The organism is Sorangium sp. So ce590, assembly GCF_051521365.1.
In the GTDB taxonomy this organism is placed as follows: Bacteria; Myxococcota_A; Polyangia; order Polyangiales; family Polyangiaceae; genus Sorangium.
In genome coordinates, this window is the sequence record NZ_CP150346.1 from 5369436 (window position 1) to 5484778 (window position 115343).

A 115343-nucleotide genomic window follows, 5' to 3' on the forward strand; every position below is an offset into this window, starting at 1 on the left:
GCCGTGGCTCTCCCGCCGCGCGCTCGACCTGCGAAAAGGCGGCCTTGAACAGCGCATCATGCGTGTTGGTCTGCATCGGTCGATCGACACCAGGCCTCATGGGCACGCCGCCGACGCCCTCTTTGGTGATGCACTTTTGCGCATCAACTCAGGCGACTCCGATCACATTTTGTTGGCAAAATGTCACCGCCGGATCGGTGAGCTCGCGCGGCTCCTGCGCAGGCTGTCCGGCGCGTACGACCAGGAAACCCGCGCCGCCGGCTCGCTGGGAGCCCGGAGGCGCAGGCGCAGGCGCCCCCGGCGCGCGAGCGCAGCCCCTGAAGAGACGCTAGCAAGGAACGGAACCCATGACGTCGACCTCGAGCAAGTGGCAGTTCTGGATCGACCGCGGCGGGACGTTCACGGACGTCGTCGCCAGGCGGCCGGACGGCTCGCTCACGACCGCCAAGCTGCTGTCGGAGAACCCCGAGCAGTACGCCGACGCAGCGGTCGAGGGCATCCGCCGCCTGCTCGGCCTCCCGCCAGGTCAGGTCATCACCCCCGACCAGGTCGCGTGCGTGAAGATGGGCACCACGGTGGCCACCAACGCGCTGCTCGAGCGCAAGGGCGATCGCACCGTGCTGGTGACCACGCGCGGCTTCCGCGACGCGCTGCGCATCGGGTACCAGAACCGCCCTCGCCTGTTCGACCGCCGCATCGCGCTGCACGACCTCCTGTACGAGCGCGTGATCGAGGCGCGCGAGCGCATCGACGCGCGCGGCGAGTTGGTCGAGCCGCTCGACGTCGCGGCGCTGCGCCGCGACCTGGACGAGGCGTTCGAGGCCGGCATCCGCGCCTGCGCCGTCGTGTTCATGCACGGCTACCGCTTCACGGCGCACGAGCGGCGGGCGGCCGAGATGGCGCGCGAGGTCGGCTTCACCCAGGTCTCCGCCTCGCACGAGGTCAGCCCGCTCATGAAGCTCGTCTCGCGCGGCGACACCACCGTGGTCGACGCGTACCTCTCGCCCATCCTGCGCCGCTACGTCGAGCAGGTGGCCAGCCAGATGCCCGGCGTGCCGCTCTACTTCATGCAGTCGAGCGGCGGGCTGACGCTCGCCCACCGGTTCCAGGGCAAGGACGCGATCCTGAGCGGCCCGGCCGGCGGCATCGTCGGCATGGTGCGCACCGCGCTCTCGGGCGGGCACGAGAAGGTCATCGGCTTCGACATGGGCGGCACCTCGACCGACGTGTCGCACTACGCGGGCGAGCTCGAGCGCGCCTTCGAGACGCAGGTGGCCGGCGTGCGCATGCGCGCGCCGATGATGAGCATCCACACCGTGGCCGCCGGCGGCGGCTCCCTCCTCGGCTTCGACGGCGCGCGGCTGCGCGTGGGCCCGGCGTCGGCCGGCGCGAGCCCCGGCCCCGCGTGCTACCGCCGCGGCGGCCGGCTGGCCATCACCGACGCCAACGTGATGCTCGGCAAGATCCAGCCCGACTTCTTCCCGCGCGTGTTCGGGCCGGGCGCCGACGAGCCGCTCGACCGCGAGGTCGTCGAGCAGCGCTTCCGCGCCATGGCGGAGGACGTGCGCCGCGAGACGTCGCGCCCGATCACGCCCGAGCAGCTGGCCGAGGGCTTCCTGCAGATCGCCGTCGCGAACATGGCCAACGCGGTGAAGAAGATCTCTGTCGCGCGCGGCTACGACGTCACCCAGTACACCCTCCAGTGCTTCGGGGGCGCCGGCGGCCAGCACGCCTGCGCCGTGGCCGACGCCCTCGGCATGCGCCGCATCCTCGTGCACCCCCTCGCCGGCGTCCTGTCCGCCTACGGCATGGGTCTCTCCGACCAGAACGCGATGCGCGAGGCCGCGGTCGAGCGGCGCCTCGACGAGGCCGGCCTGGCCGCAGCGCACGAGGCGCTCGCGCGCATCGGCGGCGACGCGGAGGCCGAGCTCGTGGGGCAAGGGTTCTCGCCGGAGCGCGTGCGGCGGCGGAGGCGCGTGCACGTGCGCTACGACGGCACCGACACCGCCCTCGTCGTGCCGTACGGCAGCGCCGAGGCGATCCGCGCCGCCTTCGAGGCGGCCCACCGCGACCGGTTCGCCTTCCTGATGCCCGACAAGGCGCTGATCCTGGAGAGCGTCTCGGTGGAGGCGATCGGGCCGGGCGACGCCGCCGAGGAGCGGCCCGCCGAGGCGCGCCCGCACCGCCCCGAGGCCGATGCCCGCGTGCGCATTTACTCCGACGGCGCCTCCCGCGACGCGGCGCTGCACCGGCGCGAGCGGCTGGGGCGGGGCGCGGTGATCGACGGCCCCGCCATCGTCGCCGAGGCCAACGCCACGACCGTCATCGAGCCCGGCTGGCAGGCCGAGATCACCGCGCTCGGCCACATGGTGCTCACCCGGGCGTCGCCGCGGCCCGAGCGCCGCGCGGTGGGCACCGCGGTCGACCCGGTGATGCTGGAGGTGTTCAACAACCTGTTCATGAACATCGCCGAGCAGATGGGCCTGCGCCTGCAGAACACCGCGCACTCGGTCAACATCAAGGAGCGGCTCGACTTCTCCTGCGCGCTGTTCGACGCCGAGGGCAGCCTGATCGCGAACGCCCCGCACATGCCGGTGCACCTGGGCTCGATGAGCGAGTCGATCAGGACCGTGATCGCGCGCAATCCCGGGATGAAGCCGGGGGACGTTGTCGTGCTCAACGACCCCTACCACGGCGGCACGCACCTGCCCGACGTGACGGTGGTCACGCCGGTACGGGACGAGCAGGGCGCCCGCGTGCTGTTCTACGTGGCCTCGCGCGGCCACCACGCCGACATCGGCGGCGTCACCCCGGGCTCGATGCCGCCGTTCTCCAGGACGATCGAGGAGGAGGGCGTCCTGCTCGACAACCTGAAGCTGGTCGAGGCCGGGCGGCTCCTCGAGGCCGAGATCCTCGCGGCGCTGGGCAGCGGCCCGTACCCGGCGAGGAGCCCGCAGCAGAACCTGGCCGACCTGCGCGCGCAGATCGCGGCCAACGAGAAGGGCGCGCAGGAGCTCTGCGCGATGGTGGCCCAGTTCGGGCTCGACACCGTGCAGGCGTACATGAAGCACGTGCAGGACAACGCCGAGGAGAGCGTGCGCCTCGCGATCGCGCGGCTCGACCCGGCGCTCCTCCGCGACGGGCGCTTCACGCTGCCGCTCGACAACGGCGCGACGATCGCGGTCGCCGTCCGGATCGACCGCGCGCGCCGCTCGGCGGTGGTGGACTTCACCGGCACGTCGGCGCAGATGGACAACAACTTCAACGCGCCCCGCGCGGTGACCCTGGCCGCCGTGCTCTACGTCTTCCGCACGCTCGTGGACGACGACATCCCGCTCAACGCCGGTTGCCTGAAGCCCATCGAGGTCGTCGTCCCCGAGGGCTCGATGCTGAGCCCGCGCCCGCCGGCCGCGGTGGTGGCCGGCAACGTGGAGGTGTCGACCTGCGTGACCAACGCGCTGTACGGCGCCCTCGGCGTGCTGGCCAGCAGCCAGCCGACCATGAACAACTTCACGTTCGGCAACGACAGGGTCCAGTATTACGAGACGATCTCGGGCGGATCGGGCGCGGGCATCGAGCTCGGCGGGGCCGGCTCGGGCGGCGCGCGCGGCTTCCCGGGCACGAGCGTCGTGCAGACGCACATGACGAACTCACGCCTGACAGACCCGGAGGTGCTGGAGCATCGGTTCCCGGTGCGGATCGACCGCTACGAGATCCGCGAGGGCTCGGGGGGCGCCGGGCGCTTTCCGGGCGGGAACGGCGGCACGCGCGCCGTGCGCTTCCTCGAGCCGATGACGGCGTCGATCCTGTCCAACGGGCGCTCGACGGCGGCGTTCGGCCTGGCCGGCGGGGGCGCGGGCGAGCCCGGGCGCAACCTCGTGGCGCGCGCGGACGGCTCGATCGAGGTGCTGTCGCACATCGGGTCGGTCGAGATGGGGATCGGCGATGTGTTCGTGATCGAGACCCCGGGAGGCGGCGGGTATGGAGCGCCCGTGCCTGGATGAGGGGCGCGGAGGACGACGGAGCAGGAGGGAGAGCCGCTCCCTCCGGAGGCGCTCTCTAGAAGCTGCCCGCCACCTGGACCCCGAGGCCGGGGCCCTGCCGCGCGCTGCGGAGCGCGTCAGCCCTGCGCGCCGGCTCCCTCGAACCGCGCGCCGCTCGCGCCGTCCGGCGCGCCTTTCGCCGCCCTCGCGTCGGCCCTGGACGGCGGCTTCGCCTGGGCCGCGTGGACCGTCCGGTGAGGGAGCGGCATCTCGATGCCATGCGCGTCGAACGCCTTCTTGAGGCGCCTCCGGTACTCCCGGCCTACCTGCCACTGCTCGGCGGGCTGCGTCTTGATGCGCGCGCGGACGACCACCGCCTGCTCGTCGAACGACTCCACCCCGAAGAGCTCCAGCGGCTCGAGGATGCTCGCCTTGTAGCGCCTGTCCTCGTGGAGCTCGTGCGCGACCTCGCGCATCACCCGCATCACCCTGTCGACGTCCTCGCTGTAGGCGACACCCACGTTGAACATCACGGCAGACCAGTCCCTGGTCATGTTCGAGAGCGCGTGGATCTTCCCGTTCTGAAAGACGTGGACCACCCCGGACTCGTCGCGCAGCGTGACCGTCCGCAGGCCGACCTGCTCCACGAGACCGCCGGTGCCGTTGACGACCACAACGTCGCCGACCCGGAGGTGGTTCTCGAGGAGCAGAAAGAAGCCCGAGATGACGTCGCGCACGAGCTCCTGCGCCCCGAGGGCGATGGCCAGACCGGCGATGCCCGCGCCCGCGATGAGCGGCGCGACGTCGACCCCGAGCTGGACGAGGAGGAGCATCGCCACCACGACCCAGATGACGACCTTCCCGGTCGTCCGGAAGATGCCCAGCAACGTATCAGAGCGCTTCTCGATCTCGCGCACCGTCTTCACGTCGCCGCTGCGGCCGCGCCTCATCAACGACACTTCCACGCGCCTGCACAGGAAGTGGAGCACCTTGAGCAGCACGAGCGCGAGGACCAGGATCAGCAGCACGGCCGGCGAGGCATGGATGGCCCCCGCGACGGTGCGCCGGAGAACGTCCGGCCAGAACGTGATGTCGAGCCAGGAGTCGAGCTGCGGCATGGCGATGGCACCTCCGCCGCAGGACGTCCGCAACCCATATGCCAGCGAGCTCGGGGGCCGCGAGGCCCGGCAGCGGGCGCGCGCGGTGCTGCGGCGGGCGGACCGCTCGCGCGCCGGTGCGACACGATGTCGCACAGGAGCCGAATTGTCGCAGGGTCGTGCACCCCGGCGCCGCGAGCCGAGCGGTGCGCTGCGGAGGCCTGCGTCGCGAGCGGGCGCGGGCCTCCGGCGTGGCGGTGCGCGCCGCGATCGGAGCGGCGTCAGAGGTCGAAGCGACCGGCCGCTTCGGGCTGATAGACGACGCGCTCGATCCGGATGCGGCGCGTTCGGCTCGGCGTGGGCCACTCCACCTCTTCTGCTTCTCGACAGCCGAGCAGCGCGAGCCCCATCGGCGCGAGCACCGAGATTCGCCCGGTGTTCACGTCCGCGGACCCGGGAAACACCACGGTCACGCTGAGCGCCTCCTGCGTGTCGAGGTCGACGAGCTGGGCCCTGGAGTTCATGGTGATGACGTTCGGCGGGATCTCCTGCTGCTTCACGACGTCCGCGCGCTCGAGCTCGATCTCTAGCGCCTCCAGGGTCGGGGAATCGCCCCCCGGCCGCGCGCGGAGGGCCTCGAGCAACCGTGTGAGCCGCTCGCGGTCGAACTCGGTGATGACGATGGGGTTCGTATGAGGTGCCATGAACAGGGATCTCCTTGTGTCGTCGACTCGATCCAGGCCGTGGCCGAGGGCCCGCGTCGGGCGAGCAGACCGTCGAGCGCGCCCGGTCAGTCCGTCCGGACGCAGGCGCGCTCGATCAAAGCCGCGCTTCATCCCGGGAGCGGCCGGCGAACGGCGCCGGAAGACCGCTCCCTTACGAGCGTGCGGGCGACCTCGGACAGAGCAGCCGGGTCCGCGGGAAAACGAACGCGCCACGCGCGCCGCGGCGAGGCCACGGACACGATTCTAGGTGCAGACGGGCGTTCATTCCACGCGGACGGTAGCACGGCCGACCTCCGCGAGCCATCGAGCCGCGCTGCATGGCGCTCCGGGCGCTGCGCTTCGCCGTGCCACCGCCATGTCCCCGACGAGTCGAATCGGTCGCGCCGCCGGCGTCCCTGCCCGGGGCTCTGCGGCGACCGCTGACAGGGACAGGGGCTCCTCCGCCGATGGCGCGGCGCTTGCCCACAACCGCGCCGCCCCCCTCGGACGAGGCTGGACGGCACGAGCGCACGCCGGTGCGCATCACATCGGGCGGAGCGCGGTGACCGGGATCGAAAACTTGACAGCATCGATTCATCCCAGGACCGTCGCTGCCGAACGACCATCAACAGAGGAGGAAAAACTTGGACATCCGGCCGCTACTGCCAGTATTCATCTTCTTCGTCGTCGCGCTCCCGAGCGCAGTGCGGGCCGAGATGCTCAGCGTCAAGGTCCCGGTGGCGAACTTCCGCGCGGGCCCGTCCACGACTGAGCCCGTCGAGTTCACCGCGACCCGCTACTACCCCGTCAAGATCGTGGAGCGCGAGGACGGGTGGTGCAAGATCAAGGACTTCGAGGGCGACCTGGCGTGGGTGGCCGATCGCCTCCTGGCCAGGGTCAAGACCATCGTGATCAAGGCCGCACGGGGCAACATCCGCGAGGCGCCGACGACCTCCGCGGAGGTCGCGTTCCAGGCCGAGCGCGGCGAGGTGTTCAAGGTCCTCGATCGCAAGGGGCGGTGGCTCCAGGTCGTCGACGTCAAGGGCGGGAAGGGCTGGGTGCGTGAGGATCTGGCCTGGGGCATGAAGAAGCCCGATGACGCGGGCGGCTCGTCGTGATGTGTCGCCCGCCACGAGAACGCCGGTCGAACAGGCGACCTGCGCAGGACGCCCCTCGCACCGGGCGCCCGCGGGTCTCCCGCGCTCGCGGGTAGTGGCCGCCGGGTGGCTCGCCCGTCGGGGCGGCTTCCCCTCCTGCCGCCACGATGACCTGGACCGCTGCCACGCCCGCCCGGGCCCGGCCTCTGAACGAAGCGAAGAGCGCCGGGGATCGTCAAAAGTCCCGATAGTCGATCTTCATCTGATCGTAGGGCGCGATCATCGCCTCGATGACGTTGCCCCTCGGGTCGAAGATGCGCTCGTGGTACTCGGTCGGCTCCCAGATGAAGCTGCCGAGCCCGCGCTTGTCCGGGAGGTTGAACATCAGGTCGTTGGCAGCGCGCTTCTCCCACGAATACTCCGCCACAACGAACTTCAGATCGGGGTAGCGCGTCACGAGATCGTCGAAGTTCTCCTGCCACTCCGACGGCTGGCCCTGGTACTCGGTGTAACAGGACTGACCGAGCACATCGAACGAGACGCCCTGTCCGAGCACGCCGTCGACCCACCAGCGCGTGACCGCGTTGTCGTTGCAGCGGTCGAGGTGCAGCATGACCGCGATCGTGTCGTCGGCGTCCTTCACGCCCTGGATCCCGGCCTTCAGGAGCGCGCCGAGCCCCTGGAAGGCCTGCCCCGTGACGAACCCGTCGGGCCACAGCAACCCCTGCGGGGTCTCGTTGCCGATCTGGACCATGTCCGGGCGCGCGCCGGCGGCGCTCAGCTGCGCGATCGCGTCCCGCGTGAACTCGCGCATCGCGCTCGCCAGCGCAGCTCCCTCGAGCTCCGCCCAGGCGACGGGCTTGTGTTGATCGTCGGGATCGGCCCACACGTCGCTGTAGTGAAAGTCGAGGAGGAAGCCCATGTTCGCTCGCTTCACGCGCTGCGCCATCTCTATCGTGTGCGCGAGATCGCAGAACCCCGCGGGCGAGTACGGATCGTCGTCGACGACCGGATCGGCGTAGATCGCCGTGGGGTCGTTGAACAGGCGCAGGCGGATCCAGTTGAACCCGTGCGCCTTCAGGATCTCGAGGATGTCCTTCTCGACGAGCTCACCCGTCGCCGGGTCGACGTCCCGGAACACCTTGCCTTGGGCTTCGCGCTCCTGCACCCAGGAGATGTCCGCCCCGAGGATGAAGCCCGCGGGCGCGCCCGGCGTCCCGCCCCCCCCGGTCCCGCTCGTGGAAGCGCCGCCGCTGCCGCCGGCGCTCACCGGCGCTCCGCCCGCGCCCGCGTCGCCTCCGGTCGCAGCGCTGCTCGCGCCCCCGGATCCGGTTCCCGTGGAGGGGCCAGCGCCTGTCGTGGCAGCCTGACCGGCACCCCCCCCGCCGTCCGCCCCGACACCCGAGCTCTCACCGCACGCGACCAGCGCGGTAAGCAGCGTTGCCACACAGATCGCGTTCAGCTCCCGTCGCCGCATCGTTGACCCCCTCGAGGACATGACCCCACCGTTCGATCGAGCGCGGGGCCCGGCGCCGGGCGCGCCGCTCGTTCGCCTTCCGTCAGACACGTTGACTCCCCTCCCCGCTCATGCGGGGCCGCGCGCCTGGGTGCCAGGTCCGCGTGAGAGCTTGCACGTCGCCTCCCACAGGCCATTGAGGTAGACCAGGCCGAGCGCGCGGTCGTACAGACCATATCCCGGCTTGCCGGTCTCGCCCCAGATCATGCGTCCATGGTCCGGACGCACGTAACCGTCGAAGCCGACGTCGTGGTACGCCTTCACGATCTCGGCCATGTCGAGCGAGCCTTCACAGGACAGGTGGGCGGATTCGAAGAACGTGCCGTCCTCCTGGACCGCCACGTTGCGCAGGTGCCCGAAGGGAATGCGGCCCATGCCGCCGAACTCGTGCACCAGCGACACGATGCTGTTGCACAGGTCAGCGCCCAGCGAGCCGGAGCACAGCGTGATGCCGTTGGCCGGAGAGTCGACGATCTTCACCAGGCGCATCAGATCGTCGCGGTTCTTGACGATGCGCGGCAGACCGAAGATCGGTCGCGGCGGGTCGTCCGGATGCATGGCCATGCGGACGCCGACCTCCTCGGCGACCGGGATGATGCGACGGAGGAAGTGCTCGAGGTGCTCCCACAGCGCCTCTTCACCGATGCTCTTGTACTCGTCGAGGACGGCGCGGAGCTGCTCGGGCCTGTAGCTGCTGTCCCAGCCGGGCAGCGCGATGCCCTGTTCCGGGTCGATCTTCGCCGCGGCCCCGGCGTCGAATGCCAAGGTCAGCGAGCCGTCGGGCAGCTCCCGGGCCATCTCGGTGCGCGTCCAGTCGAAGACCGGCATGAAGTTGTAGCAGATCACCTTCACGCCGGCGGCCGCGCAATTGCGGATGTTCTGGCAGAAATTGTCGATCAGGCGCTCCCGGGTCGGCTTGCCGAGCTTGATGTCCTCGTGCACCGGCACGCTCTCCACCACATCGAACTTCAGCCCCACGCCCTCGATGCGCGCCCTGAGCGCCTGCAGCGCCTCGACCGGCCACACCTCGCCCACCGGCACGTCGTAGATCGCCGAGACGATGCCGTAGAGGCCCGGAATCTGGCGGATGTACTCCAGCTTGACGGGGTCGCTCTCTCCGTACCAGCGAAAGGTCATCTTCATCGTTGCGATCTCCTCGGGCGACGTGCTCGGCTCGCGAGCGCGCGTGGCCGGGTCGACCTCCGGGGCAGAGCGGCGCGGCCTCGGCGCTGCGGGCCCCGGCATCGTACAGCCAGCTGGGAGCAGCGCAAAGAGATCGCGGGCGCGAAGAGCAGGCGGACACAAACGGCGAGAGCCCGCCGCGCACCCCGTGCACGGCGGGCTCTCCGAGGCCGTTACAGCCGACCTGCTGCTATTCCGCTCCCTTGCCCATCCAGTAGCTCTCGGGCGGGCCCAGGTAGCTCTCCTTCACGCCACCCGCGTCCACCACGATCTTCTGGAGAATCACGCCCGGATGGACCATCCAGAACTTCAGCACGTGGTTCCCCGGCGCGTTGATCGTGTGCTTGGTGCGCATGATGTTGACGTTGTCCGAGGTGTGCCGCTCCCAGATCTTGTTGCCATTGCCGTTGAGGTCGATGGCATAGGTCATGTTGACCGGCTGGATCTCGCCATCGTCGATCGACACGGCGTACTGCATCCCCTCCTGCCAGTTCTGGAAGTTGTTCCTGGGCGAAACGTACACCCAGACCGTCACCTCGCCGCTGCTGGTGAGGTGCATGTCGTATTCCAGCCGGGGAGAGTCGTCGCCGGGCTCCTGGGCCTCCGCCGTCACAGGGAACGGCGTCATCCCCGCTCCGGTGCGACCGATGTCCGGAAGCCGCTTCCACCAGATCTCCTCCGTATCGACCGCGCGGCTGTAGCGATCCGCGAGCATCGACACATAGCCGTTGGCCTCGATGTAGCGGTTGGGCTTCCAGTCGATCTTCCTCGGGTCGTCGACGCGAGCCGTGACCACCACCGAGCTTCCATCCGACCCGGTGACCGTGATCGGGACCTCGAGCGGGAACTCCAGCGGCAGCTGCTGCGTCGGATCCGCGGGGTTGGGGTACGTCGTGGGAGCGAGGGTCCAGTCCACCCTCACCGTCGCGCGCACCTCCTTGTCGACGACGCCATGGTTCGGGTAGACGGTCAGCCACGGCGGGCACGGGGCGCCCCCGCCCCAGCCGGCCCAGCCCGCGGGGCACGCGACGGGGAGCTCGGCCTCGATCGTGTACTCGAGCGGCTCGCTGCCGCGGTTGAACACCTCGATGTACTGCTCCGGTTGCGTCTGGTACTGGCTGAACGTCGGCAGCACGGGCAGCTCTGCGCTCGCGTCGCCTGCCCCGCCCGCCGTCCAGTAGTTGCTCGAGCCATCGATCGCCACGCCGAGCTCCGCCGCCGCGGGGACCTCGATCGACACGAGCTCGGGCCAGATGAACTCCTGGATGTTGTTGTACTGGTACTCGGCCTGCTGCCAGGACGGGTTGCCCGGCGCGCCGTAGCTGATGTGAGGCTGCGTCTGGAAGCCCTCCCACTTGCCGTCGGCGAGGTCGTGATTGTAGTAGTACGAGAGCGCCAGGTCGTCCTGGAGCCGCGCCTCGGCGATGACCGCCATGTCGTTGGTCGCCGCCCGCCCCTGCGCCGCGTAGTGCCGGTTCTTGAACCCCGCCAGGCGCAGCGCGTACAGGTTGGCAGTCGCCTTCACCTGGTAGAGCACGAGCTGGAAGTAAGCGTCCTGCGCCTCGCCCGGCAGGAGCTGGGCCACGAACTCCGCCTGCGAGGCCAGCGACTCCCACTCGTCCGCGACCTGCTCGAGCTCCTGGTAGTTGGTGAGGCTGAACGGGCTGGCGCTGTCGTCGTACGTGACGGCGGCGGTGTCGGGGTCCGGGACCGCGGTCGTCGGCGCGCTGTACAGGACGTCGTAATCGACCGTGATCTTCCGGTTCGTCAGCTCCGGCTTGCGATCCGACTGCAGCTGCGCGTAGCTGTGCAGGATGTCGGCGATGATGTCCGAGTACTCCGGGCCGAACTGCTGCTCGCTCCACTGCCGCTTCCACTCGCCGATGCGCTCGACAGGCCAGCGATCCGGGTTCCAGGCGTAGTCCAGAAAGAACTGGAGCGGGAGCTCCTCGTTCTTGAAGTCTCCGACGTTGACCACCCAGAGCCGATCCACGCCGTAGTTGTAGGCGAGGTGGAGCTGCTCCCAGACGTTGGGCAGGAGCGTCGTGTCGACCCACTTGTAGTTGCGGCCGCCGCCGACGTAGTCGAAGTGGTAGTAGAGGCCGTAACCGCCGGCCCGCTGCTCGCCCGGCTTCGGCAGGCGCTTCATGTTGGCCCAGTTGTCGTCGGCCCAGACCACCGTGACGTCATCCGGCACGCGGATGCCCGCGTCCCAGTAGCCCTGGATCTCCTTGTAGAGCGTCCAGACCTGCGGGATGGTCGTCACGTCCTCGCCGGTCACGGTTTCAAGGATCTCCCGCTGGGCGGCGACGATCGACTCCATCAGCGGGATGCCGTCCTCCGGGGCCAGGCTGACGTCGCCCGGGCCGCGCATGCCGAGCGTGACGACGCCCTCGATCTTCTCGTCGACCATCCGCTGGATGCCCTTGGTCCAGTGCTTCTTCAGCGCCTCGGCGTTGACCGAGAAGCGCCAGTCGCCGGTGCCGCCGTAGGGGTCCGTCTTCGGCGTGACGACGTTGCCGCTCGCGTCCTTCACCTCCGGGACGACGTGGCGATTCCACTCCTCGATGCCCTGCATCATCGGGGCCTCGTGCGAGGTCCCCATCACGATGCCGTAGCGCGTGGCCGTCTTGTGGTTCTCGGGGTCGTCCTCGCCGAACGCCCGGCCCCACACGGCGGGCCAGATGTAGTTCGCCTTCATCCGGAGCGCGGCCTCGAAGACCTTCTCCCAGTAGAGATGGTTGAGCCCACCCGGCTGATTCGGCGCCTTGCCCGGGCCGAACATCTTGGCTGCCCAGTTGCCCGTCGCCGGGTTCTCGTCGTTGATGAAGAAGCCGCGGTACCTCACGGCGGGCTCACCCTGCGTGTGGAGCCCGGGCAGCACGTACAGCGCGTGCTTCCGCTGGGGCGGGACGTCGTCCCACCAGTACAGCGGCGACACGCCGATCTGCGCGGAGAGGTCGTACGCGCCGAAGATGGCGCCGCGCTGATCGCTGCCCGCGATCACGAGCGCCCGCTCCACGCCCTCCACCGGGTCCTCGACGATCTGCGTGACGAAGGTCTCCCACTTCCCGGTCACACCCGAGACGTCGAGCTTCCCCTCCTCCTCCAGCTGATCGATGAGCGGGCTCTTGCCCAGCGTGCCGATCAGGACCACCTCGGTCGCCGACTCCGGGATCTCATCCGGAACGACCGTCGCCGCGGCGCCGGTCACCCGCTGGATGTCCGCCGCCAGGTCGTTCACGACGCGGATCACACCGTCGTAATCGGTGGAGCTGACCACCAGCGGAGCCACCTTGCCGTTCACGGCCAGGGGAAAACGATCCGCTCCACCCTCGCTCGAGACGTACTTGCCCGGGCCGGCCGCACCTGCCGGCAGGTCGGGCCCTTCCGACCCGCCGTTCTCCCCCGGCGGCCCCTGCTCCCCCGGCGGCCCCTGCTCCCCCGGCGGCCCCTGCTCCCCCGGCCCGCCATTCGCGCCGTCCGACCCGCAGCCGGTCAGCGTGGCGAGCGACAGGGGAAGCAACAAGCAGAGTAGCGAGGGTCCGATTCGACCCTCTCTGATGCCAATGCGTGCATAGCTCATAACGGTGTTTTCCTCGTTGATGCGGCTGACCGGTGTTCGGCTCGCCCGCGTCCGGCGCCGGCCGTGTCATCCGGCGCCGAGGCAGGCTGCTCGTGTGCAAGGACCGATGTCCCTCGAAGGCGTGCGCCTGCAGTGGTCCGGTTCGTGTTGAAATCGACGGAGCCGCGGACCCGTCGACCACGGCTGGAAAATTCTCCCAACCATGTCAACCTTCGAGCCCGTAAGTAACCAAACAAATTGGATGAGATCTGGGCGTCGTACCTATTCCCACGACGGGCCGACCTGATCTCACAATCGATACCATCGGAGGAGGATGTAAGCAACGCAACCCTCATCGCGCTGGCGTCGCCGACGACGCGTGAACCCCTCCGCCGGGGCGGCAGCTCGCCGAGATCTACGCGGCTCGGCTCACGGCCGGCACTCGTTGCCTCCCCGGTCACTCACGTGCTCGCCACTCCAAAGCTCGTGATGCCGGCCACCGGAGGCGGCCCCCTCGAGACGTGGAGACCTATCGATGGCTCGTCGCTCTTCCGGGAGGGTGAGCGGCCCGCACAAGGGATCTCCGGTCGCCTGCGGCGGGCGTGGTGATTCGAGCTTGACATCGTCGAATCATTCTGTCGTCCCCTCCCCGCGGCCGGCTGCCCCCGTACGGGTGCCGCCACCGGCTGCGCCCGCGCCGCTCGGACCGGCGCCTCGGCCGGGATCGTCCATGAAGGCGCAGCGAGCGACGGCGAGCGGGCGCTGGGCAGGGACGAGGCAAGGCACACCCCGCTATTACACCCGCTGGCCGGTCACGGGAAGCCGCGCGTGACACGCCGCAGCCCGGCTGGCTCCGGGGACGGGCGGCGGCGCGCCACGAGGCCTCTCCGGCCAGGGACTGCCCCGTGGTACGGCTCGGCAGACCGCTGTCGGGCCCGAGGTTCCAGGGGCGACTCGATGACGAAGGGCCGCACGAAGCCGGCCAGAGCCCGCGCGCAGCGCGAGGGCGGGCGGCGCGCGGCCGACACGGCGAAGAGCCTCGCGCGGCTCTGGGGCTCTACACGCATGTTCCCGGCAAGGCCGAGCTGACCGATCTCATCGGTCGACACGGTCTTCGGCGACCGCTACGACGACGTGGACGCGCCCTCGCGGCAGCCGGGGGGTGGCGCGAGTCGCTCGGAACTATCGCAGCGCGCAAATGGGAGCTCTACCAGAATCGGTGGTCTGACGGCCAGCGCTGCCCCTCGAGATGGCGAGTCCCGGCAGCTCGATGGCCGGGCCCACCAGCCGAACAGAACCGCTCCTGAGGCACGGAACCTGCATCGATCCTCCGTCGGGCGACGTCCAGTGCGTCGCGCCCGGCCCCGTGGCATGACAGCCACCGTCGCCGCCGGGCGGCGAGCCGAGAAGCGCCCGCAGCACCGACCGCCAAGCGCGCCTCCAGAGGAGCATCATGCCTGATTCCTTGCCCGCGACCGACCGTGCCCACGACGTGCTTCGCCAGGAGTTTCAGAGCCTCGACCCGATCTTCAAGCCGCGGAACGTCGCCGTCATCGGCGCGACCGAGAACAGCGGCGCCGTCGGCCGCACGCTCCTCTGGAACCTGATCAGCAACCCGTTCGGCGGGACGGTCTTTCCCGTGAACCCCAAGCGGTCCAGCGTCCTCGGCATCAAAGCGTACCCGAACATCGCGTCCGTTCCGGCCAAGGTGGATCTGGCGGTCATCGTCACGCCCGCCGCGAGCGTGCCGGGCCTCCTCGGCGAGTGCGTGGACGCCGGCGTCCGCGGCGCCATCATCATCTCCGCCGGATTCAAGGAGATGGGCCCTCCGGGCGCCCGGCTCGAGCAGCAGATCATGGAGCGCGCCCGCGGGAAGATGCGCATCATCGGGCCCAACTGCCTCGGCGTCATGAATCCGATCGGCGGCCTCAATGCCACGTTCGCGAAGGGGCAGGCGCGGCCCGGCAAGGTGGCGTTCATCAGCCAGTCCGGCGCGCTCTGCACGGCGGTGCTCGACTGGAGCCTCCAGGAGCAGGTCGGCTTCAGCGCGTTCGTCAGCGTCGGCTCGATGCTCGATGTCGGCTGGGGCGATCTCATCGATTACCTCGGCGACGACCCCAAGACGAACAGCATCCTCATCTACATGGAGTCCATCGGCGACCCGGACGACGCGCGCTCGTTCCTGTCGGCCGCCCGCGAGGTGGCGCTGAACAAGCCGATCATCGTGATCAAGCCCGGCCGCAGCGAGGCGGCGGCGAAGGCGGCCGCGTCTCACACCGGCTCGCTCACCGGCTCGGACGAGGTGCTCGACGCGGCGTTCCGGCGCGTCGGCGTGCTGCGCGTGAACGACATCGCGGACCTGTTCTCGATGGCCGAGACGCTCGCCAAGCAGCCGCGGCCCCGCGGCAACCGCCTCTGCATCGTCACGAACGCCGGCGGCCCGGGCGTCCTGGCGACCGACGCGCTCGTCGCGCACGGCGGCGATCTGGCGCCGATCTCGCCGGAGATCCTGGGCGAGCTGAGCAGCTTCCTCCCCGCCGCCTGGAGCCGCAGCAACCCGGTCGACGTGCTCGGCGACGCCGGCGCCGACCGGTACGCCAAGGCCCTGGAGATCTGCGCCAGGGATCCGAACAACGACGGCGTGCTCGTCATCCTCACGCCGCAGGACATGACCGAATCGACCGAGACCGCCGAGGCCCTGCGCAAGCACGCGCACGTCGAGGGCAAGCCGGTCCTGGCCAGCTGGATGGGCGGCGTCGAGGTGGAGGCGGGTAAATCGATCCTGAACCGCGCCGGGGTCCCGACGTTCGAGTACCCCGACATCGCCGCGCGCGCGTTCTGTTCCATGGTCCGCTACGCGTACAACCTGCGCGCCCTGTACGAGACGCCGAGCATGGATGAGCGCGCGCTGAACGTCGATCGCGAGAAAGCCGGGGCGCTCATCGCCGGCGTCCGCGCGTCGGGCCGGACGCTGATGGATGAGTTCGAGTCGAAGCAGCTCATGGCGGCGTACGGCATCCCGACGGTGCCGACGGCCGTCGCCCGGAGCGTCGAGGAGGCCTTGGCCACCGCGAGGCAGATGGGGTATCCGGCCGTCCTCAAGCTGTACAGCACGACGATCACGCACAAGACCAACGTGGGCGGCGTGAAGCTCAACCTGCGCGACGACGACGCCGTCCGCCGGGCGTTCGCCGAGATCCACGTGAGCGTCGCGCAGAAGGCCGGCGCGCAGCACTTTCAGGGCGTGACCGTCCAGCCGATGATCGCCCTGAAGGACGCCTACGAGATCATCCTCGGCAGCGCGATCGATCCGCAGTTCGGCCCGGTCCTCCTGTTCGGGGCCGGCGGTCAGCTCGTCGAGGTCTTCAAGGACCGCGCGCTCGGCCTGCCGCCGCTCAACGCGACGCTGGCCCGGCGCATGATGGAGCGGACAAAGATCTACCGCGCCCTCCAGGGCGTGCGCGGCCGCGCGCCGGTGGACCTCGAGGCGCTGGAGCACCTGCTCGTGCGGTTCTCGCAGATGGTGATCGAGCAGCCATGGATCCGCGAGATCGACATCAACCCGCTGGCCGTGAGCGCCGAGCAGATGATCGCCCTCGACGCGCGCGTCGTCCTGCACCCGGCGGACACGCCCGAGTCGGCGCTCCCCAGGTCGGCGATCCGCGCGTATCCGACGCAGTACGTGACGGAGCTGAAGGGCAAGGACGGGCAGGCGTTCACGATCCGCCCGATCCGCCCCGAGGACGAGCCGCTGATGGTCAAGTTCCACCAGAAGCTCTCCGAGCACACCGTGCGGCTCCGGTATTTCTACCCCATGCAGCTCGACCTGCGCACCGCGCACGAGCGGCTGACGCGCGTCTGCTTCGCGGACTACGACCGTGAGATGGCGCTCGTCGTCGAGGAGCGGCCCGCGGGCGGCGCCGATCGCGAGATCATCGGCGTCGGCCGGCTGAGCAAGCTGCCGGGCACCAACGACTCGGAGTTCGCCCTGCTGATCAGCGACGAGCACCAGAGAAAGGGGCTCGGCTCGCGGCTCCTCGGCCTCCTCGTCCAGATCGCCCGCGACGAGGGGCTCTCCCGCATCAGCGCCGATATCCTGGCCGAGAACACGGAGATGCAGCGCGTGGCGCAGAAGCTCGGTTTCCGGATCACCCGGGATCTGGAGGACTCGACCTCGAGGGCGGAGCTCGTGCTGCAGGAGCGTTGAGACGATGCAGGGCCGGCGGGGAGGTGGGTTCGAAGCCCCCCCGGCCGGCGCGCGCTGACTCCCCCGTCAGTGCGAGCTTCGCTGGACGTCCACCGGAAGTCGCCTGGCGCTGATCATCCTCCACGGGTTGTGGAACTCGCACCGATCGTCGCGGGCCACCGCGATCGTCCGGTACCGATCGAGCAGGATCTCCAGCGCGATCTTGGCCTCGAGCCTGGCCAGCGGGGCGCCGAGGCAGAAGTGGATGCTGTGCCCGAAGCTCAGGTGCTGGTTGGGCTTGCGGTGGATATCGAACGCGTCGGGGTCCCGGAAATGGGCGCTGTCCCGGTTGGCCGAGGCGATCCACAGCATGAGCAGCTGCTCGGCGGGGATCCGCTGCCCGCCGAGCTCCACCTCTCTCGTTGTCCGCCGGGCGAGCCGCGGGAACGGCGCGCGGTAGCGGAGCACCTCCTCAATGGCCGCCGGGAGCCGCGCCGGGTCGGCCCGGAGCTCCGCCGCGGCGGCGGGGTGCTCGTCGAGGCAGAGGATCGCGTTCCCGAGCAGCGCGGTCGTGGTGATGTGCCCGGCGATGAGCAGCAGGCCGACGAAGCCGACGATCTCCTCGTCCTCCAGGCGGTGCCCCTCGACCTCGGCGCCCACCAGCTGGCCGATGAGGTCGTCCGTGGGGCGCTCGCGGCGCTGCTGGATGTGCGAAAGGAGGTAGCGGTTCATCTCACCGAGGACCGGTCCGAGGCGGTTCATGGTGGCCTGGTCCGGCAGGGTACCCGGGCCCTCGCTCTCCCTCGACAGCATCGTGTCCGCCCAGGTCCGGAAGGCATCCCGGTCCTCGGCCGGGATGCCGAGCAGCTCGGCGATGACGATCACCGGCAGCGGATGGGCCAGGCTCCCGACCAGATCGAAGCGCTCGGCGTCTCCCACACCGGCGAGCAGCTCATTCGTGACCGTCGCGATCCGCGGCGCGAGCCCGGACACAACGCGCGGCGTGAACGCCTGACTGACCAGATCACGGAGCTTCCGGTGCTTCGGCGGGTCCATCCGGGCGAAGTTGCCCCTGGAGAACAGCGCGAAGTCGGCCTGCGGCGGGATGAACCTGGACATGTCCGACGAGAACGTCGCCGGATCGGACAGCACGCGGAGGATCTCCGCGTGGCCGAAGAGCTGCCAGGTGCGCTGCTCCTCGTCGTGAAGAACCGGGCTCCCCTCCCGCGCATTGCGCAGCCACGTCAGAAAGGCGTCCAGGGTGGGCTGGCTCGGCTGGGGGGTCACGTCGGTCGTGCTCATGACGGATCACTCCTCGGGGCTCTCCCGCGTTGAGGTGGTATTGCCTTGCGCGAACTGCGCGTAGTGAGCGCGCAGCTGCTCGAACCTGTCGATGATCCCGGGCGCGAGCGAGCGCAGGGCGTCGAGGTCGGGGGGATCGGGGGGCTCGAAGGCCCTGCGCACCATCGTGGCGACCATCTCGGCCCTCTCCTCGATCGGCTGCCTCTCCTCGGCCGGCAGCAGCGGATCGAGCAGGTAGAAGCCGAGCACCGCCGCGTTGATCGCATAGAGCTGGGCGCCCGGATCCACGTCGGTGCGCAGCAGGCCATGCGACCGCAGGAGCCCGCAGTACTCGCGTAGATACGCGAACTTGTGGCCCTGGAGCGGCCGCGCCGTGCTCTCGCTGACGAGATTGCCGAGCACCTCGGTGTCGCGGGTGAACAGCGCTTGCAGCAGCGGAAACTCCTCCAGCAGGAGGAGCCTCCTTTGCATCACGCGGTGAAGCAGGATCTCCGCCGGATCCTCGCGCATGGCCTCGGCGAACCTGTCGAACATCCTCAGGGCGTCGCGCGCGAGCACCGCGAGGAAGAGCGCCTCGCGCGTCTTCCAGTGCAGGTAGACCGTCCCCTTGCCGATGTTCGCCCGCCTGGCGACCTCGTCGATGGTGACGCGCTTGTACCCCCAGCGGAGCACAAGCTCCGCCGCTGCATCCAGGATCCGCTCGGCCCGCTGCCGCTGCTTCGAGAAATCTCCGTCGGCCACCAGCGCCCTCCGCCCGTCGAATTATGACCAGTTTTCAAAATTGGTCAAACGTCATCGGGTCAGGAGCGACTGGCTGGCGCTCCAAAGGCTCTCGCGCATATATTCCTTGACAGGAATATATCTCATGGGGAATATTACCCATCGATGATCCAGACGTTCGCGGCGCTCGCCGATCCGACCCGCCTGCGCATCGTCGAGCTGCTGCGCGCCGGGCCGCGGCCGGTCGGCGAGATCTGCGACCGCCTGCCTCTCCCGCAGCCCCAGGTGTCGAAGCACCTGCGCGTCCTCCGGGACGCCGGGCTCGTCGACGTCCGGCCGCGCGCGCAACAGCGCATCTACGGGCTGCGCGCGGCGCCGCTGCGCGAGCTCAGCGAGTGGCTCGATCGCTTCCGGGACATCTGGGGCGAACGCTTCGACCAGCTCGACGACTTGCTGGCCGAGATCCAGCGCAACGAAGAGAAGAGGTGAAGATGGACACAACGAATCTGGAAGTCAGATCCGATCGCGAGATCGTCATCACACGCACGTTCGCTGCGCCGCGGCGCATCGTGTTCGACGCGATGACGACGCCGGAGCACGTGAAGCGCTGGTACGGCCTCAGGGTCCTCACGATGTCGGTCTGCGAGATCGACCTGCGCGTGGGCGGCCGATGGCGCTACGTCCTGCGCGCGCCCGACGGGAGCGAGCACGGGTTCACGGGCGTGTACCGCGAGATCGTGCGACCGGAGCGGGTCGTGTGCACCGAGAACTACGAGCCGCTGGGGCCGGGCCACGAGATGCTCGCGACGGCGACGTACGACGAGCACGACGGGAAGACGACGCTGACGAGCAGGATCGTCTACCAGTCCCAGGCCGATCGCGACGCGCACCTCCGGTCGGGCATGGAGGCCGGCATGCGCGAGACGTTCGAGCGCCTCGCCGAGATCCTCCCCGCGCTCTCTTCGAGTTGATGCGATACGGCGACCGCCTTTCCCCCGAGGCGTCCCCTCGTCCCCAGCCGGCCCATCTGCCTCGACGAAGGGCTCCCGACCGGCAGTGACACCGGCACCGCCTTCAACCACGACCCACCACGACGCTGCGCAACGGTGCGCTCGGGTGCGCCGACCGAGCGGCATCGTGCAGGGCGATCGGAGCCGCTGTGCGCAACGAGCCGACGGCCAAAGTTCACCCAGGACGGCCATCCTTTTGGTAGGCTGGCGGAGAACGGCGCCGCTGTCCGCCGGCGCTTCGAAGGGCCACGGGATCATGGACGATGGCGATGCGAGAACTGGCACGACAGCAGAGGCGGAGCTGGAGAAGCTCCGCCGGCGCAATGCCGAGCTCGAGCAGGAGCTCGCCGAGAAGCGGCGAGTGGAGGTCGCCCTGCGAGAGAGCGAGGCCCGTTACCGGGGCATCGTCGAGGACCAGACCGAGCTCATTTGCCGCTTCCGGATGGATGGCACGCTGACCTTCGTCAACGACGTGTACTGCCGGTACTTCGACAAGACGCGGGAGGAGCTGGTCGGCCATCACTTCACGCCGCTCGTCCCCGACGAGGACCAGCGCCTCCTCGATCAGCAGTTCGCGAAGCTCGGCCCCGAGAACCCGATCGTCCACACCGAGCACCGGGTCGTGCACCCCGACGGCTCGGTCCGCTGGATGCACTGGACCAACCGCGCCCCGCTCGGCGAGGGGGGTGCGCACGCCGAGTTCCAGGCGATCGGCGTCGACGTCACCGATCGCCGGGAGGCGGAGGACGAGGTGAAGCGCCTCAACGCCGAGCTCGAGCTGCGCGTGGCGGAGAAGACGCTGCGGCTCGAGCAGATGGTTCGCGAGCTGTCGGCCCCGCTCATGCCGGTGGCGGATCAGGTCATCGCGATGCCGCTGATCGGCTTCCTCGACAGCGCCCGCGCCACGGCGGCGCTCGAGACCCTCCTCCACGGGGTCGTCGCGCACAACGCCACGACGGTGGTCCTGGACATCACCGGCGTGGGGATCATCGACTCCCACGTAGCCGACGCGATGATCCGGTTGGCCCAGGCGGTGAGGCTCCTCGGCGCCCAGGTGGTGCTCACCGGCATCCAGCCGCGGATCGCGCAGACGCTGGTCGCGCAGGGCGTCGGTGTAGGCGACATCGTGACGCTTCGGACCCTGAAGGAGGGGATCGCGTTCGCCCTGCGGCGTGGCCTGGCCCACCCTCAACGGCCGTCCCGCTAGCGCCGCGGAGGGCGCCTCCAGGCGGCCCGGAGCCCAGGCGTCGGTGAGGCTCGCGCGGCGCCCAGCGCTGCACCTCTCCTCTATCCGGTCCCCCGTCCTGGGTGTACCTTCATCGGTTATGGCGCAAACGCACACGACCGCCGGACCCGACGTGCGCCCCGCTGCTCACGACGCAAGAGCCAGCGACGGCGTCCAGGGGACAGAAGGCGAGTTCGACCCCCGCTACATCAACGACGACATCGCGCCAGTGCGCCTGGATCAGCGCAAATGGGGGACAAAGGACATCGCCGCACTGTGGATCGCCATGTGCGCCTGCACCCCCACGTACATGCTCGCCTCGGGTCTGATCGCCGAGGGCATGAGCTGGGCGCAGGCCGAGCTCACGATACTCCTCGGCAACGTCATCGTGCTTCTGCCCATGATCCTCAACGCGCACGCGGGCACGAAGTACGGCATTCCATTTCCCGTCTACTGCCGGAGCGCCTTCGGCGTCCGAGGGGCCAACGTGCCGGCGGTGCTACGAGCCCTCGTGGCCTGCGGCTGGTTCGGGATCGGAACATGGCTCGGCGGGTGGGCCATCTACAAGATCGTCGCCGTCTTCGTCCCATCGATAGAGCAGATGCCGGCGACGCCGCTCGGCATCAACACCCCCCAGCTCGCCTGCTTCCTGCTGTTCTGGGGCATCAACGTCTGGATCATTCACCTGGGCATCGAGTCGATCCGGATCCTGCTCAACATCAAGGCGCCCCTGCTGGTCGGCCTCGGCCTCTTGCTGCTCCTCTGGGCCTACAACCGCGCCGGCGGGTTCGGCCCCATGCTCGAGAAGCCGTCGGCCTTCGCGGCGGGGCAACCCAGGGAGGGCCAGCTCTGGAGCTTCTTCCTCCCTGCGCTGACAGGGATGGTCGGCTTCTGGTCTACCCTGGCGCTCAACATTCCCGACTTCACGCGCTACGCGCGCTCCCAGCGCGCTCAGGCCCTCGGGCAGGCCATCGGCCTGCCGCCCACCATGGCGTTCTTCTCGTTCATCGGCGTCGCCGTCACCTCCGCCACGGTCGTCATCTACGGCGAGACTATCTGGGACCCGGTCGTCCTCCTCGCCCGCTTCGAGAGCCCCATCGTCTTGATCGTCTCGCTCGCGGCGCTCAGCATCGCCAACCTGGCGACCAACATCGCCGCGAACGTGGTGAGCCCGGCCAACGACTTCTCGAACCTCTGGCCGTCGCGGATCTCCTTCCGCACCGGCGGCCTCATCACCGGCGTCGTCGGGATCCTGATGCAGCCCTGGCGGCTCGTCAGCGATCCCACGGGGTACATCTTCACCTGGCTCGTCGGCTACTCGGCGCTGCTCGGCCCCGTCGGCGCGATCCTGATCGCAGAGTATTACGTGATCCGGAGGACCCAGCTCGATCTCGTCCAGCTCTACAGGCGGGAGGGGCCCTACTGGTACACGCACGGGTGGAACCCCATCGCGATCGTCGCCCTCGTCGCCGGGGTCCTGCCCAATTTGCCTGGCTTCCTCGGCACCATCCACGTCGTGACGGTCGCCGGCGCATGGATGGAGTTCTACCATTACGCGTGGTTCTCGGGCTTCGCGATCTCGTTCGTGGTCTACGTCGCCCTCACGCTGATGCGTCGCCCGGCCAGGCGCGCCGCGGCTTGATCCTCGCTGCTCGCCCCGGGGCGCGAGATCTCATCATCCATTGACACCGGCGGCGAAGGCCGCGTCCCCGGCGCGCGACGCGCACCGCCGAAGAAACGCGCGCTCCCTCACCACAGCGACAAGACGTCCTCGCGACTGCGTCGTGGCTGTGCGTCATGCCCCTACCATCGAAGACCTGTAGCGCCTCATGGAGCGCTCCTCCCACGAGGGGATCTCACACTAGAAAAGTGTCTTATCAAACAACCTCATCATAATTTTACACTTCACGCTTGATCGGCGGCTGCATCTTTATGTCATCATTGAATGTTCCTTCAGCCTCCGAGGTGCCCATGAAGAAGCTCGTTTTCCTGTCGCTCCCGGCGCTCGTCATCGCCGCCTGCGGCGACACCGGCACGATGGTCGACGAATCCCCGCTGGTCGACGAACCCCCGGCGACGGCGAGCGCCCCGAGCGCGCTCACCGCCCCACGGCCCTACACCCTCTTCGAGAGCGGCCAGGTCCGCCCTCTCGCCCTCTCGCCCGACGGATCGACGCTCTTCGCCGTCAACACGCCGGATAACCGGCTGGAGATCTTCAAGGTCAGGCGGGGCAGCCTCGTGCACCGCGGCTCGGTCGCCGTCGGCCTCGAGCCCGTCGCGGTCGCGGCCCGCAGCGACGACGAGGTCTGGGTCGTCAACCACCTCTCCGACAGCGTGAGCGTCGTCGACGTCTCGACGCCCAGGAAGGCCCGCGTGGTGCGCACCCTGCTCGTCGGCGACGAGCCTCGCGACATCGTCTTCGCCGGCGCCGGCAAGGGCCGCGCCTTCATCACCACCGCGCACCGCGGCCAGAACAGCCCTGTGGATCCGGCGCTCACCACGCCGGGCGTGGGCCGCGCCGACGTCTGGGTCTTCTCCGCGGCGAGCCCGAGCCCCGCGCCGCTGACCATCATCACCCTCTTCAGCGACACGCCGCGCGCGCTCGCCGCCACGCCCGACGGCGCGCGCGTCTATGCGGCGGCCTTCCACTCCGGCAACCGCACAACGGTGGTGGAGACCAACCTGGTGAACCTGGGCCACGGCCTGCCCCCGCCGACCACCAACGCCGCCAGCGCCGCGCAGCCGTCAGCGCCCCTCATCGTCAAATTCGACGGCCAGCACTGGGTAGACGAGCTGAATCGAACCTGGGACGACAAGGTGAACTTCGCGCTGCCCGACAAGGACGTCTTCGTCCTCGACGCCATGGCCGACCCGCCCGCGCAGGTCGCGGGCGCCGCGGGCGCCTTCCAGGGCGTCGGCACGGTCCTCTACAACATGGCCGTCAACCCGGTGAGCGGCCGCGTCTACGTGGCCAACACCGAGGCGTTCAACGAGCAGCGCTTCGAGGGCGCCGGCGTCTTCGCCGGCCACACCGTGCGCGGCCGCTTCAACCACAACCGCATCACGGTGCTCGATCCGGCGACGGGCGGCGTGGCCCCACGGCACCTGAACAAGCACATCGACTACAACACGTGCTGCGCCCCGATCCCGAGCGCCGAGAACGCGAAGAGCCTCGCGCTGCCCCAGGGCATGGCCGTCTCGGGAAACGGAAAGAAGCTCTACGTCGCCGCGCTCGGCTCGGACAAGATCGGTGTCTTCTCGACCGCGGCGCTCGAGGCCGACACCTTCGTGCCCAAGCTCTCCCACCAGATCCCGGTCTCCGGCGGCGGGCCGACCGGCGTGGTGCTGGACGAGGCGCGCAAGCAGCTCTACGTCCTCACGCGCTTCGACAACTCCATCTCGATCATCGACGTCAAGGACCGGGCCGAGGTCGCCCACGTGCCCATGTACAGCCCCGAGCCGGAGAGCGTGGTCAACGGCCGGCGCTTCCTCTACGACGCCTCGTTCTCGTCGAGCCACGGTGACTCGGCCTGCGCGAGCTGCCATGTCGACGGCGACGTCGACAGCCTGGCGTGGGACCTCGGCGACCCGGACGCGGTGACCACGCCGATGCCAGGGCCCTTCGTGCTCGATCCAGCGCTCTTCGGCCAGCCCGCCGAGTTCGCCGCCCTCAAGGGGCCGATGACGACGCAGAGCCTTCGCGGGATGGCCAACCACGGTCCGATGCACTGGCGCGGAGACCGCACCGGCGGGAACGACGCGCCGAGCGCGCAGCCGGACAGCGGCACCTTCGACGAGGACGCCGCGTTCAAGAAGTTCAATGTCGCCTTCGTCGGCCTGCTCGGGCGGAGCGCGCCCATCTCCGGGGCGGACATGCAGGCGTTCACCGACTTCATCCTCCAGGTGATGTATCCGCCCAACCCCATTCGGGGGCTGGACAACACGCTCACCCCCGACCAGGCGGCGGGCAAGGCCTTCTTCACCGAGCCGGGCGGCGCGTGCAGTACGTGCCATGTGCTCGATCCCGCGGGCAACGCCGAGCACGGAGTTCCATTTCCCGGCTTCTTCGGGACCGACGGGCGCTACACGTTCGACTTCATCTTCCAGAGCTTCAAGGTCGCCCAGCTGCGCAACGTCTACCAGAAGGTGGGCATGTTCGGCATGGTGCAGAACCCCCGCTTCAACAACCGAGACCACCAGTTCATGGGCGATCAGATCCGCGGGTTCGGCGTCGCCCACGACGGGACGGTGGATACGGTCTTCCGCTTCGACGATCAGGCCGGCTTCAACGAGGCCCCCGGGGTCGCCGGCTTCCCTCCGGGCGAGCCAGGCGACGTGCTGCGCCGGCAGGTGACTTCCTTCCTGCACGCCTTCGACACAAACCTGGCGCCCATTGTGGGCCAGCAGGCGACGCTCGCCGGCGCCGGCGACACGGCGGCCGGGCAGCGCGTGGATCTCCTGATCGCGCGCGCCGACGCGGGCGAGTGCGATCTCGTCGTGAAGCGCCGCGTGGGCAAGGAGGAGGTGGGCTTCCTCTACCAGGGCGACGGCACGTTCCGCCGGAACAGGGCGGGGCGCGCGGCGATCAGCGAGGCGGCGCTGCGCCAGCGCGCGACCGCGGGGAGCCCGCTGACCTACACCTGCGCGCCGCCCGGCTCGGGGGTGCGGATGGCGATCGACCGTGACGGCGATGGAGCACTCGACGGCGACGAGGTGGACGCGGAGACCGATCCGGCGGATCCGGCGAGCACGCCTGGCGGCTGAGCCCGGCCCCCCCCTGGCGCATCACTGCGCGAGGTACGCAGCCACGTCCGCCGGACGCTCCTTGGCGTGAGCGATCAGCGTGGCGAGGCCGTTGTCGAAGTCCTCGGGCGACGCGAGGTGCGTGTGCCCCTCGATCTCGCCATCCGGCCCGACGACGTACGGCGCGATCAGCTCGTGCGCCGCCCTGAACCACGCCTCGGTCTTGGCCGGCTCGTACTCCTTCTCCGCGGCCTGCTTCACGTAGCCGCGGTAGACCTCGAGATAGACCGGATCGTCGAGCAGGAAGCGGATGAGCGGCCAGTTCTCGTTCACCTCGTCCATCGAGAGGGGCAGCGCCTTCAGCCCGATGTTCGCGCCCGCTGAGTCGGGGTCCGTCCACGCGAAGGTGTGGTCCCACGGGATCCACGCGAATTGCCCGTTCTTGTTCGGGTCCGAATACATGTAGTAGTTGTGCGGCAGGCGGCCGTACACGTCCCAGTCCTCGATCACCGCGTTCAGCGCCATCCAGTGCAGGAAGCCGTCGACGTCGAGGCGCGCCTCGAGCCCCGCGCGCCAGGCGGCGGCGTCGGTCCTGTCGGCGTGCAGCGCGTCGAACAGCGCGCGCGCGTCCGAGAAATCGGCCTCGTCCTCGTTGTTCTCCTTGACGAGGGTGTCGGGATCCCACGTCGCCCACCGCGCGCCGGTGCCGTCAGGCTTGTAGAGGTTGCCCTTGTGGCCGCCGAAATGGGTGTCGAGGAACGACTCGTCCGACGGGAGCTCGATCCCGGTGTACAGCCCGAAATAGACAGGCCCGTCGCCGTGATCGATGAAGACCCGGTAGAACGCGGTCGCGGGCGCGGGGATCCCCGCCTTGGCGAAGATGTCGGTGCCGAGCTTCTCGCGCAGGAGCGACGGATCCAGGTAGCCGCTGGCGAACGACAGCGCGTCGAACCCGTAGAAGCGCTGATTCTTTGTCTCGGGGTAGGTGTCCTCGAACTTGTCGAAATTGAGGCGCAGCGGCAGCTTCCAGTTCCCCTGGTTCCAGGGCAGGAGCAGGCTCGAGTTGCCCTTGAAGCGGATGCCGACGTGCTGCCATTGCCGATCCTCGGTGGCGACGTCGCACTCGACGTAGGCCGGCGTGCGCGGGAGCAGCTCGACGCTGCTGATGAGCCCGGGATCGCCGCCCGGCCCGGCCGGCATGCAGGTCAGGCCGGCGTCGTGCTCCGTGCACGTCCCCAAGGTGTCGGTCCCGAAGAGCGAGATCGTGCAGATGGCGTCCGCTGCGAGCCCGTCGCAGGCCGCGATCCAGTCCGGCGGCGGGGTGAATTCCCCGGGGTCTTGCGGCTTCGGCTGGCAGGTCAGGCCGCCGGGGAGCTCGGTGCACGACCCCTCGGCCTCGGTCCCGAAGAGCGCGATCATGCAGTCATCGCCGGCCACGAGCCCGTTGCAGGCGTCGATCCACTCCTGCGGCGGCTCGAATCCGCCTGGCCCGCCTTGCGCGCCGAACTCGCCGACCATGTCCGTCATGTCGGCGACCATCTCCTGCCACTTCTCGGGCGCGATGGTGATGTCGAGGCGGGGCACCCGGTCCTGCGGGAACGCGGCAGCGTAATCGGGCGCCTCGTTGGTGCTGCCGCCCGCCTCGCCGCCTTGCCCTGTACCGCCCGCGCCGGTGCCGTTCCCGCCCGCGCCGCCCCCGCCCCCGCCCGCGCCGCCCCCGCCGCTGCTCGTGCCGGCGCCCGTCCCGGTCGCAGCGGGATCGTCGGATCCGCCGCAGCCCACCAGGGGCGCGGCAGCCAACGCGGCGAAAGGCAATAGATAATGCAGACTTCGTAAGTTCATCGATCGCTCCTCAGCTCGGCGGTCCGTGGCGATCTTATGTCAGCAGCGCATCGATCTCGTGACGAAATCCGCGCCGAGGCCAGATGTGCAGCGGTTCAGACGCAGGCAGAGCGGATAATTCCACATGAGATGTAGAGCGGATAATTCTATATGAGATGAAGACGGGTAATGTGATGTGCCTCCAATATGGAGCCAGGCGGCCGCGCCCGTCGGGCGCGGCGCGCCGCGCGTCACGGTCGCTCCGCCGCGGGCGCGAGCGTTCGATGGACCGCGTCGATCGCGAACGTGAGATAGGCCCGGTTCTCGGCCCGGTCGAACCCCTGGTTCGAGAGGTGCTGGTGGAACGGCCGGAAGTGCAGCGCGCCGAGGAAGAGGTCGGCCGCGTGCTCCGGGGGGGCGGGACGCAGGAGGCCGCAGGCGATCGCGCGCGAGAACCACGCGACCACCTCGCGCCGCGCGCGGACCGGCGGCAGGTCCTCGCGCCGGTCGGCCATGGACTCGACGTGCATGCCGGCCGAGCGGAGCACCGCGAGGCACGGCACGATGCGCTCGAGGTAGGCGGAGATCTCCTCGCCGAGCTCGAGGAGCTGGATCCGCGCGTCACGGTCGTCCGGGCCCGCCCGCGCGCGCGCCATCCACGGCGGATCGAACGGCGGCAGCAGCGCGGCGCGCAGGAGCTGCTCCTTGGTGCCGAAGCGCTGGAACAGCACCCCGTGCGAGATACCGAGCCGCTCGGCGATGAGCATCGTCGAGACGCCCGCGCCGTGCTCCAGAAAGCACGCGCGCGCCTCCTCGAGGATCTGCGCGTCGGTGATGTTGCGCGGCCTTGCCATTCATAAGTATCATGATACTTACTGCGTGACGTCACAATGTATTTCAGGTGACAATCGACGCTGGCGGCTCGAGCGAGGCGCTGCCCGGCGGGCGGGCGAACGCCGGGGAGCTCGGGACGCGGGCGAAGCGACCTTTCTTGGCCGAAGGAGATGCCTGATGCTTGTTCATCGCTTGAGCCAGCTATCCCGAGTCGACCTCGCCACGGCGGGCGGCAAGGGTGCCAACCTCGGTGAGCTGCTCCAGCTCGGGCTGGCCGTGCCGCCGGGGTTCGTCGTGAGCGCTGGCGCGTATGCGGAGCAGGCGCGCGCATGGGGGCTCGCCGACCGCCTCTCGGCGCACCTCGCCGCGAGCGGCTGGGACGCGGCCGCCTCGGAGGCCGCGGCGCTCTTCGAGCGGGGCGCGATGTTGCCCGGGATGGAGAGCGCGGTCCGAGACGCGTACCGCGAGCTCGGCGCGCCGCCGGTCGCCGTTCGCTCCTCGGCGACGGCGGAGGACCTCGCCGACGCGTCGTTCGCGGGCCAGCACGAGACGTACCTCGACGTGGCGGGAGAGGACGAGCTGCTCCTCGCGCTGCGGCGGTGCTGGGCGTCCCTCTGGAGCCCGCGGGCCCTCGGTTACCGAGCGGCGCGCGGCATCGATCACCTGGGGGTCCACATCGCCGTGGTGGTGCAGCGCATGGTGCCGGCCGAGTTCGCCGGCGTCCTGTTCACCGTCGACCCGGTGGCCCAGCGCGCCGACCGCATGCTCCTGGAGGTCGCCCCGGGCCTCGGCGAGGCCGTTGTGTCAGGGCACACGACCGGCGATGTGTACCGCCTGCGGCGCGCGCCGTTCGCCGGAGCCGCGGCGCCCGGCTCGGACAGGCCGAACGGGGCCGCGAGCCCCGGCACGGACGACCTCGCGATCGACGACCGCGACCGCCGGGAGGCCGGCCGCCCCGCGCCGAGCGACGCCCTGGTGCTCGAGCTGGGCCGCATCGGGCTCCGCCTCGAGGCCCACTTCGGCTGCCCGCAGGACGTGGAGTTCGCCTTCGTCGGGGGCTCCATCCACCTCCTCCAGTCGCGCCCGATCACCACGCTCGGCACGGCCGAGCTCGAGCCCCTCCCCCCGCCCCCGCAGCTCAACCGCCTGCAGCGGAGGATGCTCGAGGCCAACGACAACGACCGGTTCCCCATCGCCCCCAGGCCGCTCGATCAATGGGGCTTCCGGGTGACGCTCCCCGCGCTCGTGCGCATGGTGCGCTTCCTGGGGGTCGACGTGGACGAGGCCGAGGAGCGCGCGTGGGTCGACCAGCTGTGGCGCCCGGTCTTCGTCCCTCCGCGGATGCGACCCACCCTCCGCTTGCTCCGGCTGCCGCAGAAGGTCGCGGCCAGCCTGCGCTACGACGCGATGGCGTGGTGGGAGAGCGACGGGTTCAAGCGGCTCCAGGAGGCCTGCGCGCCGGTCGATCTCCGCGCGCTGGACGACGCCGCGCTCCTCCGCCGCGCCGACCGGATCGGGGAGACAACGACCGCCGTCCTGGGCGAGCGGTTCGAGCGGAACGCCAGCCAGCTGGCCGCGATCGCCCTCCGCGTTCCGGTCATCGTCGCCGTGGGACCGAGGCGGGCAGCGGCCGCCATGAGCGACCTCGTCGCGGGCCTGCACACCCGGACGTCCGACGTCAACCTGGCGCTCTTCCACCTCGCGCGCCGGGCGGCGAGCGCCGGGCCGGAGCTCGCCGGCGCGATCCGGGAAGGACGCCCCGAGGCCCTCCGCGAATCGGAGGCCGGCCGGGCTTACCTGGCCGAGGTCGAGGCGTTCCTTGACGAGCACGGGCACCGGGAGACCACGGGGCTCTACCTCTCGGCGCCGACGTGGCGCCAGGATCCCGCGCCCGTGTGGGGGCTGCTGCGCGGCCTGCTCGACGCCACGAGGCCGCCGTCCGAGGAGGCCGGGCTCGCGCGCTACCGGGCGACGCTCGAGGAGGTCACCCGCGGGATCCGCTTCGTACCGGGTCTGCCCGACGCGTTCCGCCGCACCCTCGAGCGGCTGCGGAGCGCGATCGTCTTCCGGGAGCGCACGCACTTCGATGTTGTGCGCTCGTACTCGGCGCTCCAGGCGATCGTGGCCGAGATCGCGCGTCGCCTCGGCGAGCGCGGGCGCCTGCCGAGCCCTGACGACGTCTTCTACCTGACGGAAGCCGAGGTCCGGGGGTGGCTCCAGGGGGAGGCGCCGCCGCTCGACGAGGTGAGGCGGCTCGTTCGACGGCGGCGCGCGACGTACGGGGTGGTCAACGCGAGGTGGCAGAAGAGCGCGCTCGGGGCGGGCGCGGGGCGCGCCTCGGGCGACGAGCTCCGCGGCATCGGGGCGTCGTCCGGGGTGGTCCGCGGCAAGGCGCGCCTCGTGCGGGACGAGCGGGAGTTCGAGCGGCTGAAGGCGGGGGAGATCCTTGTCTGCCGCTACACGAACCCCGCGTGGACGCCGCTCTTCACGCTGGCCGCGGGCGTCGTGACGGACGCCGGCGGCGCCGTCTCCCACGCGGCCATCGTCGCGCGCGAGTACGGGATCCCGGCGGTGCTGGGGGCCGCCGGGGCGACCGAGCGCATCACGGACGGCCAGGAGATCCTCGTGGACGGGACGGAGGGCCGGGTGACGCTCCTGCGCCAGGGCGACCGTCAGGGCGGCGCGAGCGAGCTCGCCCGTGGCTGAGCCTCTGGCCGAGCCTCCGTCGCGCCCGCCGGCGTCCGTGCCTGAGCCTCCGTCGCGCCTGCCGGTGCGGCTCCTCGCCGCCATCGCCCTCTCGACGGCGCTCGCGCCGCTCAACTCCACGATGATCGCCGTGGCGCTGCCGGAGATGTCGCGCACGCTTCGCGTCGACTCCGGCGCGCTCCGGCAGGCGCTCGTGACGAGCTACCTGCTCACGAACATCGTCCTGCAGAGCCCCGGCGGGAAGCTCGGCGATCGCCTCGGCCACCGGCGCGCGCTCGGGCTGGGCCAGCTCCTCCTGGCGGCCGGGGCCGCGCTCGCCTACTTCTGGCCGGTCCTCCCGGTGCTCGCCGTGTCGCGCGTCGTGATGGCCGCGGGCGGCGCGATCGTGGTCCCGAGCGCGACGGCCATGCTCCGCACGGAGCTGCCGCCCGAGGTGCGCGGGCGCGCCTTCGGCGCCTTCGGGGCGGTGATGGGGCTGTCGGCGGGCACCGGACCGGCGATCGGGGCGCTGCTCGTGGGGACCTTCGGGTGGACCTCGATCTTCCTCGCGAACGTCCCGGTGCTGCTCCTCTCCGCCGCGCTCGCGCACGTCGGCGCGCCGCCGCGTCCCGCGGCCATGAAGCCCGCCGCGCCGCGCTCGCCGTTCGACGTCGTGGGCTCGGTGCTGCTGGGCGCGTCGCTCATCGGGCTCGCCCTCGGCCTCGAGGCCGCCCACCTCCGCTGGGCCGCGGTGCTCGGCGCGCTGGGCTTCGTGCCCTTCGTGCTCTGGGAGCGGCGCGCCGCGGACCCCATCATCGACTTCTCGCTGTTCAGGCGGCGCGCGTTCGTCGGCGGCAGCCTGCTCATCGCGCTCCAGAACTTCGCCATGTACGCGACGATCTTCGAGCTGCCGCAGGTGGCGGGGCGGCTGTTCCACGTCGGGCCGCGCGACGTCGGCACGACGCTGCTGGCCATGATGGGGACGATGGTGGTCGTCTCGCCCTTCGCGGGGCGCGGCTCCGATCGCTTCGGGGCGCGGGCGGTGGCGCTCGCCGGCTGCTCGCTCGCCGTGGCCGGCATGGTCCTGCTCGCGGTGCGGCCGCTGGACGCGCTCACGGACGCGGTCCCCGCGCTCGTGATGCTCGGCGCCGGCCTCGGCCTGACGTCCGCGCCGTCGCAGGCCGCGGCGATGAGCGACGTCCCGCGGGAGAAGAGCGGAATGGCCGCAGGCCTGACCTCGACGATGCGCTACATGGGGGGCATCGCCGGCCTCACCGTGCTCGGCCTCGTCCTCACCGACCACCCGGCGGGCGACGTGGTGATGCGCGAGCACACGATGGCCACGTCCATCTTCGGCGCGGCGCTGCTCCTGACGATCGGCTGCGCCTTCCTCCTTCCCGGCCGGGCCGCGGCGCCGGCGGCGGCGGCGGGATCACGATAGAGCGGTCTCACGAGGAGAGGCGGCGAGCCGCAGGCGGCGGGCCCCTGGGACCGGCGCGCCAGGTTCGTGGTAGGGAGCGCGGATGAGCCGCCGCCCTCGCCTCGCCGCCTCCTGCGCCGTCCTCACCGCCCTCCTCAGCAGCTGCAGCGCCACGCCTGACGCTGCCGCGCCGGGCAGCGGGGGGCGGCGCGAGGCCGCGAGCGGCGCGCAGGCCGCCCACGCGGGCCATGCCCCGTCGCCCGGTCAGCAAGGCGCCGGTCACGCCGGCCACGGCGCCGGGCACGGCCACCACGCAGCGCAGGGCCACCACGCAGCCGGGCACGGCCACCACGCAGCGCAGGGCCACCACGCAGGGCGCGCGCACGGCGCCGGGCCGCTCGTCCACCGCTTCGAGCGGGCCGACGACTGGGTGGCGGCCTTCGAAGGCCCCGAGCGCGACGCCTGGCAGAAGCCGGCGGAGGTCATCGCCGCCATGCAGATCGCCCCGGGCATGCGGGTCGCGGATCTGGGGGCCGGCACGGGCTACTTCCTGCCGCACCTCGCCCGCGCGGTCGGGCCGACCGGCGCGGTCATCGGCCTCGACATCGAGCGGGACATGGTCCGCTACATGGCGGAGCGCGCGGCCCGCGAGCGCCTCGCCAACGTCACCGCGCGCGAGGTCCGCCCCGACGATCCCGGGCTCGAGCCCGGCTCGGTCGACCGCATCCTCGTGGTGAACACCTGGCATCACATCCCCGATCGCCCCGCCTACACGGCGAAGCTGAAGGCCGCGCTCCGCCCGGACGGCGCGGTGGTCGTCGTCGACTTCACCGAGGCCGCGCGCCGCGGCCCCCCGAAGGATCACCGCATCACCGCCGAGGCGGTCGCCGCCGAGCTCCGCGCCGGGGGCCTCTCGCCCCAGATCGTCGCGGAGGAGCTGCCCGAGCAGTACATCGTCGTGGGCCGGCGCGCCGGCGCGGGCGAGGCGCGCTGACGCGGGCGGAGCGGCCGGGTGCGACCCGCTCGGGACAGGGCTCGCCGAGGCGCCGGCTATCGATAGCCGGTGACGTCGGCGGGCTTGCCGGCGTCCTGGACCTCGACGAGGTACCGCCACGCGTCGGGCTGGCTGCCGTCCACGTCGGTGAAGCCATAGACCCGCGCGAGTTGGCCGCTCGACAGCGACTGCCCGGACCACCGGGCCACCTCCGGGTCGGCCGCGAGCGCCGCCACCGCCCGGCCGACGTAAGCGGGGGTCTCCGAGATCGCGAAGTGGGGCTGCTTCGCGAGCGCGTCGCGCCAGCGCTCCTCGGTGACCCCGTAATGACCCATCATGATCTCCGAGCGCAGCCAGCCGGGCGTCAGCGCGACGGCCGTGCCGCCGTGGGCCCGCAGCTCCTCGGCCTGGGCGAACGCCATGCGGAGGACCGCGGTCTTGGCGAGGTCGTAGAAGAACGAGACGCGGTAGTGCCCTGCATTGTAGTCGGCCGTGCCGTCCGTGATCTCGACGACCAGGCCGCCCGGCCTCTTGATGAGCAGCGGAAGGGCATGGTGGCTCGTGAGGATGTGGGTATCGATGGCCAGCCGCAGCAGCCGCATCCCGCTGTCCAGCGAGTGCTCCCATAGCGGCTTGTTCCACTCGAACAGGTGCTCGCCGCCCCACACGTCGTTGACCAGCACGTCGAGCCGGCCCTGCTCCCGCTCGATGCGCGCCACGAGCTCCCGGACCTGCTCGCGCTCCAGGTGATCCACCTGCACCGCGATCCCCTTGCCCCCCGCCCGGGTGACCCGCTCGGCGGTCTCCTCGATCGTCTCGGGTCGATCCATCTCCGAGCGCTGCGCGCGCGTGGTGCGGCCCGTGGCGTACACCGTCGCGCCCGCCGCCCCCAGCTCGACCGCGATCCCCCTGCCCGCGCCGCGCGTCGCGCCCGCGACGAGCGCCACCTTGCCATGAAGTGCTCCGCTCATGCTCCATCGTCTCCTTTCCTTGCCAGGACGCGTGTGAGGGTCGCACGGAAATCCTGACACCTCCTGTCAGGTATTCCGGGACCGCCGCGATGCTCGGCGAGGGGGGCGGAGGTCGTGCTGGAGCGTCGCACTCGACAGCAGATGGCACGCGCGTCCAGTCGCCACCACGACACCTGCCCATCGATGCGACGTTTATCCACCACGTGGTACCTCGAGCGATCACGCGGTGCCGCTTGATGCAGCGCGGAGAAGCGCTCTACAAGTAAATTATGATCAGTATCCCCGGGTACACTCTCACCGGTCTCATCCACGAATCTGCCGCGTCGACCGTGTACCGAGGAGTTCGAAACGACGACCACGCCCCCGTCGCGGTCAAGCGCCTCAGGAACGAGCGCCCGGCGCCGGCCGAGCTCGCGAGGCTTCGCTACGAGTACGCCATCGCCAAGGAGCTCGCGCTGCCCGGCGTCGTGAAGGTCCTGGGCGTCGTGAAGACGGGGGCGAGCCTTTCGCTCATCATGGAAGATGCCGGAGCCTGCGCGCTCCATGAGCTCATCGGCGCGCGCTCCCTGACCCTCCAGGACACGCTCCGGATCGCGATCTCCGTCGCGAGCACGCTGGAATCCATCCATCGCGGCGGTGTCATTCACATGGACATCAAACCGCAGAATATCATGGTCGAGCCGTCCACGGGGAACGCCAAGATCATGGACTTCGGCAGCGCCACCCGCCTCTCGCAGGAGGCGCAGCGGTCGAAGAGCCCAGCCGCCTTCGAGGGCACCCTGGCGTACATGTCCCCGGAGCAGACCGGACGGATGAACCGCGTGATCGACCTGCGCACGGATCTCTATTCCCTGGGGGTCACCCTGTACGAGATGGTGACAGGCAGGCTCCCCTTCCCGACGAAGGATCTCCTGGAGCTCGTGCACTGCCACATCGCCAGGCTCCCGCCGCCGCCGGCGCAGGTCTCGCCCGACGTACCGCGCCCCGTCTCCGACATCATCATGAAGCTCCTCGCGAAGAGCCCCGATGATCGGTTCCAGGGCGCCTACGGGCTCAGGATGGATCTCGTCGAGTGCCTCACGCAGCTCGACGCGACGTCGAGGATCGAGCCGTTCGAGCTCGGGCGCCACGATTACGTGGACGCGCTCCGGATCCCGCAGAGGGTCTACGGCCGCGAGGCGGAGCTCGCCGTCCTCGAAGGCACGTGGCGGCGCATCAGCCAGGGCGCGAGCGAGCTGCTCCTCGTGTCCGGCCACGCCGGGATCGGCAAGTCGCTCCTCGTCGGCGAGATCCAGAAATCCGTCGCGCAGGGCAACGGAACCATCGTCGCCGGCAAGTTCGACCAGATCAACCGGACCGTCCCCTACGCGACCGTGGCGCACGTCTTCCGGGAGCTCGTCCGCGCCCTCTTGACCGAGCCCGCGGAGGCGCTCGCGCGCTGGGCCGAGAAGATCGCGACCGCCGTCGGGCAGAATGGCCAGCTCCTCATCGATCTCATCCCCGAGCTCGAGCTCATCCTCGGCCCCCAGCCCGCTGTCACGCCGCTCGGCCCGACCGAGGCCCAGGCTCGCTTCCACCTCGCGTTCCAGAGATTCTGCGGCGCCATCCCCGCCCAGGAGCACCCCCTCGTCATCTTCCTCGATGACCTGCAATGGGCAGATCCGGCCTCGCTCAAGCTCCTCGAGCAGCTCCTGACCGCAGCGGAGATCAAGCACCTGCTCGTGATCGGCGCGTACCGGCAGAACGAGGTCGACGAGAGCCACCTGTTCTCGATCACCCTGGCGGAGCTGCGCAAGGCCGGGGTGACCGTCGGGGAGATCGACCTCAAGCCGCTCGATCTCCCCGTCGTGACGCGCCTCCTCGCCGACGCCCTCTCCTGCGATCCCGCGCGGGCCGAGCCGCTCGCGCGTCATGTCATGACCAAGACCCACGGCAACCCGTTCTTCATGAACCAGTTCATGAAGGCGCTGCACGCCGAGAAGCTCGTCGCCTTCGACCCGGCCCTGCACGAGTGGACGTGGGATCTGCCGCGCATCCAGCAGATGAAGGTCACGGAGAACGTCGTCGACTTCATGACGGGCAGGCTCCGGGAGCTCGACGAGCGCGCGCATCGCATCCTCACGCTCGCCGCGTGCATCGGGTATCGCTTCGACCTGAAGACGCTCGCGATCGTGGACGGCAAGCCGCGCCGGGAGGTGGCAGGCGAGCTCTCGGCGGCGCTCCGCGAGGGTCTGGTCCTCGCCGTCGGCGCCGACTCCAGGTTCTTCGACGCGGCCCTCCACGGCGCGATGATCGGCGAGGCCGACGAGCCGGAGCTCTCGGTCGACGCCTCCTACCGGTTCTTGCACGACCGCGTGCAGCAAGCGGCCTACCGGCTCCTCGACGACCCCCGCAAGCAGGAGATCCACCTCCAGATCGGGCGGCTCATGCTCGCGGAGAGCGACCCCGGCGACGCGGAGGGCAACGTCTTCGAGATCGCGACCCACATGAACCTCGGGTCGCCGCGGATCGACGATCCGGGAGAGCGCGTCACGCTGGCGCGGCTGAACCTCGAGGCGGGCAGGAGGGCGAAGGCCGGCGCGGCGTACGAGGCGGCCGCGAGCTACTTCGAGGCCGGCACGGCGACGCTCGGTCCGAGGCGCTGGGACGAGCAGCACGACCTCACCTTCGCGCTGACCACCGGGCTCGCGGAGTGCCTGTGCCTGACAGGCCAGTTCGACGCCGGAGAGCGGCTGTTCGACGCCCTCCTCGAGCACGCGAGATCCCGGCTGGACAGCGCGCAGATCCGCAACCTGCGCATGTCGTTCCACCTGATGCGCGGCAATCTCTCCGACGTCGTGCGGTGCGGCCTCGAGGCGCTCGCGCTGCTCGGGGTCGACATCCCCACGGCGGCCGAGGAGCAACGCGCGCGGCTCGGCAGGGAGCTCGATGCGATGCAGGCCCACCTCGCAGGCCGCCAGATCACCGATCTGCTGGGGCTGCCCACCGCCGCCGATCCGGAGAAGCAGACCCTCCTCCGCCTGCTCGCCGACATGACGCAGCCCGCCTCCGCGCTCGGGCTGCCGGTCCTCGGTCCGCTCACGCTCATCATGCAGATCAACCTCGCGATCGAGCACGGGAACTCGAGCACGTCCGCGTACGCGTACGTGCTCTATGCGGTGCTCCTGATCGACGGCGTCTTCGAGCCGAGGACCGCGGAGGACCGGTACAAGGAAGCCTACCAGTTCGCCAAGGTCGGTATCGAGCTGAACGAGCGCATCCCCAACCCGCGCATCGCGTGCATGCTCCTCACGACCTTCGCGTCCATCCTCCATTTCTTCGAGCCGCTCCGGGACACGATCAAGCTCCTGACCCGCTCCCGGCAGGCCGGCCTGGAGTCCGGAGATCTGGCCTACGCGTCGTATTGCTGCATTCACATGATCTCGGCGAGCCTGGGCCTCGGCGACGATCTCGGCGCGGTCGCCGAGGAGATCGAGCAGGATCTCGCGCTCATGCGGAGGACGAACGACAAGCTCACGACGCTCATCCTCACGTGCGCAAGGCAGGTCGTCGCGAACCTCACGGGGGGCACCGCCGGGGCGCACACCCTGAGCGACGGCGCCTTCGACGAGGCCGCCTTCGCCGGCGCCGTCTCGGCCCCGGAGCTCACCTACGTGGCCGCCTGGTACCACACGCAGAAGATCCAGCTGGCCTATCTGTACGGCGACCAGGGCGCCGTGCGCTCGCTGATGGCCACCGTGGAGAAGATGACCGCCGGCTGCGTGAACAACTTCTGGGCGACCGAGCTCGTCTTCTATTCGTGCCTGAGCCTCGCCGCCTCGTGCGACGGAGCGCCGGCCCCAGAGAAGGAGCGGCTCGTGGCGACGATCTCGACGGAGCGGGAGAAGCTCGCCCGTTGGGCCGAGCTCTGCCCCCGGAACTACGCGCACAAGCACCTCCTCGTCGCGGCGGAGATCGCGCGCGTCTCGGGCGACGACAGGCACGCCGCGGCGCTGCTCTACGACAGGGCGATCGAGGCCGCCGAGGAGGCCGGGTTCACGCGCGACCAGGCGATAGCGAGCGAGCTCGCCGCGAAGTTCTACCGCGGAAGCGGCTTCACCCGGTGCGCTCGGGCCTACATGACCGACGCCCACCACGGCTACATGCAGTGGGGAGCGACCGCCAAGGCGGACCGCCTGGCGGCCGAGGCGCCGCACCTCGTGCAGCGGATCGACCTCGCGTCGGCGCCGCCCGGCGTGCTCGAGCTCGCCCGGACCACGATCCAGACCACCTCGACGACGAGGCTCAGCACCGGCGTGCTCGACGTCGAGGCGGTCATCCGGGCCGCTCAGGCCATCGCCGGCGAGGTCGTCCTCGACAGCGTGGTCCACCGGCTGCTCGACATCGCGATCCAGAACGCGGGCGCGAAGAAGGGGGTCCTCGTCCTGGAGCGCGATCAACAGCTGATGATCGAGGCGTCCATCACGGTGGATCCCAGCACGGTGAAGGTGGGTCAGCTCGTCCCCGTCGAGGGCAGCGCCGAGGTCCCGTCCTCGGTCGTGCAGTACGTCGCGAGGACGAGGCTGCCGGTGGTCCTCGCGGACGCGAGCCAGGAGCCTCGCTTCGCCGCGGACGCCTATGTCGCCGCGCACAACCCGAGATCGATCCTCTGCCTGGCGATGGTGCACCAGGGTCGCACGACCGGCGTTCTCTACCTGGAGAACAGCACGGCGACAAACGTGTTCACGCCGGCCCGGCTGGAGCTGTCGAAGCTGCTCCTGGCGCAGGCGGCGACCGCGGTGGAGAACGCCGTGCTCTACGCGCACCTGCACAGGCGCACGGAGGCGCTGCACCGCGCCGAGGAGCAGCTCCGGGTCGAGTTCTCGGAGCGGGAGCGGAGCGAGCTGGCCCGCGTGGAGCTCCAGGAGGAGATCATCCGCGTGCAGAACGCCCGCCTCGCGGAGCTCTCCACGCCCATCATCCCGCTCTCCGACCGGATCATGGTGATGCCGCTCATCGGGATGATGGACAGCCAGCGGGCGCAGCAGGTCCTGAGCACGGCGCTCAAGGGGGTCGAATCGACCGGCGCCGAGGTCGTGATCATCGATATCACCGGCGTGAGGACGGTCGACACCGACGTCGCGGGCACGCTGATCAACACCGCCGTCGCCCTCCGGCTGCTCGGGGCGCAGGCGGTGATCACAGGCATCCGCCCCGACGTCGCCCAGACGCTCACCTGCTTGCAGATCGATTTCGGCGCGGTGGTCACGCAGGGGACGCTCCAGAGCGGCATCGCCTACGCCCTGCAGCGGGTGGGGCGCCCCGGCGCGCTCCTCGGCGCGCGCGCGCGAACATCACGCTGAAGTGCTGCGCCGACGCGCAGCCCACGTCGATCGCGATGGCCGTCAGGCTGTCGTCGCCCGGAAGAAGCCAGGCGACACGATCGCTTTGTTGGCCCCTACGACGAGTGGCCCAACCCATAGCTGCCCCGGCTTGTGACGCTCGTGTCCAGCCGGTATCTTCCCGGCTGGACACCTCTCTTCAGAAGCGATCAGAGCCCAAAAGACACGCCATCAAGCGACAGGAACATCGAGGCGACGCTCAGACCGGGGGAGTCGACGGTCACGACGCCGCTCGTGCTGACGACGATCCTCGCGGGCACCGGGCCGTATGCAGCCGCCACCAAGTAGACGGTCGTCGGCGGCCACATGCCCGAGGGGAGCGTGGCCACCGTGGCGCTCGTTCCACCGGAAATGGCGCCCTGGAAACGAACGACCCCCCCGTACGTGCCCACCTTGACAGATCGCGCTGAGTAGGGGCCCCAGTCGTTGTCCAGATCCAGCGGGACGCTGCCGTCGAGCGTGTTGGAGAAAGACACGCCTTCGAGCGACGTGCCGCTGTTCGCGGCCACGGAGCTCCCGTTGACGTAGACGTCGCCATTCGAATAGATGGTGAGTTGTCCCCAGGTCTGACCGCCGAGGGTCGTGGGCACATAGACGTTGTTGCCGGGACGAAACTCGGCGTCAAGGTTGAATAGAAATCCGTCGTAACTGGTCGGATAGCTGTTTGTCAGCAGACCCTGGAAACGAACGAAGCCGTCCACCTCCTTTACATAGGCTCCCCATAGGTTTGTCCCACCGACCCGAAACCCGTACAATGGTCCCCAATCACCTTCCGGTTCGAGCGGCGTCTCCGTTCCGGCGCTCTGGTCAAAGGAGACACCGTCCAGCGAGGTGAGGGTTTTCGCCGCTGGCCCCGGCCCGAGCGGAGACTCGCCGTCCTGAAGGATATGCGCCGCGCCGTTGAGATCGAAGTGAATCGTCCCGCCCACGCCGCCGGACAGGACAACCCTCAGATCGAGGTTGGAGGCAGGAGAAGGCAGGAAACTGGTCGGCCCGGTCGGCAAGGTGAAGGGGGAGTCGCTCGTCGGGTTGGTTGCTTTCAGAGCCCCCCGGAACGTCACGACTCCGTTGACCCTTCCGATGGCGGGAGGGTAGGTGCTGCCCCAATAGTTTTGCCAACCGTTGCCGAGCGCCAAGGTCGTCCAACCGTCAGTGATGGCTTCAGCGGTCTCTTCGACCTGCTCGCCCTGTTCCAGAGCTTCGAGCTGTTCGGGGCCTTCAGTCGCCACGCATCCTGCGGCTGCGAGCAACATGAAGCCGACCAGGAGGGTCGACCGCGTTCCTGACGACGTTTGAACGTTCGATGTTTGCTTCACTCTCGTCTCCCTGTCTTGATTGATGATTGATGATGGAAACCATCAGCAATCGCGCTGAATTGCTCCGATGAGCTGGACAGTTGTTTGGATAGTCAAGCGGCGGCTTCCGTCGGGAAGCCCCAGCAATGCCTCGGGGCGCGCATGCTATACACGAGCTCGGTGGCTGCGCAATGGAGTATGGCCGTCGCCGATAACGGCGGACTGGCTACCACGAGCAGTTTGACGAATAAATTCTGGTCGTGGAGCACGGCGCGTCACCGCCTGCCTGGGGGCTGCGCGGCGCTCGATCTAGGGAGCCTCGCCGGGCCCAACCCACCCGCTTCGCCGTTGACTCGGTCGGCGGCGGTCTCCCCATGACGCCGCGCGTAGACAGGGCGCATCGGGATCGTGGCCCTGTCGCACGCATCCAACCGCCGGGAGGGGCCCTGATCTCGGGAGCGACGCCTGCGCGCTGGAATCGCGCGATCGGGCGCTTCGGACGCGCGCTCCCTGCGTCGCTCTATTGCGATCGTCCTGGAGCGCCGGACAAAACCGGACCGAGCCAAGCACCCGAGCGCGGGTACACCGCCAGGCGCGGTGAGGAGCCCCACTGAGACGCTGCGACGAGGCGCAACGACGCGATGCGCCCGACCTCGGCTGCCTGGTGACGGGAGGTCTTGAGAGGCGCTCTTGGGCACGTGAGACCGGCTTGAGCGCACAGGGTACGAGTGTCAATCGACGTGTACAGCATGGCTGTACGCACGGATGACCGCCACGAACTGCTTGATTTTTCGACCGCGTTTGCTCATCCTACCCGCCCAAGAGGACGTTCCTCGCCTCGCGCAGCTCTTGCCTACATCCAACGGGAACGAGAGCTAAACCTTCTCTCTCACCATCTTCGTCGTGAACCATGAAACCTCGACTCTCAAGCTTCATCGCGGCAGCAATCATCGCCATCCTGTCACCGCTTCCAGGCTGCGCCGAAACCCCTGACGATACCGGCGGTGGAGGCACCGGCGGCTCGGATCCCGGAAGCACGAGCGCTAGTGGGTCTACCTCGAGTGGGGTCGGGGCCGGCGGTTCGGGCGGGGCTGGCTCGACCAGCGCGAGCACCGGTGGCGGCGGCTCGACCGGCAGTGGCAGCGAAATCGAGCCAACGTTCGAGACCGTGAAGTTCGTTATCGAAAACGTCACTTGTTTCGGGGCGGGTTGCCATAACGACGACATGAACCCCCTGGACTTGATGATAAACGAAGAGCTGCACACGACGATAACCTCGCACATGTCCAAGAATTGCGGCCCACTCGTCAATCTCGGCAACCCGCAAGAGAGCGCTCTCGTCAAGGTCCTAAAGGGACCGTGCGGCTCAACTCCGCGGATGCCCCTTGAGTGCGTCAACGATGAGGATCAAGCGTGCGTACCCCCCGACTACATCGAAGCGATCACGCAGTGGATCGCCGACGGCGCCCTGGAGTAGCAGGGCTCGGCGAGTAGCCGCCGACGGGTTGCGGCGCCCCACAGGCGCAGGTTGAGCGCCCGCTGCTTCAGCAAATTCCCCGTATCTATAGTCAAGGCGCATGCCGGTACTGGACCGGGCCTCACTGCCCTCCCGTGCCGTTCTGCAGCGCCCCGTCCGGCTTTGTTCAACCCGACGTTTGCGCGCGCGTGACGCGGCTCCGCACACGTGCGCCCTCGGTTGCGCGCGCGCAAACGCCTACAGGTTTGCCGACACGCCCCAGTGTCGGGGGATAGCCGCGCGACTTATGGGATGGTCTACCGCGTTGCAAGCGCGGCGGCCGGGTATGCGGCTTGATCAGGTCCGGGCGTGTCCACGGTGTTCGTCTCGAAGGCCCAGCTGCCACCCGGCGGAATGTGGACTGTGCCGCTGCCGATCGCTACGCCGAGCGGACGCCCGACGCGATTGACTGAGAAGACCGTGACGGAGGGATCGCTCACCGCTACGTCGAGTCCGTTGAGGAGCGTGCCGGTGTACGCCGTGGCGGCGCCACGAGTTACGGCCTTCACTTGGCTGATGGTGAGGCCATCGATGGGAACAACGTCGAGGGCAAAGTAAGGGCACCGGTAGACGACGTATCCTACGTCCTCGATCACGATGTCTGAGGGCAAGTCCGTCACCGCGCCCATGGTCACGTCACCTGGACCCACGCACGCAGCGATGGCGCCCGAGCCATCCGTGAGTCGATAGAAATGCTGAGTAAGCAATCCGTTGATCCCAGCTGCCAGGGACCGCTCGGTCTTGTCGTAGAGCTCAACTGAAACGGCAGCGCTGCAGGCCGGGATATCCCCGTCGTTCCTCAAGGCGGCGTAGAGTTCGGTGTTCGTTGGTCCTTTGCGAAGAGTTAGCGCGATCACGTTAAGCACGCCGTTTCCGCCAGGGAGCGCCATGACGGTGAGGTCTTCCGGAACGATGAGCGCGTCGTCACCAATGTCCCCGCCCACCCCGGCACCGCCGCTCGTTTCGCCGCCGCTGGTCTGAGTCGGCGCACCCCCGCTGCTGGAGTTCGCTTCGCTCGAACAGGCCAGCGGGAGGAGCACAGCAGCAGGGATGAGGAATCGCTTCGCCAACATGAACATGAGAAGAGATGCCCAGCCTATCGCTGTCCGCCATCGTCGGGCAGCATGGAGTCGCGAAGTGAGGCACATGATGAAGATCGGCAATATCGCGACGACGAGCAGACGGCTAAGGGCGCCGGCGCGCGGTCACCGACAACGCACAAACCCAAAGACCCCTCCGGCAAGGAGAGGTCTTTGGACCCGAGCTCGTCCGAGTGTTCAGGACGTCGCCCCGAGAGTGCTCAGGCTTTGAGCTCTGTGAACCCGCCCGGATTGTGGATCGTGGCGCCGGCGACCTTGCCCTTGCCACCGATGAAATCTTCCGTCTTGTCGGAATAGCCGAAATGGGTCACTTCCGCGGAGCCACCCTTCGCAGGGAAGCCATCCGCACCCGCCTTCACGCCCATGGCGTTCATGATGTTGCAGAAGTACTTGTTGACCGGCGCGTTGGCAATCTTCGGATCGGTTCCGGTGCCTTGATTGACACCGTTGGACTGGCCGGTACCATTGGCGCACTGCGACATACTGTTGCCGCCCGTCGGGGTCGACCCGGGGTCGACGTTGATGATCTGACCGGTCTTGAAGTAACCGCCGGCGCTACCGGCTTGGATGATCGGAGCGTTGTTGAGGTTGTGTGCGTTGCCGTCCGACATTTCGTTGAACCAGATAGCGGCGCTGCTGTCGAGGACCGTCGACCCATTCCCCTGGGGGATGCTGTCGAGCATTCTGACGAGGTTCGCGAACTTCTGCGCGTAATAGGCGTCAACCTTCAGGAGCCACTCGATCGCGTTGGGCAGGCAGCTGCCTGACATACCTGCATTGTCGAGGCGGTGCGAGAGGGAATGCGACTCCATCGTGATGTCGAGCCCCTTGAAAAGGTAATTTCCCGGGTACTTCAGGAAAATCACGGGGTTGGCGTTGCAGGCGGCCGCGAGCGCTGCGATGGCCGAATAGATATCCGCTCCATCCAGATCGCCGGAGACCTTGGTCGTGAGGGCGTCGCTGCCCAGGCTACCCGACCCCGCTTTGGAGGCGTTCGCTGCCGTCGCACCGAGCATCACGCCGAGCGCCTCGTTGCACTGCGCGGAAGCCACCACGGTTCCTGTGGAGTCGAGGAGCTCCTTCCAAGCTTCGAGCTTCTGCTTGTCGGCCCTGCTCATGTCGAACCGTTCGAGCGTCTCCAGATCATCCTTTACGAGGTCGAGAATGCTCTTGCCGCGAATCGAAGCGTAGGTGTCCGGGTTCATCGGCATCCCCGTCTGGAAGAGGCCCGTGAGGCTGCTGAAGGCCTGCGACGCGTTGAGGCCGCTGTAGGCGCGCTCGGCGGCAACGTAGGAGATCCCCGACTGAGCGGAGTCCCTCTGACCAGCCGTGTTCAAGAGCAGCGGAGTGCCTTCCGGGCTGAGCTGCTGGGCAATGACGTGATCCAGCGAAGGACCGACAGGCATTGCATTGAACTTCGTCGCGGTGTTGAAGCTGAACGGGTCGTTGCTGTTCGGAGTGACCGGCTGGCAGGTGAAGAGCGACCCCACGATCTGCGTGTGGGAGTCGTTCCCCTGTCCACGCGTCATGTTGGCGGTCCACTCGTTCATCGTGCGGATGCCGCGCGGCATGAGGAGCTTCTTCGCATAGGGAGCGAGGGGCGCGAGGCTCGTCGGCGTGAGGTCAGCAGCCGTGAGCTCACCCTGGGTCTTCGCGGGAAACCAGTTGTTCGTGACGCACCCATAGTGGGTGAACATCACGATCAGCGTTTTTCCAGCTGCAGAGGTGTCGGCCTTTGCGGTGCGTTCCCACACGGAGCTGAGGAACGGCGCAGCCAAGGCGGCTCCGCCCAGGCCACGGAGGAAGATTCTTCGGTTCAATTGCTTGCTCATGTTCGACATTCCTCAGCTTTCAGGGCGTTTCACGGACTCGCACGCGGAAGGAGTCCGCTTGAGTGAGATCGGCCAGCAGATTGAGAATGCTGTAGCCGCTCTGAGACAGCTTGGTGTCGAGCATATCGACGACGCATTTGTCTTTCCCGTTCGGATCCCGCCCGAAGGCATAGGAGATCCACGCCTGAGCGTAAAGCTGCTTGGCTTTCTGAACCTGAACGATTTCCTCCATGAGCTGCAACGGAGAGGAGATCTCCTGCACGTTACCGTCGCCGAAGTTGACGATGTTTGTGGTGACGCTTGCGTCGATCGCACCACCACGAGGATCAGTCGTTTGCAGCTTTCCGATGCCGTCGAAGCCCTCCATCACGAATCCCGGCGGATTGATGATCCCGTGGCAGCCTTTGCAGGAATTGGGCTTCGTCAGCTCTTCGACGTACGCGCGTTGCGTTGGGAAGTCGCCATCAACGGTCGCCATGGTGGCGGCGGGATCGGGCGCACCCGGATTGACACCGAGCATGTACGTCGCGATGAACGCGCCTCGCAGGATCGGGCTCGTGGCGTTGAAGCCCGCGTAGGAGCTCAAGAACCCGACGCGAGTCAGGAAGCCCGGCCGCTCGTTGGCGTCCAGCTCCACCTTGGTCAGGTCGGTACCGTACATCGAAGGGTCGAGCCCATAGATCGCCGCGTTGTCCTTGTTGACGAAGGCGACATTGCTGAGGAGGAGGTCCTTGAACGAACCGCCCCCGAACGCCACCTCTTCGAAGAAGGCGTCGAGCTCAGCCTGCCAGCTGGGCTTGGCGGCCGCGGAGTACAACGGATACGTCTCGGTGTCGTGATCCATCTTCCACCAGTGGGCGTTTCCGTTCTCCATCTGCGCCCAGTTGCGGTGGAACGCGGTCACGAGCGGCCCGGTCTTTTCGCGCACAGCAATCATTCGCTGCGCCTGGGCCAGAACCTGCTCTTTGGTCTGGAGCTCGTTATTGTCGGCCGCCGCGCTCAGCGTGTCATCCGGAACGGAGCCCCAGAGCAAGTACGAAAGCCTCGTCGCCACTTCGTAGCCGGAGAGCTGTATGCCCTCACCCGACGGAGCCTGGGTGGTCGTCAGCTCGGGGAGCATGAGGAACGAGGGCGACACGAGGAAGCCCATCAACGTTGCCTCGGCGACCTCGTCGGGCGTTCCTGCCGGCGTCGTCTGGCCCAGCTTTTCGAATCGCGTCACCTCCGCAGCGGTCAGCGGGCGACGGAACGCCTTGCGGCCGAAGGTTTGGATGGTCTGCGTCAAGCAGCCGCTTGCCGAAGGGTCGCAGTTGATGAACTTGGACTTGTTCGGCCCAGCCATCACTGCTTTGGCGATCTGCGCGGCAGCATCTTGATAGAAGCGCCACGCGTCAGGGGTCATCGGGCCGTCGAAGTCGGTGACGAGCAGCGCAGACGGCGGCTTGCTGTCGGTACCCACGCTGGTGACGCCGAGGAGGTCCCGCACCGTGTTGTCGTACTGCCGGTTCAGGATGCGGGGGATCTGGGTCGTCGTCGGGAGGCCGGGGATGCATCTATCCGGGGGCCCATTGTCCGGCCCGCCCCCCGTGCCGCTGCTGGTACCGCCGGAGGGGTCGTCGTCATCCTCGACACCGTCCGCGATGCTGCCGGTGCAGCCAGCGAAGAAAGGTGTTGCGGCGAGAAAAATTGTCGTACCGATGTACGAGAGGTGTTTTAACATTCGCATGCGCATACACCTCTTATTCCCGGTCGATGTCGAGATGATCACGGGAGCGAATCAAAAGCTGTGACGAGCCCGAGGCGGGGCCATCGGCGTGGGCACGGGCGCCTCGCGGACGGTTTCCTTTGGAGACGTGATAATGAAACGCTGGCGTACGAGCGGCGCGCTGCTGCCCACTTCGATCCCGAGGGCCGTGCCTCCGCCGAGCGAGGCGGCGGCGCGCACGAGGCCCCGGCGCTCCGCCACGCAGCGCACGGTAGACTCCGGGTTCGTGATGCCTCGCCCATGGATCACGCGCAGCTCGCCGTGGACCTTCGGCCCGTCACGCCAGCCGCACGCCGACGAGCCACTCTTGCTTTAGAGCGTCATCCACGAGGTACATCAACCAGAAAGTTCGCTCGCGCGACCCAGCCACGCCGGCTAGCGCCACGACGAGCGAAGCGTGGGTGTCGAGCGGCCCCTTTCCCGCCTCAGAGAGCACCCGGCGGGAGCTCGTTCGGCCACGGAAGTCCGGAATTTCCAGCGCGAACGCGCCTTCCTCACGAGTCCAGTACGTCCGAAAAGATACAGTTGGGTCATTCTGACGTTTGGATCGTTCGTGGACGACGCGCTGCGCGACCGTGAGCAACGCGCTGCGCGACCGTGAGCAACGCGCTGCGCGACCGTGAGCAACGCGCTGCGCGACCCGAGGTTGGGCTCGGAGAGGTGCTGGGATCCCCAGAGCGAGTGATGACAAGGCGAAAGGGTACCTGCACCCGGACGAGGACCCTCGTCGAATGCGTAGTCAGGCCATCCCGCTGTGCTTCCGGGTCTACTACGGCTCTCTCACTCGCGAGGGAATGCGAGCCGACGCGTCGCGCGGCTCAGGGGACGAGATACAAGCTCAGCGCGACGGCGGGCCGCTCTCGGGCCCGCTCTCCACGCCGAGGGGCCTCGCCCTCGGCCTCCGGAGCGGCCGCCCCTCCAGGGCGTCGACGAGCGCAGGCCTCAGCGCGCCCTCGATGTGCTGCTGGATCGCGCGGGCGACGTGCGCGACGTGGGGCGGCTCCATCATCGTGAAGTGGTTGCCGGGCACCACCTGCAGGGCGAAGGCCGCTCGCGCCAGATCCATCCAGGCGTTGACGGCGGCCGCGTCCTCCGGGCTGACCTGCTCCCGCGCGCGCAGGAACAGGACGCTGGCGTCCGTCGGCTTCGGCGCGTAGCCCGCGAGGGCCTGCCACGTGCTCGTGACCTCGGCGCGGAGCCGCGCGTCGTCCGCCATGGCCGCGACGAAGCTGCGGTATCGCTGCGACGCGACGGCTTCGAGCTTCGCCATCTCGTGGGCGAGGCCGCTCGCCGGAGAGCGATCGCTCGCGCGCGGGACGGAGCCGGTGTCCAGCAGCAGCAGCAAAGGCACCTTGCGCCCTCGCGCGAGCAGCTGCTGCGCCATCTCGTACGCGACGACGCCGCCGGCCGAATGCCCCCCGACGAGGTAGGGCCCCTCGGGTCGGACGCTCAGGATCTCGTCCACGTACCGCGCCGCGATCGCGGGAATGGACGTGAAGCCCGGCTCGCCCGGCTCCGCGCCGGTGGGCTGGATCCCGTAGACGGGCAGCTCGCCGCTCAACCGCTGCACCAGGGGGCGATAGGCGTGGACCGTGCCGCCGAGCGGCGGGATCAGGAACAGCGGCGCGGTGTCCGGCGCCCCCGCCTGCAGCGTGACGAGGAGCTGGCCAGCCGCGCGCCAGCGGGGGAGGACCGCGGCGCTCCCGCTCCGCTGCGTCAGCGCGGCGCTCAGGGGCGCAGGCGAGTCCGGCGGCGGCGCGTCCCGCTGCCGCACGCTCGCCGGCGAGCCCGTCGGAGGGCCGGACGACGCCGGCGGACTGCAGATCTTCGGCGACAGGGACCGCTCCGTGGGTGGGCCCACGGTGCACGTGGTGTCGAGCATGTGAGGGACGCGCTCGAACGGGTACGTGGGCAACGGCACGCGCCGCCGGCGCTCGTCCCGGAAGAACGCGGCCCAGTCGACGTCGACGCCGGCACACCAGAGGCGGCCCACCGCGGCGAGCAACGCCTCGAGGTCGCCGGAGCCCTCGCCCGGGCCTGCCAGGCTGGTCGCAATCGGTCGCTCCGCCCCCGCGTCCGGGTGCCGCGACGCCAGGGTGGCCAGGGAGGAGCCGGGCCCGATTTCGAGGAGGGCACGATCGGCCGAGGCGAGCAGCGCGGCGATGCGGTCGTCGGGGCGAGCCGATCCCGCGAGGACCCGGGCCCAGAACGATGGATCGTGGACGTCAGTCTCCGTCGCCCAGTCGCCCGCGTGGTCTCCGACGAGGGGGATGCTCGGCGCCCTCCTCACCATCGACGCGGCCAGCTGGGCCATGCGCGCGAGGAGCGGCTCGGCGGCCTCGTCTTCCGCGTCCGCTTCCGCGCGCCCGAGCAGCGCGACCGCGTCGTCGAGCGAGAGCACACCGGCGACGCACGCGGCGACAACCCCGCCCAGCCCATGGCCGAACAGCGCGGCGGGGCGGATCCCCCACGACATCAGCAGCTGCGCCAAGGCGTACTCGGTCGAGAAGAGGGCGGCCGCGCGGAGGCGCGGAGAGCCGATGTCTTCTTCACCGCGGGCGCGCCCCTGCTCCTCGGGGAAGAGCCGGTCGCGGAGGTCGGCCGACAGCTCGCGACGGAAGAGATCGGCGCACCGGTCCATGCTCTCGCGGTAGACGCGCTCGTGCAGGTAGAGCTCACGCCCCATGCCGACACGCTCCGCGCCCGCGCCGGGGAACATGAAGACGACCTCCGGCGGCCGCCCGCCGGCAACCTGCGTGAAGACGCGGGCCGGGTCGCGCCGATCGAGGCAGGCCGCTCCCGAGGCCGGATCCGCGCACACCACCGCGCGGCGGTGCGTGAAAGGCACCCTGCCCCGCTGCAGGGTGAACGCGACGTCGGGGAGCGAGCCGTCCGGCGCGCGCCGCAGGTGCTCGGCCAGACGATCGGTGCTCTTCTCGAGCGCGGCGCGCGTCCTCGCCGAGACGACGAGCAGCTGGCAGCGCCGCGACGGGCCAGACGGCGCCGGCTCCGGCGCCTCCTCCAGCACGGCGTGCGCGTTCGTGCCGCCGATGCCGAAGGCGCTCACCGCCGCGCGGCGCGGGGCCCCGCCGCGCTTCCACGCGCGCGGCCCGGCGTTGACGAAGAAGGGGCTGCTCGCGAGGTCGATCTCGGGGCCGGGGCGACGGAAATGGAGCGTCGCGGGGATGAGCTCGTGCTCCAGCGACAGCGCGGCCTTGATGAGGCCGGTCACCCCGGCGGCCGCGCGGAGGTGGCCGAGGTTGCTCTTCACCGAGCCGAGCGCGCAGAAGCCGACCTTGTCGGTGGCCCTCCGGAACGCCCGCGACAGCGCGGCCACCTCGATCGAGTCGCCGAGCCGCGTGCCCGCGCCGTGCGCCTCCACGTACGTGATGCTCTCCGGGCTGACGCCCGAAGCGGCGTGGGCCCGGGCGATGGTCTCGAGCTGCCCTTCCAGGCTCGGCGCCATGTAACCCACCTTGAGTGCACCGTCGTTTGTGACGGCGGATCCGCGGATCACCGCGTGAATCGTGTCGCCGTCGTCCAGGGCGTCCTTCAACCGCTTGAGGACGACGAGCCCCACACCGTTGCTGGCCACGATGCCGCTCGCCTCGGCGTCGAAAGGACGGCAATGGCCGTCGGGCGAGGTGACCGAGCCTTCCTCGTGGAGGTAGCCGATCCTCCGCGGCGAGAGGACGCCGACCCCTCCGGCGAGGACCATGTCGCTCTCCCTTGTGGCGAGGCTCTGGCAGCCGAGGTGCACCGCGACGAGCGACGTCGAGCATGCGGTCATGACGCTCACCGCCGGCCCCCGGAGCCCCAGCTTGTAGGCCACCCGCGTGGTCAGGGAGTCGGTCACGTTCCCGGTATAGATCCGCTGGTGCTCCGAGTTCGGCGCGGCCGGAGGCGGCCCGACGCGCTCGATCCAGTAGCTCGGGGCGTCGCTCCCGGCGAACACGCCGATCGGCTTCGGGTAGGCGAGCGGGTTGTACCCGGCGCGCTCCATGGCCTCCCAGGCGCACTCGAGGAAGACCCGCTGCTGCGGGTCCATGAGCACGGCGTCCTGCGGGCTGTAGCCGAAGAACGCCGCGTCGAAGCACATGACGTCGTCGAGCACGCCGGCCGCCGGGATGAACCTGGGCGAGCGGGTGAGCTCCGGGTCCACGCCGAGCGCCTTCAGCTCCTCGGGCGAATAAAAGCCGATCCCCTCCCCCCCGTCCTCGAGCATCGACCACAGCGCGTCGACGCTGCGCGCCTTCGGGAATCGACCCGCCATTCCGATGATGGCAATCGCGTTCTCGGGGAGCGCCTCCCGCGCCGGCGCCTCGACCGCGGGGGCCACGGCGCCGGGGCCACGCCTGGAGACCGTGCTCTCGCCCGAGGCGGCCGCCAGAGGGCCCCTCTTCAGGTGGGCAGAGAGGCTGCGGATCGTCGGGTACTGGAACAGGTCCATGATGGGGACGTCCTCGCCGAGCCGCGCCCGGATGCCCGCGCGGACCCGTGCGAGGAGCAGCGAGTGACCGCCGAGCTCGAAGAAAGGATCGTCGAGCCCGACCTCGTCGAGGCCGAGCACCTGGCGCCAGATCTCGCTGAGGATCACCTCGATGTTCGAGGCGGGCACCGGCGTCGCCGCCCTCGGCTCGGGCTTTGCGCGGTCGTCGGCCGGGAGGGCCGCCATGTCGACTTTCCCGTTCGTGGTGAGGGGCAGCGCGTCGAGCCTCACGAGGGCGGCCGGAACCATGTAGTCGGGGAGCTTCGCCGCGGCGAACTCGCGCAGGCCTGCGGGCATCGCGCGCGTCTTCTGCCGCCGGAGAGGGCTGTTCGCGAGCGACCGCTCGGGCAAGGTCTCCCGGGGCCGCGCCTGGATCCAGGCGCGCGGTCGCGGCGCGCCCTCGGCGCGCTCGAAGAGCACGTCCATGCAGCCCGGACCCGAGGTCCTCGATCCGGTGATCCGGACCGAGCAGCCGAGGCGCGCGCCGAGCGCCCACAGCGCCTCCGGCTCGATCGCGGCCATCGAGCCCACGGCGACCGTCGTGGCGGCGCGGGCCAGCCCGACGCCGTCCCCTTCCCGCAGCCGGCGCGCAGCGATCACGTCGGCGTGCACGCGCGCGCTCGGGATCCCCAGGACCTCCAGCCCGAGGGATCCCTCCTCACGCAGCGCTCGCTCCACGCCGGCGAGGCCCTCCGAGGCAGCCCAGTCCAGCGATCGGCCGACGACGACGGGCTCGGGCGCCGCGCCGACGTGCAGGACCACGTCATAACGGAAGCGCGTCATCTCGTCGGAGCCCGAACCCCGCTTGAGCCAGACCTCCACGTGCTCCACGCCCGGGATCTGGCCGCGCAGCGCGTGAAAGAGCTCGGGCGCGAGGACGAGCTCCTCCTCGGCCGAGGCCGCCCGCTGCACCCGGGCCCGCAGCTCGGCCGCGGTGGCGCCCGCGGGCGCGCGGTGGCGCTGCACCGACGTGTGGAACGCCTCGAGCAGCGGAAGGCTCCTGATGTCGCCCAGGAACACGACGCCGCCGGGCGCCACCGCGCGCACGGCGCCCTCGATCACCGAGCGCAGGTAATCGGCGCCGGGGAAGTACTGGATGATCGAGTTCAGGAGGATCACATCGAAGCTGCCCGGCTCGACACCGCTGAAGTCGTTCGCCTCCCGGCGCTGCAGCGACACGTGCGAGAGCGTGCCGCGCGCGACCTCGGGGCGGAGGAGCGAGATCGCCTGCTCCGAGAAATCCGTGCCGAGGTAGGCGGCGCACTGCGGGGCCAGCTGCAGGAGCAGGAGCCCGGTCCCACAGCCGATCTCCCAGACCCGGCGCGGCTGGAACGAGAGGATCCGCTCGACGGTGTGGTCCCGCCAAGCGCGCATCGCTCCGGCGTCGATGGGCTCGCCGGTGTAGCTGCTGTTCCATCCGGTGATGTTGAAGCCCGGATCCACGCCGGCGTCGCCTCCCCCGTAGGTGCCGTCGTACAGGGCCTGCCACGCCGAGACGTGCTCCGCTTGCAGGGCCGGGGCCTGGTCCGTGGCGCCGCCGCCCTCGAGGCGGGGGATGACGTAGGCGACAAGCCGCCTGTTGCCCGGCGGCTCTTCCCGCGCCACCACGACGGCCTCTTCCACGTCGGGGTGCTCTCGCAGCACGGCCTCGATCTCGCCGAGCTCGATACGATAGCCACGGATCTTCACCTGGTTGTCGACCCGTCCCAGGAACTCGATGGTCCCGTCCGGGAGCCACCGGGCGCGATCGCCGGTGCGGTACATGCGTGCGCCCGGCTCGTCCGTGAACCGATCGGGGAGAAACCGCGCTGCGTCGAGCTCGGGCCGGTTCAAGTACCCGCGGGCGATGCCGGCGCCTCCGAGGTAGAGCTCGCCGGGGACGCCCACCGGGACGAGCTCCCCGCGCGGATCGAGCAGGTAGACCCGCAGGTTGTCGATGGGGCGGCCGATCGAGGGATCGACCGTCGCCGTCCCGCCGTTCGGCCGCGCCCGCGGCACGAGGCACGAGGTCGCCACGACGGTCGCCTCGGTCGGACCATAGTTGTTCACGACGTCGAAGGGGAGCGCCGCGCCAGGCCAGACGCGGAGCTTGTCTCCTCCCGTGAGCAGGTACCGGAGCGCGGTGGAAGCAGGCCAGTCGAGGCGCAGGAGCTCCTCCGCCATGGGCGTCGGCAAGAAAGAGACGGTGATCTTTCGCGCGACGAGCCACGCTTGAAGCTCGTCCGGGGAACGGCGGAGCGGCTCCCCGGGGATGAACAGGCACGCTCCCATGCACAGATACGGCCAGAGCTCCCATACCGACGCGTCGAAGCCGGGGCTCGCGACCAGGGTCGCGCGATCCCCGCAGGAGACGGCGAAGCGCCGCACGTGCCACTCCACCAGGTTCATGAGGCTCCGGTGCTCCACGAGCACGCCCTTCGGGCGGCCGGTCGAGCCCGAGGTGTAGATGGCATAGGCCAGGTCCCGGGGGCCTGCGCACGCCGGAGGGGGCGACCCATCCAGCGCCGCCATCTCCGGCCAGTCGGCGTCGAGGCGGATCACCGCGCCCGCGAACGGCGGGAGGCGATCGGAGAGGTGCGCCTGCGTGAGGAGCACCGGCGCCCCGGAGTCCGCGAGGATGAACGCCAGCCGCTCTCTCGCGATCTCGGCGTCCACGGGGAGATACGCCGCGCCCGCCTTGAGGGTCCCGAGGATCCCGACCACCATCTCCAGCGAGCGCTCCGCGCAGATCGCGACCAGGGTATCGGGCCCGGCGCCCAGCTCGCGCAGGCGGCGCGCGAGCTGGTTCGCCCGGCGATCGAGCTCTCCGTACGCGAGCGATCCGCGATCGGACACGACCGCGGCGGCGTGCGGCGCGCGCGCCGCCTGCTCCTCGAACCGATCCAGGACGCGCCGGTCGCGAGGAAAATCGACGCCTGGTTCGTTCCATTCGACGAGCAGCTGGCGCTGCTCGCGCTCCGGGAGCAGCGGCATCGACGAGACGGAGCGCGCAGGGTCCGATGTCGCCGCGGCGAGGAGCGTGAAGAGGTGATCCATCATCCGCCCCATCGTCGCCCGCTCGAAGAGGTCGGTGCTGTACTCCAGCATCCCGGCGACGCCGTCGGCGCTCTCCCAGGCATAGAGCGATACGTCGAAGATCGTCTTCTTCGTATCCGTGTCGATGGCGCGCGCCTCGACCCCGGCGAGGTGGAGCTCGCGCTCCGCGGGCGGCTGCGGCGCGAACACGATCTGCACGAGCGGGCTGTAGCTGGGGTCGCGCTCGGGCTGGAGCTCCTGGACGAGCCGCTCGAACGGGAGCCTGTCGTGCGCGTAGGCGTCCAGGCACACATCCCTCACGCGGCGGAGCAGCTCCTCGAACGACGGCTCGCCGGAGACGTCGATCCGGATGGGGATCACGTTGACGAAGAAGCCGATCGCCGCCTCGAGGTCGGCGTGATCGCGGCCCGCGCTCGGCAGGCCGATCAGGAGGTCGTCGCGTTGCGTGACGCGGTGGAGCAGCGCGGCGAACGCGGCCAGGAGGACCATGTTCACGGTCACGCCTTCTCGCGCGCCGAGGTCCCGGATGGCCCTTCCGACCGCCGGGTCGAGCTGGAACGGGATCGTCGCGCCGCGGAAGGTCTGGACCGGCGGCCGGACGCGATCGCTCGGGAGCTGGAGCAACGGCGGCACGTCGAGGAGCCTCTGTCTCCAGCCGGCGAGCAGCCCCGACAGGGTCTCCTCCGTCAGCTGCTCGCGCTGCCACGAGGCGAAATCGGCGTACTGGAGCGGCGTGTCCAGCAGCGGAGGGGGAGCCTCCCGACAGAAGGCGTCGTAGAGCGCCGCGATCTCGCGGTAGGCCACCTCGAGCGACCAGCCGTCGACGGCGATGTGGTGGATGTGCAGCCAGAGGACGTGATCCCGCGGCCCGAGCCGGAGCAGCCCTGCACGGAAGACGGGGCCGCGCTTCAGATCGAAGATCCTCTGGGCCTCCGCTTCGATGAGCTGCTGCGCCCGGGCCTCGCGCTCGCCCTCCGAGAGGTGCTGGAGGTCCGCGACGTCGAGCCGGAAGGAGGCGTCCTCGGCGACGATCTGGACGGGCTGGCCGTCGATCTCGGTGTAGACGGTGCGCAGGATCTCGTGGCGGCGGACGAGCTCGCGGAGGCTCCTGTCGAGCGCCGGAACGTGGATGTCCCCGGTGAGGCGGAAGGGACAGAGGCAGTTGTAGGCCCGGCTCTCCGGCGCGAGCCGGTGGAGGAACCACATGCGCTCCTGCGCGAACGACAGGGGGACTGGCCCCGTCCGGGTGCCTCTCGGAATGGCATGCTCCTCTCGGGGGGCCGCGCGGCCGCCGCCCTGGCTCAGCGCGGCGAGCCCGGCGACGGTCGGATGATCGAAGAGCTCCTGGAATCCGACGTCGATCCCGAAGGCGCCGCGGAGGCGGGAGAACAGCTGGACGGCGTGCAGCGAGCTGCCGCCCAGCTCGAAGAAGCTGTCGTGCGCGCCGACGCGCTCCACGCGGAGGAGCTCCTTCCAGAGGCCTGCGAGCGCCTCCTCCAGCTCGGAGCGCGGCGCCACGAAGGCGCGTCCGAGCTCCTGGCGGTCGCCGCCGGGCGCAGGGAGCGCCCTGCGGTCGACCTTGCCGTTCGGCGAGGTGGGGAGCGCGTCGAGCGGCACGAAGGCGGTCGGGACCATGTAGCCCGGCAGATGGCGCTGCGCGAGGGCGCGCAGCGCGGGAAGGAGCGCCCGCTCGTCCCTGGCGGAGCCCCCCTCGACCGCGCGGGGGACGATATACGCCACGAGCCGCCTGTCGCCCGGCGCGTCCTCGCGCGCGACGACCGCGACCTCGCGCACGGAAGGGTGCTGGCCCAGCACCGCCGCGATCTCGCCGAGCTCGATGCGGTGGCCGTGGATCTTCACCTGATCGTCGATCCGGCCGAGAAACTCGATCTCGCCCGAGGGGAGATAACGCGCGAGATCGCCTGTCCTGTACAGACGGGAGCCCGGCCCGGCGCCGAACGGGCTCTGGACGAACCGCTCCTGCGTGAGCTCGGGCCGGTTCAGGTAGCCACGCGACACGCCGCCGCCGCCGATGTAGAGCTCGCCGGCGACGCCGACGGGGACGAGCGCGCGGTTGCGATCGAGGAGCAGCACCTGGACGTCGCGGCACGCGGAGCCGATCGAGCTCGACCACGGTCGCTCGAGATCCGGCATACCCATCGTGCGGCGGGTGGCGAACACCGTCGTCTCGGTGGGACCATAGATGTTGACGATGGTGGGGTGCCTGTCCCCGTGGCGGTCCCACCACGGCTTGAGCATGGCCACATCGAGCGCCTCGCCCCCGCAGATCACGAGACGCAGCTGCGGGCGGCCGCCGAGCGACGGCTCGGCCGCCGCATCGGCGTGGATGAGCTGGCGGAGCGCCGAGGGCGTCTGGCAGACGACGGTCACCCCTTCATCGCCGAGGAGCCTGTAGAACGCGTCCGGCGTGCGGCTCGTGAGGAACGGCACCACGACCAGCCGTCCGCCGTGGCAGAGCGCGCCCCAGATCTCCAGGACGGAGAAATCGAAGGCATAGGAGTGGAACAGCGTCCAGACGTCGCGGTCGCTGTAGCGAACATCGCTTTCGGTGTGGTCGAAGAGACGAGCCACGTTGGCGTGGGTGACCATCACCCCCTTGGGCTTCCCTGTCGATCCCGAGGTGTAGATGATGTACGCGAGGTTCTCCGGGCCCTCGTTCGGCGCGGGCTCTACCCTGTCCTCGGGCTGCCGCTCGATCATGGCCCGCTCCGCGTCGAGGTACACCCCCCTGGCGCTCCCGCTCCGGAGCCGGGAGGCGAAGCGCTCCTCGGTGAGGATCACGCGGACGCTGGCATCCTCCAGCAAGAAGGCGAGTCGCTCCGCGGGGTAGGAGGGGTCGAGCGGGACGTAGGCGCCGCCGGACTTGAGGACGCCGAGCAACGCGACGATCATCTCGAGCGATCGCTCCAGGCAGACGCCGATCCGGACATCGGGCCCCGCGCCGCTCTCCCGGAGGAGGTGGGCGATCTGGTTGCTCCGTCGATCCAGCTCGGCATACGTGAGGCGCTGCCCCTCGAAGGCCACCGCCACCGCGGACGGGGTGCGCCGGGCGTGCGCCTCGACCCGCTCGTGCACCCGATCGCGCGGCGGCTCGAACACCCCGCCGCTGTTCCACGCGAACAGCAGCGTGCGGCGCTCCTCCTCGGTCAGGAGCGGCAGCTCCGAGACGCGCCGCGCCGGATCGCTCACGGCACCGCGGAGCAGCACCGCCCAGTGCCCGAGCAGCCGCTCGAGCGTCGCGTGGTCGAAGAGGTCGCGATTGAACTCGACGCGCGCGATCACGCTCGCCTCGGACTCCTCGACGCGGACGGCGAGCTCGAACGCCACCTCGGTCGCCTCGAGCGCCGCCGGCGTCAGCGTGAGCAGGGCGCCTCGCCTCGGCTCCAGCGTGCCCGGCTTGCTGGCGAAGGTGGCCTGGACGAGCGGCGCGCGGCTCGGATCGCGCGGCAGCGAGAGCTGCTCGGCCAGGGAGGAGAAGGAGATGTCTCCGTTCTCTTTCCCCTCCTGCATGGAGTGGCGCACTTGACGCAACAGCGAGCGAAAGCTCGGATCCGCGCCCAGCCTGCCCCGCACGACCACGAGGTCCCCGAATGCCCCGATGAGGCCCTGCGTCTCCTCGTCGTCTCGCCCGGACAGCGCGACGCCGATGAGGACGTCGTCCTGGCCGGTAGCGCGGTGGAGCACGGCGTGCATTCCCGCGAGCAAGACCGCGGACAGCGCCACGTCCTCCTCGCGCGCCAGCGCGCGGAGCTCTCGCACGAGCTCCCGATCGAGCGCGCGCTCCGCCGAGCCTGCGGCGAAGGTCCGCGCCGCGGGCCGCGGCCGATCCGTCCGGAGCTCCAGCGCCTCCGGCGCCCCCGAGAGCTCGCGACGCCAGTGCGCGAGCTGCCTGTCGAGGAGCTCCGGAGTCCTGTGCTCCCGCTGCCGACGCGCGTAGTCCTGATAGCGCATCGTCGGCGCCTGCCGCTCGACGCCGTGATAGCCGTCGAACAGCTCCGAAAAGAACAGCGCCACGCTCGACTCGCCGTCGGAGACCATGGGATGCATGGAGAGCGCGACGAGGTGCCGGCTCGGGTGCACGCGGATGAGGCTCACGCGCCAGAGCGGGCCGCCCTCCGGGTCGAGGGGCAGAGAGGCCTCCCGGCGAGCCATCTCGAGCGCGGATTCATCCGAGGCGGACCGCCCGTCGGCGGCGAGATCCACCTCGCGGAAGGCGACCTCGGCCTGCGGCGAGACGACCTGCACCGGCTGCCCATCGCGCTCTGCGAACGACGTCCTCAGGATCGCCTGGCGCGCCGCGAGCCTCTCGATAGCGTGGACCCATCTGGGCACGTCCAGCTCGCCATCCAGCCACGCCGCGCCCCGCTCATGCAAGCCGGGCGCGGCGCCTCGGCTCCGGTGGAGCCTCCAGGCGCGTTCTTGCTCCAGAGAGAGCGGCGAATAAACCATTTCGTTCATCGCAGATGACCTCCTTGTGGTGGGTAGGGGTCGGTTGCATCGATGCGCGAGAATCCGCCGTACGCCGCGTCGAGACGCTCGACACGCGCACACCTGCACGCACACCTCGCTTGCTGTTCTGTCGTACGCTCATCAGGCATCACGGCCGCCTGGTCATCCGGGCAGAAAGAGCCGGCGCCAGGCTGAACCCAGGCTCACACAACGCAGTGTCGGCCGCATTGCAATGGATCCCGATGAGCCCGCTACGCAGTATGAAGTATGGACACCGCAACGCCAGCGTGTATTTGAAAGAAGGCGGGTGCCGGCGATTGACAACTCTCATTGGATCTCGGGAACACAGCCCGGACTCCTGCTCTTGTGTGCGGATACACCAAACCAGCTGTCGCCTCGCCCTGCATCGGTCCCCTTCCCTATCTTCCGGGCCGATTCCAGCACGTCACGTCCGAAACCTGCTCGCGCAGCGGCTTCAGGTCGCATTCGGGACAGAGAGCGCTCAGAATGAAGCCGGGGTGCGTCCGCCGCTGTCTCGATCCGGAGAGCGGCGGGCGACCGCCCTGTTACTGTCGCCTCGACGACAACCGGCGCAGCCGGAAGGGGATCCGGTGACACCGGGGCCTCGGCAACCAGGCGCAGCACCGACCTGAGTACCCCCTCCTTCGTCAAAGCCCGGGGCAACGCGCACCCCCCAGCCCCGCCCCACGGCGACCTCGACCGGCCTGCTGCCGGTCACCGGCCTGCTGCCGGTCGCTGCCCCCGCCGGCAAGGCGAGCGCTGTGCGCTGCACACGCGCCGGGCGGACCGCCTGCCCTGGCCCCGGGCACGTAATCGTCCTGGTGTGCAGGTCAATCTCGAAGTCGCGCTTGCTGAACAAGTCGGGGCTGCGAGCCCGTTGGCCTCAAGGCTTCGAGAACACCTCGCCCTTCGCGCGGATCACGTCGTCAACGACGGGACTGTTCACGCAGGCGCGATCAATGTGGAGTTCGGCGATGCGTGCCGCTGACGCTCGGCGAGAACGCGGGGGTTACCGCACCCGAGGCCGCCGGGCGCCTTTGCCACCTCCGCGTGGCGCTGCGTGGCCTTCGCTGTCGACCTCGAGCCGGGAGGCGTGGCGCGCAAGATGTATGATGAGGTGGCTGTCGTCGGTGGACATCGACCGGGCCTCGGCGGACATCGGCGAAGGGCTTGCTGGCCGTCTGACCGAGCAGAGCGTCCTTGCCGCCGGTCAACCCAGGAGCCCCCGCTCGGCCAGCCACAGCGTCGCGCCGGCGCGGCTGTAGACGCCGAGCTTGTCGTAGGCGTGGGCGACGTGATGCTGCACGGTCTTCGCCGAGATGCGAAGGACGGTGGCGATCTCGCGGTTGGTCTTGCCGGTCCCGACGAGCCGCAGCACCTCCAGCTCGCGCGCCGTGAGCGCCTTTCGCGGCCGAAGAAGCCGATCGTGCCGGGCACCGGAGCGATCGCTGCTCGGCGGGGCGCGTGGGACAGGATCGGTGGTGAGCAGATAGCCGTACGTCGTCCCACGTGCCCCCGTAAGCCGATGCGCCCAGACCGGGTTGGCGCAATAGATCTCCAGCATCTCCTTTGTGTACCCGACCACAAAATGCTCGAAATACGGGTGCCAGACGGGGAGGTCACGCACTCGAAATTCGATGCCGGAATCCTTCAGGGTCGCCTCGGAGCGGCTGTCCGTCTCGGCGAAGTACCGGTGCCAGATGTTCTGAGTGGTCGCGACCAGCGAGGAGATCTCGGGATCCTGGACGAAGCGCTGCAGCGGACCGTCGACGAGCGCCCAGCGGGCCGATTCGGCCCCGAGCTCGAAGAGCGCGTCCGTGCCATCGGAATAAAACCGCCGAACGAGCTCGTCGTGGAACGCGAGGAACTCGGGCAGCGGAACCAGGCTGCTGGCGGTGATCGGCTGCCTGAACCATGGGTTGGCCAGCGCCACGTCACGAAAGAAGCCGCGCCACGCATCCGAGCCGAATCTCCGGCTCACCAACGTCTTCCGCGTCAAGATTGTGGTTCCGCTGACCTTCATGGACCAGCCAATCGGCTCCTGCCACCGAACGACGAGGTCGCGCAGGCAGCAGCAAGGCAAAGGAGCACTTGCCAGTATGGCCGATCGGGGTGTCAGCGGTCAACGCGCGAGCTCGCTCATCATGTGGCGGCGCGCTCAAGATGCGACCTTGTATCAGGAGTAGATTATTTCAACAGCGCTAAAATCAGACGCTTCGCGCGTCGGGCGACGCGCCGTCATGCGAGTCGAAGCTCTTCTGCTGGATGTCCCAGCCGGTGCCGCAGAGGGGCACAGAGATGAGTGAAGCTCGTGGGCGCCCTTCCCGGAGAACGACAGACGTGAGCTATGGCATTGTGTATCGTTTCAGCACGGGCCAGCCGACCGCGGCGTTACCGGGGTCGTGGCCACCTCCCTGCTTCGTGCAGAGGGCCACTTCGACGCCGTCCCGGCAATTCGAATAAGTGGAGCAGCCCTGGCCATCTTCGGCCGAGGGCGAGCCGGTGCAGCCATTGATGTCGGCCCATTTCTGGAGGGTCGACTTCGCGCCGAGGAACGTGATGGGCATACCCCGCACCACCGCGGAGTGTCCACCGGCGTAGGGCACGACGGGATCCGACGTGCCTCGGAACGAGATCACGCTGATGGGACGCGCTGGCTCGCAACCGCCGATGTTCTCCTCCAGGAGATCGAAGGCGGCGGGCGCGACGGCCGCGAACACATCGGCCGCGTGGCAAGCGAGGTAGTGGGACATCCCGCCCCCCATGGAGAAGCCAACGGCGTAGATGCGCTTGGGGTCGATGCAGGCGGTCTCCTGGATCTGCGCCACCAGCGCCTTGGCGAACGCCACGTCGTCGGTGTTGGCCACGCAGCAGGGCCCCACGTTCCAGGCGCCGCCCGAGGGTCCGGACATCCCGCTCGGGAAGGCCATGATCACGCCTTCCGGGTCGGTCTGCGCCGGATAGGGCGAGCCCGATCGCTCCGACGGGCCAGAGCCGCCCAGTGGGTGGAAGTCCACCACGAGAGGCACCGGCTTGCTGCCGTCGTACGTGGCCGGCACGTGCAAGACGTAGCTCCGATTCTGGGAACCTACCGTCACCGTCTGGTTCGTGTCGCCAGCCCTCAACGCGGAGGACGGGCAGGTGATGCTCCCGGCTTCGCCGCCCGCGCCGCTGCCCCCCGTGCCAGCGCCACCGGTGCCAGCGCCACCGGTGCCAGCGCCGCCGGTGCCGCTCCCACCGGTGCCGTTGCCGCCGGTCGAGCTCGTCGTGCCACCGGCCCCGGTCGTCGTATCCGCAGACGCGGTGCTGCCACCGCTGCCCGAGGGACCCGCGCTTGTATTGCCGCTGGAGCCACCGCCGTCACCGCCGGCGGTGGTGCTCCCCTCGCCGTCGCTGCCGCAGCCCAAGAGGGCGATGCCTAGCGCGCCTGACAGCAGGATCTGCTTTGGCAAATTCGTTCGTCGGTTCATCATGAGTCAGCACCTTTGTTTGCCGGAGGCCGCGGACGCGATGACCTCTGGAGGGGTCGTGTCGAGGTTGCGAAACGTTGCCACGCGGCCGCGCCTCCCTGCTCCCAGATCGCCATCTGTCCTCGCGTCACCCGATGCAGGTGACAGCAACGAGCTCATAGCCGAGACCGCTGGAGCGAGGCATAGGCTTACTGGCCTATACCTCGTGGTGCAGGCCCTGCTGCGCCCGCTCGAAGAAGCCGGGGGTCGCGCACCCTTGACGCCCTCGATCACTCTAGCATGCCCGGCGGCCGAGGCGTCGAGCGTCACTCGCCTCCGCGTCGTCTTGGCTGGCTCAGCGGACGCGGCGCCCGCTGCAGGATCTTGCGACAGATCTCCTCGGTTGTACGGGGAAACACGGCCAGCGCGGCGCAGGGCGGGGCAACGCCTGCCGGCGCTCGGCGGTCCCGGAGGTTGAAAGGACCCCTCGCTTGCACTACGCCAAGGCGAAACCACGGGGCGGTCTCCTCCGTGGACCTCCCTCGAGCCCGGCAGAATGGACGCATGATCGACGTACGCAAGCTCGGCGGGATCCTCCCAGCCGCCCTCCTCGTCGGCGCGTGCCGCGCCGCGCCCGACGCGCCGCCGCCGCCCCCGCCCGAGGTCAGCGTCATCGAGGTGAAGATGGAGCCCGTCACCCTCCGCGACGAGCTCCCCGGCCGCGTCGCTCCCCTCCGCCTGGCGCAGGTCCGCGCGCGCGTCGCGGGCATCGTCCTGAAGCGCAGCTTCACCGAAGGGAGCGAGGTCAAGGAGGGACAGACCCTCTTCGTGATCGACCCAGCGCCCTTCAAGGCCGCCGTCGACAGCGCCCTCGCCGCCCTCGTCAAAGGGCAGGCCAACCTCGGCCAGGCCGAGGCGCGAGCGAAGCGCTCGAGCGCGCTCGTGCGAGAGGGGCTGGTCAGCGGCGAGGCGCATGACGACGCGATGGCGGCGCAGGCCGTGGCCCACGCCGAGATCGCCCAGGCGCGCTCGGCGCTCGCGCTGGCCCGCCTGAACCTCGGTTACGCGACCGTAACCGCCCCGATCAGCGGCAGGATCGGCGGGGCGCTCGTCACCGAAGGCGCGCTCGTCGGCCAGGCCGAGGCGACGCCGCTCGCCGTCATCCAGCAGATCGACGCGGTGCATGTCGACATCAAGCAGCCCGCCGCGCAGCTCACGCGCCTGCGCCGCGCCGCGCTGGACGGCGCGCCCCAGGGCGAGGCGGGCAAGCATGCCGCGATCCTCGTGCTCGATGACGGGGGCGAGTACCCCGAGGAGGGCGAGCTGCTCTTCTCTGACATCAGCGTCGATCCCGGCACCGGCGAGGTGACGCTGCGCGCGCGCTTCCCGAACCCGAGCCGCCTGCTCTTGCCCGGCATGTTCGTGCGCGTGAAGCTCGCCAAGCACGTCGATCAGGCGGCCCTCGCGGTGCCGCAGCAAGCGGTCGGGCGCGACGGCGGTGGCAACGCGACGGTCCTCGTCGTCCAGCCCGACGGCAAGACGTCCGTGCGCCACATCCAGACGGGCGGCGTCGATCGCGATCGCTACATCGTCACCTCCGGCCTCGACGCCGGCGACAAGGTCGTGGTCGAAGGCCACCAGAAGGTCGCCCCGGGCGCCGCGGTCCGCGCCGTCCCCTTCACGCCCGCGCCCGCGGCCTCGGCGAACGCGCCCCCGCCCGCGGCCTCGGCGGCGCGCTGACGCCGACGGAGCAGATCGAGGCCAGCATGTCGCGCTTCTTCATCGACAGGCCCATCTTCGCGGTGGTCATCGCGATGTTCATCGCGCTCCTCGGGGCGATCGCGCTGCCGCGGCTCCCCGTGACGCAGTATCCATCGGTCGCGCCGCCGACCGTCTCCATCTATGCGAGCTACCCTGGCGCGACGCCGCAGACGCTCGACCAGAGCGTCGTCAGCCTGATCGAGCGCGAGCTGAGCAGCGCCAAGCGCCTGCTCTACTTCCAGTCGTCGAGCGACACCTCCGGGACGGCCCAGATCACCGCGACCTTCCTGCCCGGCACCGACCCCGATCTCGCGCAGATCGACGTCCAGAACCGGCTCAAGGCGGTCGAGCCCCGCCTGCCGGCAGCCGTGAGGCAATACGGCCTCTTCGTCGAGGCCTCGACGTCGAGCTTCCTGATGATCGTCAGCCTGTCGTCGCGCGACGGCAGCCTGAGCCCCACCGCGCTCGGCGACCTCCTCGCCCGCTCCATCATCGACGAGATCAAGCGGGTCCCGGGCGTCGGGCGCGTGCAGCTCTGGACCAGCGAGCGCGCGATGCGGATCTGGATCGATCCGACCAAGCTCGCGGCGCTCGCGCTCTCGCCCGCCGACGTGTCGGCCGCCATCGCCGCGCAGAACGTCCAGTTCGCGTCGGGCCGCATCGGCGACCTGCCGAGCCCGCCGGCGCAGCAGATCAGCGCCACGCTGATCGCCGAGGGGCAGCTCTCGACGCCCGAGGATTTCGGGGCGATCGTCCTCCGCGCGAAGCCCGACGGGTCGCGCGTGCTCCTCCGCGACGTCGCGACGATCGAGATCGGCGCGCAGAACATGGCGTCGTCGTCGCGGAGCAACGGCAAGCCCGACGCCGCGATCGGCATCCAGCTCGCGAACGGCGCGAACGCGATGAAGACCTCCGACCTCGTGCGCGCCCGCATGGCGGAGCTCGCACGGGGCCTGCCGCCCAACGTGACCTACAGCGTGCCGTACGACACGGCGCCCTTCGTCAGGATCTCGGTCCACAAGGTGATCGAGACCCTGGTCGAGGCCATGGTGCTCGTGTTCGTGGTGATGTTCCTGTTCCTGCAGAACATCCGCTACACGCTCATCCCGGCGATCGTGGTGCCGCTCGCGCTGCTCGGCACGTGCGCGGTGATGCTCCTCGCCGGCGCGTCGATCAACATGCTGAGCCTGTTCGGGATGGTGCTCGCGATCGGCATCATCGTCGACGACGCGATCGTCGTGGTCGAGAACGTCGAGCGGCTGATGACCGAGGAGGGGCTGTCCCCGCGCGAGGCGACGCGGAAGGCGATGGCGGAGATCTCGGGCGCCGTCGTCGGCATCACGCTCGTGCTCTCGGCGGTGTTCGTGCCGATGGCGTTCGCGTCGGGCTCGGTGGGCGCGATCTACCGGCAGTTCTCGATGTCGATGGCGGTCTCGATCCTGTTCTCGGCGTTCCTGGCGCTGACGCTGACGCCGGCGCTCTGCGTGGTCCTGCTCAAGCCCGTCCCCGCCGGCCACGCGAGGCGCCGCGGCGCGCTCGGCTGGTTCAACGCCGGCTTCGAGCGGCTCACCTCCGGATACCGGCGGTGGGTCGCGGGCGCGCTCGACAGGCGCGCTCGGATGCTCCTCGGGTTCGCGATCCTCGTCGCGACGCTCGGCCTGCTCTACGCCCGGCTGCCGACCGCCTTCTTGCCGGAGGAGGATCAGGGGCTCGTGATCGTCGACGTGCAGCTCCCGCCCGAGGCCACGCAGCACCGCACGCTGAAGGCGGTCGAGCAGGTGGAGGCGCACTACCTCGGCCGCCCCGCGATCGGCGGCGTGGCGTCCTTCCCGGGTTTCGGCTTCTCGGGGTCGGGACAGAACGTGGCGATGATCTTCCTGACGATGAAGGACTGGGGCGAGCGCCCGGACGGCGCGACGGCCCAGTCGGAGGTCGCGCTGGCGAACGAGAAGCTCAGCCAGATCCGCGACGGCATGGTGTTCAGCCTGGTGCCGCCGCCGATCATGGAGCTCAGCAGCACCTCGGGCTTCAGCCTGAAGCTGCAGGACCGGGGCGGGCGCGGGAACGCGGCGCTCGTGGCGGCGCAGCAGCGGCTCATCGAGCTCGCCGCGGGGAGCCCGGTCGTCGCGCAGGTGCGCGCCGAGGCGCAGGCCGACGCCGCGCAGATCCGGCTGCGGATCGACCGCCAGAAGGCGAGCGCGCTCGGCGTGAGCTTCGAGCGCGCGGCCGCGACGCTGTCGACGGCGCTGAGCCCGACGTACGTGAACGATTTCCCCAACCAGGGGCGGCTCCAGCAGGTGATCGTGCAGGCCCACGCGCCGAGCCGGATGCAGATCGAGGACGTGCTGCGGCTGTCCGTGCCCAACGACGCCGGTCAGATGGTGCCGCTCTCGGCGTTCACGACGGCGGCGTGGGAGCGCGGCCCGCTCCAGCTCGCGCGCTTCAACGGGTTTCCGGCCACCGGGATCAGCGGCGCGCCGGCGCCCGGCCGGAGCAGCGGCGAGGCGATGGCCGAGATCGAGCGCCTGGCCGCGCAGCTGCCGCCCGGGTTCGGGGTGGAGTGGACAGGGCAGTCGTACCAGGAGCGGCTGTCGGGGGCCGAGGCGCCGGCGCTGCTCGCGCTGTCGCTTGTCGTGGTGTTCCTGGTGCTGGCGGCGCTCTACGAGAGCTTTGCGATCCCGCTCTCGGTGATGCTCGTGGTGCCGCTCGGGGTGGTAGGCGCGGTGCTCGCCATGACGGTGCGCGGGCTGCCGAACGACGTGTTCTTCAAGGTCGGGCTGATCACCATCCTGGGGCTGTCGGCGAAGAACGCGATCCTGATCATCGAGTTCGCGAAGAGCCTGCGCGAGCAGGGCAAGAGCGTGCGGGAGGCGGCGATCGAGGCGGCGCGGCTGCGCTTCCGGCCGATCCTGATGACCTCGCTGGCGTTCATCCTGGGCGTGATGCCCCTTGTGTTCGCGAGGAACGCGGGCTCGGCCACGCAGCACGCCATCGGGACGGGGGTGTTCGGCGGCATGCTCACCGCGACGATCTTCAGCGTCTTCTTCGCGCCGCTGTTCTTCGCGCTGGTCAGCCGCCCGCGGCGCGGGAGGGCAGCGCTCAGCGGCTCCGCAACGCCTCCTTCAGGTGGTCCGCCATCGTGAGCACGAACGATCGCCGTGGCAGGCTGGCGTGGTGAGGAGCGGCGAATCCTCGTCGAGGAGCTGCCCCAGCACGGAGTTCCGCTTGGCGAAGGCCAGCATGCGCCGCTCCATCCAGCCGGCGATCCCCGAGATCTCCTGGCCCAGCCTCGCCCGCTCCGCACGCTGGGAGGCCAGACGCACGAACATCTCGTCCATCGCGTGGGGGGCGAAGCCACCCCAGATCTCGATGAAGCTCCGCACCTTCCGGTACAACAGGCGGAGAGCGCCGTGGCCATAGGCCACGCCGCCGGCGCCGTGCACGCAGAAGAACGGCGGGTCGCTGCCCGCCTTGCCCGCCTTCTGCACCGGCACGAGCGCCGCGCTCGCCTCCCCCGAGGGCACAAGCGGAGCCTTCTCTCGCACGAACCGGGCGAGCGCGGCCACCGTCGGCGTCGTGAAGAAGACGATCAGCGGGAAGGAGCGGCCGAACGCGTCCTGGACCTCACGGGTCAGGGTAAGGGCAGAGAGGGAGTTGCCGCCCAGATCGAAGCAATTGTCCTCCGTGCCGACCGGGCGGACGCTGAGCTGGGCCTCCATCATCTGGCAGATCTTCCGCTCCATCTCGTCGCGCGGGGCCTTGTACGGCACCGAGAGCTCTGGCCGCTCCGCCTCGGGCGGGGGCAGCGATGACAAGCCGGATACCGGCATCTTTCTGGATATACCGCAGGTGCTCCACCGGGTAGTCCGGATCCATCGGCACGTAGGAGCCACCCGAGAGCATGACGCCGAGCGTGGCCGCGACCATCTCGTTGGAGCGGCTGAGCAGGATGCCCACGGGCATCTCCCGGGTGACGCCGCGCGCCCGGAAACTGCACCCGTCTCCAGAATACCACACCTGGCTGTCGTATCACGCCAAAGACTCGTCAGGTCGGGATCAGCGCGCGCGTCAGCTGCTCGGTGACTTCGTCCAGCAGCTCGGTGCGCGCGCCGTGGAGGAAGAAATGGTCGCCCGGGAACATCCGGAGCGAGAAGTCGCCGCGGGTCTGCCGGCACCATGCGGCGATCTCGGCTTCGGTCGCCGTCTCGTCGTCTCGCCCGCCGAAGGCGGAAACTCGGCAATCGAGCGGCTCCTCCGGCTCGTAGGTCGCTGTCTCCAGCACCGAAAAATCGGCCCGCAAGGTGGGCAGATAGAGCTTCAGCAGCTCAGGCTCCCGGCGAATGGTCTCCGGGACGCCCTGGTAGCGGCGCGCGAGAAGATCCAGGAATTCGTCGTCGGACAATGCGTGAAGAGGCTCATGGCGAGGCGGCAGCTGGGGCGCCGGGCGCGCCGAGACGAACAGATGCGCCGGCCCCGCCCGGCGCTCCCTGCGCAGCTGGCGCGCCAGCTCAAAGGCGATGAGCGCGCCCATGCTGTGCCCGAAGAACGCGAACGGCTCCGTCAAGCGCGGCGACAGCGCGGGCGAGAGCGCTCGCACCAGCGAGCGCAGCGTCGTGAGCGGAGGCTCCCGCAGGCGCGTCTCCCTGCCCGGCAGGCGAACGATGCTGCCCTCCACCCAGGGCGGCAGCGCCTCCGCCCAACCGTGATAGACCGAAGCACCAGCCCCGGCATAGGGGAAAAACAGGAGCTGTACCAGCGCCTCGGGCGCCGGCCTCGGCGAGACGAGCCACCGGTCCGCGGATTCGAGGGGCCTCACCGGTCAAGCCCGCGCCGAGGCCCTGCCCAAGGAGCGGCACCCCTCCGGGCCTGGTACGAAGAGAGCCACAGGAAGGCGAGAAGAGAGGAAGAGCAGACGAATGAACATCTGAAATTTTCCACCTTCCTGTTCAACCTCTCGCGTCAAATGAGGATGAGCCCCGCGTCAGCTAGGGCGCAGGGTCGCCCTTGCACTCCAGCTCGCTGCTGAGGATCCTTATCGGATTGCACTGGCTCGTGGCCATATCACAGACGAACGACTGGCACTCGATATGGCTCCCGCAGGCTTCTCCGCCCGCCTTCGGGGCCGTGCAGAGCCCGGCCGTCGGATCGCAATAGCTATCGAGCCCGCACACGAGGGGGTTGCTGCTGCAATCTTCCCCCACGGCCGCCGCCTTCTCGCAGGTGCCCTCCGTCGTCTCCGCGTCGGCGTCGCAGTAGAGGCCGCCGGTGCAGTAGCTGTCCAGCGAGGTGGTCGAGCACGCCGCGCCTTCCGCCAGGAAGCGCACGACGGAACATATGCCCTCATTGCAGCCGATCGCCTCGTCCTCCACCGCCGAAGTGGCGCACTGCGATCGCCTCTCGCAGGTCTCCCCCAGCGCGCGCTGGTCGGTGAAGATGCGGCAGATCTTGAACTCCTCCAGGAACGTGTACAGGTCGCTCAGCGTGAGGAAGCACTGCTCGCCGTACGGCTTGAGCATGGCGAAGCACGGGGCGATGTTCTCCGGGTGGAACGTCATCGTACCCGCCTTGACCTCGGCCACGTTCGCCTCGCACTCCGTCCGCTCGCGCGCCTCGCAGCCTGCCTGATCGAAGCCGCTCCCCTTCTCGCAGCACTCCTTCCTCTCTTCGCACGTCGCGACAGGCAGCTTGGCACATACGTTATCGAGCGTATAGCCGTCCTCGCCCACCGTGGAGCCGCCGCTGCCGCCGCTGCCACCGCCATCATCATCTCCACAGCCAACTCCGAAGACAGAGGCCGCCGAGACGGCCAGGATCGAGACCAACCAGAAGGAGCGTGCACGATTGAGCATGAATTCACCTTGCGTAAACATGATTGAAATACAGCGATATCCTTGCGGTCGCCGGCCTCCGAGGGGCGGCGCCTTCCCGGCGCGCCCCCTCCTCAGTCAGCGAGCATAGTACCAGCTCATGGGGCCAGCCGTGGACGGCGCGGGCTCCGCGGAGAACGCCGCGCGCAGCGCGTCGAGCCTCGGCAGGGCGCCGAGCACGACGTCGAAGCTCAGGCCGAAATCGACGAGGCATGCAACCTCGTCGACGCCGATCCCCTTCAGGCTGCGTACGACCTCGATGCATTTGGGGAGCGTCCCCAGCAGCGACCGGCGCTCGTACATATCCTCGAACGCGAGCCGCGACAAGAGCTCTCTCTCCGATTCGCTGACTTCCTTGGAGGCACCTTGGAGGTTCGCATCCGTCTTCCTCTGTGTCAAGAACGTGCTCAAGTATTGCTTGACCGGCTCGGCGACGAGGCGGCGCACCTGCACGTCGTCGTCACCGACATAGGTATGCATCGCGACGGTGACAGTCCCCGAGGCGGGATCGAACCCGTGGGCCGCGAGCGATTCGCGATAGCTGGCGATGTTCGCCTTGAGCCGGTCGAAATTGTCGAGGAGCGAGAGGACGTTGGCGCCGAGCTCCCCCGCCTTGATCCAGATCTCCGGGTTGGTGCTGTGCACCAGCCAGATGGGCAGCTCGGGCTGGCAGGGCCTCGGATAGGTCTTGATCTTCAGCGGCTGGCCGTCGACGCCCGGGAGCTCGACCGCCTCCCCGCGCCACAGGGCGCGGATCGTCTCGACGCTCGCGAACGTGAGCTCCCTGCGGTTGCCGTAGTTCCCGGGGTAGAAGACGAAATCGCCGCGGTGCCACCCGGTCGCGACGCACAGCCCGACCCGGCCCTGCGAGAGCTGATCGACGAGCGCCCACTCCTCCACGATCCGCACCGGATGATGGTGCGGCACCACGACGCTGCCCGCGCGCAGCTCGAGGTTCGAGGTGACCGCGGCGAGCGCGGCGCTCAGGACCGAGGGGTTCGGGAAGCTGCCGCCGAACTCCTGGAAGTGCCGCTCCGGCGTCCAGATGGCGCGAAAGCCGTGCTCATCGATGTACCTGGCCACCTCGAGGATGAAGCGATACCGCTCCCCGAAGCTGGCGTTGTCGTTCGCGGCGAAGAAATAGACGCTGAAATCCATGTTGATCCACCTCAGCCGTGAGCGGGTCTCGGCAGGATCCGCGGGACGGCGGAGCCGAACCGCGTCCGCCCGGGCCGCGCCGGGCCGCCGCGCCTGCCTTCGCTCACGAGCACCTTCGCCCGCTGCGCCACCCCCAGGATGAACTCCTCGCGGCAGATGGTGTAATGGTCTGCCGGCACATCAATGCTCTGCAGCCCGTCGGGGATGAACTGATCGAAGCCGTTGCTGCGGTCGTGGATCAAGATCTTGACCTCCGGCAGATTGTTCGGGTTGTTGGGCCCGATGAACCCCAGCGTGGCGTGGAAGAGCAGCGTGGTCACGGGCCCAGGGAGGCGAGACGGCACATAGCTGTTCAACGCCTTGTTGTTCGCGGTGATGGTCTCGTGGTTCCGACGCACGAGGAGCTCGATCTCGTCGAGCGGCCTCCCGGCCCTGGCGTGCGTGTGGAGGTGCCGGGCGACGTGGTCGATCTGCCAGTCCCGGCTCCTGCCGGAGATGTCCTCGATCTGGACGTACCGCTCGGCATGCCACCGGGTGCAGAACGTATTGCCGATGAGGAGCAGCGCCATGATCTCGAAGTCGTCCGTCACGATGGCCGACGTGTCGATGGCGTTGAACACCTTCGTCCCCGGCATGAGCGAGTCGATCAGGACGAGGCTCGAGACCTGCTCGCCGGCCTCCATGAGCTGCCGAGCCATTTCGAAGGCGACCACCCCGCCGAACGAGTATCCTCCGAGGTGGTAGGGCCCCTTCGGCTGCGCCTCGTGCATCGCGTCGATATAGAGCGCGGCCATCTTCTCGATGGTGGGGAGCAGCCGGATATCGCCGTTCACATCGAACTGCTCGAGCCCGTAGACAGGGCAGCTCACGCCGAGGTGGTGCGACAGGCTCAACCCATAGCTCACGTCGCCGAGCAGGGTATGGACCCAGAACGACGGCGACATGGATCCGTTCTTGTTGATGGGCACGAGGAACGGGCTACCTCCATGCGACCCGAGCGGCGCGCCGGCCGTCTCGCCGGTCACCCCGGGCGTCTGCGCGGCCGAGCCCGGCCGCGAGGATCCGCGCTCGCCGCGCCACGGATCCAGGATCCTGCCGGAGGCGTCCTCCGGGCGGCGGGCGAGCCGCTCCGCCAGGCGCACCATCGACCCGGCCGACGTGATCGACAAGCCATCTCCCTCGAGCTCGATCACCTCCGGAGGCGGCGCGAGCATCGAGCGCCAGCCGGCCGCGCGCTCCGCGCTCCGCGGCGCGAGCTCCGGTAGACCATAGGCGTTGCCCGGCGCGAGCGGGTCGGTGGACGGCTGCACCAGGAGGGCGGGGACCTCGCCGGGGATCGGGCTGGGGCGGTAACGGACCAGCGCTCGCGCGTGCGCCCCGAGGTGCAGCGCGGACCGGTCGAGCCAGCGCACCAGCCTGTCGTGGGCCATGGGGGCGGCGGCGCAGCCCGAGAGCCAGCGCGCGGCGAGCGCGAGGCAAGCCTCACGGTCCTTCGGCAGGGTGTCATGGCGGAGCAGGCCCTCCGCGCCCCAGACGCGGCCAAGCAGGTTGCTGATGAGGCTCAGCGCGAACACCGGCTCTTCCGCGCGCGCTGCCGCGCGCTCCGCCCAGGCGTCGCCGTGCTCGGGGGGGTCGACGAGGACGAGCTGCTCGACCCGCTGTCCGAGGCCGACGAGCTCGCGCGCCACCTCGAACGCGATGGCGGCGCCGATCCCGCAGCCGGCCAGCCGGTAGGGCCCTGCAGCGGAGGCGCGGACCAAGGCCCGCGTGCAGGCGGCGGCCATCTCCTCGACCGTGGTTGCGGCAGGAGAGCCGCTCTCGAACCTGGGGGCCTCCAGGCCGAATACGGGGTTTTCGTGGCCGAGATGCTCGGCCAGGTGGATAGCCCAGCTCAGATCGCCCGTATCGCCGTGGATACAGAACATCGGCGCGAGCTTCCCCTCGGCGCGGAAGGGGATGATCCGCGCCTCGACGGGGGCTGCGGGTGCGGGCGCGGCTGCGGGCGTGACCGCGGCTGCGGGCGTGACCGCGGCTGCGGGCGTGACCGCGGCTGCGGGCGCGACCTCGATCGGCGGGGGGGACGGATCGCCCCGACCGTTCTGCGCCGGCTCCAGGAGCTGGCCTTCACGGACGTGGTTCTCAACGAGATACCCGACCAGCTGACGGAGCGACGGATGCTCGATGATCGCCAGCATCGGCACGTCGTCGCCCAGGAGCTGCTGGACCCGCTGCATGATGCGCAGCCCTGCGATCGAGTCGACTCCATAGGTCGTGAAGGCGCGATCTTCATCCATGGAATCTGCATCGAGCTCGAGGAAGTCCGCGAAGATGCGCCGGAGGCTCGCGGTCACCGCCTGCGCGTCGGGGGCGGGTCGACGCGCCAGCTCGTGCTCCGCGTGGGGCGAGGCCCCGTTGGCCCCTCGGGCGGCCACGTCGTTCCCCTGGAGCGGGGCGGCCGGCGCCGCCCCCTGGAGCTGGGCGGCCGACGCCGCCGGCGACAACGGAGGCCGGGGCGCCGGCACGGCCGTGGAGGCGCTCGGAGCGGGTGCCGGGTGGCTGACCGCGCGCGGCGGCGTGACGGGCGCCGGGGCCCTGACGTCCGCGGGCGCTCGATCCGCCGGCTCCGCTTCGCCCCGTCGCACCGGCAACCAGCAGCGCTCCCTGGCAAAGGGATAGGAGGGCGCGCTCGTCCGCCTCCTCCCCGTGTGCTCCAGGACGGCGTCCCAGTCGATGTCGAACCCCTTCGCCCACAGCGCCGCCAGCTTGCGCAGGTTGCCTTTGCGCGCGATCTCGCGGAGGGTTGTTTGAACGTCCGCCTCCTCGCGAAGGAGCCCGACGAGCTCACGGTGCGGCTCGGCGCTCCCCTGGAAGACCTCCGCCGAGCCGGGCTGGCCCGCCGCGAACCCGCGAAGCTTCTGCAGCAGGTCGTGCAGGCCGCTCGCGACCACCGAAAGGCGGGTATCCATCGGCTCCCGGCCGACCTGCAGGGTATATGCGATGTCCGCGAGGCGGGCGGTCCTCCGCCGGGCTGCCCGTTCCCCGGCCTGGTCAAGGCGCTCGAGGAACGCGACGAACGCCTGCACATAAGCGTTCAGCCGCTCCGCATTCCTGGCGCTGAAGACGAAGATCTCCGGGTGCTCGTCCGACCCCGCCGACGTCGATGATGGGTCTTCCGGGAGCTCCTCCAGCACGACGTGGACATTGACGCCTCCGAAGCCGAACGAGCTGACGCCGGCTCGCCTCGGAAGCTCGCGCCCTTCCCTGTCTCGCGGCGCCTGCCATGCCGTCGCCTTGTCCACGATGTAGAACGGCGTTTCGTCGAGATCGATATAGCCGTTGAGCTTCTCGAAATGGACGAGCGGCGGCAGCGTCCTGTGCTGCATCGCCAGCACGATCTTGACGAGCCCGGCGACCCCGGCGGCCGTCTCGAGGTGGCCGATGTTCGCCTTGACGCTGCCCAGACCGCACGTGGGCGCTCGGGGGGTCGTGGTCGCCTCCGGGCTACCGAGCACCTGGAACGCCTTCTTCAGGCCGTTCACCTCGATCGGGTCCCCGAGCGAGGTGCCCGTCCCGTGCGCCTCGATGTACCCGACCGTCGCCGGATCGACCCCCGCTCTGCGGTAGGCGCGGACCAAGAGATCCGCATGGGCGTTGGGGTTCGGCGCGGTGAGAGAGGTCGCGCGCCCTCCGTGGTTGATCGCCGTGCCACGGATCACGGCGACCACGCGATCCCCATCGGCCAGCGCCCTGCTGAGCGGCTTCAGGAAGACGGCTCCGGCGCCCTCGCCGCGCACGTAGCCGTCCGCGCGCTCATCGAACACCTTGCACTTGCCGTCGCTCGCCAGCATCCCCGACCTGCCGAATGCGAGGAACCCGGCAGGCGTCAGCAGGACGTTCACGCCGCCGACGATGGCCATATCGCAGTCGCCGTCGCGGATCGACTGGATGGCGCGGTGCACGGCGACCAGCGAGCTCGAGCACGCGGTGTCGACCGGCTCGCTGGGGCCGTGGAGGTCGAGCAGGAACGAGATGCGGTTCACGAGGATGCTGTGCGCGGTGCCCGTCGCGGCCTGGCCGTCGATCTCCAGACCGCTCTGCGCGAGCAGCTGCGCATACTCGGTCCCCGCGACCCCCACGAACAGCCCGGTGCGGGTGCCCGCCAGCTGGGAGGGCCTGTAGCCGGCGTCCTCGATGGTCTTCCAGGCGATCTCCAGGAAGAGCCGCTGCTGGGGATCCATCAGGCGGGCCTCCCTCGGCGAGATGTTGAAGAAGGCCGGGTCGAACTTGTCGATATCGTCGATGATGCCCGCCCATCGGGAGCTTATCCTGCTCGGATCGACGCGCGGGTCCCCGTAGAACGCTGTCCAGTCGAAGCGGTCCTTCGGGATCTCGGAGACGAGATCCCTGCCCTGGATGAGGTTGTCCCAGAACGCGTCCGCGTCGGGGGAGCCGGGGAGCCTGACGCTCATGCCGATGATCGCGATCGGCTCGTCCACGGCGCGCTCGGTCGACGTCACGACCGCGGGTCGGCTCTGCTCCCTCGGGGCCGGCGGCGGGCTCGCAGCGGGAACACCGCCGCTCCCCCTGGCGTCCTTCACCTCGATCGGCCGAAGGACCCGGGCGAACGCGTCGCGGTGCTCGGCGGCGAGGGACGCGGCGAAGGCGCCGATGCTCGGGTGCCCATACAGCGCTGCCGGGCTCTGCGCGATGCCGTACTCCCGGTTGAGCCGCGTCGTGAACTCGATGAGCGACAGGGAATCGAACCCGAAGTCGCTCATGGGATCGCTCGGCCCGATCTCGGCCGGGTCGACCTTCAGGATCTCTGCCGCGATCGCGATGACGGCGGCCTCCACGGCATCGTTGAGAGCCCCGCGGGACACCTCACCCGAGGCGCGCGCGGCCTCCGGCGCGCTCGCTTTCCCATCCATCATGTGCATCGCTCGACCTTCCGGGGCAGCGCCCCCTCCATTCACGCTCGCCGGAGCCCGGAGCGGTTCGCCTGGCGGCACCGTCGTCACGTCCACGCCGCTCGGCGAGGGCGACGGAGGCTGCGCCGTCTCCCTCGGAAGCAGATCGAACCAGCATTTCTCCCGCGCGAACGGGTACGTCGGCAGGGGGACGCGCCGCCTCGCGCGGCCGGCATGCAGGAGCTCCCAGTCGATCTCGGCGCCGTCGACCCAGGCCGCCGCTGCGCGGCGGAGCCCACCTTCGTCGAGCGCGACCGCGATGGACGCCCTCGCAGGGCCGCCCTCCTCGCCTCTCGGAGCCTTGCCGGTGTACACGTCGGGGCGCGCCCTCCGCTCGAGAAAGTCGCCCAGCGCCTCGACGACCGCGCCAACGTCAGACGCCACCACGGCGAGACGCAAGGCCAAGGGCCGCCGCCCCACCTGGAGCGTATAGGCCATGTCCGAGAGCGCCCCGCCACGGAGCGGGCCCCCGGCGCGCGACCTCACAAGGAAATCCCGGAGCCGCCGGGCGTACGTTTCAAGCTGTGCCGCCTTCCTCGCGGAGAGGACCACGATCTGGGGAGCGCCGTCTCCGGCCGCGCGAGCGCCCTCGGCCGCGCCCTCGACGTGCTCGCCGACGACGAGGTGCGCGTTCGCCCCTCCGGCCCCGAACGAGCTGATCGCCGCCCGCCGAAGCGCCTCGGGCCCCGCGGCCTGCCACGCGCCGAGGCGCCGCTGAACGTAGAACGGCGAGGCGCCGAAATCGATCTTCGGGCTCACCGCCTCGCAGTCGAGCGACGGGGCGAGCTGTCGATGCTTGAGCTGCAGCAGCACCTTCGTGAGCTGCGCCATCCCGGAGGCCGACTCGAGATGGCCGATGTTCGGCTTGAGCGAGCCTATCGCGCAGAACCCGAGATCGGTCGTGAACCGCGCGAACGCCGTCGTGAGCCCCTCGACCTCGATCGAGTCGGCCAGCTCCGAGCCGACCGCCTGCGCCTCCAGGTAGGTGATCGACCGCGGATCGATCTGCGCGGAGCGCAGCGCGGCCTCGATGACGTCCGCCTGGGCAGCGGCGCTCGGGACCATGTACCCGGAGGTCTTCCCGCTCGCGTTCACCGAGGAACCGAGGATCACGGCGTAGACGTGATCGCCGTCCTGGACCGCGTCCGCGAGCGGCTTGAGCACCACCGCGCCGACCCCCTCGCCGGGGACGAACCCGTCGGCTCCTTGCCCGAACGCACGGCAGCGGCCCTCTCTCGAGAGCATCTGAGCCCGGCTGAGCCCGACGTGGTGGCCGGGGTGAAGGATGAGGTTGACGCCGCCCGCGACGGCCGCGCGGCATGCGCCGCTCCGGATGCTCTCGCACGCCAGGTGGACGGCGGTCAGCGCAGAAGAGCACGCGGTGTCCACAGCCATGCTCGGGCCGTGGAAATCGAAGACGTACGAGGCCCGGTTCGCGATCGACCAGTAGGCCGAGTGGGCCTCGACCCGGTTGCCCCTCGCCCAGGCGTCCGCCGCCAGCAGCTGATACGGACCGTACATGACGCCCACGAACACGCCGACGCCGGAGCCGCCGCCCCGGCGCGCAGCGGCGTTCAGCGTCGAGCCCGTGTGGCCGGCGTCCTCCAGGGCGGTCCATACAGCCTCGAGGAATAGCCTCTCTTGAGGGTCCATCCGCTCCGCTTCTCGCGGAGAAATCCCGAAGAGGAGCGGATCGAACCTGTCGACATCGTCGAGGAACGCGCCCCATCGATGGTAGTACGTCCCGGGGCGGGCGCCGCTCGGATCGTAGTAGTCGCGGTCGTCCCAGCGCTCCGGCGGGATCTCGGAGAACGCCCGCGCGCCGGCCTTGAGGTTCTCCCAGAAGGCGTCGGGATCCGGGGCCCCTGGATACCGGCCGCTGAGGCCGACGATCGCGATGGGCCCATGGCCCGGGGCAGGCGCGCCTCCTCGCGGGCGACGCTCTTCGAGCCGCTCCGGGCCCGGCGGCGGGCTGGGCAGCTCGCGGGCGCCCGCGCTCGCCGCCAGGCCCTCCGCGGACACCGCGTGGACGGCGACGCCCAGCCTGGCCGCCAGCGGCTCTCCGTAGCTGTCCAGCAGGTGCTCGGCGAGCCGCTCGACCGTCGGTTGCTCGAAGAGCAGCGTCCTCGGCAAGGCGCCGAGGTCCCCCTCGAGCTTGGCAATGACATCCATCGCCACGAGGGAATCCACGCCGTACTTGTCGAGCGCCGCCCTCGGCTCCAGATCCGCGGGATCCATCTTCAAGATCCCCGCGATGACGCCGCGGAGATAGTCCACCGCGCGTCCGCGCGCGCCGCCGTCGATGGGAGGCGCCGGCTGCCGGGGGAGCGATCCGGCGGCGTGGGCGCCTGCCGCCTCCTCGGGCCGGGTCGCGTGGGCGACGGGGATGACGCGGGGGACAGCCGGCGCAAAGCGCGCCGGGCCCCGCGCCAGCTCGGCCGCGTCGAGCCAGCCGTCGCTCTCGGAGATCATCACGTGTTGCCCTCCCCCTGCCTCGTCCGCGCCGTGGAGACCAAAGCTCCGCATCTCGCGGAGGCCGACGTCCTCCATCGCGGCACGCCATTGCGCCACGCTCAGCAACGGCGCGTGCGGGAGCCGGTGCGCGCCGTCGTCGAAGAGCCACCAGCCGCTCGTCAGGCCGAAGGTGAGCGTCACGAAGTCCCTGACCTCGGTGACCTCGTTGACGACGAGGAGCCCGTTCGCCTTGAGCAGCCTCTTCGCGCGACGCAACGTGGCGCGGATATCCTTCGTCGCGTGGAGCACGTTCGTCGCCAGGACCAGGTCGTGAGCTCCCACCGCGAACCCCTGTGGCTCGATGTCCAACCCGATATCGAGCGTCTTGAACGACGCGAACGGATACCGGGCGCCGTAGACCCGCTCCCCGTGTCGAATGAACCCGACCGAGATATCGGTGTAGTCATACGTCACGCGGCCTGATCCCCGCTGGAGCGCCTCGAGGACGGAGGCGCTCGTCCCGCCGGTCCCGGCGCCGATCTCCAGGATGGCGATCGTCCCGTCGTCGCCCGCGTCGCGCCTCGCGGAGGCCATGGCGCTCACGGCCGCGGCGACGAGCGCGTTGAAGTGATCCGAGCGCCGGTTTCCCTTGTAGATGCGCTCGACTTGCGCCATCGAGCCGCCGGGGAACAGGACGTCGACCCCGGACCTCTTCCCCGTGAGGACGGCCGGAAGCGCGGCGGTGCACGCCTCGAGGAGCGCGACGTAGGCCTCGCTGTCCGGGTAGCGCGCGATCACGTCCTGCCGATGCGCCTCGAGCGCCGCCGGGGCCGCCTGCGCCCCCGCGACCCGGATGGCGTCGGTCACGAGGAACGCGTCCCCCTCGAGGCGAATGAGCCCGCTCTTCCTGTGGATGTCCAGCAGCGCGTCGTAGAGCCGCGCCTGCTCCGGAACGACGCCGAGTCGGTCTCTCGATCCGGCCAGCGTCTCGCGCTCTCCGGGGCGACTCAGCGCGCCCATGCGCTGGAAAGCGTCGAGGAGCGCGAGGCGCCCGAACCGCTCCATCGCGTCCAGCGCGTCGACGCCTGGCCCAGAGGAGGAGGCGTCGGGCTGCGCGCCGCGCACCCGGGCGCTCACCGGCTCGATGAGCGAGGGAGACAGCGCCCGCTGGCATGCGTACGTGGCCGTCATGTCGATGCCGAGCGCCGCGGCCGCATCGGGCCTCATCTTCATGGGCATGATCTGGGTGGCGCGCGCGCCCATGACCTGCCGGAACGCCTCGATCCCCTCGCCCTCCCGGAGCTCCGCGACACCCTGCCTGGCGAGCCGCTTCCTGTATTCCTCCGTGGCGACCACGCCCGTGTCGCCCCAGAAACCCCAGTTGAACAGCTTCACGGGCCGCTTCATCCGATGGGCCAGGAAGAGCGCGAAGCAGTCCTCGAAGGTGGACGCCGCGGCATAGTTGCCCTGCCCGGGAGCGCCGGTGACGGAGATGGCGGACGAGAAGAACGCCATGAAGTCGAGCGGCTCGGGCTCGAGCGCGCTGTGCAGCACCACCGCGCCCTTGACCTTGGGGGCCAGGACGGCGCGGAACGTCTCTTCATCCATGCGGCTGACGGTGCCGTCCCGGAGGACGATCGCCGAGTGGATGACGCCGTCGATCGCGCCGAACGTCTGCCGGGCCAGGGCGACGACCCCGCGCATGTCGGCGAGGTCGCTGATGTCCCCTTGAAGGTACAGCGCCTGTCCGCCGAGCGCCTCGATCTCCTCCTGAGCACGGGCCATGGCGTCGGTGCGCCGGCGCCGGCCCACGAGGACGAGACGTGCCTCGTGCTCGCGGGCGAGATAGCGGCTGACGGCCATCCCGATCCCGCCGGCTCCCCCCACGATCAGGTACACCCCTCCGCGCTTGAAGGGGAGCGCATCCCGCTCCGCTTCAGGCAGCACGGCAGGCTCGACGACCCGAACGAAGCGGCGCCCGCCTCGCAGCGCGACCTCGGCTTCGGGCGCGCTCGCGTGCTCCGCGTCGAGGGCCTGCAGCAATCGCCGCCACGCGGCGTCGTCCTGCGGCGAAGCGACGTCCGCCCCCGCGATGTCCACGTAGCTGACGCCCCCGAGCGGGAGCTCCCGCGCGAGCACCTTGGTCAGCCCGACGAGCGACCCGGCGAACGGATGATGCGCCCGGTCGCCATCGCCTACGCGGTACACGTCGTTGGTGACGACCTTGAGCCGGGCGCGCCGCGCCGGTGCGGCGGCCATCGCCTTGGCCAGGCGGAACAGGGAAAGGACCCCGAGCTCCTGGGAGCGCTCGAGGAAATCGAGGTCGTTCGCGCTGTAATAGCGATCCTCGAGGCCTCCGAGGAAAAACACCCTGGAGAGCGCAGGAGCCTGCTGGAGCGCGTGCTCGAAGTCCTCCGCGCGCCTGAGGTCGATGCAGATACGGCCAGGCCCCCGGGTCGCGCGGGCCTCGCCGAGCTCCACCAGGATCGTCCGGCGCTCTCCGTAGAAATCGACCAGCCGCTGGCCGAGCCCGAAGTCGGCCTGATGGGTGAAGATCACCACCGTGCCCTCTCGGTCGGATGCCTCATCGGCGCGCGCGGGGAGCGGCTGCGGCGTCCAGCGCAGCCGGTAGAACAGGCCCGCATCCTCGATCGCTGGAGGGACCGCTGGAGGGGCGTCGCGCTCGACCGGGCGCAGGCGGCGCGCGCAGAGCTCGCTCAAGCGGAGCACGCTCCGCCCCGCGTCGTCGAGGACCGTCACGTCGAACAGCGCCATCCCCTGCTCGGGCAGGCGGCGAAGCAGCCTGGCGTACACGGTGCAGCGCGCCGTGAGGGGCGCCAGGATCTCGACCTCTCCCACCGAGAACGGCACCAGGGTCATGTTCTCCGAGGGGAGCGAGGTCTCCAGGGCGAGCCCACGGAGCACGTGGAGGGCGCTGTCCGTGAGCGCGGGATGCAGGGCAAAGGCGTCGAGCTCCCCGGCGATCTCCGGGCTCGCCAGCAGCTCGCCCAGCGCCTCGCCGTCGCCGTACCAGAGCTCTTCGAGGCACTGAAACGAAGGCCCGTAGTCGAGCCCGACAGCCCGGGCCTCGGCGTAGAGGCTCTCCTTGTCCAGGCGCTGCCGGCACCGCGCCCGCACCGCACCGAGATCGATGGCCGGCGGCGCGTCCCGCCGCGCGTCCGGGGCTTCGAGGACGACCTGACCCCTCGAGTGCACCTCGGCGCCGGCGGCGCCCTCGCTCTTCACGTCGAAATGGAGACCGCTCTCGCGCTCCTCGAGCGTGACCTGGACGACCCGCGTCTCCCCGGCGACGACGATGGGCGCGAGCCACGCGACGTTCCGCAGCCGGCGCGCCGTGCCCCGGCCGAGCATGTCCGCCGCAGCACGGACCATTTCGAGGTGGGCGACGCCCGGACAGACAAGGTTGCCCCTGACCCGATGATCCCGGAGCAGGCGATCCTGCCTGTTCAGCACCTTCTCGAACGTCGCCGCATGGAGGCTCGGTATCACGCGATCGACGAGCGGGTGCGGCGCCCTGGGCGTGACCTCGGCGGCCGGCTGGCCGGTCGTGTGCACCCAGAACCGCTTCTGCTCGAAGGGGTACGTCGGCAGCGCGACCCGCCGCCATCGATGCCCGCGGCGCGCGGCCTCCCAGGGGATGGCACGCCCGATGACCCAGAGGGCGGCGACCTCCGCCCATCGACCGTCACGGAGGAGCGCCGCGACGTCGCGCTCTCCGTGCCCGTCCCCGCCCGCATCCGCGGCCACGGTCTCGTCCGCGACCCTCGCCGCCCAGATCGCCGGGTGCGCGCGGCCTGCGAGGTAGTCGCTCAGCCTGCCGAGCAGATCCTCCAGCGACCCTGCGACGACGGCGAGCCTCGACTCGAGCCCCTCTCTGCCCGCCTGCAACGTGAAGGCGACGTCCAGCAGAGCCGGCGCCGGAGAGCCGCTGGCCAGGGCCGAAGACAGCGCCCCTTGGAGCTTCGCGGCATAGGCGCGGAGCCGCTCCTCGGTCTTCGCCGACAGGACGACGAGCTGCGCGCCGGCGGTGACGACCTCGGCGAGCGGCTCGTGCGGCGGCAGGTACTCTTCGACGATCGCGTGGGCGTTCGATCCCCCCGCGCCGAAGGAGCTGATCGCGGCGCGCCTCGGGGTCGGCCTCCGCTCGCCGCCCTCCTGCGCCACTGGCTCGGGCCAGGGCGCCGCCTGCCGCTGGACATGAAACGCCGTCGCCGGAAAGTCGATGTTCTCGTTCAACACCTCCGCGTGGAGCGAGGGCGCGAGCTGCCGGTGCTTGAGCTGCAGGATCACCTTGGTCAGCGAGGCGATCCCAGCGGCGGACTCCAGGTGACCGAGGTTGGACTTGATGGAGCCTATCGCGCAGAACTGGCGCTCGGAGGTGTAGGCCTCGAACGCCCTCTGAAGCCCGGTGATCTCGACAGGATCTCCCAGCGCGGTGCCGGTGCCGTGGGCCTCGACGTAACCGATGGTCCGTGGATCGATCTTCGCGCGGCGGAGGGCGCGGTGGATGAGGCGGGCGTGCGCGGTCGGGTTCGGGACCGTGTAGCCGTTCGTCTTTCCCCCGTGGTTGATCGTGGTCGCCTTGATGACGGCATGGATGGAATCCCCGTCGTCGACGGCCCGCCGGAGCGGCTTGAGGACGACCGCGCCGACCCCCTCCCCTGGCACATATCCGTCGCCGCCCTCGCCGAAGCTGCGGCACCGGCCGTCGGACGACAGGAACTTGAGCTGGCTCAGCGCTACGTACTTCGACGGGTGGATGTTCAGGTTCACCCCGCCCACGATGGCGGCCTGGCACTCTCCGCGCCTCAGGCTCTCGCAGGCGAGGTGCAGCGCCGTCAGGGAGGCCGAGCAGGCCGTATCGACCGGCATGCTGGGGCCGTGGAGGTTCAGCGTGTAGGAGACGCGGTTCGCGACGCTCCAGAACGAAGAGCTCGGCGTGATGCGGTTTCCCTTGCCCCACTCCTCCGCGCCGATGAGCTGATACTGTCCCGACGTCACGCCGACGAACACGCCGACGGCGCCCTGCTCGCCGTCGACGCTCATGGCGGCCAGCTCGCGGCGTGAGTACCCGGCGTCCTCCACCGCCGACCAGGCGACCTGCAGGAACAGCCGCTCCTGCGGATCCATGGTCTCCGCCTCGCGCGGCGCGATGTTGAAGAACAGCGGATCGAACGCGTCGACGTCCGCCAGAAAGCCTCCCCACCTTCCGTAGGACGTGCCCTGGCTGCGCTTGTCAGGGTGATAGTACAGCGCATGATCCCAGCGGTCCTCTGGAACCGTGGTCACGCAGTCCCGCCCGGCTCTCAGGTTGTCCCAGAGCTCGTCGAGATCTGCCGCCCCGGGGTATCGGCCGCTCACGCCGATGATCGCGATGTCGTCCTCGTCGCCCGAGGTCGGCGCCGCTCGCCCCGGCAGCGGCCGCCCTTCCCGCGCAGCGCCTTGCTCCGGCGCCCGGGGATCGGCCGCGGGCGCGCGCTCGCCCGGATCCTGGGCGGCATCGGCCTGCGTCGCCGCCTCTCTGGCCGTGCCGCGCATGTCGCCCGCGTCACGCGTGACGGAGGCGAGGCGCTCCGGGTGGTGTTCCGCGAAATAGCGCCCGAGCTCGCGGACGGTCTGGTGCTCGAAGAAGAGCGTCTTGGAGAGCGGGCCGAAATGGTCTTCGAGCACCAGGTTCAGTCTCTTGATGAGCATCGAATCGATCCCGAGCGCATCGAGGCCCTGCTGGGGGTGGATTCTGCTCCTGGCGACCTTTGTCTCATGGGAGATGACGTCGAGAAGGAGCCCCTCGGCCCGATCCTCCAGCGACGCCCTGTCGCTCGGGGGGTTCTCGCCGTCGTCGCTCCGACGCGCCGTGCGCTCCGCGATGCGCGCCTCGATCGCCGCCGCGATCCTGGCGGGCTCCCCGTGCACGACGAACAGGAGCGATCGCCTCGAGTGCAGCGCCGTCTCCAGGGCGGCGAGCCCCTCTCGCGGCCCGAGCGGGGACATGCCGGCGCGCTTCCAGAGCTCCGCCTTGTCGACCTCGGAGATATCCATGCCTCCACCCGCCCAGAGCGGCCAGCTGATCGCCTGGGTGAGCCCCGCACGCCGGCCCGCGGCGCCCCAGCCGCTGCGCTCCACGGCGAGCTCCTCGAGGAAGCGGTTGGCGGCGGCGTAATCGCACTGACCCGCCTCGCCCAGCATCGTTGCGAGCGAGGAAAACAGCAGGAACACGTCGAGATCGTGCCGCTGCGTCGCCTCGTCGAGGTGGAGCGCCCCGAGGATCTTCGGCGTCAGCACACGCTGGAACGACGAGAGCGGCTTCTTCGCGACGAACGCGTCCTCGATGACGCCGGCCGCATGAATGACCCCGTTCAGGCCCCCGAAGCGCTCCTCGGCGCGCCGGACCGCGCGGCGAACGTCCTCCAGCGAGCCAACGTCCCCCTGCTCATAGAAGACCTCGGCGCCATTCGCTGCGATGCGCCCGAGCGCTCGCTCGATGGGGCCCGAGAGCCGAGAGCGGCCCATGAGCACGAGCCTGGCGCCCGCCGTCCGGGCGAGGTGCTCGGCCAGGATGAGTCCGAGGCCGCCCGCGCCGCCGGTGATGAGGTAGACGCCGCCGCGACGGAACCACGTCGAGCCGGACGCCTTGAGGCCTTCAACCTTCCGGATCCGCCGGATCCAGCGCTCTCGACCCACGTATTTGATCTCGCCCCGCTCCGGCCCGGGGAGGGCGAGCTCCCGCAGGGCGATCGCCAGCGGGCTCTGCGTACCTCCGTCGCTCTGGACCGCCCGGAACCCGAGGCGCGGGCTCTCATGGGCGGCGACCTGCAGGAAGCCGGCGGCCGTAGCGCGGGAGAGCGCAGCCCGGCTGGACGACGCCACCGAGACGACCGCGAGTTTCGCCGTCGCCATCAACCCACGTTGCAGGAGCTGCTTGACCAGCAGAAAGAGCGGGTCGAGACCCGCCGAGAGCCCGGCCCACAGCTCGCCGGCGGAGCCGGCGGGACGCTCCGGCCAGAGGTGCGCGATGTGGCGCGGCACAAGGCCGTCCCGCTCCAGCTCGAGCAGCAACCGCTCCACGCTGCTCTCGACGGTGAGGTCGACCTCGTAGGCGCGCTGCCCCCGGCGGGAGAACCCCTCGCCGGGCTGCACCAGCACGACGACAGCGCCTCCGAGCTCCGTCTCCGGAGGCGGCGCGCGGCCTGACACCTCGCCCAGGACGAGAACGCACGAGGTGGGCGACAGCGGCGGTGCCGCGCCCCCGTCCAGCAGCTCCCAGAACGGCTCGTAATAGACCGTCTCCGCCCCGCCCCCGGCGGAGTCGAGCCCCTGGCGCACGCGGCCTGTCCCCTCTCGCTCATGGGCGAGCCCGGAGAGGAGCGCGACGGCCTGCTCCACCTCGATTTCACCCCGCTCCACGCGCCGCAGAATCGATCTCTTGTCCAGGCTCATGAAATCTCCCCAGCGCCGATTGGCAGGCCCGTCACGCTGGGCTCCTCGTCTCACAGGCCCCCTCGAAGCCGAGCAGGCGATCCACGTCATCGACCGATCGCCTGCCTTCCTTCAGATCCAGCAGCAGCTCGCGCCACCCCTCGAGGCGCGCGCCGTTCGACCGACGCGGGCCGTTCGTCACGCCCGGATCCGGCGCCGGCGCGCTGTCCTCGGGCTCGATCGCCCAGCAGCGCTCCCGCGCGAACGGATAGGTGACCATCGGCACGCGCCTCCGCGTACCCGGCGGGTAGAGCGAGCCCCAGGGGACGGCGCCCCCGGCGACCCAGCGCCTCGCCAGGCGAACGCACGCTTCCTCGTCCCGAGGGGGAGCTTCAGCTTCAGGGGACGCCTCCCCCTCGTGGGCCTCCAGCGCCCCACCGCCGCCGCGCAGGAGGCTGAGCTCTCCCGTCGCGACATGGGCGCCGGCGGGCTCGCCGCTCAGGTACCCTCTGCACCTGCGGAGGAGATCGGGCCTGCTGCAAGCCACGATGGCCACGCGGAAGGGCATCGGCTCCCTCCCGACCTGGAAGGTGTAGGCGATGTCCGCCAGCGAGGGACCACCGCCGGCCGCCTCCTCGCGGGAGAGCTGCTCAAGGAGCTCCTCCACATAGGCGCGCAGCCGGTCACCGCTCTTCGCAGACAGCGGGATCACCTCATGGCGGGACGCGATCGCCTCGCCTTCGCGCGGCTCACCTGCGGTGAGGGGCGAGCCTCCGCGTATCTCCGGCTCGATGTGCTCCTCCAGGAGCACGTGCGCGTTCGCTCCGCCGAAGCCGAACGAGCTGACCCCCGCCCTCCGAGGGACCACGGCGCCGCTCGGATCGATCCTCCGGTCCCAGGGCACCGTCCGGTCCACGATGTAGAACGGCGTCTCGTCCAGCTGGAGGAACGGGTTCAACCTCTCCAGGTGGATGCTCGGCGGCAACGCGCGGTGACGCATGGCGAGCACCACCTTGATGAGCCCGGCGATGCCGGCCGCGGCCTCGAGGTGCCCGATGTTCGACTTCACCGATCCGACACCGCAGGTCGCGGTCGTCTCGACAGGACGGCTCCGCGCCTTGCCCAGCTGCGCGAAGGCCGCCTTCAAGCCGTTGATCTCGATGGGATCGCCGAGGCTCGTCCCCGTCCCGTGCGCCTCGACGTAGCTCACCGTCTCCGGCTCGACGCCCGCCCTGGCGAGCACGGAGGCGATGAGATCCGCCTGGGCGTTCGGGTTGGGGACGGTCATCGACTGCACCCTGCCGCCGTGGTTCACGCCGACCCCCCGGATGACCGCGTGGATGCAGTCGCGGTCGTCGAGCGCCCTGGCCAGCGGCTTCAGGAGCACGGCGCCCGCCCCCTCGCCGCGCACGTAGCCGTCGGCCCGATGGTCGAAGGCCATGCACCGGCCCACGGAGGACATGAACCCGCTCTGACCGAAGGCGACGAACAGCTCCGGCGTGAGCAGCAGGTTGACGCCGCCCGCGATCGCCAGGTCGCAGTCCCCGGCCTGCAGCGACCGGACCGCGCGATGCAGCGCGACCAGCGAGCTCGAGCACGCCGTATCGACCGGCTCGCTCGGGCCGCGGAGATCGAGCAGGTACGAGATCCGATTGGCGAGGACGGCGTGCGAAAGGCCGCTCGGAGAGTAGGGCTCGTGGGTCCGCCGCGCGCGCTGGATGATCTCGTGGTAGTCGAAGGACGACACCCCGACGAAGACGCCCGTGCGGCTCCCCCGGAGCTCCGACGCGCGGTAGCCGGCGTCTTCGAGGGTCTTCCAGACGATCTGCAGAAAGACGCGCTGCTGCGGATCCATCAGCTCGGCTTCCGCCGGCGAGATGTTGAAGAACAGCGGATCGAACCGGTCCACGCCGTCGATGAACCCGCCCCAGCGCGTGTTGGTCTTGCCCGGATCGCGGCCGGGGTCGCCGAAGATCGCGCGCCAGTCGAACCGGTCCTCCGGGACGGTGGTGATGAGATCGTTGCCGTCGCGGAGGTTGCGCCACAGGGCCTCCGGATCAGGGGATCCGGGGAAGACCCCGCCGAGGCCGATGATGGCGATCGCGCCGGCGAGGGCCTCCGGCGGCCTCGCCCCGGTGACGGCGATCGCGCCGGCAGGGGCCTCCTGCCGCCTCGCCGGCAGGGCCTCGCCGGAGGACGCGCGCGGGATCGAGGCGCCGCCGTCGGCCTGCTGGAACAGGGCCGCGCACTCGCGCGGGCGGCCGTCGAGCAGGTGCCGGGCGAGCGACTCGATGGTGATGCACTCGAAGAGCAGCGTCTTCGAGAGCGCGCCGAAGTGGCTCTCCAGCCGCTTGACGAGCTCCACCGAGCTCATCGAGTCGACCCCGTACCGCTCGAAGGTCGACGCCACGTCGATCTCGTCGCGGGGGATCCTGAGCATCTCCGCGAAGAGGTCGATCAAGTAGGCCTGGAGGCGCGCGCCCGGGTGCGCGTGCCCGGGCGCGTCCGGCGCCGGCGCCGGGACAGGCGCGGCGGCCGCGGCGAGGAGGCCGGCAGCAGCGCCGTTCTGCGCCGCAGCGAGGACCGGCGCGGCGCGCACGAGCCCCTTCGGATCAGCCGCGCCGCGCTCGCAGAGCAGCACGCTCTGCTCCAGCTGCTCCTCGGACACGCGCGGCGCCCCGAAGCCGCGTACGAGCGGGAAACCGGCTTCCCGGAGCGCCGTCCGCCATTGCGTGAAGCGGAGGAGCGGCGAGTGGGGGAGGCGCCGCGCGCCGTCCTCGAACAACCACCACCCCTTCGTCAGGCCGAAGGTCAATGTCGTGAAATCCTGCTCGCGCGTCAGCTCGTTGATGACCAGGACCCCCCGCGGCCCGAGCAGCGTGTGCAGCGCGCGCAGCGTGCTCAGGACGTCCTTTGTGGCGTGAAGGACGTTCGTCGCGAGGACGACGTCGAACGCCTCCTCTCCGAAGCCTTGAGCGGCGGGATCCCGCTCGACGTCCAGCGTTCGAAAGACGATGTCCGGGAGCGCGCCCTGGAAGCTCCGCTCCCCGTAGCGCGTGAAGGCGGCAGAGACGTCGGTGTAATGGTAGGAGACGCGCTGCCCCTCCGGGCGCAGGCGATCGAGCACGAAGCGGGTCGTGCCCCCGGTCCCGGCCCCGACCTCGAGGACCTTCACGGTCGCGCCCGGCGTGCGTGCCAGCCGCTGCTCCACGAGCACGCTGACGGCATGACCGACAAGGTCGTTGTAGTAATCGGAGATGAGGTTCCCTGTGTAGACCCGCTCCACGAGGGTCTTGTCGCCGCCTGGGAACAGCACATCCATCGCCTGCTTGCGGCCGGTCAAGACGTCCGGCAGCGCCGGGACACAGGCCGTGAGCAGATCGACGATGGGTCCCACCTCCGGGCGCTCCCGGCGCAATCGTTCCTGGGATTCAGCCGAGCTCGCCAGCGAGGAGCCCGCGGGCGTCATCGCGAGCCGACCTCCCCGATCCTCGATGAGCCCCTCCCGCTCCAGCATCGCGATCGCCGCGTCGAAGAGCCGGCGGTGCGCGGGGAGGATGCCCAGCTCACGCTGGAGCGAGCCGCGCGGCGGAGGCTCGCGCCCCTCCGCCCACAGGCCCATGGCGCCGAGCGCGCGCAGGAGCAGGCGATGGCCGACGGCGTTGACGCGCCCGAGGGCCGCGCTCACCTCGCGGGCGTCGTACGGCTTCGACGCGACGTACTGCGCCATGCGTGGCGTCACGGGATCGAGCGGTGACGCGCCCTCCGCGCTGCCCTGGCCCGCCAGCGCGGCGCCTCCCCGGCTCGACGGGAGAGGGTCTGCCCAGCACCGCATGCGGGTGAACGGATACGCCGGGAGCGAGATGCGCCGCCGGCCGCCGGGGCGCTGGAGCGCGCTCCAGGGGACGGCGATGCCCTCGACCCAGAGCCGGGCCACGTCGAGGGCGCGACCTTTCTCCAGCAACGCCTGGACGAGACCGCTGCCCTCCTCGCTCTCGCCGAGGACGCGCGCGGCGTGGCTCGGCTGACCCGCCGCGCCGGCCACGACGCGACCGTTCTTCGATCCGGCAAGGAAATCCCGGAGCCCGGACCGCAGCTCCTCGATGGAGCTCGCCACCACGGCGAGCCGGTGCTCCATCTCGCTGCGCCCGACCTGCAGCGTGTACGCGATATCTCGCAGGCACGGCGCGCGGCCGGCTGCGCTTCGAGGCGCGGCGGCTCCCCCGCTGCGCCGCGCCTCGCTCTCGTCAAGGTAGCTCGACAGGCGCCTCGCGACCTCCTGGAGCCGCTCGCCGCTGCGGGCCGACAGCACGACGATCTCGCGCAGGTCGGCGCCGCGCGGCTCGGCGGCGGGCTCTTCCCGGTCCGGAAACTCTTCCAGAACGGCATGGGCGTTGACGCCGCCGAACCCGAACGAGCTCACGCCGGCCCGCCTCGGGAGGGGCGCGCCGTGCTCGCCCGCCAGCGGCTCCCAGGGCTGCGTGCGATGGACGATGTAGAAGGGCGTGTCCTCCAGCTCGATGTGCGGATTCAGCTGGTCGAAATGGAGATTCCCCGGCAGCTTCGCGTGCTTCAGCGCAAGGACGACCTTGAGCAGGCCGGCGATGCCCGCGGCCGACTCGAGGTGACCGATGCTGGTCTTGACCGTGCCCAGGCCGCAACGCGCGCCGCCGCTCCGCGCCCCTGCCCCCTCGGCGCGCTCGAACGCCTTCTTGAGGCCGTTCACCTCGATGGGATCTCCGAGCGGGGTGCCCGTGCCGTGGGCCTCGATGTACCCGAGGGTGGAGGGATCCACCTGCGCCCGGCGATAGACGGAGCTCAGCAGCTCGGCCTGCGCGGAGGGGTTCGGGACGGTGAGCCCCTGGGCGCGGCCGCCGTGGTTGACGCCTGTCCCCCGTAGAATAGCATGGATGGGATCGCCGTCCGCCAGGGCGCTGGAGAGGGGCTTCATCAGGATCGCGCCCGCGCCCTCGCCTCGAACGTAGCCGTTCGCGGCGCGATCGAACGTCTTGCATCGGCCGTCGGCCGACAGCATGCCTGCCTTGCCGCAGGCGATGAACGGCCTCGCGCTGAGGAGCAGGTTCACGCCGGCGACGATCGCGGCATCGCAGTCGCCGACCTGGATGGCCGTGGCCGCGCGGTGAAGGGCCACGAGCGAGCTGGAGCAGCCGGTGTCGACCGATTCGCTCGGCCCGGTGAGCCCGAGGACGTAGGAGATCCGGTTGGCCACCATCGCCGTGGAGAGCCCCGTGGTCACGTGGGCCTCGGCCTGCTTGCCGGCCGCCGCCAGCACGTCCGCATAGTCCACGTTCGATACGCCGACGAACACGCCGACCTGCGCCCGCGAGAGATCCCGGGGCGAACGACCGGCGTCCTCGATGGCGTGCCATACGACCTCGAGGAGCACCCGCTGCTGGGGATCCATGAGGTCGGCCTCGCTGGGAGAGAGGTTGAAGAACAGCGGATCGAAGCGCTCCACGTCGGCGATGAAGCCGCCGCTCGGACAGGCGATCCCCTCGGTGGAGAAGCGCTGTTCGGGGACCCCGGTCACGAGGTCCCTCTCCGCTTCGAGGTTCTCCCAGAAGCTCCGCAGATCCGGGGAGCCGGGGAAGACGCCGGCGATCCCGACGATCGCGATCTCCCTGGATCCGCCCGGGGACGCAGGTCGAGCCACGGAGCGAGGCGGGGGCGATGCGAGGGCCCCCGAAGGCTCTCCCGCCCTCCCGGACGCCGTCCCGTTCAGCTCCGGTCCAGGGAGGGGCGTTGTGGCCCCGGCGCCGGCCTCGCCCGCGCCGCAGCGCCGGCGGACCTGCTCCGGGTAGCGGGAGAGCAGGTGGCGCGCGTAGCTCTCGAGGGTCGGATGCTCGTAGAACACCGCCGGCGAGACCGCGACGCCGTACCGCGAGCTCACCGCCTCCGCGAACTCGGAGATGGTGATCGACTCGAAGCCGAGCTTCCCCAGATCGGCCCCCGGCTCCACGGCCTTCTTGAGCTTCAGCGTGGAGACCGCGAGCTCGGACAGGTCCGATGCGAGCTGCCCCTCGATCTCCCGGTCCCACCCTCCACGCGCAGGCGCGGGCGTCGCGCTGGGCGCGCCCTCGGCCACCCCCAGGGTCCTCTTGATCCTGGCTGCGTCCCCGAACGCGACGAGGACCTGCGCCGACCCGCGGGAGCGAGCAAGGCGCAACCCGCCCTCGAGGGCCTCGAGGCCTTCCACCGTGGGGAGCGGGGACATGCCCGTGGCGCCGGCGATGAGCGCCTCTGTCTCGGCGGACATGCGCATGCCGCCTTCCTTCCAGTAAGGATAGTTGATCGCGAGCGTCTGCCCGCGCCGGAGCCCGCGGCTCCGGAGCGACTCGCGGAAGCGCGCGAACCCGTCGAGGAAGCGGTTCGCAGCGGCGTAGTCCGGGAGCGTGGCTGTCCCGAGCAGCGAGGAGAGCGAGGAGAGCAGGACGAAGAGCTCCAGCGGCTCGTCCCTCGTCGCCTCGTCGAGGACGAGCGTGCCGCGCACCTTGGGGCTCAAGATCCGATCGATCTCTGCTTTCCCCTTCTGAAGGATGGATCCTTCGCTCAGCGAGCCGGCCGCGTGGATGAGGCCGTCGAGGCGCGAAAATCGGGCTTTGGCGTAGGCCACGCACCGATTCACGTCTCCCGGGCTGGTCACGTCGGCCTGGAGGTAGACGGCATCCGCGCCGAGCGCCCCGAGCCGGTCGAGGCGAGCCTCCGTTGCGGCACCGAGCGGCGATCGCCCGAGGAGCACGAGCCTCGCGCGGCAGCGCGCCGCGAGGTGCTCTGCGAGGAGGCCGCCGACGCCGCCGACGCCCCCGGTGATGAGGTAGACGCCTCCCTGCTGGAACGCCGCCGCCTGCCCGTCGCCCGCGCCGAGAGGCGCCACCTCGGCGATGCGCTGCGTCCACCGCTCTCCAGCGGCGTCGTAGCGGACCTCGACCGGCGGGAGGGGGTCGGCGACGCGGAGCTCGGTCAACGCCCGCTCGACAAGCCGCTCAGCGCCGTCGCCGGCGTCGGCGACGCGGACGAGCTGGAACGTGAAGCGACGGTCAAGGCTCATGAACGAGCGCCCGAAACCGGCGACCGCCTCGCGGTGGGCGAGCGCTGCCTCGGGCTCCTCGGCGCACACGTACAGAACGCGCGCGCGCTCGACGTGCGGCGAGGCGATCAGGGCCTTCGCCAGCTCGAAGAGCGCCGGCAGCTCGGCGCCGAGCGCCTCGTCGAGCGCGCCTTTCGCCGGCGCTCGATCCCGTGACCCCGCGGCTCGCAGGACGACGACGCTGTCGATCTGGAGGCCCTGCGCCGCGACCGCCGAGAGGAGCGCCTCGTAATCGGCCGCGCGCCCGGGGAGGACCTCGAAGACCCCGCCCCCCATCGCGCGAAAACCCGCCCCGGGCTGCGCGACAACGGCCGGGGGCAGCGCACCCGAGGCGGCGCGCAGCGCCGAGAGGAGGTGCCCGCCGTCGAGCCCGTGATCCGGAATGAGGAGGACGCCGCGCCTCGAAAGCGGCGCGCTGGCCGGCGCGACGCCGGGTGAGCGCCCCCAGACCGGCTCGAAGTAGCTCAACGTCGGCGGTGGCTCGACCTCTCCGGCGTCGGGTCGCAGAGCCGGCGCGGGGGGCGGTTCGGCGGCGTCCTCGGGCAGCCAGTAACGCTCCTTGTCGAACGGGTAGGTCGGCAGGGATACCGTGGTTCGCTGCCCTGTGGCCGTCGCGCGGGGCCAGGCGACCTGCTCGCCGCGAACCCAGCGCCTCGCGACCGCGGCCGGACCGTCTCCCTCCGACGCCAGCGCGCCCGCGGCTTCCCCCGGCGCGCTGGCGCTGCCGGTGAAGAGGTTGGGGGCATCGCCCCGAGCCGCGAGGAAGGCCTCCAGGGCGCGCGCGAGCTCGTCGCGCGACGCGGCGGTGATGGCCAGACGAGCATCCATCTCCTCGCGCCCTACCTGCAGCGTGTGCGCGATGTCCGGCAGGCTCGCGGACTGGTCGCGCGCCACGAAATGCAGCATCCGCCGGGCGACCTCCCGCAGGCGCCCCTCGTCCCGCGCAGAGAACGGGAAGACGAGCGCGCCATGGGTCTCCCCGGTCGCCCCCTCACGCACGCGCTCCTCGATCACGACGTGCGCGCCGGCGCCGCCGAACCCGAACGAGCTGACGCCGGCCCTGCGCGGCGCTCCGGCGGATCGCGGCCAGGGTATCGGCCCCTCGTTGATGTACAGCGGGCTCGCGTCGAGCCGGATGGCCGGGCTCAGCCGCTGGAAGGTCGGCATGGCCGGGATCATGCCGTGCTTCATCGACAGGATGACCTTGATGACGCCGGTGATCCCGGCCGCCGCTTCGGTGTGGCCGAGATGCGCCTTGCTCGACCCCAGGGCGCAGGAGCGCGCTGGAGGCGCGTGCGGTCGAAAGGCCATCTTGAGGCCCTCTACCTCGATGGGATCGCCGAGCCGGGTGCCCGTCCCGTGCGCCTCGAGGTAGGTGATCGTCGCGGGATCGATCCGCGCATCTCGCCACGCGCGCGCGATGAGCTCGGCCTGCGTCGCCGCGCTGGGCGCCGTCACGGACGCGGTCCGGCCGCTGTGACCCGTCGCGGAGCCCTTGATCACGGCGTGGATCGGGTCGCCGTCCGCGACAGCCTTCGCGAGCGGCTTGAGGAGCACGGCCGCCACCGCTTCGCCGGGCACATACCCGTCCGCCGCGGCGTCGAACGAGCGAGATCGACCGGTCGGAGAGAGCGCCTTCATGGCGGAGAAGTGCAGGTAGTGCCTCGGGCTGAGGATGAGGTTGACGCCGCCGACGAAGGCCATCTCGCACTCGTCGCTCCTCAGCGCCCTGCAGGCCGTGTGCAGGGCCACCAGCGAGGAGGAGCACGCCGTATCGACAGCCATGCTCGGGCCCTTCAGATCGAACATGAACGACGGGCGATTGGCCATCATGGTGGCGGCGTTCCCGGTGCCGTCGTGCGGGCCGACGGCGCACCCGCGCCGCACCATCTCCGTGTCGTAGTCGCGGAAGCACACCCCGACGAACACGCCTGTCCGGGAGCCGCGGAGGGTCCGGATGCGCCCCGCGTCCTCCGCCGCGGCGTAGAGGACCTGAAGCAGCAGGCGGAGCTGCGGGTCCATCCGCTCCGCCTCGCGCGGCGAGACGTTGAAGAACGGGGCGTCGAACGCGTCGACGTCGTCGAGGAAGCTCCCCCACTTGCAGGAGGTCTTGTTGGGCCTCGATGGATCGGCGTCGTACCAGAGCGCGGGCTCCCAACGGCTGCTGGGCACCTCCCGGACGAGCTGCCGCGTCTCCAGCAGGTTCATCCAGAACGTCTCCAGATCCGGCGACCCTGCGAACAGGCCTGCCATGCCGATGACGGCGATATCGTCCTGCTCGCCGGCCGCCGGAGCGGGCGCGGGGGCGCTCGGGGCGGCGCCCGGGCGTTCGCCGCCGGGTCGCGCCGCGCCCGCGAGCCGCCCCGGGAACTCGCGCTCGAGGTAGGCCGAGAGCCGCTCGAGGGTGGGGTGATCGAACAGGATCGCGGGGCTCAGCGCCGCGCCGAGCTGGGCTTCCAGGCGCGCGTTCAGCGCGACGAGCCAGCTCGACGACGCCCCGAGCTCCAGGAAGCTCCTGTCGCGCGGCGGCGGGCTCTCCAGCGATAGCAGCGACGACACCAGGGCATCGAGCGCGAAGGCGTCGCCGCCTTCGGGCGGGGCCGCGCCTGCGCTCTGCCGCGTCGGCGCGTCCTCCTGGGGAGCGGCCTCCGTCGGGACGTCCTGGAGCAGCGCGCCCGGCATCTCGAGCCATAGCCGCTTCCGCTCGAGCCGGGTCGGCCGCAGCGGGCGCCTCGCGAACGCATCACGGTCCTCGTCGCGCCCGGCCTCGCCGACGATCATATGGCAGTTCGTGCCGCCGAAGCCGAAGGCGGAGACCGCCGCGAGGCGCCTGTCCCCGAGCGGCTCCCACGCCCGCTCCCGCGTGACCGGGTAGAACGGCGTCGCCTCGAACTGGAAGCGGGCGTGCGGCTCGTCGCAGTGGAGGGTCGCCGGGAGGCGCTTCCGTTGCAGCGCCAGCATCACCTTGACGAACGATGCGACGCCGCCCGCGTGCAGCAGGGCGCCGAGGTTGGACTTCACCGAGCCGACGCCGCAGTACTGGCGGCGATCCGTGGCTCTCCGGTAGACCTCGGAGGCGGCGTGGATCTCGATCGGATCCCCGAAGGTGTTCCCGGCCCCGTGGGTCTCGAGGTAACCGATGTCCGCCGCGGACACGCCGCTTTCGCGGAGCGCCTGCTCGATGACGTCGACCTGCGCCTCCTTGCTCGGCATGACCGCGCCCATCGTGCGACCATCGTTGTTCACGGCGGAGCCGAGGATGTGCCCGACGATGAGGTCGCCGTCGCGGAGGGCCCGCTCGTGCTCCTTCAAGAGCACCATCCCGACGCCCTCCCCGAGCGTGAAGCCGCTCGCGTTCCGGTCGAACACCCGCGTGGCGCCGTCGTCCGAGAGCAGGCGCGCCTGGCTCAAGGCGATGTGGGTGAACGGATCGAGCAGGAGCCAGACGCCCCCCGCGATGGCCAGCTCGCACTCCCCACCGAGCAGCGCGCGGCACGCCTGGTGAATGGCCACGAGCGAGGAGGAGCACGCCGAATCGACGACGATCGAAGGCCCCTTCAGGTTGTAGAGCTTGGAGATCCGCGCAGCCACCATGTTCTGCAGGGTGCTGGCCAGCAGGTGGGGCGTCGACGAGCGCTGGTGCGCGTAGCGCCCCTTGACGTACTCGTTCGCGGTGGCGCCCAGGAAGACGCCGGTGCGGGTGCCGTCGACCTCGTCTCGACGATAGCCCGCGCGGTCGAGGAGATCCTGGGCCGCCTCGAGGGCGATCCGCTGCTGCGGATCCATCCACACCGCGTCCTGCTCCGGGATACCGAAGAAGCCCGCGTCGAACCGATCGACCCCGTCGATGAAGCCACCCCACCGCGAGTAGGTCTTGTTGGGAGCGTCCTTGTCGCTGCTGTAATGCTTCGCGACATCCCAGCGGTCCGCGGGGACGGGCGAAGTCAGGTGTCTGCTGGAGATGAGGTTGTCCCAGAACGCCTCGACGGTGGGGGACCCCGGGAACCGGCACGCCATCGCGACGACGGCGACGCGCCGCGGGCCTGCGCCGGAGTCGACCGCGTGGACGACGCCTCGCGGCGCACGCTCCGGGGAAGAGCGAGTGGAGGAGCGAGGCTCCGGCGCGCCGGAGCCGGCGGCGCGCGGGCCGGCCGGGCGCTCCTCGGCCACCGGTGAGCGCGGCGCAGGCCCCCCGCCCACGCGAACCGTGCCCATCGAGACGGCGAACCTCGCCAGCGCCCGGACATTCGGGTGCTCCGCGACGACGCTCGGATCCACGCTCGATTCGCACAGCTCTTCGAGCTGATTGACCAGCTTGATCGCCATGAGCGAGTCCAGGCCGTAATCGCTGAAGTCCGTATCGGGATCGATCTCTCCCTCGGGAACCTTGAGCAGGCCGGAACAGAAGGCCGTCAAGCGCTGCTCCGTCCACGCCTGCGCCGCGCGCAGGTCATCGCGGCTCTCCTCCGAGGCAGCGCGAGCGGGGGCGACAGCGCGAGCGGCCTCGACCGGCGCAGGCGGATGCACCGGGACAAAGCGGCCGAGGTGGATCCGGCGCTCGACCGCCGCCGGGTCGCCGTCCAGGATCATGATCTGGGCCGCTCCGGAGGACTCGGCCGCCGCGAAGCCGAGCAGGCCCCTGTCCGTGTCGAGCACCCGCAGCCCGGAGTCCCGCAGGATCAGGTCCTCGACGCCGGCAGGGATCTTCATGCCGCCCTCTCGCCAGAGGGGCCAGTTGATCGAGAGCGTCCGCCCGCTCCTCTTCCCGCGCGCGCAAAGCTCCTCGCGGAGGGCAGCGAACGAGTCCATGAACCGGTTGCCCGCCGCGTAGTCGGTCTGGCCGACGTTGCCCAGCACGGCCGACGCCGACGAGAACAAGATCATGAAGTCGAGCGGCAGCTCCTTCGTGGCCTCATCGAGGTTGAGCGTTCCGCGCACCTTCGGCGCAAGCACCCGCGCGAACGACGCGATCGGCTTGTTGATCGCGATGGCGTCCGCAAGCACGCCCGCGGCGTGGATGACCCCATTCAGCTTTCCGTGGCGCTCGAGGGCGGACGCGACCGCGCGCCGGACATCTCCGGCCGTGGTGACGTCGCCCTGGACGTAGAGCACGCCCGCGCCGATCGCCTCGATCTCTGCGAGCGCGGCGCGCCGGGCGTCGTCGAGCGGCGATCGGCCGAGCAGGACGAAGTCGACCTTCGCCTGCTGGGCCAGGTGCCTCGCGAAGAGCAACGCGAGCGCGCCAGCGCCGCCCGAGAGCAAGTAGACGCCCCCGTCGCGGACGAACGGGGGCCCGCCGGAAGACGCCTCCCGCGCGACCCGTGCAAACGTCCTCACGCGGCGCCCCTCGGCGCCATGGCGGACCTCGGCCGACTCCGGCAGAGCGACCTCCCGGAGGAGCAGATCCCACGTCGCCTGCGAGGAGAGCGGCGCGCCCTCGAGCTGCACCGTCTTGACGGCGAGCTTCGGGGCCTCGAGAACGATGCTCTTCGCCAGACCCCCGAGCGCCGCGTCGTGCGGCCGTTCGTCGGACCCCGGGTAGGCATACACCACCGAGAGGCGCTCTCGACCCTTGAGCGTCGCAAGGACACGGCAGAGGGCAAAGACGGTATGGAGCCCTCTCTCCAGCTGCTCCTCCACAAGGGGAAGCGCGCCGCCGGCGTCAGCGTAGTCCGGCGACGGCGCGGCAGCGTTCCACAGGTGAAGGACGCCTCGGATCCGGAGGCCTTGATCGTTCAACGTCGAGACCAGCGACCGGATATCCTCGTCCCGAGCCGGCCGGATCCGGGCTCGATTCCTCGCGATGACGTGGTAGCCGTCTCCCGGCTCGACCAGGACGACCTCGCGGCCGTCACCCACGCTCGCCTGGGCGTGGCGGAGCGCCGTATCGGCCTGCGTCCCGCCCGCGTGCAGCAGGAGCAAGCACTCGCCGCGCGCGCCCTCCGCCGCTTGCGCCGACGCCGGCAGCGGCGCGCGCTCCCATGCGGGCTCATAGAAGATCAGCCCATCGCGAGCTCCTTTGAGCGCATCCGGCGCGGCCTGTGCCCTGCCCTTCTGCGTTCCGAGCGCGAACCCACGGAGGACGGCGAAAGGCCGCCCTGCCTCGTCCAGCAGATCGAGATCGAACCGGTGGCGCCGTCCAGACGCGCCTCCCGGATCCGCGGCACGGACCGCATGGACATGGCAGCGCCGGGTCGCGACGCCGAGGATCCTCACCTCATCGACGGTGTGCGGGAGCAGGAGATCGCCGCTGTCGCCCTCTCCCTCGCCACCGATGAGCCCGACGACGGTCTGCAGGGCGCCGTCGAGGAGGGCGGGGTGCAGGACATAGGCGTCATCGCCGGGTGACAGGGGCTCGGGGAGCTCCAGCGCCGCGAGCACCTCGGAGGGGCCGGTGAACAGCGCGCGGATCGGGCGCATGCGGGGGCCGTAGCGGAGCCCCCGCGCAGCGAGCGTCGCGTAGACGTCCTCGGCGCCCTTCGAGGACGGACAGCGCCGCTGGATCGCCTCGATGTCGATCGGCGACGCCTCGCGGGCCTCGGCCGACGCCGACGCCGACGCCCGGCGGCTCGGCACGAGCTTGCCACGCGCATGGAGGGTCGCCTGATCCCCGGCGCCGCTGTGGATCTCGAACGCAAGGCGATCCCCCTGCGGCTCGATCCGGACGGTCGTGTCGACGGGGCTCCCCTCGACCCAGAGCGGGCTCGCCCAGACGACCTGCTCGATCGCGTCGATCGCGGCCTCCCCGACCAGCGCGCCGGCCGCCCGCGCCATCTCCAGATAGACCGCGGCGGGCAGGACGGGCCGGCTGCGGACGAGGTGATCGGCGAGGAAGGAGTCGTCGGGCCTGAACCGCCTGGTGAGCTGGGACGCGCGCAGCGTGGACGCGTTCGCGTCGAGCAGGGGGTGCAGGCGCGCGGGGCGCTCGGGCGCCCTCGCGCCGTCCGCCAGCGGGGCCCGAGACGCCGGAGGAGGGGGCGCGCTCGCCGATGGCTGGATCCAGCAGCGCTTCCGGGCGAACGGATACGTGGGCAGCGAGATGCGCCTCGCGCGGCGGCTCCCCGCGATCTCGTCCCAGGAAACGGCCGCCCCCTCGACCCACAGGGCGGCGAGCCTCGGGAGATCGCCGCGCGGTCCAGGCACGCGCCCCGTGCCCGGGGAGCCTCGCTTGACGTGACCGGTGAACGTGGGAATGTCGCTCTCCCTGTGATCCAGGTAGTCGTCGAGCGCGCGGCAGAGCCCGCTCGTGTCGCGGGCGACCACCGCGAGGCGCGCCTCCATCGCCTCCCTGCCCACCAGCAGCGTATGCGCGATGTCCTGCAGGCCGGCCTCGCCGCCGCCCTCCCGGAGGAAGTCCCGGAGCTGCCCCGCCTGCGCCCGGAGCCGCTCCTCGTTTCTGGCCGAGAGCACGATGATCTCCGCTGCGCCCTCCGGAGCGCCCGCGTCGGGCGCGGCGGCGCCGTCGTACTCCTCCAGGATCACGTGCGCATTGGCGCCTCCGGCCCCGAAGGAGCTGATCGCAGCGCGCCGCCGGCTCTCGGCGCCCGAGCCGGCCGGCCGCTCCCAGGGCGCGGCCTCCTGGGGAACGAAGAACGGGGTGCTCGCGAAATCGATGCTCGGGTTGAGCTCCTTCGCATGGAGCGACGGCACCAGGGTCTTGTGCTTCATGCACAGGAGGACCTTGGAGATCCCCGCCATGCCGGCCGCTGCCTCGAGGTGGCCGATGTTCGACTTGATGGCCCCGACGGCGCAGAACCCGCGCTTCGATGTCGTGCGCCGGAACGCGCTCGTCAGGCCGGCGATCTCGATGGGATCGCCGAGGGACGTCCCCGTCCCGTGCGCCTCGATGTAACCCAGCGTCTCGGGGCTCACTCGAGCCTTCTCCAGCGCGGCGACGATGAGACGGGCCTGCGCATCCGGGCTGGGGACGGAGAATCCGCTGGTCCTCCCGCCGTGATTGACGGCGGTCGCCTTGATGACCGCATGGATGGGATCTCCGGCTGCGATCGCCGCCCCGAGCGGCTTCAGCAGGACCGCGCCGACCCCTTCCCCCGGCACGTAGCCGTCGCCGCCCTTGCCGAACGCCCTGCACCTGCCGTCGCTCGACAGCATCTGCAGCTCGCTCAGCTTGATGTATTTCGACGGATGCAGCGACAGGTTCACGCCGCCGGCCAGGGCGGCGCTGCACTCGCCGCGCTTGAGGCTCTCGCAGGCGAGGTGGATCGCGTACAGCGACGACGAGCACGCGGTGTCGATCGGGAGGCTCGGGCCCTGGAAGTTGAAGAAATAGGAGACGCGGTTGGCTATCGACGAGAACCAGGAGCCGGCCACGACCGGGTTGTCGCGGAGGATCTCCTCCAGACCGAAGAGCTGATAATCGCTCCACATCACGCCGGCGAACACGCCGACGTCATTGCCTTTGCCGGCGGCGAGGCGCTCGCGCGTGTACCCGGCGTCCTCCAGCGTCTCCCAGGCGATCTCCAGGAACAGCCGCTCCTGGGGATCCATCATTTCGGCCTCGCGCGGCGAGATGTTGAAGAACAGGGGGTCGAACTCGTCGGCGCCCTCGATGAACCCGCCCCACTTGCTGTAGGTCCTGCCCGGCTTCCCCCGCTCCGGGTCGAAATACCTGCGGTGATCCCACCGGGAGAGGGGGACCTCGGTGATGCAATCGCGCCCCGCCCGGAGGTTCTCCCAGAGCTCGCTCAAGGTCCGCGCCATCGGAAAACGCCCGGCGACGCCGATGATCGCGATCTCGTCGTCGACGCCGCCGGACGGCGGTCGCCGCCCTGCCCCGCTCCCCGGGCTCGCGGGCGGCTCGGCGTCGCGCACCTCGGTCACGACCTCCGCCACGAGGAGCGACGGAGGCGCAGGTCGCGAGACCGAAGAGGGCAGCGAGAGCGAGCGCCGCTCCATCTCCTCGAGGATGTACCCGGCGAGCTCGGTGACGGTGGCGTGCTCGAACAAGAGGGTCGGGTACATCTCCCAGCCGAACCTCGACTCCAGGTCACGCACGATCTGCAGCAGATCCGCCGACGTGAGGCCCTGCTCGTAGAAGCCCTTGCCAGCGTCGATGGCCTCGGGAGAGAGCTGGAGCGGCCCGGCGAGGATGCCCTTCAGCGCCTCCTCCACAAGCTCCCTCGCCGAGCCCGTCGAGGCCGCCGGCCCCTCGGGCGGCTTCGAAGCCCGAGCGCCGCCCTCGGGCCGCTCGCTCTCGGCGCGGGGAGCCCTCAGCCCGGTGATGAGGTCCCGCGACCGTATCCGCTTGGCGCTGAATTTCCGGACGGTGACGAGGCAGCTCCCCTCCTCGTCGAGCAGGTGGATATCGCTGCTCAGGATGTCGGCGGAGGCCCCCTGCGTCGTCTTCTTCTCGACGAGCACATGGCACCTCTCACCAAGCGGCGCGAAGGCCCGGAAGGCGTCGATATAGATGGGAATGAACGGGGTCTTGGCCCCGGGCGCGCCGTAGAAGTCGAGGAGGCAGAACGGCGTCAGCGTGGCGAAATCGAGGTAGACCGGGTGAACGTGAAAATCGCCCAGGTACGACCGTGCCAGGGGCCCGAGGTGAATGTCCGCCAGCAGGAACCCATCGCCCCGGTAGATCCGGCCGGCGGCCTTCATGAACTCGCGGTGCTCGATGTCGACGCTCCTGGCGAAGGCGTACAGCTCGTCAGCGTCGGTCTCCCGCGTCGAGGCCGCCTTCAGCCGATCGAGCGCCACCCTCGCAGGCGGCGGCGCGTCGGTCAGGTGGAGCTCGCAGGTGAAGTTGTGATCCCAGCGCTCGTCCAGCGCGGCAGAGCCGCGCATCCTGCGGCTCTCGACCGACACGACGCCCCCGCCCTGGCGCGGCTCGAAGGAGACCTGGACCTGCCTGTCGTCCTCGTCCGTGACGGCGATCGCCTCCGTGAAGAGGCACCTCCGCAGCTCGATCGAGGCCGGCGGCACGCCGATCCTCGCCGCCATGCGATAGACCATGTCCAGGAAGAAGACGCCGGGCAGGATCTCGACCCCGTGGACGAGGTGATCCCGGACCATGTAGTCTTCTTTGCTGACCCGTGTCTTGAAGCGGCTCGTCTGCAACGTCATGAAGGGTCCTCGATGAGCTGCGCTGTCCCGCGGGACTCCGGCCTTCGCGATGTCATCACGCTCATGCGCTCTCCAGCACGAGCAGACCGCGCTTGACCTCGCCGTCCGGGCGCGCCGGCGGCTCGCGTCGGGTCTCGACCCGCGCGGGGTTGTCGATCCAGCACCGCACCTTGCGATAGGGCACCGGCGGGAGCGGGCGGCGCCGGGCCTCGTAGCCCGACGCCTCGGCGGGCTCGAAATCCCGGAGCAGGACATGGGCGTTGGTGCCGCCGAAGCCGAACGCGCTGACGCCGGCGCGCCGCACCCCGTGCCGCGGCGCCCAGGGGCGCAGCTCCGTGCTCGGGAAGAACGGGGATGTCTTGAACGAGAACCTCGGATTCGGCTCGTCGCAATGTCGGGTCGGAGGGATGCTCCGGTGCGACAGCGACAGAACGGTCTTGATGAGCCCTGCGATCCCCGAGGCGAGCAGCAGGTGACCGATGTTCGTCTTCACGCTGCCGACGGCGCAGAACTGCACCTCGTCCGTGCTGCGTCGGAAGACGCTCGTCAGCCCCTTCAGCTCGATGGGATCGCCGATCATGGTCGCTGTCCCATGGGCCTCGATGTAGGAGACCGTCTTCGCCTCGACGCCCGCCTTGTCCAGGGCCTCCTGCACGACGAGCTCCTGCGCCTGCATGTTGGGGGTCGTCAATCCCATGGTGTGGCCATCGTTGTTGACCGCGGTCGCCTCCAGGATCGCGTAGATGCGATCGCCGTCGGCCAGGGCGCGCGCCAGCGGCTTGAGGAGGACCGCGCCGGCGCCCTCTCCGGGTACGAAGCCGTTGGCCTTGACGTCGAAGGTACGGCACCTGCCGTCCGGGGAGAGCGCCTTGGCCGCGCTCAGCTTGAGGTACGGGATCTCGTCGAGGAGGAGATCGACGCCCCCCGCGAGCGCCGCCTCGCACTCCCCCGAGAGCAGGCTCTGGCAGGCCAGATGGACGCTGGTCAGCGAGGAGGAGCACGCCGTGTCGACGACCAGGTTCGGCCCCCGGAGGTTGAAGAAATGCGCGACATGCGCCGCGATGAAGTTTTGATTGACGCTCGCGGCGGTGCTCCTCGTGGGTTCCTGGATTCGAGAGGCGTAGTTGCTCGTCCCGGATCCGACGAAGACCCCCACCCTCCTGCCCCAGAGATCCGCGCGCTCGTGGCCGGCGTCGCGCAGCGCCTGCTCGCTGCACTCCAGGAATACGCGGGTCAGCGGGTCGATCTCTCTGGCGTCCTCGGCCGGGATCTCGAAGTGGACCGGATCGAAGAGCTCGATTCCCTCGACGAAGCCGCCCCATTTGCTGATGCTCTTGCCCTGCTCGTAGGCAGGCCGGTAGAGCGCCTCCGCATCCCACCGCGCGCGCGGCACCTCGGTGATGCTGGACCGGCCGAGGCGCAGGTTGTCCCAGAACGCCTCCTTGCCCTCGGCGCCGGGGAAGCGACAAGCGACGCCGACGACGGCGATCGCGCGCACGTCGAGGCTCGCCGCCGTCGCTTGGCGACCGGCCCCCGCCCCGCGAGCCGCCGTCTCTCCAGCGCCCTGCGAGGCCTCCGGGCCGTGGGGATGCGCCGCGCCGTTCGAGAGGCTCGAGCGCGGCGGGGCCGCCGGCGGCTCTCCCGGGGCGCCGGCTCCGGACGCGCCGCGCGGAGCGCTCGCGACGCCGTTGGTCAATGATGTGCCCTGGCGAGCGAGATAGGCCCTGATCCCGTCACCGTAGGTCTCACCGAGAAAGCGGCTCAAGGAATCCAGCGTGGGGTTCTCGAGGATGACGGACGGCTCGACGGCTTCGCCCGTCAAGACCTCCATCTTCGTCACGAGGCCCGCGATGACGATCGAGTCGACGCCATAGTCGCCGAAGTTGACCTCTCCGCGGATGGACGCCTCGTCGATCATCAGCTCGCGCGAGAAGAGCGCCAGCAAGAGGGCCCTGGTCGCGGCGTGCTCGCCCGGGCCCCCGGCCGGCGTCGCCGCGGCCGACTTCGCCGTGACCTCCCTCGCGGGCGCGCCGTCGGGCCTGACGAGCAGCAGGCGGCCGGGATCGAACCGGCTCCGGTCGATCACGCCGGCGAACACGCTCGTCGCGCCGCGGTGGTGAAGCGCCGCCTCGAGCAGCGCGAGGCCGTCCTCCGTCCCGTGCGCGGTGAAGCCCAGCCCCGTGTACCTCGGGTGGTTCACCGCGCCCATCCCCGTGTCCCGCCAGCTCGGCCAGTCCACCGCGAGGTAGCGCGTCCGCCCGCGCCGCTCGTGGTAGGCGGCGAACGCGTCGAGGAATGCGTTTGCGCTCGCGTAATCGCTCAACCCCACGCCGAGCGCCGGGACGAGCGCCGACACGGACCCGTACAGGACGAAGAACTCCGGCTCGTCGTGGCGCACGAGATCGTGCAGCACCATGAGCCCTTCGATCTTGGGCTCCCAGACACGCCGCATGGACGCGATGTCCTTATCGACGAACGACGGCGTGCGGTGGGAGACCACGCCTGCGCAGTGGAGGACGCCCGCGATGGGCCCCAGGCGCCGCCGGAGCACGTCGAGGAAGCCTGCGAGGCGCTCTCGCTCGACAAGGGCGCCCTGAAACAGCGCCACCTCCGCCCCGAGCGCCTCGAGCTCGCTCACGCGGCGCACCCGCTGCACGAGCGCGGGCTCGACGTCCGGCGACGCGAGGAGCCCGGGCCAGCGCTCGCGCTCGGGCAGCGGCGTCGCGCCGAGCAGCGCGAGCCGGCGAGCCCCCTTGTGGACGAGCGCCTTTGCGGCCTCGAAGCCCAGCCCTCCGGTGCCGCCCGTGATCACGTAGACGCGCTCGGCGTCCACGCGGAAGGGCCCGAGCGTGTTCGCGCCGAGCCGGCTCGGCGCCGCGGCCCCGGCAGGGATCTCGTGGAGCCGCGGGAGATGGCGTGTCCCTCTCCGATAGCAGATCTCACCCACCGCCGCGTCGGTCGAGGCCTCGCGGATCGCGATGTCGAGCAACGCCTCGGCGGCCTCGAGCCCGAGGTCCACGTCGATCGTCGCCGCACGGGCTCGCGTGTGCTCGGCGCCCAGCATCCGGACGAGGCCAGCCATGCGGGCGCCCGCCAGGGTGGGTCGATCGTTCTCGAAGGGCACGAGCCCGCGGGTGACGTGAAGGATCCGCAGCCGGGCGCGGCTGTCGTGCCGGAGCAGGCCCTGCAGGATCGCGATACGGGCCCCGTCCCCGGACGGAGCCTCCTTCGGCTCCGCATGGATATCGGCGAGATCGAGCAGCCCGTCGATGGGCGCGTGCTCGGCGAGGATCTCGGAGATCCGGCGGGCCCCGTCGGTGGGATCGTCGAGATCGATCTCGTATTCCCATCTCGTGATCTTCGGCAGGGCGCTGTGCCCCCTGATCACGATCCACCGGACGTGGGGCTGGGATCCGAGCTCCTTGAGGACCTCGATCGCGCCCTCGGTACCGAGGACCAGAAGCCAGGTCTGAGGCGCGGCGCCCGGCGACGGCAGCGCCAGCGGCGCGGGGCTCCAGCGCTTCTCGATGAGGACGCGGTCTACGCCCGTGGAGGGGGCCCCGCCCGTCGAAGGGGCCGGCAGCTTCGCGCGCGGGACCGGCGCGCGCGCAGCGTCGGTGGGCTCGGCCGACGTCGCGCGAACGGTCGGCTCCGGCAGCGGCGGCGACACCTCCGCAGCGAACCAGTGCCGCTGGCGGGCGAACGGATACGTCGGGATCGGGACCCGTCTCCTGGGCTTGCCGCGATGGAGCGCAGTCCAGTCGACCTCTGCGCCCCTCGCCCAGAGCGCCGCCAGCTTCGCGAGCCTTCCGCCCTCGATCAGGACGGCCAGGTAGGCCTGGTCGTCGTCGTCCTGCCCGAAGGAGAGCGCTCCTGCGCGGCGGTCGGCCGCGCGCCCGGTCACCACCGCCTCCGGGGCGGCCCCGTCCAGGTAGGCGCCCAGCAGCGCGCTCGCCTCTGCGCAGGATCGCGCCACGAACGAGAGCCTCGCTTCCATGGCGTCCCTGCCGACCTGCAGCACATGCGCCACCTCGGACAGCGTCGGTGGCGCCCCCGCGTGTCCGCCTCGCCCGGAGCCCAGGAAATCCCTGAGCGCACCTGCGTACTCCCGCAATCGCTCCTCGTCCCTGGCCGACAGCACGACGATCTCGGGCGTGTCCTCCGCCCTGGCGGGCAGCGGCGTCACGTGCTCTTCGAGGATCACGTGCGCGTTGGCTCCGCCGAAACCGAAGGAGCTGATCCCTGCCCTCCGCGGAGCAGGAGCGCCGTCGCTGTCCACCGTGGGCTCCCACGGCTGTGCCTCGGTGACGATATAGAACGGGCTGCCGCTCAGATCGATGTACGGGTTGAGGGCCTGGAAGTGGAGCGTCGGCGGCAGGATCCGGTGCTTCATCGCCAGCAGCACCTTGATGAGGCCTGCCATCCCCGCCGCGGACTCGAGGTGGCCGATGTTGGTCTTGACCGTGCCCAGCCCGCAGGTGCCTCCTGGCGCCGGGCGCGCTCCCCGCTGCTCGAACAGCCGGGAGAACCCCTGCTTCAGCGCCTCGATCTCGATCGGATCGCCGAGCGCCGTCCCGGTCCCGTGCGCCTCGATGTACGAGACCGTCTCCGGCGGGACGCCCGCGCGCTCATAGGCCGTCACGAGCAGGTCCGCCTGGGCTCTCGGGTTCGGCGCGGTCAGCGAGTTCGCTCGACCGCCATGGTTGACGGCGGATCCCTTGATCACCGAGTAGACGAAATCGCCGTCTTCGAGCGCCTTGCGCAGCGGCTTCACGATGATCGCGCCGGCGCCCTCGCCGCGCACGTACCCATCGGCGCTGCGATCGAACGTCTTGCAGCGCCCGTCTGCCGCCAGCATGCCCGCCTTGTCGAAGGAGGCGAACATCGTCGGAGAGAGCAGGACGTTGACCCCGCCGACGATCGCCATGTCGCAGTCGCCGCTCCGGATGGCGCTCACGGCGCGATGGACCGCGACGAGCGCGCTGGAACAGGCGGTGTCGATCGGCTCGCTCGGCCCGTGGAGGTCGAGCAGGTAGGACAGCCTGTTCGGGACGACGCTGTGCACGTTGCCGGTCGAGGTGTGGGGGACGACCTCGGCGCCGCTTCGCAGGATGAGCTCGAGGTAGTCGTGCAGGGTAACCCCCACGAACACGCCCGTCCGTGAGCCGGCCAGGGAGCTGGGCGCATAACCGGCGTCCTCGATGGCGTGCCAGGCGACCTCCAGGAAGAGCCGCTGCTGCGGATCCATCAGGCTCGCTTCCCGGGGAGATATCTTGAAGAACAGGGCGTCGAACGCGTCCACGTCGTCGATGAACCCGCCCCGTGTGCCGGGCGCCGCGCCGGCCTCTTCGCGAAAGCCATGCCGGCTCCGCCGCTCTGCCGGCATCTCCCGGACGAGATCCCGACCCGACACGAGGTGCTCCCAGAAACGCTCGAGGGTCGCTGCCCCAGGGAAGCGGCCCGCGACGCCGACGATGGCGATCGGCTCCAGGGCGGAGGGGGCTGGGGCTGCGGCGGGCCTGTCGATGGCCGCTGGCACCGGCGGCGGCGCCGGCGCCGCCGGTCGAGCCTCCGGCCCGACAGAAGCGTCCGTCGCAGCGACAGGGGCGCGCGGAGGGCCGCTCGGCGCGCTCCCGGTCTCCCCGACGTCCCCGGGCTCCACGCGGTGCGGCGCGGGCCGGGCCGGGCCGCCCTCGGTCGCAGGAGCTGCCGGATCGCCCTCGGCCGCCGCGTCCCTGTCGCGCTCGAAGCGCGCCGCGAAGGCGTCACGGTGCCTGGAGAGCAGCGACCGGACCAGGCCGCCGATGCTGGGGTTCTCGAAGAAGACGACCGGCGTCAAAGAGAGCTCGAACGTCCCATTGATGGCGTTCGCCAGCTCGGTCAGCGCGATCGAGTCGAAGCCGTAGTCGCTCATGTCGTCTTCGATATCGAAGTCCTCCGCTCGGACCTTGAGCAGCGCGGAGGCCTTCGCCACCACGAAGGCGCTCAGTCTGGCGGAGAGCTCCTGGGTCTCCAGGCCCGGCCTCCCGGCCGCCCGCGGGGGCCTTGGCGCGGCCGGCGGCGGCGCATCGCCCCGCTCGGCGTGTCCGGCGTCCAGCGCGCGCTCGAACGCCCGCGGATCCCCGGTCATCACGGCGACCTGAGGCACGCCCGCGCACAGGGCGTCCTCGAAGGCCAGGAGCCCCGCGGCGGTCGGCAGCGGCTGCATCCCCGTGGTCTTCGCGGTGAGCTCGACGAGCTCGCGCCCCACGCGCATCCCCCCCTCGGCCCAGTAGGGCCAGTTCACCGAGAGCGTCCTGCCGTTGCGCCGGCCGCCTTCGACGAGCGCCGCGCGCCGCTCCGCGAAGGCGTCGAGGAAGCGGTTGGCGGCGGCGTAGTCGGCCTGCCCGGCGCTGCCCAGGAGCGAGGCTGTCGACGAGCACAGCAGGAAGAAATCGAGCGGCTCGCCCGCGGTGACCTGGTCGAGCACCCAGGTGCCGAGGACCTTGGGGGCGAGCACGCGCTCGAACGACGCCATCGATTTGTGGATGAGGGTCGCGTCCTCGACGACACCGGCGGCGTGAATCACGCCGTGCAGCCCTCCGAGCTGCGCCCGGACCTGCGCGACGACCCGCTCCATGTCCGCCGTGCGGGTGACATCGCCCTGCAGGTAGACGCATCTTGCGCCGAGCGCCTCGATCTCGCCGATCGCTCCCCGCTGCGCCTCCCCGAGCTCCGAGCGCCCTGTCAGGACCACGGTTGCCGCGACCCGCGCAGCGAGGTGCCTCGCGAAGATCAGCCCGAGGCCCCCCGCGCCGCCCGTGATGAGGTAGACGCCGTGACGCCTGAGCGCCACGTCACTCCCTCGCGGCCTCTGCGGCGGCGCCGGGACGACCCGGCGCACCCAGCGCTCCTCGCCGTCGTAACGCACCTCGACGAGCCGCTCTCGGTCGATCTCCCGGAGCAGGGTCGCCGGTCCGGGCGGGGCCGCTCCGGCGAGGTGGAGGGTCTTGAACCGGATGCGGGTCGTCTCGTGCGACATCGCCCGCGCGAAGCCGGCGACCGCGGCGCCGAACGGGTCCTCCTGCGCATCGCCGCACAAGGACAGGACCTGCACATCCTCCGCGCGCCCGGAGCGCAGGAGTGCCCGGACGAGCTGAGCGACCGAGGAGAGACGCATCTCCACGGCCCGCGCGATCTCGGCCTCGATCGCGCCGGAACCGTCGCTCGGGACGGGCGACCGCCTCCCCCAGCCGTGCAGCACCACCAGAGGGCCCCTGGCGCCGATGGCTTCCAGCAGCTCGACGTAATCGCGCTCCACGTCCGGGCGGACGCGGTATCGGCGGTCGGACTCCGCCGCAAAGGAGGTGCCGGGCAGCGCAAGGAACGAGCGGCTCGGGTCGATCGACCGCTCTTCCAGCAGAGCGCGCCCGAAGGCCGTGAAGCACGCGTCGTCGCTGTCGAGCACGAGCAGCGTCGTCCCCTGCGGGACGCGCTCCGCCGCGGGCAGCGCCGCGCGGTCCCAGCGCGGCTGGTAGGTGTGGACGACCGGCTCGGAGACGGGCGCCCTCGAACGCTGGACGCGCAGCGTCAGCTCCCTCAGCTCGACCGCGATCTGGCCCGCCTCGTCGAGGAGCCGGAGATGGCAGACGACCATCTGGTCGTCCACGCGGTCGAAACGGACGTGGACGTAGCACTGCCTCCCGGGCGCGCTGAAGAGGGCGAGCTCTCCGAGCGTGAACGGCAGGTACGTCGCGCCGGAGTCCAGGCTGGCGATGGCGGTCTGAAGGGCGCCGTCCAGGAGCGAGGGGTGGAGGCCAAAGGCGTCGGCGTTCCCCTCGACGTCCGCTGTCATGGCGAGGCGCGACAGGGCCTCGCCCTGCCCGCTCAGGTGCTCCTGGATCACCTGGAATGCAGGTCCGTAATGGAAGGCCTGAGAGGCGAGGCGCTCGTAGATCTCCTCGCGGCGCATGAGCCGATCGCATCGCGCCCGGATCGCGGCCACGTCCTCCGGCGCGGAGCGCACGAGGGTCGCCTGATCCTCGTAGGCCAGCCGCATCTGCGCGTGCACGACCTCCGGAGCGCCGGCCGGGCTCGTCGTGACGACCGCGTCCACCCCGCCCCCGGCCGGACGCAGCGTGATGACGACCTCGATCGGCGCTTCCTCGACCGCGATCGGCCGCGTCCAGACGGCGCTCCGGATCGCGCGGACGGCGACCCCGGGACGCGCCGCCGCCGCAGCCGCCCGCGCCATCTCCAGGTACACGACGCCGGGCAGGATCTTCCGGCGCCCGACGACGTGGTCGCGCAAGTAGAAGCTCGCGCCGTCGAGCCGCTTCGCGAAGCGCACGTCCCCGAGCATCGTGACCGTCCGATCGAGGAGCGGGTGCGCGTGCTGGCGAGCGTCGCTGACCTCGGCCGCCGCGGACGTCTCGACGACCTGCGTGGCCTCGGGGAGCCAGTGGCGGATCTCCGCGAAGGGGTAGGTCGGCAGCGATACCCTCCTCCGTGCGCGCCCCGCATGCAGCGGCGCCCAGGGGAGCTCGACCCCTTGCACCCAGAACCTGGCGAGCTTGACCAGGTGGCCGCCCTTCACCAGCGCGCGAAGAAACCCGAGCGCCTCCTCCCCCTCGGCGAGCAGGTCCGAGAGCCCGCCGGTCGCCTTCGTATTGCCCGTGAACACGTCCGCGACATCGAGCTCGCCCTCGAGCACCCGGCGCAGCTTGTCGCGCAGATCTCCCTTGTCCTGCGCGATGACCGCGATGCGTTCGTCCATCGCCTCGCGCCCGATCTGGAGCGTATAGGCGATATCGCCGAGCGCCGGCGACAGCGAAGGGCCGGCCTCGCGATCCCGCCCGAGGAAGCTGTGGAGCCGCTCCACGTAGGCCCGCAGACGCTCCTTGTTCCGGGCGGAGAGGACGATCAGCTCGGGGCCCGCGCCAGACGCCTCTGCGGGCGTGTCCTGGCCGCGGTACTCCTCCAGCACCAGGTGGGCGTTGACCCCTCCGGCGCCGAACGAGCTGAGCCCCGCCCTGCGCGGCGCCTCCACGGTCGCCTCGCCCTCCGCGACCCGGGGCCGCTTCCACTCGCCCAGCGCTCGCTGCACATAGAAAGGAGAACCCTCGAAATCGATGTACGGGTTCAGCGACCCGGCGTTCAGCGAGGGGGCGATCTGGCCGTGCCGGAGCTGAGCCAGGATCTTTGTCAGGCCCGCGATGGCAGCCGCCGGCTCCAGGTGCCCGATGTTCGGCTTCAGGCTTCCGACAGCGCAGAACTGCTTGTCTCCGGTGCTGGCCCGGAATGCGGTCGTGAGCCCGCGGATCTCGATCGGATCTCCGAGCGGCGTCCCGGTCCCATGGGCCTCGATGTAGCTCACCGAGCGAGGATCGATGGCTGCCATCTCGAGCGCCTTGCGCACCAGCGCGGCCTGGGCGCCCGGGCTGGGTACGGTGAACGCGCTGGTCCTGCCGCCGGAGTTGACCCAGCTCCCCTTGATGACGGCATGGATGGTGTCGCCGTCGCGCTCGGCCTGCTCCAGCGGCTTGAGGAGCGCGGCCCCTGCGCCCTCTCCCATGACGAAGCCCTGCGCGTCCTGCCCGAACGCGCGACACAGGGCGTCGCGCGACAGCATGTTCATCTGCGAATACTGGACATGGCGGTAGGGGTGCAGGATGAGGTTGACGCCGCCGGCGATCGCCGCGCTGCAGGCCCCCGTCCGGATCGCCTCGCAGGCGAGGTGGAGGGCCACCCCCGAGGCAGAACAGGCGGTGTCGACGGAGAGGCTCGGCCCGTTGAGGTCGAAGAAGTACGAGACGCGGTTGGCGACCTGGTAGTTCTCGGCGTAGGCATGGGGGCTCTGGCCGGTGAGCGCCGCCGCGGCGCTGAAGAGCTGGTAGTTGTTGGCCATCACGCCCACGTAGACGCCGACGTCGCGCCCGAGGGTCGAGCGCGTGTAGCCCGCGTCCTCGACGGCCTCGTACGCGACCTCCAGGAAGATCCGCTGTTGCGGATCCATGAGCTCCGCGTCTCTCGGGGAGATGCTGAAGAAGAGAGAGTCGAAACGATCGACGCCTTCGACGAACCCTCCCCATTTCGTGTAGCTCTTGTCGCGCCGCTGCCCGCTCGGGTCGTAGTGGCGGCGATGATCCCAGCGGTCCCGGGGGATCTCGGAGACACAGCTCTTGCCGTCGCGGAGGTTCTCCCAGAGCTCCTGCGGGCTGCGGGCGCCGGGGTACCGGCCGGCGATCCCCACGACGGCGATGTCGCGCGGGCGGCGCGGGAGCGCGAGGCTCGGCGCGACGCGCGCGGCGGGCTCCGCCCGCGGCCCGACCGGGCGAGCGGGCGCCGGAAGCTCTGCCGGGACGGCCCGGGGCGACGCGCGCCCCAGCTTGCGCTCGAGCTCGGCCCGGTGCTCGGCCAGGAGGTAGCGAGCGAGGCTGCCCAGGGTCTTGTGCTCGAAGAGCAAGGTCTTCGGCACGGCGCCGAGCTCCTCCTCGAGGCTCACCGTGATCTCGATGATGGCGAAGGACGTCAGCCCGAGGGAGTCGAACGGCGCGTCGGGGGTCAGGCGACGACGCGGCAGCGCGAGGTGCCGCGCGAACACGTCCACGAGCAGCGCGACGGCCGCGCGCAAGAGCGCGTCCTCATCGGCCGGCGTACCCGCCTCGGGCGGCGTCACCGGAGCCGCGGGAGCGGCGTCCGCCGCCCCGGCGCGCTCGGCGCCGGCTTCCTGATCGGCCTCGACCGCGGAGCGCGTCGCCCGAGCGCGGATCCGGTCGTGGATGGCCTGAGCCTCGCTGAGCTCGCTAGCGATACGCGCGAGCCGCGCTCGCGGGACCGCTCCTGCCGGCGCCTTGCTGGCCTTCTCCCGGGTGCCGCCCTCGTCGTGGTCGGCGACGCGGCCGTCGTCCGCGGCCCGCGGCGCGAAGACGATCGAGGCGGCATACGAGGAGGGCAGTCGGAACACGACACGTTCCCCCTCGGTGTACCTGCAGGCCGCGCCGACAGCCTCGAGGAAGCCCAGGGCAGGCTGGTTCTTGGCCGTGGCGAGGTAGATCGCGTCGACCAGCGGCAATCCCTCGGCCTGGGCGAGCCCGCCGAGGTGGGCGAGCATGGCG

General features: G+C 70.3%; 39 protein-coding genes and 1 pseudogene (1 of these 40 only partly in view). 15 read left to right on the forward strand and 25 right to left on the reverse strand.

Translation table 11 applies throughout. The annotated features are described in order from the left end of the window. Nucleotides 1–347 precede the first annotated feature (347 nt). A complete protein-coding gene (locus tag WMF28_RS20305) occupies nucleotides 348–4004 on the forward strand; it encodes a hydantoinase B/oxoprolinase family protein (protein WP_437603910.1) in 3657 nt (1218 codons plus the stop codon). A gap of 116 nt (nucleotides 4005–4120) precedes the next feature. Here the strand turns inward: WMF28_RS20305 and WMF28_RS20310 are convergent, their stop codons facing one another. Beyond that, nucleotides 4121–5101 carry a mechanosensitive ion channel family protein gene (locus WMF28_RS20310; protein ID WP_437603911.1) on the reverse strand — a complete coding sequence of 327 codons (981 nt, stop codon included), beginning with the start codon at nucleotides 5099–5101 and terminating at the stop codon, nucleotides 4121–4123. A gap of 260 nt (nucleotides 5102–5361) precedes the next feature. Then, entirely contained in the window at nucleotides 5362–5784 is a 423-nt protein-coding gene (gene rnk / locus WMF28_RS20315; RefSeq protein WP_437603912.1) for a nucleoside diphosphate kinase regulator, read from the reverse strand. A gap of 644 nt (nucleotides 5785–6428) precedes the next feature. Between rnk and WMF28_RS20320 the strand changes: the two genes are divergently transcribed. Beyond that, nucleotides 6429–6902, forward strand: coding sequence for an SH3 domain-containing protein (locus WMF28_RS20320; protein WP_437603913.1), 474 nt, complete (start codon nucleotides 6429–6431; stop codon nucleotides 6900–6902). Nucleotides 6903–7116: 214 nt separating this feature from the next. On the opposite strand, the gene WMF28_RS20325 is transcribed toward WMF28_RS20320, so the two are convergent. From WMF28_RS20325 to WMF28_RS20335, 3 genes are all read right to left on the reverse strand, one after another. After that, entirely contained in the window at nucleotides 7117–8151 is a 1035-nt protein-coding gene (locus tag WMF28_RS20325; protein ID WP_437603914.1) for a glycosyl hydrolase 53 family protein, read from the reverse strand. 315 nt (nucleotides 8152–8466) lie between these two features. Further along, nucleotides 8467–9540 (reverse strand): mannonate dehydratase, encoded by a 1074-nt coding sequence (gene uxuA / locus WMF28_RS20330; RefSeq protein ID WP_437603915.1) that lies wholly within the window; start codon nucleotides 9538–9540, stop codon nucleotides 8467–8469. Nucleotides 9541–9769: 229 nt separating this feature from the next. Continuing rightward, on the reverse strand, nucleotides 9770–13108 hold the full coding sequence (locus WMF28_RS20335) for a glycosyl hydrolase 115 family protein (RefSeq protein WP_437603916.1): 3339 nt from the start codon (nucleotides 13106–13108) through the stop codon (nucleotides 9770–9772). A gap of 1489 nt (nucleotides 13109–14597) precedes the next feature. On the opposite strand from WMF28_RS20335, the gene WMF28_RS20340 reads away from it, so the two are divergent. Next, nucleotides 14598–17351, forward strand: a complete 2754-nt coding sequence (locus WMF28_RS20340; RefSeq protein WP_437603917.1) for a bifunctional acetate--CoA ligase family protein/GNAT family N-acetyltransferase — start codon at nucleotides 14598–14600, stop codon at nucleotides 17349–17351. A gap of 66 nt (nucleotides 17352–17417) precedes the next feature. Here WMF28_RS20340 and WMF28_RS20345 read toward each other — a convergent pair whose 3' ends face one another. After that, nucleotides 17418–18632 carry a cytochrome P450 gene (locus tag WMF28_RS20345; RefSeq protein WP_437603918.1) on the reverse strand — a complete coding sequence of 405 codons (1215 nt, stop codon included), beginning with the start codon at nucleotides 18630–18632 and terminating at the stop codon, nucleotides 17418–17420. A 6-nt stretch (nucleotides 18633–18638) separates the two neighbouring features. Continuing rightward, on the reverse strand, nucleotides 18639–19373 hold the full coding sequence (locus WMF28_RS20350; protein WP_437603919.1) for a TetR/AcrR family transcriptional regulator: 735 nt from the start codon (nucleotides 19371–19373) through the stop codon (nucleotides 18639–18641). Nucleotides 19374–19517: 144 nt separating this feature from the next. Here WMF28_RS20350 and WMF28_RS20355 point away from each other — a divergent pair, with 144 nt between their 5' ends. The 5 genes from WMF28_RS20355 (at nucleotide 19518) to WMF28_RS20375 (ending at nucleotide 26351) form a co-directional block, all read left to right on the forward strand. Then, a complete protein-coding gene (locus WMF28_RS20355; protein ID WP_437603920.1) occupies nucleotides 19518–19841 on the forward strand; it encodes an ArsR/SmtB family transcription factor in 324 nt (107 codons plus the stop codon). 2 nt (nucleotides 19842–19843) lie between these two features. After that, a complete protein-coding gene (locus WMF28_RS20360; protein WP_437603921.1) occupies nucleotides 19844–20323 on the forward strand; it encodes an SRPBCC family protein in 480 nt (159 codons plus the stop codon). A gap of 295 nt (nucleotides 20324–20618) precedes the next feature. Continuing rightward, nucleotides 20619–21569 carry a PAS domain S-box protein gene (locus WMF28_RS20365; RefSeq protein ID WP_437603922.1) on the forward strand — a complete coding sequence of 317 codons (951 nt, stop codon included), beginning with the start codon at nucleotides 20619–20621 and terminating at the stop codon, nucleotides 21567–21569. Between the two features lie 118 nt (nucleotides 21570–21687). Further along, nucleotides 21688–23229, forward strand: a complete 1542-nt coding sequence (locus WMF28_RS20370) for an NCS1 family nucleobase:cation symporter-1 (protein WP_437603923.1) — start codon at nucleotides 21688–21690, stop codon at nucleotides 23227–23229. Between the two features lie 329 nt (nucleotides 23230–23558). Further along, complete coding sequence (locus tag WMF28_RS20375) at nucleotides 23559–26351, forward strand: hypothetical protein (protein ID WP_437603924.1); 2793 nt, start codon at nucleotides 23559–23561, stop codon at nucleotides 26349–26351. Between the two features lie 21 nt (nucleotides 26352–26372). On the opposite strand, the gene WMF28_RS20380 is transcribed toward WMF28_RS20375, so the two are convergent. Together WMF28_RS20380 and WMF28_RS20385 are read right to left on the reverse strand one after the other, a co-directional pair. Then, entirely contained in the window at nucleotides 26373–28172 is a 1800-nt protein-coding gene (locus WMF28_RS20380) for a CotH kinase family protein (RefSeq protein WP_437603925.1), read from the reverse strand. Nucleotides 28173–28402: 230 nt separating this feature from the next. Beyond that, entirely contained in the window at nucleotides 28403–29005 is a 603-nt protein-coding gene (locus WMF28_RS20385; protein ID WP_437603926.1) for a TetR/AcrR family transcriptional regulator, read from the reverse strand. A gap of 157 nt (nucleotides 29006–29162) precedes the next feature. Between WMF28_RS20385 and WMF28_RS20390 the strand changes: the two genes are divergently transcribed. The 3 genes from WMF28_RS20390 (at nucleotide 29163) to WMF28_RS20400 (ending at nucleotide 34084) form a co-directional block, all read left to right on the forward strand. Continuing rightward, the gene (locus WMF28_RS20390; RefSeq protein WP_437603927.1) at nucleotides 29163–31691 is read left to right on the forward strand and encodes a PEP/pyruvate-binding domain-containing protein; all 2529 of its coding nucleotides are present in this window, start codon (nucleotides 29163–29165) and stop codon (nucleotides 31689–31691) included. After that, complete coding sequence (locus WMF28_RS20395; protein ID WP_437603928.1) at nucleotides 31684–33111, forward strand: MFS transporter; 1428 nt, start codon at nucleotides 31684–31686, stop codon at nucleotides 33109–33111. Before WMF28_RS20390 ends, WMF28_RS20395 begins: the two co-directional genes overlap by 8 nt. An 82-nt stretch (nucleotides 33112–33193) precedes the next feature. Next, a complete protein-coding gene (locus WMF28_RS20400) occupies nucleotides 33194–34084 on the forward strand; it encodes a class I SAM-dependent methyltransferase (RefSeq protein ID WP_437603929.1) in 891 nt (296 codons plus the stop codon). Between the two features lie 56 nt (nucleotides 34085–34140). On the opposite strand, the gene WMF28_RS20405 is transcribed toward WMF28_RS20400, so the two are convergent. Next, entirely contained in the window at nucleotides 34141–35055 is a 915-nt protein-coding gene (locus tag WMF28_RS20405; protein WP_437603930.1) for an SDR family oxidoreductase, read from the reverse strand. A gap of 269 nt (nucleotides 35056–35324) precedes the next feature. Between WMF28_RS20405 and WMF28_RS20410 the strand changes: the two genes are divergently transcribed. Continuing rightward, nucleotides 35325–40397, forward strand: coding sequence for a protein kinase domain-containing protein (locus WMF28_RS20410; protein ID WP_437603931.1), 5073 nt, complete (start codon nucleotides 35325–35327; stop codon nucleotides 40395–40397). Between the two features lie 188 nt (nucleotides 40398–40585). Here the strand turns inward: WMF28_RS20410 and WMF28_RS20415 are convergent, their stop codons facing one another. After that, nucleotides 40586–41752 carry a hypothetical protein gene (locus tag WMF28_RS20415; RefSeq protein WP_437603932.1) on the reverse strand — a complete coding sequence of 389 codons (1167 nt, stop codon included), beginning with the start codon at nucleotides 41750–41752 and terminating at the stop codon, nucleotides 40586–40588. A gap of 889 nt (nucleotides 41753–42641) precedes the next feature. On the opposite strand from WMF28_RS20415, the gene WMF28_RS20420 reads away from it, so the two are divergent. After that, nucleotides 42642–43208 (forward strand): hypothetical protein, encoded by a 567-nt coding sequence (locus WMF28_RS20420; protein ID WP_437603933.1) that lies wholly within the window; start codon nucleotides 42642–42644, stop codon nucleotides 43206–43208. A 296-nt stretch (nucleotides 43209–43504) separates the two neighbouring features. Here the strand turns inward: WMF28_RS20420 and WMF28_RS20425 are convergent, their stop codons facing one another. The 6 genes from WMF28_RS20425 to WMF28_RS20450 all read right to left on the reverse strand — a co-directional run bounded on the left by WMF28_RS20425 (nucleotide 43505) and on the right by WMF28_RS20450 (nucleotide 63433). After that, a complete protein-coding gene (locus tag WMF28_RS20425) occupies nucleotides 43505–44326 on the reverse strand; it encodes a hypothetical protein (protein WP_437603934.1) in 822 nt (273 codons plus the stop codon). 221 nt (nucleotides 44327–44547) lie between these two features. Further along, entirely contained in the window at nucleotides 44548–46179 is a 1632-nt protein-coding gene (locus tag WMF28_RS20430; RefSeq protein ID WP_437603935.1) for a DUF1552 domain-containing protein, read from the reverse strand. A gap of 19 nt (nucleotides 46180–46198) precedes the next feature. Continuing rightward, a complete protein-coding gene (locus WMF28_RS20435; protein WP_437603936.1) occupies nucleotides 46199–47905 on the reverse strand; it encodes a DUF1592 domain-containing protein in 1707 nt (568 codons plus the stop codon). A gap of 877 nt (nucleotides 47906–48782) precedes the next feature. After that, the gene (locus WMF28_RS20440) at nucleotides 48783–59948 is read right to left on the reverse strand and encodes an amino acid adenylation domain-containing protein (protein ID WP_437603937.1); all 11166 of its coding nucleotides are present in this window, start codon (nucleotides 59946–59948) and stop codon (nucleotides 48783–48785) included. A gap of 1222 nt (nucleotides 59949–61170) precedes the next feature. Beyond that, a complete protein-coding gene (locus tag WMF28_RS20445; RefSeq protein ID WP_437603938.1) occupies nucleotides 61171–61893 on the reverse strand; it encodes a response regulator transcription factor in 723 nt (240 codons plus the stop codon). Nucleotides 61894–62305: 412 nt separating this feature from the next. Next, a complete protein-coding gene (locus WMF28_RS20450) occupies nucleotides 62306–63433 on the reverse strand; it encodes an alpha/beta hydrolase family esterase (protein WP_437603939.1) in 1128 nt (375 codons plus the stop codon). Between the two features lie 540 nt (nucleotides 63434–63973). Here WMF28_RS20450 and WMF28_RS20455 point away from each other — a divergent pair. Both WMF28_RS20455 and WMF28_RS20460 read left to right on the forward strand, forming a co-directional pair. Further along, on the forward strand, nucleotides 63974–65149 hold the full coding sequence (locus WMF28_RS20455; protein WP_437603940.1) for an efflux RND transporter periplasmic adaptor subunit: 1176 nt from the start codon (nucleotides 63974–63976) through the stop codon (nucleotides 65147–65149). A 26-nt stretch (nucleotides 65150–65175) separates the two neighbouring features. After that, nucleotides 65176–68313: a multidrug efflux RND transporter permease subunit gene (locus WMF28_RS20460; RefSeq protein WP_437603941.1), complete on the forward strand. Its 3138-nt coding sequence runs from the start codon at nucleotides 65176–65178 to the stop codon at nucleotides 68311–68313. Here the strand turns inward: WMF28_RS20460 and WMF28_RS20465 are convergent. The 8 genes and pseudogenes from WMF28_RS20465 to WMF28_RS20500 all read right to left on the reverse strand — a co-directional run. Next, nucleotides 68293–69000, reverse strand: a complete 708-nt coding sequence (locus WMF28_RS20465; RefSeq protein WP_437603942.1) for a phosphopantetheine-binding protein — start codon at nucleotides 68998–69000, stop codon at nucleotides 68293–68295. The genes WMF28_RS20460 and WMF28_RS20465 overlap by 21 nt on opposite strands. Before the next feature lie 16 nt (nucleotides 69001–69016). After that, a pseudogene (locus WMF28_RS20470) lies at nucleotides 69017–69133 on the reverse strand (hypothetical protein); the annotation flags it as partial. A gap of 82 nt (nucleotides 69134–69215) precedes the next feature. Continuing rightward, nucleotides 69216–69986: a thioesterase II family protein gene (locus WMF28_RS20475; protein ID WP_437603943.1), complete on the reverse strand. Its 771-nt coding sequence runs from the start codon at nucleotides 69984–69986 to the stop codon at nucleotides 69216–69218. Between the two features lie 169 nt (nucleotides 69987–70155). Further along, nucleotides 70156–71019 (reverse strand): hypothetical protein, encoded by an 864-nt coding sequence (locus WMF28_RS20480; RefSeq protein WP_437603944.1) that lies wholly within the window; start codon nucleotides 71017–71019, stop codon nucleotides 70156–70158. Between the two features lie 96 nt (nucleotides 71020–71115). Further along, nucleotides 71116–72195, reverse strand: a complete 1080-nt coding sequence (locus tag WMF28_RS20485; RefSeq protein ID WP_437603945.1) for a MupA/Atu3671 family FMN-dependent luciferase-like monooxygenase — start codon at nucleotides 72193–72195, stop codon at nucleotides 71116–71118. 11 nt (nucleotides 72196–72206) lie between these two features. Next, nucleotides 72207–87074, reverse strand: a complete 14868-nt coding sequence (locus tag WMF28_RS20490) for an SDR family NAD(P)-dependent oxidoreductase (protein WP_437603946.1) — start codon at nucleotides 87072–87074, stop codon at nucleotides 72207–72209. Nucleotides 87075–87105: 31 nt separating this feature from the next. Continuing rightward, nucleotides 87106–104247, reverse strand: a complete 17142-nt coding sequence (locus tag WMF28_RS20495; protein WP_437603947.1) for an SDR family NAD(P)-dependent oxidoreductase — start codon at nucleotides 104245–104247, stop codon at nucleotides 87106–87108. A 61-nt stretch (nucleotides 104248–104308) separates the two neighbouring features. Further along, nucleotides 104309–115343 carry the 3' portion of an SDR family NAD(P)-dependent oxidoreductase gene (locus tag WMF28_RS20500; protein WP_437603948.1) on the reverse strand. 3077 nt of this gene lie beyond the right edge of the window, so 11035 of the gene's 14112 nt are visible here — the last part of the coding sequence; its start codon lies beyond the right edge, outside the window; the stop codon is at nucleotides 104309–104311.

Bases quoted from the DNA above. Each gene is read 5' to 3' on its own strand.
- WMF28_RS20305 (WP_437603910.1), top strand. From the start codon at position 348: ATGACGTCGACCTCGAGCAAGTGGCAGTTCTGGATCGACCGCGGCGGG.
- WMF28_RS20310 (WP_437603911.1), bottom strand. From the start codon at position 5,101: ATGCCGCAGCTCGACTCCTGGCTCGACATCACGTTCTGGCCGGACGTT.
- rnk (WP_437603912.1), bottom strand. From the start codon at position 5,784: ATGGCACCTCATACGAACCCCATCGTCATCACCGAGTTCGACCGCGAG.
- uxuA (WP_437603915.1), bottom strand. From the start codon at position 9,540: ATGAAGATGACCTTTCGCTGGTACGGAGAGAGCGACCCCGTCAAGCTG.
- WMF28_RS20340 (WP_437603917.1), top strand. From the start codon at position 14,598: ATGCCTGATTCCTTGCCCGCGACCGACCGTGCCCACGACGTGCTTCGC.
- WMF28_RS20345 (WP_437603918.1), bottom strand. From the start codon at position 18,632: ATGAGCACGACCGACGTGACCCCCCAGCCGAGCCAGCCCACCCTGGAC.
- WMF28_RS20355 (WP_437603920.1), top strand. From the start codon at position 19,518: ATGATCCAGACGTTCGCGGCGCTCGCCGATCCGACCCGCCTGCGCATC.
- WMF28_RS20360 (WP_437603921.1), top strand. From the start codon at position 19,844: ATGGACACAACGAATCTGGAAGTCAGATCCGATCGCGAGATCGTCATC.
- WMF28_RS20365 (WP_437603922.1), top strand. From the start codon at position 20,619: ATGGACGATGGCGATGCGAGAACTGGCACGACAGCAGAGGCGGAGCTG.
- WMF28_RS20370 (WP_437603923.1), top strand. From the start codon at position 21,688: ATGGCGCAAACGCACACGACCGCCGGACCCGACGTGCGCCCCGCTGCT.
- WMF28_RS20375 (WP_437603924.1), top strand. From the start codon at position 23,559: ATGAAGAAGCTCGTTTTCCTGTCGCTCCCGGCGCTCGTCATCGCCGCC.
- WMF28_RS20380 (WP_437603925.1), bottom strand. From the start codon at position 28,172: ATGAACTTACGAAGTCTGCATTATCTATTGCCTTTCGCCGCGTTGGCT.
- WMF28_RS20385 (WP_437603926.1), bottom strand. From the start codon at position 29,005: ATGGCAAGGCCGCGCAACATCACCGACGCGCAGATCCTCGAGGAGGCG.
- WMF28_RS20390 (WP_437603927.1), top strand. From the start codon at position 29,163: ATGCTTGTTCATCGCTTGAGCCAGCTATCCCGAGTCGACCTCGCCACG.
- WMF28_RS20400 (WP_437603929.1), top strand. From the start codon at position 33,194: ATGAGCCGCCGCCCTCGCCTCGCCGCCTCCTGCGCCGTCCTCACCGCC.
- WMF28_RS20405 (WP_437603930.1), bottom strand. From the start codon at position 35,055: ATGAGCGGAGCACTTCATGGCAAGGTGGCGCTCGTCGCGGGCGCGACG.
- WMF28_RS20410 (WP_437603931.1), top strand. From the start codon at position 35,325: ATGATCAGTATCCCCGGGTACACTCTCACCGGTCTCATCCACGAATCT.
- WMF28_RS20420 (WP_437603933.1), top strand. From the start codon at position 42,642: ATGAAACCTCGACTCTCAAGCTTCATCGCGGCAGCAATCATCGCCATC.
- WMF28_RS20425 (WP_437603934.1), bottom strand. From the start codon at position 44,326: ATGTTCATGTTGGCGAAGCGATTCCTCATCCCTGCTGCTGTGCTCCTC.
- WMF28_RS20430 (WP_437603935.1), bottom strand. From the start codon at position 46,179: ATGAGCAAGCAATTGAACCGAAGAATCTTCCTCCGTGGCCTGGGCGGA.
- WMF28_RS20435 (WP_437603936.1), bottom strand. From the start codon at position 47,905: ATGCGAATGTTAAAACACCTCTCGTACATCGGTACGACAATTTTTCTC.
- WMF28_RS20440 (WP_437603937.1), bottom strand. From the start codon at position 59,948: ATGAACGAAATGGTTTATTCGCCGCTCTCTCTGGAGCAAGAACGCGCC.
- WMF28_RS20450 (WP_437603939.1), bottom strand. From the start codon at position 63,433: ATGATGAACCGACGAACGAATTTGCCAAAGCAGATCCTGCTGTCAGGC.
- WMF28_RS20455 (WP_437603940.1), top strand. From the start codon at position 63,974: ATGATCGACGTACGCAAGCTCGGCGGGATCCTCCCAGCCGCCCTCCTC.
- WMF28_RS20460 (WP_437603941.1), top strand. From the start codon at position 65,176: ATGTCGCGCTTCTTCATCGACAGGCCCATCTTCGCGGTGGTCATCGCG.
- WMF28_RS20465 (WP_437603942.1), bottom strand. From the start codon at position 69,000: ATGCCGGTATCCGGCTTGTCATCGCTGCCCCCGCCCGAGGCGGAGCGG.
- WMF28_RS20480 (WP_437603944.1), bottom strand. From the start codon at position 71,019: ATGCTCAATCGTGCACGCTCCTTCTGGTTGGTCTCGATCCTGGCCGTC.
- WMF28_RS20485 (WP_437603945.1), bottom strand. From the start codon at position 72,195: ATGGATTTCAGCGTCTATTTCTTCGCCGCGAACGACAACGCCAGCTTC.
- WMF28_RS20490 (WP_437603946.1), bottom strand. From the start codon at position 87,074: ATGAGCCTGGACAAGAGATCGATTCTGCGGCGCGTGGAGCGGGGTGAA.
- WMF28_RS20495 (WP_437603947.1), bottom strand. From the start codon at position 104,247: ATGACGTTGCAGACGAGCCGCTTCAAGACACGGGTCAGCAAAGAAGAC.